Here is a 115,343-nt window from a genome sequence, read left to right as displayed (position 1 = left end):
TTTGCATGGGCATAGAGGTGTAACGCGGGGGCTGACTTTCGGCGGGCCGAACGCGAGATCGGATATATTTTATAAACAAGGAGAAAGGGGTTTTTCGATGGCGGAACGCGACCGCGGATTGGACATATACCGCGGACTCATCATGCTTTACATTGTCGGCGTTATTCATGTGCTGTTTTGGTACAACCCGTTCGAGACGACGCTAAAGTCATTTTTATTGTTCGAGATGGCGATTATCTTTTTTATTACGGGGGCGAGCCAAACCTACAGCAGGCCGAAATCGCTGCTTTCTTTCTATTACACGAGGTACGGACGGATTCTCATTCCTTATTTCGTGTACAGCATCGTATGTTTGCTGCTGATTTTCGTGATGGCGGAAAGGCAGGGTACCTTCTTGGAAGGGTACACGCAGCTTGAGGTCATCCGCCACTGGCTGGACCCGTTTGGAGGGCATCCGTCGAATGTCGCTTATATCGCTTGGCACATTTGGTTTGTTCCGGTTTATTTGATCGTGGTGCTTTTTACGCCATTGGCGTACAGTATTTTTCAGAGGGCGAAAGGGTTTGTGAGAGTGCTGCCGGCGGTTTTTCTTGCAGGAGTCGTCTATTGGAGCGATTTTCACTACACCTTGATCGGAGTTTATGAGTACGTTAAGTTTTTAGCCTTTTACCTGTTTTGGGTTTATATCGGCTTCTACTACCGGATTATCGTGGAAAAAGCGTATGCGAAATGGGTCATTCTCGCTTTGGCGCTCCTTTCCTTCGCAGCTATGTACTTTCTGTTCCAAACGGGGATATACCCGTATGATATGCAGTACAATAAATTTCCGCCGAAGCTGATCTTTTTGTTTTTCTGTTTCGGAATGTTCGGACTTCTGATCTTCGGCACGCCGATTTATAAGGGACTATATCGGATTCCAGGGATCAAGCAGGTGATTGATCAATATTCGAATTATAGCCTTACGGTATATTTATACCATCCGTTCGCGTTTTTTGCAGTCAGCATGCTGTTCCGCAAGGTACCGCTGCTGCAAATGCTAACGGCTAATAAAATCGTGCTGACCGCCGTATATTTTGTTATGACGGTGGTGCTGGTGTACTTGCTGCCTTTTATATTTGGACGGTTTGAGAGAGTGAAGCTGCCTTACGCTTCAAAGCTATAGTCAGAGGGGGCCCATAAGGGTCCCTTTTTTATGTAAATCGAAAAAATGTAAACGCAAAATCAAAAGATCCTCTCATATGAATCCTTCATCGCTTTCATTACAATATGGATATTGGGTGGGAAGCTTGCGATTGAGGCAGAACTTAAAGCTGCATAGCTGCTGCAAAAATAAACGAGAGTAATGGATCGGATAAAGCGGCAGCACGACGGGTTGTCCCCAAACATTGTTACAAGGAGCTGGAGCAAGCATGGCAATTATCCAATTTCCGAAGGATTTTTTATGGGGAGCGGCAACCGCTGCTTACCAAATTGAAGGCGCGCACGACAAGGATGGGCGCGGCACGTCTATTTGGGATACGTTCAGCCGAATTCCCGGCAAAGTAAAAAACGGCGACAACGGGGATATCGCCTGCGATAGCTATAACCGTTACGAGCAGGATATCGCGCTGCTGAAAGGGCTGGGCGTCGGTGCATACCGTTTTTCTGCGGCATGGCCGCGTATTTTTCCGAACGGCACTGGAGAAATCAATCGGGCGGGACTCGATTATTATCACCGGCTCGTTGACGGATTGCTGGCCAAGGGGATCGAGCCTTACTGCACGCTTTATCATTGGGATCTGCCGCAGGCGCTGCAGGATCGCGGCGGCTGGAACAACCGTGAGACAATTGACGCATTTACAGCGTATTGCGAGCCCATGTTTAAGGAGTTCGGAGGCAAGATCAAGCATTGGTTTACGATCAACGAGCCTTGGTGTGTGTCCTTTTTATCGAACTATATTGGCGCCCATGCACCGGGGAACCGCGATTTGCAGCTGGCAACGAATGTAGCGCATCATTTGCTGGTTGCTCACGGCTCCGCAGTGCGCAAATTCCGCGAGCTTGGTATCGAGGGGAAGATCGGCTACGCTCCGAATGTGACTTGGATCGAGCCGTACAGCAGCCGCCAAGAAGACATTGATGCGAGCCGCCGTGCGACAGGCTGGTTCGTGGAATGGTTCCTTGATCCTGTGTTTAAGGGCGAATACCCGGAATTTCTGGTGGAATGGTTTGCCGGCAAGGGAGTGACGGTTCCTATTCTTGAAGGGGATATGGAAATCATTACGCAGCCGCTGGACTTTGTCGGCATTAATTATTACACAGGCAATGTCGGCCGTTATCAAAAGGATGAAGGGCTGCTCGACTGTGAAAATATCGACGAAGGCTATGAAAAGACCGATATAGACTGGTTCATTTATCCGCGAGGCTTTTATAAGGTGCTGACGTATATTCATGAGCGGTACGGAAATGTGCCGATCTATATTACCGAAAACGGCGCCTGCTTTAATGACGAGCCGGTGGACGGCCGCGTTCGCGACGAGCGCCGTATTGATTATTTGAAACGCCACCTGACACAGCTGGAGCGGGCAATCGCTTCGGGTGTTCCGGTTTCGGGTTATTTTACATGGTCACTAATGGATAACTTTGAATGGGCGGAAGGCTACTCGAAACGGTTCGGTCTCGTTCATGTCGATTACAACACGCTAAAGCGAACGCCAAAGGACAGCTATTATTGGTATAAGCATATTGCTCGTACAAATTGGTTCGAGGTGTAACGAAGAAAGAGTATGGATTCTAGGGAGCAAATTCTTGCCGCCTATTTGGCAGGCAGACGTATTGCAGAAAAACGAATCTTGACGTACTCCTCCTTTTGTTGTAAATTAGTTGAAAATTTATACAAAAAAAAGCGATGACCGCAGAATGATGTTTCATGTCCGTACCTCCAGAGAGGAAATCCTTGCGCTGAAAGATTTCCGGCACGGCGAAACGTCTCCCGCTTCGGTAGCTGCTTAGGTGAACTATAATTTAGCCTGAGCCGGGGGATTCCCCGTTATGAAGGAGAGAAGCATACGATACGTATGCTTAAATTTAGGGTGGTACCACGGCGCATTCGTCCCTGACGAATGCGTCTTTTTGCGCTTTTAGCAGAGGTTGATGCGGGGAAATTTCAGTTCATCCAGGAGAGGGGATCGTTCTTATGAAGCAAGATAAGCTTTTTCTTCCGACACTGCGCGAAGCGCCGTCCGATGCCGAAGCGGTAAGCCATCAGCTGCTGCTGCGGGCCGGGTATATACGCCAAACGGCGTCAGGCATTTATTCGTATTTGCCCCTAGGCTGGCGCGTGCTGCGGAAGGTATCGGAGATTGTAAGAGAGGAAATGGATCGAATCGACGCGCAAGAGCTTCTGATGCCGGCGATGCAGCCGACGGAGCTTTGGAAGGAGTCGGGGAGGTACCATGTGTACGGGCAGGAGCTGATTCGTTTTCACGATCGCCATGATCGTGAATTTGCTCTGGGACCGACGCATGAAGAAGTGATTACCACCTTAGTTCGCAGTGAGGTGAGCTCTTATCGACAGCTGCCCTTAACCCTGTATCAAATCCAAACGAAGTTTCGGGATGAAAGACGGCCTCGATTTGGACTGCTTCGCGGCAGGGAGTTTTTAATGAAGGATGCTTATTCCTTTCACCGCAGCTGGGAGGAGCTGGACGGTACATACCGGAGGATGCATCAGGCCTATAGGGCCATTTTCCAAAGATGCGGGCTCGATTTCCGGGCAGTCGAGGCTGATGCCGGGGCAATTGGCGGGGAAGGTGGCACCCACGAATTTATGGCGCTGGCGGATATTGGGGAAGACACGGTCGTTAGCTGCGACAGCTGCGATTATGCGGCGAATTTGGAGAAAGCGACGGCGGCCCGTCACATTCGTGTAGAAGAAGACAGGACGATTGCTGCCGCCCGAGCTTTTGAGAAGCTTCATACACCCGGGGTAAAAACCATTCGTGAGCTTGTTACTTTTACAGGCTTGGAAGCGGATCGTTTGGTCAAAACATTAATTTATGAAGCGGATGGGCAGCCGGTTGCTGTGCTGATCCGGGGGGATCATGAGGTGAATGAAACGAAGCTGAAGCATGTGCTTCAAGCGGAGGAGCTTGCTCTTGCAGACGCTGCTATAACCGAGCGGGTCACAGGTGCGCCAGTCGGCTTTGCAGGACCGGTCGGCTTGCACATTCCGATTGTTATCGATTGTGAAGCGGCCGATTTACCGTCGATGATCGTCGGCGCGAATGAGGATAGCTATCACTTTAGTCAGGTTGTGGCGGGCAGAGATTTTGTCCCTCATACGGTCGCGGATGTGCGCAATGCAGCCGAGGGAGACCGGTGTCTCGCCTGCGGCGGGCGGTTGGAGTTTCATCGGGGAATTGAGGTCGGACATATCTTCAAGCTCGGCACGAAGTACAGCGAGAAGCTTGGAGCGAGCGTCACGGATGAATCCGGTCAAGAGAAACCACTGATCATGGGCTGCTACGGAATCGGGATTTCCCGGATTTTATCCGCTGTCGTCGAGCAAAACCAGGATGAGAACGGGATCATCTGGCCTGCGGCGATCGCGCCTTTTCATGTTCATATCGTTGTTGTGTCTATTAAGGATGAAGTGCAGACGGCGCTTGCCCGGCAGATCTACCAGAGCTTGCGCAGGGCCGGGCTTGACGTTCTGCTGGATGACCGCGAGGAGCGGGTTGGCGTGAAGCTGAAGGATGCCGATCTGGTCGGTATTCCGGTTCGGATTGTGGTTGGCAAGTATGCTGCTGATGGGCGTGTGGAGTGGAAAATGCGCACGGAGAGGGAAGCGATGCTTTTGGGCGTGGAGGAAGCCTGCGCAATGGCGAAGGAAATGCGGCAGAAGTGGGAGAGCATGGGCGGCGGAGAATGAGGGCTGAGGATGCTGATTTGCGGATCGCCGCAGAAGCACGGTTGACAAGAAGAGTGGTGTTTTAGGGGGGACGTACATGGAGTATGGTGCTGGCGCAGGTTCAGGTGTGGAGGCGGACGACCATGGGGGCGCTAAATCCTAGTGGAAATGGCGGCTGCGGCCTACCGCTTTGATGCAACTTTCTTCTTCTTTTTTTAGTCTGGTAGGTAAAGGGGGAAGGGTTATGCAAAAGCTGCTGCTTTATGTATGTGTCTTGCTAATGCTGTGTTCTGCTGGTGGGGCTGTCTTGTTTCCCGCGAGTGCATCCGCACTTTCGTGTGCGAGGATTCCGACGATCGAAGAGGCCTTTGAGAATTACGATGGGGTTGTCGTCGGTACGGTTGAGAAGGTAAACCGGAAGAAAGAGTGGAACGAGCTGACGATTTCGGTGCGAAAAAGCTATAAGGGCGTCGAGAAGCAAAACATCGTAGCTACGGAAGATATGACTTGGGGAGCTTTAAATGGGCCAAGTGTTAAAGGTACGCAATACCTCTTTTTCCTTCGAAAAGTAGACGATCGCTGGCAAAATCCCTTGTGCTCGCCATCGAAAGAGCTTTCGATTCAGCAGGATGTGCCTGAGTTTCTTCATGGCAAGGAAGAGCTTGTCTTGAAGCCGCCAGTCGAGCTGACGGTATCCTCAAATACGCAGGGAGCGTTGATATATGGGATAGCCGGAGGGGTAGGGGGACTTGCGCTGTTTGGCGGGATTTTGTTTTGGGTGCTCAAAAGCCGTAGGGATAAGCGGTCAAGGTAGAGTAGAAGGAGCAATAATGGGGATAAGCAGTTTATGAGTAACATGATTGGATAGAGAGAGGCACGCTTACATGCAGACGTAGAAAATCGCTGGCGGCGGGAACCCTTGGGTTTCCAGCTGCGAGCGATTTTTTTTTCTGTAATTGAGCGGGCAAGCCCGATCATGGCAGGTGGGGCAGAGGGGAGGGAGGAGCAGGGCAGAACTGAGCGGTAGGAGCAGGAGTAGGCCAGGAGAAAGGCAGGGCAGGGTAAGGAAGGGCATGGCATGAGCAGTACAGGAGCAGGCCAAGGTAGGACAGATCTGGACAAGAAAGAACAAATCAGAGCAGAACAGATCAGAACAGAACAGAACAGAAGATCAGTGCAGATTAGGATGACTTAGTGCAAGAAATAGCTTTTCAGTTTGGTCACCTGAAGGTTGGAGGTGCTACCGAGCGTCAAGGAGCGGCAGTCGGCTCAGGTCCTGGAGGGGATAATACAAATAACTGGTACTAATTTCCGGAGTGAGGGATTAACGCGCTCTATAATACAAATCATTTGTATAAATGGAGGCGAGAACGGCTCCATGGAGGCTTATGCGGGGAAATAATACAAATAATTTGTATAGCATGCCCGCCATCCTGTTGCCTAGGAAAAACAATACAAAAAATTTGTATTGTTTGGGGCGATCAGTTCGGTGAACCGACCCTCGGGTTAGGCAACAAGCCGTAAGATTCACCGATTAGATGGAACCACTGGCACCCTTTCCAGCATATGTTGCTTAATAAATTAGTAGATGCTAATATGTTCATATTAGCCGTGCCTAATGTGTTGGAGGTGTTTAGCAGCATGAGTGATGAATTTTTGGACTTAAAGGTAAAGCTCCTGAAGGGCTTATCGGATAAAACGCGATTGCAAATTGTACAGTGTGTTCGAGATCGGGAGAAGACGGTATCCGAAATTGTCGGAGAGCTAAAAGGGAATCAATCGAATATTTCCCAGCACCTCGCGTGCTTAAAAGGCTGTGGTATCGTAGCTGGACGGCAGGTGGGAAAATATACGTATTACAGTATTCGGCATGAACAGATTCGGGTGCTGCTGCAGCAGGTGGACGAGGTCCTGTCCTTCATTCATGCGGAGGTGCGTGACTGCGAGAAAACGGAGTGGTGTCTCAATCTCAAGGAGGAAGGAGAATTGAAGAATGGCAGAGCAGGAGCATAATAAGAAGCTGACATTCAAGAAAAACCTCCCCTTTGAGGTGGTCGGAACGGGACAGCAGCCGGAGTGGGATGAACATTCCGGGCGAGGAAAGACGATAAAACCCGAAGACTTAGACTCCCTAGTGGAAAAGGACTGCTGTGAATCGGACTGCTGCGCTTCTTCAGCGGAAAACACCGAATTAAGCAAGAAGATAGAAGTGGAATCCTGCTGTGAATCGGACTGCTGCTCCGGCTCTGGCTCGGCGAATTCCACCGAATTGAACAGCAGGCAGACGGAGGAGGGGGTGCGCATGGAATACCGGATTTCCGGTATGGACTGCAGCTCCTGCGCGGCAACGCTGGAGAAGGGCGTTGGCAAGCTGGAGGGGGTCGCTTCCGTATCCGTTCAGTTCAGCACAGCCAAAATGCAGGTAACCGTGCAAGACCGCTCCACCCTTGAACGGGTCGAGGCCCAGGTCCGAAAGCTTGGCTATGATGCGGAGCCCGTTGCAGCCGGGGGTACGGGCAAAGGCCAAACCTACCTTATCGAAGGAATGGATTGCGGTTCCTGTGCCGCTACCCTTGAAAAACACATGCGTACTCTGCCGCAGGTGCACCGAGTCAGCGTGAGCTTTGCAACGGGAAAAATGCAAATCGAGCATGATTTGCCGCCGGAAGAGATTGTCCGAGAGGTTTCAAAGGCCGGGTACCGTGCCTCATTGGCGTCAAGAGGCAAGGAGGTAGAGCAAAGCCGCTCGCAGAAAGGGTCCTCGTTAACCGTTTTTTCCGGTATTTTGCTTATACTTGGCTTTGTTGGATCGTTGACTGGTGTACAGGAGACTTTGGTGAACCTGCTTTACGCTGTGTCCATCATTGCGGGAGGTTTCAAGCCTGCTAAAAGCGCTTTTTACGCGGTGAAAAGCGGGTCACTGGACATGAACGTGCTGATGACGGCTGCGGCTCTCGGTGCTGCGGCGATCGGGGAATGGTTTGAAGGGGCTACCGTGGTGTGGTTATTTGCATTAGGCAATGTGCTCCAAACGAGGTCTATCGAACGGACGCGGGAATCGATTCGCAGCTTAATGAAGCTGGCGCCGCCGGAAGCGTGGGTTAAGAAAGGGCAGGAGCTCGTTCGCACGCCGGTGGAACGAATCTCGGTTGGAGATAGGATTGTAGTGAAGCCAGGAGAAAAGATTGCCTTGGATGGAGTGGTCGTCAGCGGAGCTTCCTCCGTCAATCAGGCGCCGATAACCGGCGAATCGCTGCCAGTGGATAAAGAGCAGGGAAGCCCGGTATACGCAGGCACGGTGAACGAAAGCGGCTCGTTGGAAATTAAGGTCACGAAGCTGGTCGAGGATACAACGATCGCTAAAATTATTCACTTAGTTGAAGAAGCGCAGGAGAAGAAGGCTCCTTCCGAGGCTTTTGTCGACCGCTTTGCCAAAATATATACACCGATCGTATTTGTGCTGGCATTGATTTTGATGGTTTTTCCTCCGTTATTCGGAGTGGGCTCATGGGGCGATTGGTTTTATAAGGGGCTTGAGCTGCTTGTCGTTGCTTGTCCGTGCGCATTGGTCATTTCCACTCCGGTTGCGATTGTATCCGCAATCGGGAATGCGGCCAGAAACGGTGTATTGATCAAAGGCGGCACGTTTTTGGAAATTGCCGGTTCTTTACAGGCGGTTGCCTTTGATAAAACAGGTACCTTAACCGAAGGGAAGCCAAAGGTATCTGCAATTTTTACGGAGAGCGGAGTCTCGGAGGAGGAGCTGCTTGCGGTTGCGCGAACCATTGAGGAGCACTCTAAGCACCCGATCGCGGCCGCTGTGCTTGAATACGCGCGGCAGCGCGGGATCGATACCCGACCGGGGCAATCCTTCCGGTCGATTGCCGGTAAAGGCGCAAAGGCTGAGATCGGCGGAATGGACTACTACGTTGGAAATCACAAGCTGTTTAACGAGCTGCTGGTTGACGTAGACAGCAGCATGGAAGCAACAGCCGCAACCCTGCAAAACGAAGGCAGTACCTTGGTCTTTGTTGGAACCGCCGAACGGATTCTGGGTCTGATAGCAGTTGCGGATTCGATAAGAAAGACGAGTGTTCACGCGCTTGCAGGACTTAAGCGGGCCGGCATCGAGCAGATTGTGATGCTGACGGGGGATAATGAAGGAACGGCACGTAAGGTTGCCGGGCTAACCGGAGTAGATCGTTATTTTGCAGACCTGCTGCCTGAAGAAAAGGTGAAGGCAGTTCAGCAGCTTCAGTCCGAAGGGAAGCGGGTCGCGATGGTGGGCGACGGGATTAATGACGCGCCTGCGCTGGCTTCGGCGGATTTAGGCATTGCGATGGGCGGAGCCGGAACGGATACAGCGATGGAAACAGCTGATATTGTGCTGATGGCTGACAACTTAGAGAAGCTGCCGCATACGGTACGGCTAAGCCGCAAAGCGCTGGCAATCATTAAGCAGAACATTTGGTTTTCCATTGCGATCAAGGCAGCTGCGCTTATGCTTATCTTCCCCGGATGGTTAACACTATGGGCCGCTGTAATGAGCGATACAGGGGCAGCGTTAATCGTTATACTGAACAGCATGAGATTGCTTCGTATGAAATAAATAACATTTCATGTGGAAATAAATCTCTATAAGAGGTGGTTCAGAGCAATCTGGCCGCCTTTTTTTAACGTTATTGAATTTATAAGTTTCGCTAAGGTCGGAACGAGTAAATTCTATACCAAGGAAAACTACCGCTTAATGACGTACCCGCTTCTTTGAAAGGACTTCGATAGAAGTTTTTCTTATTTGCGAGGGATTCAAGCTTCACAAGTTTTCAGGCTGCTAAATGAGATTTCCGGAAGCAAGCAGGAGATAGGATAAAATGCACCCGATCCATTCCATTGCTTCAAAACTGGCATCCGTGCAGGGGTACATGCACACCCGTCAATTCGGTAACCGCCATAAGCTGTACGGTGTTGTTTTACAGAAATTGGCGGAGGTGCAATTTTGATTCAGCTGATTAGCCCGATCAACGAGAAGTCGATCCGTCCACACGCAGGTAAGCCGGTATGCGCCGTGATGAAAGACGGTACGCATGTGTTTGGTTACGTAGATGGAGTCCGCGACGGTAAGCTTTATTTTTCGAATTCTGCCTATGGAATAGGGACTTTGTCGACAAGCGCGTATCAGGCGAAAAGACAGCTTGAGCGCAAAATGTCCGGTCCTAAATCATCAGCCTTCGGTTATGGAGGTTATTCAGGGTGCGGTTTTGGAGTAGCGTGGGATATTGTGCTGATCTCCTTATTATTTCTGCTGCCATTTCTATGGTTCTAGAGCTTTGGACTCAGGTGAAAATTGGAATTCGACATTTTTCGATTTATATTTACATCTTTTGATAGGCTGTGCTATTCTTGATCTAGATGTAAAGATTACAATATAGCAAGACGAAACAACTAAATAATTTATCATGGACCACCATTGTCCAGGGCAAACTTATTGAAAGATAAGGACGCAAAGCTACGGGTCTAACGCGAAAGCTAAGATAGCCGGGTTGCCAACGGGGAACAGGGTTTGTTTAACTACCCCCTATTTTTACGTGGGTAGTTTTTATTTTGTCATGTCCCAATGTCGATGCCCGCTAAACTGATATTTTGTTAAGGAAGTGACGACATGAGATTTATCCCTATTACACAATACGATGAACGAACGATGGTGCTCGCCAAACCGGTTTATGACAATAAACGCAGAATGCTGCTTGGCGCTAATACGACGATTCATCCCAAATACCTGGAAAAGCTTATCCAGCTCGGCATCAAGCAGCTGATCATTGAAGATGCCGAATCCAAAGGGATTACGTTGGAAGAGCTGATGGACATGCCTACTTGGATGGACGTTGTGGATAATGTACAACAGGCGTATGAAGCGGTCCGAATGAAAAAGCCGTTTCCGACGAAACCGGTACTCATGGGCGCTGGCCGGCTGATCGTTGAAATTAACAGCCGTCCTGTCGTTATACCGGTGCCAAGCAAAACAGCGGCCGATGAAGTGAAGCCTTATGCGCACCCCGTTAACGTTGCCTTAATGGCACTGCAGGTAGGAAAGGCACTTGGATATAACGAGCTCATGCTTCGCGATTTGGCCGTTGGGGCACTCCTTCATGATATTGGCAAGGCAGCAGCCGCACATGAAAAGGACCATCCGGAAGCGGGCTTCAACGTCATTCGCGGCATCCGCGAATTTAGTCTGCTTGCCGCGCACGTCGCTTTCCAGCATCATGAAATGCTGGACGGATCCGGTTATCCGCGGGCAATTGCAGGGCAGACGCTTCACGATTACGCCCAAATTGTCGGGATTTGCAACCGTTTTGAAAATATGGTCACGGATGAAGATGTGCCTCCGCATGAAGCGATGGAGCGCATTATGGCATTAAGCAGCATGAAATACAGTACCGAAATTGTTCAAGCTTTTGTTCGGGCAATTCCGTCCTACCCGCCAGGTACGAAAATTATGATGCAGAACGGGGAAGAGGCGATTGTAACGAAAATTACGAGCCATATGCAAAGACCCGTGGTCAGGTTCATTTCGAGCGGAAAAGAAATTTCTTTGGCGGATAACCCTACGCTGATGATTGCCGGAAGTAATTAAACGACCACCCAAGCTGGAGCCGTAAGGCTCCTTCTTTTTTGTCCCAAAAAGGCATATACATGCTGGTAGACCATGGATGACAAGGAGGGAGTCCGGTGAGGCGAAGACGTTGGGGGAGCCGCTGGAGAAGCCCGTGGAAAACTCAAACGGGGGCTCAATGGAATAACCATTGGAAAAGCCGCAATCCGGGCAAGAAAGGCAAACGCAGGAATGCTGTCTTTCTTGTTCTTGTAATCATGTTCGTTTTGACAGTGCAAACCTTCTTATTTGTGGAAAAAAATTTACGCGAGCCATTAATGAGCATTGCGCAGATTCGAATCAAGCAGGTTGCGACCGATGCGATTAATAAAGCGATGACGGAAAAAATATCGCAGGGTACCAATTTCGAACGGCTCATCGACTGGAAAATGGATAACAACGGGAAAATAACAGGCTTTATGCTGAATTATTTGGAGCATTCGCGGATTGCTTCCGAGGCTGTCGGTATTGTCGACGCAAAGCTTAAGGAAATTCAAGAAATTCCCGAATCGATCCCGATTGGCCAGGCGTTTGATAGTGCAATCTTATCTTCCTTCGGTCCAGAAGTGCCCATTCGTTTTGTTCCGGAGGGAGCGGTTAAAGTAGATTTAAACACACGCCAACGCGATGCGGGAATTAACATGCTGCTCGTTGAAGTTTATATCCGAATTATTGCTGAGGTGATGATCATTATTCCGTTTGATACGAAGCCGGAGGTTGTCAGCACGGAAGTTCCGATTTCATATCTGCTGGTGAAAGGTGATGTCCCGATGTATTATTTTGACAATAAAGGGAAGCCGCTTGGCGATTTTTCCGAATCGGGCACTCTTCCGCCAACCATTTCACTGCCGGATAATGTGACATCTAAACCCGAGGAACAACAAGTAGAGCCGACCATGGGGCCGGCTTTGACGATTACGAAATAGTTACTTTTTCTTCTTCTTGGAAAGAGAAATGCGTTCTTCACGCTCCCAGCGGCGGAGATAAGGATACGGATCGAAGGACCATTCCGTAAACCCGTTGTCCCGGTACAATCCGTAATGCAGATGCGGAGGGAATTTTCCGGAGGTGCCCGGTTTGCCGTACCCCGAGCTGCCGACCCAACCGATCACCTGCCCGGGGACAACGATGTCGCCCTCTTTTACTTCTTTCTTGTTGAAGCCGGAGAGATGCGCGTAATAATGGTAAACGTTATTCAAGTCACGAATGCCGACCCGCCAGCCGCCATAACGGTTCCAGCCCATAACCTCGATAATTCCGTAGCACACACTTCGGACGGGTACACCGTAGGAGGCAAAAAGGTCGGTGCCTTCATGGATGCGATAGCCTCCGTAGCTGCGCGCTGCCCCCCAAGTGCTGCGATAGGAATAATCCGCCCTTAGCGGCATGACAAAGGTATGCTTATGCAGGTCAAGGGTGTTGAAATGAGAGTATAGTCTGGCAAATTGCTCGATACGCTCGACGCTTCGGGCGTTTTTATAAAACTCCCATAGGGCAATGTTTGTATCATCGGGAGCCGTACCGTATTCCTGCAAATAGCTTGCCATACTGTACAACAAGTCCGTATCATCTTTCGGGTCGGCTTTGCCATCCCCGTTTCCGTCTTTGCCGAAGCCGTCAAAGAAGGCGATGCTTTTCGGCTCCGTATCGATTTCATCGGGATTGAGCTCGCCGGCCCACTTATTGTTCGGAATGTGAATACTGATTAATCCGTCTCGAAGCGGACGTTTTTTCGGATTTGCAATGCTGATCGTCCGTTCGTATTGATCAACGGCAGCCAAAACGTACCACGGGATGCCGGTTAGGGTTGACATGTTGTCATAGAGCGTCCTGCGTTCCGCAAACTGTTCTTGAATGCTCGGAGCAGTACTGCTTTTCTCAGCTTTGGCCATCGCTTGCAAGCCGGAGAACGGAGAGACGGACATGCTGGCAATAAGCAGTAAGCCGATGAGCTTTTTGCATCGTTTCATAAGCAAATCCCCCTGCTGCGTTGTTCGCTACTAACTTGCGCAAGTACACGGCCTTTTATGCTTTGGCCGAATAAGGGCAAGTGGTATAATGAAGGGAATGATTTGGAACAGGGGTGTACGGATTGGGACAAGGGTTTCAGCATAGGGAAGAGCATGTGGATGAAAGCATGCTGATGGTCCAAGCGAATTTGGATGATATGAATCCGGAGCTTTGTTCACATGTTGCGGATTTGTTGTTTGATGCAGGCGCAAACGATGTGTTTTGGACACCGATCGTGATGAAAAAGGGCAGGCCCGGGTTTATGCTTTCTGTGCTTTGTGATCGCAGCCGCCTGAACGACTTGGAGACGATCATATTTAAAGAGACAACGACACTAGGCATCCGTTATATGGAGGCTTCTTGTCACCGGCTGGGACGGGAATTTATCCCTGTGGATACGCCGTGGGGAGCCATTACGGTGAAGGCCGGGTATCACAAAGGGGAGATGGTTCAATTCGCCCCGGAGTTTAGCGAGTGTGAAAAAGCGGCAAAGGCTAACGGTGTACCGCTTAAGCAGGTTTATGATGTGGTTCGGGCCGCATTCTTTCAACAGAATACATAAAAATATCCCCGGCTCCTTTGACAGGAGCTCGGGGATATTTATTATCTATCGAAGAAGCAGCGGTGCTAATGATTGGTCGGGTTCGCTCGATCCAACATGCCCGTATCTTCATCATGCGCTGTATGGTTGGTGGAGGAATGCTTTTCACGTTTCCCGCTAGCTGGCTGATGCCCATGAGAGTGGTCATGCCCATGACTGTGGGAATGTTCATGAGAGTGATCATGCCCATGGCTGTGGGAATGCTCATGAGAGTGCTCATGCCCATGGCTGTGGGAATGACCGTGAGAGTGCTCATGCTCGTGGCTGTGGGAATGCCCATGAGAATGCTCATGCCCATGGCTGTGCGAGTGCTCATGCGAGTGCTCGTGGTTATGCGCCAAATGTACTTGCGTTTGCCACAGTCTCGCTTCATCGTAGACCGTGCCTATCACAACGCGCAGCACATTGGGCTGATCCGGCAGGTCGCGTGTGCCGGCGCCGTAACCGATCGCTTCAATCTTCATCGCCGGAAGGCCGCGGCTGAACTCGTCTACGATGCCGGCTGCAACGGCTGCACCGGTTGGCGTCGTCAGCTCAACGGCATGCTTGCTCGGTGCAATCGGTAAGCCTTTCATCATTTCCAGTGTGGCAGGGGCAGGGACCGGGTACATGCCGTGATCGCATTTTACAAACCCGGAACCCAGCGGTACATAAGCGCTTACGATACGCTCGATTTCGAGCGAATCTATGGCCAGCGCAATCCCCACGATGTCAACGATGGAATCAATCGCACCCACCTCGTGAAAATGCACCTTTTCCACCGGGATGTCGTGAATTTTCGCCTCGGCCTCGCCGATATGCTTGAACATCGATAGGCTTAACGCAGTGACGCGTTCATTAAAACCGGCGCCGTTTATCACCTTTACAATTTCGGAGTAATGGCGGTGGTGGTGAGGCGGATGGTCGGGATGAAGATTGACGTCCAGCTTCAGCGCCGATACCCCTTTCTTCACCACGCGCTTCCATGCAAGCTCATAGGGCTCCAGCTTAATCTTCGTAAGCTCCGATTCAATATACGATTGATCCGCGCCTGCGTCGACCAGTGCAGCAAGCGTCATATCTCCGCTCATGCCGGAAAAACAGTCCAAATAAAGTACGCGCACGTCGCTTTACCTCTTCTCTATTGTTTTCAATATGACAGCGGCGCTGTAGGCCGCTCCAAAACCGTTGTCAATGTTCACCACATTGACGCCAGGTGCGCATGAATTCAGCATGGTGAGCAGGGCGGACAAGCCGTTGAAGCTGGCCCCGTAGCCGATGCTCGTCGGCACGGCAATCAGCGGCCGCGAAATAAGTCCGCCTATTACGCTGGCCAGTGCGCCTTCCATGCCGGCGACGACAATGACGACGCTCGCCTGGCGGATCGGCTCCAGCTTCGCAAACAAACGATGGATGCCGGCGACGCCGACATCGTATATGCGCTCGGCGCGGCAGCCCATCGCTTCCAGCGTAACCGCCGCTTCCTCGGCGACCGGCAAATCCGATGTGCCTGCGCAGACGACAGCGACGTAATGACCGCCGTCCGTAGAGGTCGGCTTGCGGAACCAAGTGATGGCCCGGGCCGTCTCATGGTACACCGAGCCGGGCACGGCCGCCGTGACCAGCGCCGCCTTCTCGGGGCTAACGCGAGTCGCCAGCACCCGGTCTGCGCTCTCCGCAAATCGGCGGAAAATCGCGAGAATGTGCTCGGCGGTTTTTCCTTCGCCGTAAATCACTTCAGGAAAGCCGGTACGCTTTTCCCGGCTTAGATCCAGCGTTGCGAATCCCAGTTCCGCGGATTCGCCCAACAACCCGTATGCCGCAGCCGCAGAATGCTCCAGCTGCTTCTTCGCCTCGGCCGGCGCCAGCTCGCCGCTGCGCACCTTCTCCAGCAGCTCCGTAAGGGAAAGGCCGTTATCACCTATGCTCATATGGTTACCTTCTTTTCACGCGCCGCTTTTACGATATCCAGCGTTTCGTTCATGCTGCCGGTGCGGTATCCTTGCAGGTCGAGCGTGACGTATGTAAAGCCAAGCTCGGCAAATTTGGCATAAATTGCTTCACGGTTATCGACGACTTTCTGAATTTCGTTGGGCATAACCTCAATGCGGGCCATTTTGTCATGGTGGCGGACGCGAACCTGGTAAAAACCGAGATCCATTAAATATGCCTCAGCCAAATCAAGCTGATCGATCTTATGCTTTTCGATGCGCGTTCCGTAAGGAATCCGTGACGAAAGACAGGCGAAGGAGGGCTTATTCCAGGTAGCCAGTCCAAGCTCCTTCGACAGGGCGCGGATGTCGTCCTTAGTGAAGCCTGCCTCCTGAAGCGGACTACGTACGCCTTGTTCTGTTTTGGCCTGCAGGCCCGGACGGTAATCGCCGAGATCGTCGACGTTGGAGCCGTCGACAATATACGGATACCCGTGATCCTTCGCAATCTGCTTCAAGTGCTCGTACAAGCCTGTTTTGCAGTGATAGCAGCGATCCGGGTTGTTTGCCACGAAATTCGCATTCGTAAGCTCGCTGACCTCGGTTTTCATGAGTTTGGCGCCCATGCCCTCGGCAAGAGATACGGCCGCGTCAAACTCGCGCGTAGGGAAGGTTTCCGATGCCGCAGTTACGGCAAGCACGTCGTCTCCCAGCTCCTGCAATGCCCGTTTTAAAACAAATGTGCTATCTACACCTCCGGAAAATGCAACCATAATGCGTCCCATTCCCTTGAGGATTTCGCCAAATTTACGATCTTTCTCTCTCAGTTCAGCACTGATTTCCAAGGGTATCCCCCCTCCTTATGTGTAAAACCCTTTCGACTGTCATTCCCTATGATATCAAAATAGCGTCAAATGTGGAATGTTCTACGGTTCATGTTATAATACGTACATAATCTGTGTTTCTTTTTTTAAAGGAAGAATAGGAAAGCGAGAGGATGTAGGTGAGCACGGAAACGCGGTCTAAATTGAAAAAACAGACTCTCCGCAAACCGGAATGGTTAAAAATCGATTTGATTTCCGGTGAGCGTTTTGAAGATTTTAAAGAAATTAAACAAATGATGCGCTCCAAAACCTTGCACACCGTGTGCGAGGAAGCGAAGTGCCCGAATATTCACGAATGCTGGGCAAACCGCACAGCTACTTTTATGATTCTTGGCGATATTTGTACGAGAGCCTGCCGTTTTTGCGCGGTCAAGACCGGGCAGCCGACGGAGCTTGATTTAGCGGAGCCGGAGCGCGTTGCGGAAGCAGCCGAGCAGATGGGGCTGCGCCATGCTGTAGTAACCTCGGTTGCGCGCGACGATCTAGGGGACGGGGGCGCTTCGATTTTTGCCGAGACGATCCTCGCGATCCGCCGCCGGATGCCGTTCTGCAACGTTGAGGTGCTGATTCCCGATTTTCAAGGCGACGCCGATTCGCTTTATAAGGTGCTTGACGCAAAGCCTGAGGTGCTTAACCATAACATGGAAACCGTTGAGCGCATGTCCGATCGTGTTCGTTCCAAGGCGAAATACGATCGTTCACTGGAGCTGCTCAAGCGTTCGAAGGAATACGCCCCAAATATCCCGACGAAGTCGAGCATCATGATTGGCGTCGGCGAAGAATGGGACGAAATTTTGCAGACAATGGACGATTTACGGGCAGTCGACTGCAATATTATGACCATTGGCCAATATTTGCAGCCGACGAAGCAGCATCTTAGCGTGCAGAAATATTACTCGCCGGAAGAGTTTGCTGCGCTGAAGGAAGAGGGCTTAAAGCGTGGCTTCAGCCATGTGGAATCCGGTCCGCTGGTGCGCAGCTCGTACCACGCCCATGAACAGGCGGATGCCGCGAAAGCCGAGAAAGTGAGCAAAGCATGATGAATATTGGCGGGATGACATACGAAGTAGTGAAGGATTTCCGCAACGGCTGGAACCCGGAAGCGTTCCGCAGCAGGTACAGCGAGGTGCTGGAGCGCTACGATTATATTGTTGGAGATTGGGGCTATAATCAGCTTCGGTTGAAAGGCTTTTTCCTGGAGACGAATCCTCGTTCATCGAAGGAATCCTCGGTTGCGGGGCTTCAGGATTATCTTCAGGAATACTGCAATTTCGGCTGCGCGCATTTTGTGGTTCAGAAGGTCAAGGATCGTCCTCGCACTGCCGAGGAGGAAAAGGCGCTTTCTATAGAAGAAGAGTACGCGCCGCAGCCGGGAGAAGCGGGCGTGAAACAAGACGGCGATGCCCCGGCTGCTGAACGCCGGCCGCAAGAACGCCACTGGAATGAAGGGCGTAGCCATGAACGCCGTCCTCGTTCCCACGGCAAATCCTTTGAACCGAAAGGCCAAGCAGGGGCGGAAGGAAGGTCATCGGAGAACCGCCGTTCTGAGAGCAGAGGGGATGCCCGAGGAGACTCCCGTTCCGATCACCGCAAGCAGGATGCGAGGCATGACGGGAAGGGGGCGCGCTCCAACGAGCAGCGTCCTTCCCGGCCGAATAAAAATCAAAACGCCCATGGACAATCCAGGGGCGGTGGACAAAGCTATAAACAGCAGGGACAGGGCAAACGCAACCCGCCGCCATCTCAGGAACGCGGCCGGCCCAGCTAATCGATCTGCGAGCCGATAAAGGCATCGCGAACCCGATTCCAGAACGGGAACGGGCGGTAGCGTGCGAAAGCGACCTTACGGGTCGATACGCGGCAGCGGATGGACAGCAGGTCATTGCGCTGCAGCGGTATATGATCTTTGGCCACAAGCAGCACTTGATTTTTGCGCGGCTCAATATCGCAGTGATGATGCTTCGGCAGGACAAGTGAAGAGCCGAGCGTACGATATACACGGTTGTTGATCGACGCGATTTCCGCAATTTGAATCGTTTCTAGGGAGGGGTGCACCATGGCCCCTCCCAAACTTTTATTATAAGCCGTGCTTCCAGACGGAGAGGATATGCAGATACCGTCTCCGCGGAACATCTCAAACGGCTCGTCATTAATAGTCAGGCGTGCCACCAAGGTAGCGTTCAACCCCTTGATGGTCAGCTCGTTTAACGCCAAATGCGTTTCTGTGCCGTCGACGGATACGAGCTCGGTTTCAACCAGCGGGTATTTGACGATCCGCTGATGAAGCGCTGTGTCCGGGGACGCCATGGCATCCAGCAGCGTTTCAATTTCGGAGGCTTTCCAATCGGCATAGAAGCCGAGATGGCCGGTATGAATTCCAACGAAGCAGACACTCTCCAGCCGATATTGATACATATGAAAAGCATGCAGCATCGTTCCGTCGCCTCCGATCGAAACTACGACATCGGGGCTTTTTTCGTCTCGCTGCAGATGACGTTCACCAGCCAGGTAATGCAGCTTTTCGGTCAGCTGCTTCGAAAGCTCGTCTCCGCGGTCCAATACGGCATATTTCAAAGGGGGCACCTCCGCTAAGCATAAAAGTCCCCTTCATCATAAAACATTTTCGCTGACTTGTACAAATATACATCCTCCTTTCATCGCGTGCGAGTCTTGGAGGTGATTGCGGAGACGGTGACCGCGAGCAGGCTGAAGCCGAGAAGCAGAGCACCCAGTGTTAATGCTGCAGCCGGGAAAGACCATAGCTTGGTGAAGGCAGCCGCAGACTCGGAGGACTCGACAGGGAGCCAAACGGAAGCCGCTTCTCTAGCTCCTTGAAGCGGGTTCCACAATATGAGTACAAGGATAAAAGCGATGATGGAATGCATCGCACGGGCAAACAAAAACGGCTTGTAGCGAAACCCGCACCGGCTGACTAGGCTGGCGATTTGCGCATGCACCGACAAGCCGGCCCATGAAAGCACGACAGCTCCGATCGCCGCCTTTTGCACCAAGGGAACCCCCGATGCTTCCCCCGCAGAGCGGGCGCCAAGCGTCACCTCAAAAAATCCGTTGACGATACCGTCGGACAAAGGCAGCGGCAGCGCAAGCAGCTTCAGCAGCGCAGCTACAGCCGCATAGATGACGGCTAACACACCGGAAAGCGCCAGCGTCTCCAGGATGACGGCAAAAAACACGACAAGGCCGCCGACTACGATGATGAGCCGGAAAGAAGATTCAACGGCCTGGCGGAGGAGAAGCCCGAAGGAGCGACCATCGTTCATTCGGGCCCGGTGCATCGACTGCAGCGCGCGGTACAGCAGCGGCTTTGGATTATGCAGCTTAACGAGCGGTGCAGCCAGTTCGTCCTGCGGGTCCGAGCTTCCCTTGTAGAAGCGCATCATCAGCCCAATTACGACTGCGGCTCCATAGTGAGCGCTGGCAAGCACAGGAGCCAGCGAAACGTCATGATAAAAGCCGATACAAACCGCACCAATCAAAAATATCGGATCGGATGTCGTTGTGAAGGCAACAAGCCGCTCGCCTTCCGTCCGGGTAATGACCTTCTGATCCCAGAGCTGCGTCGTCAGCTTGGACGCGACCGGATAGCCGGAGGCAAAGCCCATGGCCATCACAAAGCCGCCAAGCCCCGGTATGCGGAACAGAGGCCGCATCAGCGGATCAAGCAGCGTGCCGAAGAAGTGAACGACGCCAAATCCGAGCATAATTTCGGAGATGACAAAGAAAGGGAACAAAGAAGGGAACAGCACATCCCACCAAATCGATAATCCCTTTAATGCCGCATCCAGCACATCTTGGGGAAAAATTACGAAATAAGCGGCAATCGCTGCACAGCTTAAACCGATCGCAAGCGACGCCAAAGCCCGTCCGTTTCTCATACGGAAGCGCCTCCTTCTGCATTTGCCGAAGAGGGGAATCACGAAAGCAAGTTGTCCATCCCCCCATATTCACTTATATGATTGTGTCCCGGATCCATTACTGATTTTTCATAGGTCTTATGGTATAGTTAACATAAGCAACGAGCTTAGGGAGTGGTGATTAATGACGGAAATTATCGCGGCGTTATGTGTGTGCGGATTTGTTTATGTCATTAAAGAATCGCTGATCGGTGCGCCTCTTGACGAATGGGAAGAGCGCGAGGCCGAGTAAACCCGGAGCGGTAAGAGAGAAACCATCTGTACGGTTTAGTCAGCGCAGCCAAGGGAGGCATCTATGGTCAGTCCGTTGTATCAAACCCAAGTCCAATGCAGTTATTGCGAGAATACGTTTGAAACCTCCCGCGTGCGGTCCAGCTTTAAAAAGGCGGTGCAGACGGATTCGGATTTTTGTTTGCATTATAAAGAAATTAACCCGGATTATTACGTGGTGAGGGTTTGCAGCTGGTGCGGATATGCTAGCACCGAAAATTTTTCGGATCGTTTTACCCCTAAGCACAAAGCGCTGTTTAAGGAAAAGGTTGCGGATCATTGGACGATGAAGCAGTTTGGCGGAGAGCGAACGTGGGACATGGCAATGCAGACCTACAAGCTCGGCCTGGTCTGCGCCCAGATCAAGGAAGAAAGCCCGCGGATCATCGCCGGTCTTTTACACCATATCGCTTGGCTGCATCGTTACAAAGGGGAGACCGAGCAGGAAAACCGCTTTCTTCAATTTGCATTAGAAGCGTATGTGCGGACCTACGAGGTCGAAAGCGGAGCAGTGAATAATGCAAGATTAATGTATATGCTCGGGGAATTGAACCGCCGATTGAAAAATTACCATGAAGCGGTGAAGTGGTTTGGGCGTGTTATCAATGATAAAAGCATTATGGATGCCGGGATGATTCGGGCTTCCCGGGAAATGTGGCAGGCGACCAGAGAAGATATGCTCGCGGAGAAGCTGGAGCTTCCAGAGGAAATGAACGAACAAAAATAACCGGCCGGCCGCCAATCAGCAGCGAATCGGCCGGGTGCTCAGCAAATAATCGCTGTCCGCGTCGATCAATGTCAGCTTGCCCCGGCAGCATGGAAACACGAGCAAGTGCTTACGGCCTTCCCGAATTTCGGGGAGGTTTGTTTTTTTAAGCGGCAGCAGGACGTTTTCCCTCGAACAAAAGGGACATTCGGAAATATAAATGTCATTTTTAATTGTTTCGTAGGGCAACGTATTTTCGAAAGGAATCATCGTTACGTTCCCTGCTTGCCCGAGGATGGAGTCGAGCCGTCGGAGCTTTCAGCTTCGGACTTGTCCGCACCCTCCGTTTGTTCCGGTTCATTCGCGAGCTCGGCAAGCTTCTTTAATAAAATATGCTGAGGCATATGCATGAGATGCTCCAAGGGTACATTGAGCTGTTTTGCCAGCTTCACGGCGGTTTCCGGGGATATTTGCAGCGGTCTCATTGAGACTCTCCTTTCTAACTGGGAAGTACGAAAAATAAGCAATGCTTGTTTAAGCTTACACCTCCTATAAGGGCTTTGCAACGGGGACACGGCTCAGCTGCAACGGATTGCCGCCCGGCCATGATGTATGCTTTAATGGATGGAAGAGCACCGAATTAATTAACCAAAGGTGGTTTTTCGAATGAATAAGCCGTTACAGCAAACATGGGACCTACATACCTTTTTTTCCGGCGGAAGCGAATCCCCGGAATATGAAACATTTTTAACGGAAACAGAGCAGCTGATTTCCGAATTCCAGCAGCAGATTTCGCAAGCGGGGGAAGGTACGGAAAGCGTGAAGGCTTCAGAGCTTGAGGCCATCGTAACGAAGCTTCAGTCGATTACGGCTCGCATTCATCATGCCTTATCGTTTGCAGAATGTCTGCTTGCGCAGGATCAATCGGATAAAAAAGCGGGCCGTCATCTTGGACGTTTGCATGCGATGAATGCAGCATACTCCTCCGAATTGACCCGCTTGGATGCGAAGCTTACGAAGATTCCTGACGAGCTGTGGGGCAAAATGCTGGAAGCGGAGCCGTTCCGCGGCATTGCCTTTCCTTTGAGCGAACGCCGTGAGCAGGCGCTTGAGAAGCTGCCGCCGGAGCAGGAGGCGCTGCTGAATGATTTGGCCGTTGACGGCTACCACGGCTGGGGAGAAGCATATGGCACAGCTGTAAGCAAGACGAAGATCCCGTTTGAAGAAAATGGGGAGACCAAGCTGCTCTCCGTCGGCCAAGCGCATAATAAAATGCACAGCCCCGACCGTGAAGTGCGCCAGCGTGTATTCGCGGCTTGGGAGGAAGCTTGGGGCAATCAAGCGGACTATTGCGCAGACGCCTTAAATCGTCTCGGCGGCTTCCGCCTGCAGGTGTATAAGCATCGCAAATGGGACTCCGTGCTTAAGGAACCGCTGCAAATGAACCGCATGACGGAGCAAACGTTCCAGACGATGTGGGATGTTATCGAACAGGGCAAGCCGGTGTTTGTCAGCTATCTGGAACGCAAGGCGAAGCTTCTTGGCCTTGAAAAGCTTGCTTGGTACGATGTTGAGGCGCCAATTGGCGGTCAAGGAGGTCATGGCGTTTCCTTTGACGAGGCGGCGGAGATTATTGTCAATCAGTTCCGCGAGTTTAGCCCGAAGCTGGCCGATTTCGCCGTCCGCACCTTTGAGGAACGCTGGATTGAGGCGGAAGACCGCGCAGGCAAGCGTCCGGGCGGGTTCTGCACAGGCTTTCCACTGTCCGGTCAGACGCGGATCTTTATGACGTACACAGGCACAATGGACAACGTGTCCACGCTGGCTCACGAGCTCGGCCATGCCTTCCATCAGCATGTGATGGACGATATGCCGCAGCTTGCGCAGCAGTATGCGATGAACGTCGCTGAGACGGCGTCAACGTTTGCGGAGCATCTCGTGTTTAACGCGTTAATCAAGGCAGCGCCGACGAAGGAACAAAAGATTGCCTTGCTGGACGATAAAATTAATCGTTCCATCGCATACTTTATGAATATTCATGCGCGCATTATATTTGAGCTGAGCTTCTATGAAGAACGCCGGAACGGCCTCGTATCTGTAGAGCGCTTGAATGAGCTGATGGTTGAAGCGCAGAAGAAGGCATTCCATAATTCGCTGACGGAGTATCATCCGCATTTCTGGGCGTCGAAGCTGCATTTTTACGCAACGGATGTGCCGTTCTACAACTTCCCGTACACCTTCGGTTACCTGTTCAGCACAGGAATTTACGCGCAGGCGCTAAAAGAAGGTCAAGGATTTGACGAGCGTTATATCGCGCTGCTTCGCGATACGGGCAGCATGACGGTGGAGAATTTGGCGCAGAAGCATTTAGGAGTGAATCTGGGCCAGCCGGATTTCTGGAAAAATGGGGTAGACCTGGCGGCGCAGGATGTTGCGGAGTTTCTTGAGCTTACAAAATAATTGACATAGAGAAAATGACAGCAAGTTCAGACACGGAGGGATAAGCGATGTCGCTGGCCAATTGCAAACAATGTGGAAAATTACTGATTAACAGCCGTTTCGACTATTGTCAGCCGTGTTTGGACCAGCTGGCGCATTACCAACGGCAAATTCGCGAGTTTCTGAAAGAGAATCCTAAAAGCACCATCTGGGATGTGCATGTTAGGCTTTCGATTCCTTTGTCGGTTGTGCAGCATTTAATTAAGGAAAATTTTGAAGCATAGTGAAGATCTATAGACTTTTCCAATCCATTTTTCGAAACAATAATCATGGAATGGAATTGTGCAGAACGGGAAAAAAGGTGTGCCGATATGGAATCGGCCACCTTTTGTGTTAAGTACGTTTGTCATTATCTTCTGAATTGGCCAGCAAGCTGGGACTCGGCGATTTCAACAAGGCGGCGAGTAATGTGACCCCCGATTGCACCTGTGTCACGAGTTGCCATGTAGCCGTAGTAACCGTCTTGCGGGATCTGGATGCCTAGCTCTTGAGCAACCTCATATTTCAATTGCTCCAAGGCTTGGTTAGCTTGAGGTACTACCAGGGTGTTGCTTGTACGAGATTGACCTGCACCCATTCTGTTCACCTCCTTTCAGGTGAAGAGACTGTGTTAACTGTCTCTTGCTCACCTCTTGAAAGGTAGTATGAGCCAAAATGAAGATTCTAATCATAAAATGAATTGGAAATTCTCACCAAGCGCTAGAAAAGGAGGGATACGATGCTTACGTTAAGGTATTCCGGATGGGCGCTGCATGAAGAGCTGCAAATCGTGCAGGCGGATGTCTATCTAGAAATCAACGGAGAGATTCTTATCGACGAGCCGATGTGTGTGGATGTTGGAATGCCTGCACTCATTTGGAGCGCAACGAAGAATATAGCACCCGACCGTTTTTCAGCGCCGGATGAATGGGCCAAAATGCCGTTCTTTGTTTGCGGCTGCGGGGACCCCGAATGCCGGGGATACGGGTTTTCGATTGTTCATGAAGGCAGCATCGTGCATTGGATTGAAGTGGAGCAAAATGAAAACGGAGCGCCGCGAGAGCTGGATCGGCACTCCGTAGAGCTTGCAGAGCATCGAGAGACGGTACGCCAAGCAGGGGAGCAATTTTTAATGTTTATAGAGGGCTTGGATTACCGTCCGCTCTTTGCGGATACAGTGCGTGTCGTCAAAGAAGGAATGAAGGCGCTATAGGTTCTCGAGCTCAAGAGTAACGGTAAGCTTCTGTTCATCTCCTGGGGCAATCGCTTGAAAGCCTGTGACGTCAGATGGAAGTCTCTGAAGGTTAGGGGAATCCGTAACCCATGTATACGGCTCTAGACAAATAAACTGATTGGCCTTTCCCTTCGTAAAGATGACCCACTGTTTGAATTGTTCGGAGCAGGAATAGCGAATCCGATAGCTGCCGCGCTGCAGCTCGGCGACCACCGGCTGGGAACCGATTTGAAATGGATCATCCAGGTTGACGTTCTGCAGCTGGAGGCCTTGCTCATGGTTGAATGCTTCCCAGTTGCCCAGCGGGAGAAGGGTTCCCGTCGGAAACTTTTCTTCATCAAGCTCCCACAGGCTTTCACACGGCATTCGCAGGGACCATTCTTCCGGCTTGCCGTCAAGAAGAAACCAAGTATGAAGGCCATATCCGAAAGGCGCAGGAGAAGAACCGCGATTTTCTACCGTCGTATGCTGAACTAGCGAGTTTCCTTTGAGCTCGTAGGTTACGATAAAATGAAGCGGATGGGGATACTGCCGCAGCACATCCGGAAAATCGGAGAAGGAAAGCTCCGAGGTTACGGTTAACGTTCCGTGCTCTTCCTTGGTTCCGGTTACCTGCCAAGGCAGCGTGCGCAGAAATCCGTGGCTGTGATGCTTGCCGTTAGGGGCCGTATCGAATTGATAGGCCTGCCCGTTATAGGTGAAGGCGCCGTAACGAAGCCGATTAGGCGGCATCATTAAGGGGGTTCCAAATTGGCCCGGACCGCTTTGGAGCTCTTCGGCTTTGTCCGGCGTACGCAGCACATCCCGATTATTGTGCTTATCCCATAGCTTGATTAGATTGTTACCGAAAGCAGGAAGCAGATGAGCTGTAAGCTGTTCATTTTCTAAGATCACAACGGGATAGCCGTCGAAGGTTGTGTGAGTAATCGGCATAAGGACCGCCCTTCCTATTTTTTGTCCTATTGTATCAAAAGCATTTGACACTGGATAGACATCCGGTATAATTATGGAAAACGCGATGATAGGAGCAAGTACGTGGCAGACGCGACGCATCAGAAAGCCGGTGGGTGATGTGAACCGGCGCGGCGCTGTTACCGAATGGGTCCTTGAGCTTTGAACCGAACGAACGTATGACGTCTGCGCTTCAGTAGGGGATACGGCTGCTCCACGTTATGGAGCTTGAGGCTTTGTGCAAGGGCACGCATCTGGACGATTCCGGCTGCTGCATCGTTTGCTATAAGCGAATTAGGGTGGCACCGCGGTCTCTCGTCCCTTGTGGAGGAGAGGCCTTTTTTGCGTTCTCTGTTAAACCTTCCTGTCTTCTTATGCCAAGATGACTGTAATTCATCCCATATCGATAAAAGAAATGGAGAGTGTGGTTTTATGAAAAAGGTATTATCCGGCATTCAGCCAAGCGGTACGCTAACGATTGGCAACTATATCGGGGCGATTAAGCAGTTCGTCGAGCTCCAGCATGAGCATGAATGTTATTTTATGGTCGTTGATTTGCATGCCATCACGGTACCGCAGGAACCAGAAAAGCTGCGCGAACAAACGGAAATGGTTGCTGCGCTTTATATTGCGGCCGGGATCGATCCGAACAAGGCCTGTATTTTTGCCCAATCGCAGGTGCCGGAGCATGCGCAGATGGGATGGATGATGTCGACGCTTACCTATATGGGTGAGCTGGAGCGGATGACGCAGTTTAAAGACAAGTCTGCCGGGAAAGCATCCGTTGGCGTGGGATTGTTCGTGTATCCTTCGCTGCAGGCCGCAGATATTCTACTATACAAGGCTGATCTTGTGCCTGTAGGGGAGGACCAGAAGCAGCACCTGGAGCTGACGCGTGACCTGGCACAGCGGTTCAACCAGCGCTTCGGGGAGCTGTTTACGCTTCCGGAGCCTTATATTCACCAGGTAGGGGCACGCATTATGTCTCTTGAAGATGCTACCTCCAAAATGAGCAAGAGCAGCCCGAATCCCGGAAGCTTTATTTCGATGCTGGATGAGCCTGATGTGATCCGCAAAAAGCTCAGCCGCGCAACGACGGATTCCGGACGCGAGGTTCGATTTGCTCCAGCGGAAAAACCGGAAATCTCGAATTTGATGTCTATCTACAGTCACTGCTCCGGGCTTTCCCTTGCTGAAATCGAGGCGAAGTATGAGGGACAGGGCTATGGCGCCTTCAAGAAAGATTTGGCGGAGCAGGTGGTAGCTACACTTGAGCCGATTCAGCAGCGGTATAAGGAAGTTCGTGCTTCTGGCGAAATTCATGAGATTTTGCGCAGAGGCTCTGAGAAAGCCAGAGAAACCGCATCTGTAACACTCCGTCAGACGATGGAAGCAATGGGCTTTCTGATGTAATATGCAGCAAAAAAAGGACGTTCTGCTCACCTTTGCAGAGCGTCCTTTTTCTATAAAATCGTTCCAAGGCTGATCTAGCTTGGATGGTCTATTCTTGCGATTGTGTGTTTTTCCTGCGTGCCCGCGCTTTGAAAATAAAGCCCGCTCCCGTCATAAAGACAGAGAGGACGAGGGCCAGCAGGGCTAGGAGCACCATGCCGTAGCTTAACAGGATTCCTACAGCGGTTAGAAGGGCTACTGTCGTTAAAGCGAAAAGAAAAGCGGCCGTTTTACTCAATGTTTTTCACATCCTTTATCCGTGAGATTCCTTGTCCCATAAAGGTTTTCGTACTTCGAAAATATTTTTCTTTGAAATCGTGCATAAACTTTTACGATCCCACCCATACTATGTTTGCAAGCTTGCAACACCACATCACCGAGTAACATAACTGAAAGGAGTGCATGATCCATGGGTGCAGGACAATCTCGTAGCAGTAATACTTTGGTGGTTCCACAAGCGAACCAAGCTCTTCAACAGTTGAAGTATGAGGTGGCACAAGAAATCGGTGTGCAAATTCCAGAAGATGGTTACTACGGTTACATGGCAACACGTGACACTGGTGCAATCGGTGGTCACATCACTCGTCGCTTGGTGCAAATTGCCGAGCAAACGCTGTCCGGTCAACGCTAATCCGGAAGGCTTGGAATTGAAAGCTCAAGGGATCTTTCCCTTGAGCTTTCTTGTTTTATGTAAGACAAGCGAATAAGGCTCCTCTGAGAGCCCCTTCGCCTAGAATGAACTTAGCTTTAGCTTTTTCTCCAGCTTCTCTTCGTTAAGCCATCCCACATAAGAATCCATCGGTTTATATTGATGATCGAGCAAAAGCACGGCCACAAAAGGGAAGTTTTTACGGTGCTGATACCGCACATCGGCCCAGCGCACCTCATACCCCCACCGATGCTCCTTTACTTCTGAGCAAGCATAACGGCTGAAATATAGAAATGCCGATACATCCGGATGCGTCTTAGAAGCTGCGGCAGCCGGATGACTGGAGCACACCGCCGTTTCTTCCCAGCGAATCGAGCCGCTGCGCAAATCGCCAAGCACGTAGCTTCCGTCCTTCTTTTGCTTCACGATGTTCCAGTTTTGCAGGTTAACCGTCGGTACGAGCATATAGGTATCGCCTGGCTCATATTCCGAATCCTGCACAGGCATCCGCCGTTCCAAGATGGCATGAACGATCGTTCTCCAGCCATAATACACGGCAATGAAAATATACAAAATCGCAAACAGCGGACCTGGAGAAGCGATTCCGGTAAGCCATAGGGCGATTGCTGCGACATGGGAAAGAAAAATAAACGGATCGAAAATATGGATGACATTCCACGAAATCCACTTGTCTGTAAAAGGGCGCATCGCCTGCGTCCCGTACGTATTAAACAAATCGCTGAATACGTGCAGAACAACCGCGATCAGTACCCATTTGGCAGTGAGCGCCGGAGATACACTCGGATAGAGCAGCATAAGCAGCACCGTAATCAATCCCGTCCATAAAAACCATGCCGGAACGGAATGCGACATCCCCCGGTGGTTGCGGATGTAGGAAGCATTGCTGCGCAGCCGCAGCAGTGTATCGATATCGGGCGCCTGCGAGCCGAGAACGGTTCCCAGCATTACCGCGGATGCTGCGGTCGGATTGGCTGCAACGGCAGGATCAAGGTAAGCGAGCCCTGCTAACCCAAGACCTACAACAAGATGTGTGCCTGTGTCCAAAACATCATCTCCAGTCTGTTGGCAAACGAGGTTTGCGTACATTTGTTATTGTATCACGAGAACGTGCAAAAAGAACGAGCAATGTGCTGCTTTGTCCGCGAATGGTTAGAGCAAGATAATCCATGATTTGAAGCATAGATATCCATGGTAACGCTTTAGGAATCCATGTAACCTTACTTTATATTTGATTTGATATGGAGGAACCTGCATGAAATCAGCGTCCATTCTAAGGCGGCACTTTGTCCAGCACAGCGCTGCGTATTGTCTTGGTTTTGCATTATTGTCCATATCATGCTTGCTCCAGCTATGGATTCCGATTTTGCTCGGCCAATTTACGGATGCTCTGGAGTCCATTCGTCTCACGTATGAGGGTGCAGTTTACTTTGCAGTATATGTGACGGCAGCCGGTTTAGGTATTGCTTTTTTTCGATCGACAGGGCGCATATATTTATTTCGTTTGTCCCGCAAGCTGGAGCGGAACATTCGGGATTCCCTGTTTACCCACTGGGAGCGGTTGTCTGCGCAATATTTCAACAACCAGCGCATCGGGGATCTCATGTCACATGCGATCAACGATGTCCAAGTGATGCGTGAAGTTACGATGCAGGGAGTCTTCCAGCTGTTTGAAGCGCTTGTCCTCATAAGTGTTACCATCGTGGCGATGGCCACAACCGTCGATCCTCTGCTGACTTTGCTTACACTGCTGCCTTTGCCGCTGCTCTCGCTGCTGGCCTACCGATTCAACCGGAGAATTCGGGATGAATCGACGGATGTACAAGAAGCGCTGGCGTCTATGACAAGCTGTGTTCAGGAGTTCATCGCAGGAATTCGCATTGTTAAAGGCTTTACGCAGGAAAAGGCCGAGCGCGCTTTATTTGACCAGGCGAACCGGCACTCAGTCAAAATGAACAAACGATTTGCCAGATCCAACTCCTTGTTTACCTCTCTAAGTGCAGCCATCGTCGGATTAAGCTTTTTAGTTTCTGTTATTTTGGGCGGGATTCTCGTTATTCAAAACCGCATTACACTTGGACAATTTGTCGCATTTAATACGTACCTTTCACTGCTTACTGCTCCTATTGAGAATATGGGGAAGGTAATTAACCTGCTGCAGCGCGGTCGAGCGTCGGAGGAACGGCTGCTGGCCATTCTTCAAACCGTGCCGGATGTAGCTGACAGCTCTCAAACCGATCCTTCCATTAAAGAATTGAAGGGAGCGCTGGAATTCCGTGATTTGACCTTTACGTATCCGGGGTCCTCAAAACCGACGCTGAGCAGCATATCCATCGAAGTGCCGGAAGGCAGCAGTCTAGCGATTGTCGGCAGAGTCGGAAGCGGGAAAAGCACCCTGGTCAGTCTCCTTGTCCGGCTTTACAACCCTCCAGCAGGAACGGTCTTTGCGGACGGCAAGGATATTCTTGAGATTCCGCTGCAGACGCTGCGCGGCCAGATCGGTTATGTGCCTCAGGATCAGTTTTTGTTTTCCTCGACGATTCGCGACAATATCGGATTTGATCCCAAGCCTTATAGCGATCAGGAAGTTGAAAGAGCCGCCAAAATTGCGCAGGTTTACGATAACATTATAGCCTTTCCCAAACAATTCGAAACCGAGCTTGGCGAACGGGGGGTTACCTTATCAGGCGGACAAAGACAGCGTGTCAGCATTGCTAGGGCTGTGATCAAAAAGCCGGCTGTGCTCGTCTTCGACGACAGCTTATCGGCAGTGGATACGGAGACGGAAGAGCGAATTCTTCATGGGTTAAAGGAAATGATGAAGGGACGGACAACGATCATCATCGGGCACCGGATTTCCTCTGTGCAGCACGCCGATCAAATCGTAGTTCTGGAAGAAGGACGAATCGTCGAGCGCGGCACACACCACCAGCTGCTTGCTCAGGATGGCCTTTATGCGGATCTTCATCGCAAGCAGAGCCTTGACCAGGCAGCGGAAGAGCATGAATTACAAACGTGGTTTCAAGCAAATCAGCTACCCCTAAGCGGCGGCAAAATGGGAGGGAGCAGGGGATGAGTATGCAAGAGGAAAAGGTTCTGCATTCAGTTAAGGACAGGGACCTGCTGAAGCGGCTACTCCGATACGCAGCACCTCATTGGAAAACGATTACCTTGTGTATTGTTTTCGCGTTTCTCATTGTGATCGCAGATTTAGCGCGGCCCTTTCTCATTAAAGTAGCGATTGATGATCATATTAACGGTATATACAAGCCATTGGTAGAGGTTGCTGAAACTGGTCAGTCTGCGGATCTTAGGCTTGGTGAGCGATCCTTTCAAACGGCTGAAGAAGGGGAACCCTCAACAACGGAAGTTCAGGCTGCGCAACGAAAGCAAATCGTTCAAGTAAACGGTACCCATTATTTAGTGGACGGCTGGCTCCCGCAATCGGCGGGGAGCTTGACGATTCGCAGCGACGGGCGCCTTACGCATGATGAAGGGGGCGTTGTGTACGAAGCACAGCCGATCCCTTCCGAGCAAATTGCGGAGCTGCGTAAAGGCAGCTTTCAATCTATGCTGGAGCTCGGCTTCTGGTTTTTGTTGACGGTCGCAGGCTCTTCTCTGCTGTCCTACCGGCAATCGAACCTGCTGCAGTACACGGGACAGGACATTATTTACCGTATCCGCAAGCAGGTATTTGATCATGTTAGCAAATTATCGATGAGCTTTTTCGACCGGAACCCGGTCGGCCGACTCGTTGTCCGGGTAACTCATGATACCGAATCATTGAACCAGCTGTATTCCCAAGTGGTTGTTAACCTCATAAAGGACATCATTGTGCTGCTCGGTATCGTGTTTGTTATGTTTCAATTGAGTGTGAAGCTGACGCTGCTTTCCTTTACCGTTTTGCCGGTGCTTGTTTTGCTTACCTTTTGGTATAAAGCGGTCATTCGTGAGGCGCAGCGCATCGCCCGGGTACTGTTGTCTAAGCTGAATGCCTTTTTGGCTGAAAATTTATCAGGCATCCGCATTACGCAGCTGTTCATACGTGAAGAAAAGCAGTGGGAACAATTTCGCGATTTGAACGAAAGCTATTACAAGGCGGGGATGCGCGGAACCGTCATTAACTCCATCTTTCAGCCGGCGATCGGCTTTGTAGGAAATGCGGCGGTTGCTTTACTGCTCTGGTACGGCGGGATCAAAGTGATCGACGGAGCGATTACGTTCGGGATTGTGTATGCATTTACGCACTATATCCGGCAGTTTTTCAACCCGCTCATGAGTCTGGCGGAGAAATACAACCAGATTCAGATGGCGATGGTCGGAGCGGAACGGGTGTTCGAGCTGCTGGAAGAAAAGCCGGCAATATCCGATCCGGAAAAGCCGATATCGCCCGCAGGCCGTGTACTCGGTGAAATCGTGTTCGATTCCGTATGGTTCGCCTACGAGGGAGAAAATTGGGTGCTGCGGGATGTCAGCTTTCGCATAGCTCCAGGTCAGACGGCAGCCTTTGTCGGAGCGACCGGGGCGGGGAAAAGCTCGATTATTCAGCTCATTAACCGTTTTTATGACATACAGAAAGGCAAAATCACCCTAGACGGTGTGGATATCCGTGATATCCCCATCGACGAGCTTCGCAGCGTAGTCGGCATGATCCAGCAGGATGTGTTTTTATTCACTGGAGATATCGCTTCCAATATCAGGCTCCGGCGCGGGGATATTAGCGATGAAGAGGTGGAAGCGGCTGCACGAATGGTACACATGCATGATTTTGTCGAGAAGCTTCCGCAGGGTTATCGAACGGAGCTGGGAGAGAGGGGCGTCACTTTATCTCTCGGTCAACGCCAGCTGCTGTCGTTTGCGCGTGCTATTGTGTTTAGACCTTCGATTCTAATCCTTGACGAAGCAACATCGAATATCGACACGGAAACGGAGCAAATTGTGCAGGAGGCCCTGGCAGAGATTTCACGCAACCGCACAACGCTGATTGTAGCCCACCGGCTTTCCACAATACAGCATGCGGATCAGATTATTGTCCTTCATAAGGGAGCAGTTCAGGAATACGGCACTCATCATCAGCTGCTCGCGCAAAAAGGCTACTATCATAGGTTGTTCGAGCTTCAGTACAAGGAAGAGCGAGCAGTGAGCAAAGAAGCGTAATCACAAAGGGAAAAGAAAGATCCCGGCCGCAGTGGGGGCCGGGATCTGACCTGTGTAAGCTATGTTTTAGCGTCCTGCCGTTTGAGCGGCGTACGGATAAGTATATTGAAGCTCTTCGTCGAATGTAACGTAGTCGAGGTTCACCATGAGCAGCAAATATCTCATGCCTGTTTGCGGGTCGCTGATGATGATGTGATCGCGGCCAGCAGCCTCGAGACGTCCTTTGAATACTTTGGCGTTCCATTCTTTGTTGTTCTCAAAAGTCATATAAATTGTTGCGATTTTACCAAGGTTTAAGCGAAGAATGTTCTCGATGTACGATTGCTCTGTCGGCAGCAAGCCCGGAACCTCGACGCCCGGAGAAACTGGTGACATCGGCGGAAGCGCAGCGGCTGGAGCTGTTAACGTACCGGGAGCAGGAATTGGTCCGCCTGACGGAAAAGCCGCCGGTCCAGGGATGCCCGGATAGTTCATCATTGCAGCAGCAGGAGATACTCCTGGCGCCATTGGGGCTCCGTAAGGGTAGGCATTTGCTCCGAGAGCACCTACTGTCGGATTTTTCATGTTTGGGTACTGATGATTCATTACTAACATTCCTCCCTAATATATAAATGGTTTTAAAACCGTGTTAATAAGTCCGATACACACCGGGGCAATTTTCGCCGGTAGGGCTGAAGAAGCAGTGTGCTTTATAGCGGCCGGTGTTGCGCTGGTTATACCAAGTACCCGGGCAGCCTCCGGTCGGACGGAAAAACCATAGGGCATAAGAAGCCGGGTGAATGCGCTCGCCGTTAATTACTCTTCTGGCCAACCGAATTTCTTTGTCGCGTGCCCTCTGGTAGAAATAACCTTTCTGCGTTGCTTCATAACCGCCCGGGCTTTGAAATACCATGTCACGGATGTTGCGGAGCTTTTTGAAATCCAAACAGTCCGAGCGTACCCGGTTAATTCCGACATTGCCGACCATAAGCATTCCCTGTTCGCCTTCGCCCTCCGCCTCCGCACGGAGTAATCTTGCGAGCAGCTTGACATCTTCTTCGTTCGCTTTTACGACTGCCATGTCAGCTTCACTTCCTCTCATCTTAGAAAATAGACGAATTGATGAACGACGACGGTGTTTTGTTGTAAATGACAGGTCGGGTTGTTATGATAGTGAGTGATGCATACAAAGGAGGAACAGGTACGTGGAACAGCCGCTTAGCAGACAACTTTCTTGGAGGGATTTTATCGCACTGACGAAACCGGGTATTATACGGTCGAATTTAATTACCGGTTTTGCAGGCTTTTGGGTCGCTTCCAAGTGGAGCATTGATTGGCCACTGCTCTTATACACGCTGCTTGGGCTGTCATTAATGATGGCATCCGGCTGTGTATTAAATAATTTTTTGGATCGGGAACGGGATATGAAGATGGAGCGAACGCAAAACCGGGCGCTTCCTACGGGCCGAATCCAACCGATGATTGTGCTGTTGTATGGAATCGTGTTAGGAGTCGCAGCTACGATTGAGCTTTATTATTTGGTAAATCCGTTGTCCGCTGTCCTGGGGCTGGTCGGGCACTTTTTTTATGTAGTGGTGTATACTGCGTGGCTAAAGCCGCGCTCCACTTGGAGTACATCCGTAGGTGGCGTATCCGGTGCGATGCCGCCGGTGATTGGATATACGGCCGTAACGAACGAGATTGACGCGGGTGCTTGGGTATTGTTTGCCATCTTGTTTTTATGGCAGCCACCGCATTTTTGGGCGCTAGGCATACGCAGGCTGGAAGAATACCGCGCTGCGGGTTTTCCGCTGCTTCCCGTCGTTAAGGGCGTCCAACGCACGAAAATTCAAATGATTCCGTATTTACTGCTGCTGTATCCTGCCACGATTTTACTATATGCGTACGGATACGCCGGAATGCTTTATTTGATTTTTTCACTCGCGATTTTAACGGTGTGGACGGTAACCAGTATTAGCGGCTTTTGGGCGAAGGATGAACAGAAATGGGCTCGTAATTCGTTTAAGTATTCGCTTTATTTTCTGACATTAAGTTCGTTGGTTATGATTATTAATACGGTATCGTCCTAAAATACATCTAAGGAGGTATGCACATTGGGAGCATATTTGCAAAAGCATTGGTACAAGATTTTGATGATCACGATTTCCGTGATTCTTTTAGCGCTGATTGTATACCGGTTTATTCCAAAGACAGAAAAGCTGCCTGACCTTGGAAAAGCACCGGAATTCACACTAACGAGTATGAATGGGGAAAAGGTATCGCTGGAGGAGTCGAGCGGAAAGGCTCGTGTGGTATATTTTTTCTTTTCCACTTGTCCTGATGTGTGCTCTCCTACAACCTATAAGCTGTCCCGCGTTCAGGATCGCTTGAAGGAAGAAAATAAGTTTGGCAGCGAAGTGGTGTTTCATTCCATTACGTTTGACCCCGTTAAGGATACACCGGAGCAGCTAAAGAAATTTGCCACGACCTTTCATGCGGACCCGGCAGGCTGGAACTTCTTACGAGGCGAGGAAGAAGAGATTAAGGCCATCGCAAGCGGCTACGGCGTTTCGATTCTGAAGGATAAAGACGGTAACTTCGCCCATACCAATTACCTTACGATTGTAGATGGTAAAGGAAACATGAGGAAAACGTTTAACGCAACGACGGCGACGGAAGAGGAAATTTACAACAACATCATGAAAGTGGTCAACTAATGTCGTTTTTCTGGGTTATTTTATTCCAAAACATTATTCCGCTGTCTGTCCTCATTGCCATCGGGATTGTGCTTTACCGAGCTTTTAAGTTAGATATTAAAACATTATCGAAGTTAAATTTTTATTTGTTTTCACCGGCTATTATCTTCTTGATGCTATACAATTCTAAGGTTTCCGTTGCTGTCATCGGCCAGGTGCTGCTGTTTTTGCTCTTGTTTTTGGCAGCCTCTTATGGGTTGACGGAAATTGTAATCCGGCTGCGTCGTTACCCTCGCTCCATGGCGGGGGCGATGCGCAACTCGGTGCTTTTTTATAACAGCGGTAATTATGCCGTACCTTTAAATGGTCTTGTTTTTAAAGGTGATGCGACGACGCTTTCGATCCAAATTATTGTCATGATGGTGCAAAACCTGATTCCGAATACTTATGGGGTTTATAGTGTAAACGCTCACAAAGCGGATGCGAAGGAAATTTGGCGGACCATCCTGACCTTTCCGGCCATTTACATTATTCCGCTGGCCTTCTTGTTAAGAGGGTTTGAAGTCCCGATTCCACAGCCCATTTTGACGCCAATTGAGTATGTGGCGAACAGCTTTATCGCTACTGCGCTCGTTACGTTAGGGGTTCAATTGGGGAGCATGAAGTGGAAAATATACAATATGGATGTACTGTACTCGGTTGCTTTACGACTGCTGGCCGGTCCGGTGTTAGGCGCTGCCATTGTCCTGCTTCTTGGATTCGAAGGGGATCTTGCTAAGGCACTCGTGCTGTCCTGCGCAGTACCGTCCTCTTTGAGCAGCGTGCTGCTCGCTATCGAATTCGATAACGAGCCGGAGTTTGCCTCCCAAGCAGCGTTGCTCTCTACCGTAACGAGTACCTTTACAGTAGCCATCGTTATCTTCTGTCTACAATTTATTCCTTAACAGGAACAGGAAAGCCGGGTTCGGGGTATACAATAAACTCCTCGAGACCGGCTTTTTCTAATTGCCTAATAATATGCTCCTCCGGAGTTCCTTCCACACCGGCATACCCTGACTTCGTGTGCATTTGAACGGCATCGGGAAATAAATCCCGAAGCATCCCCCGGATCTTTTTTCCCGAAGCATCGTTATCTGTAAACAAATACACATCGCGGTCGCCAGCCTGTTTACGCAGAGCTTCCAGCCGTTCTTTGCTTGGAGTGCCAAATGTGCAAAGAATCGGAACATCGGGGTGGAGCAGTCGGCGGACTCTGCTTTTGTCGTTTTTCCCTTCAACAATAATGACAAAATCCATAATAATGCCTCCAAAACAAATCGGTTCTTGCAGTTTATTCTTCCCAATGACCCCGATTTCCTTTCCCTGCTGTCGAATTTCCCGGGAAATTCTCGAACTTAACCTTGGTGAACGGGGGAGGTCATGTTGTTTTTTGTTGGAGGAAGCATGGCAAGGGCAATCATTAATACGACAAAGGCAATATAGTATGGCGATACGTAATCACGCAGGTGACCGGCTAGCAGCGGTCCGATAAAGGCTCCGATCGAAAAAGAGATGGACAAAATGGAGAACACTCTGCCGTAACGGCTAATATCCGTCAGGGTCACGAGCAGAGTGGACATCGCTGGGAAAATAATTCCCTTCGCCATCCCAATAATGAACAAGGAAGCGGTAATTCCGATTGGCCATTCAATCGCCATTCCAAAAAAGGCAAGTGCCAGCACACAGCTTCCGACCATGGTGCGAAGATAGGATGAATAACGGTTAATAAAAAGCATGCTTAGTGTTACCAAGGAACCTAGGGATACGACAGAAAACAAAATGCCTGAAGTCATAATTGATTTTTGGGCGGATTCCATTAATGGCAGCTCGAAAAATAAAATCCCTTGAGAGCAGGAGATTCCTAACGGTACAACATAAAACAGCCAAGGTATGCGGGCGCTGCCCGAGTTTGCAGGTGCAGCGGAGTCATCCGGCAGGGCATGCCCGTCCGCCACGAGAAGACTCTTGTCGATGCTTGAGGCAGGGATGTCGCGAATCCAGAAAATCGCGATAAAAGCGGTGCCGATCAGCACAAGCCCAAGCAGCAGGAAAGCATTCGTAAAGCCTACCTTGGCGACGAGCATCGCACCTGCCGCGGGCGATACGACGGATGCAAGGGTATGAATCAGACCGTTGCCGGCCATCAGCTTTCCTTGATGCACACGGTCACGCGCCATTTTAGCAAGCAGTGACATACAAGCCGGTGACAGAAAGGCAAGAACGAAGCCGCTGACGGAACGCACGGCGAGCAGCTGCCAAGGATTCGTAACCTGGGACTGGATGAGCAGCAGAATCCCGGCGCCAATCAAGCTCCAAACAATAAATTTTTTGCTTCCAAACCGGTCTACACCGATGCCGGCAAGCATATTTCCCGGCAGATGGGTAATCGAATATACGCCCATAATTAACCCGATGAACGAAGGGACCGCGCCGAGCGAAACGGCAAAAGGGGTTAATATTGGGTATTGCGCGTGTAAATCAAAAAAAGCGATGAAAATAAACAGATACAGCCAAACCGCTGTCCGCATGAAAGCACCTCCACCCATCGAATTGTATTCTCCGCCCTCAAGGCTCTCTACACTACTTGTACGTAGTTGTCCTTCTCGATATGCCTCGTGTATAATCGGAGTGAACTTTTCAACATGTGGAGGGATTTCGCGTGGAGCAGTGGCTTGCATTTGTTCAAGAGCGCTGGTTTGTCATTATTGCGGCTTTAGTTGTTTTGATGATTGTAATTAACGTGGTGAAAACCGTCATAAAATGGGTCATTGTACTCGCTGTTTTAGGCGGAATTGTGTTTTATGGGGCAAATTACACGGATCAAATCAAAGAAGTTGGAGGCCAGCTCGTTACCCAATTCAAGGACGAGGCGTTAAAGCAAATGGCCGGAGAAGTTAAAGAAGCGAAATATACGGCAAATCCCGATGGAAGCTTTGTCATCACGACGACCAGCATTAAAATTGAAGGCGCTGCAGGTGCGGCGGAGGTTACGCTGTATTTCAAAGGCCAGAAGGTCGGCACATTCCCGATTGAAGGGGCGCTGCAGGCGTTCATCGAAGCGGCAAAGCAGCAAAAATAAAGGTGCTTACAGAAAGGAATTGCATTCATGCGATATGAAGCAATATTTTTTGATGCAGGCGATACGCTGATGACAATTCTGGAAGCGCAGTCGATTGTACATCAGTTTCTCAAGGACCGCTCCCTGCATCGGGAGCCGGAGCAGATCGGCAGCTTATTTCAGGAAGCATTTCAAACTTTTTATTATAACAAAGGGCAAGGAGAGCCGGTTCCGGTTTCAGCTGAAACCGATCGGGAGTTTTGGTCAGGCATTTACCGTTACATTATGGACCACTTAGGCGTTCATGAAGAGTGGTCGGCAGAGCAGATCCACCGCTGCTGTCATGAATTATACGATATTTTTACCGGGCCGGAGCATTATCGATTATTTGATGATGTCATTCCTGTTCTGGAGCAGCTGAAAGCGAAAGGATACCGACTTGCGGTTATTTCAAATTTTGCCCCGACGCTTTCCGCTATTCTTAAGGAAAAAGGAATCGATGCTTACTTTGAGGATATCTTCGTCTCAACGGTGGTCGGTTTGGAAAAACCGGATCCGGCGATTTTCTCGCTTGCGCTGGAGCGCACGGCGTTAAAGGCTGACCAGGTGCTTTATGTCGGGGACCACGCGGTGAACGATATTTGGGCGCCGAACCAAGTCGGGATCGACGCCGTACGGATATTGCGGTATGACTATCAGGAGGGAGAAGGCATTCGCTCTCTAGAGGAACTGCTTTCGTATTTGGAGGGCACTACACGGAAGTAAAAGTCATCGGGATCACAATCCCGAACGTATTTCCTCCCTCCGGGCAGCTGGTTACCTCAATCCGCCCGTTATAACGCTCGATGCATTCTTTTACGATTGAAAGTCCGAGTCCGGAATGGACGCCGGTTCCTTTTGTTGAATATCCGGGGAAGAAGAGAAGCTCCTTTTCGGCCTCGGATATTAGCTTTCCGGGGTTGCTGACTTCAAGATGCAGCTCGTTTTCCTCGATCCAGCCTCTAATGTCTACCCATCGCAAATCACTTTCCAGTTTTTCTACCTCATCGAAAGCATTATCGATTAAATTGCCTGAAATTTTGACGATATCGAGTGTTTTCACCCCTAAACGAAGCTGATCAAGACCATGAAACGAAAACCGAAAGTCGATTTTTTTGTCGAGTGCGCGGGTTAATTTGGATTGGACCAGTGCGGCAAAGGCAGGGTCGCCGATTCCGATGATATCGTTAATGTCCTTAATTTCTCCGACGAGCTCGCCTAGGTACCGGTCTAAATCCTCGAATTTTTTGCGCTGAAGCATGGCCTGAAGCACCTGTACGTGATTTAGAAAGTCATGTCTCTGGCCCCGGATGGCGGTAAACATTTGGTTAACGTCATCAATATAAAGCTGCTGAGTCATTCCTACGGCTGCATCCTTTTCTTTCGTAACGAGCATGAGGAGCTTATAAATAATGAGGACTCCCACCGCTGCAATTAAGCAAACAATTAAATACACCCAATAATTTAAATTGCTGACCGAAAATACAAGGACAAAGAGAACTAGCAGCAGCTGGACGACGATAAACGTAGATACATGAAGATAGGTGCGCGACTTTTTGTTCAAGGTAAGCCAGTTGGAGATCTTGATGCCCGGGTACCAACGGTGTTTGATCATAAGATAGGTCAATACAGACGCAGTGAGGAGGCCAGGCAGCATGGAAAGCAGCAGCATGGCAGCTGTTCTCGTACCGTACGCATTAGCGCTTACCGCCATCACAAAGGTTCCGCCGATAATTTCGATTAAAATGTTGCTGACAGCGGACAAGGTAAATATACGGATTCTCTCACCGGTCGGGAGCCAGCGGAAGGCAACCCAAAAAAATACGAACAGCGCTGCTAAAAAGTGAATCGGTCGCCAAGGCGGCGGCAGAAGCAAAAACATGAAGTTCGAGTAAAGAGCTACCGTAGTCGCATAGATCAGCGTCGTTTTCCATAAATTTCGAAGGGGATGCCCCCAGAAGCAGAAGCTGAACAGCGTAGAAATATAGACGTTGGGAATCGTGGCTAAAAGCACGATGAGTATGTATTCCTTCAAAAAGTCAATCATACCAAATTCCTTTCTTATATCAGAAGGGTAATGAACGTGTCGCTAATTGTCGAAATTTGCTTTTATTTAACTCTACATCTTTTTAGCATTTATGAAAAGACATTTTGCACATTTACGTGGTTTTCATATTTTCAGTACAGTTCGGAACTAGAGGCTGCTTATGCTATAATGAGTCATTAGTCAATATAGAAGGGAACGTAAGTGCTATGTGCGGAATATGCGGAGTTGTATACTTTGATCATACGGTGCCGGGGGCAGATGAGCTGGAGCGAATGACATCGCAAATCGTTCATCGTGGTCCCGACGACTTTGGCACCTGGACGGATCCAGGGATTGGTTTAGGGTTCCGCCGATTATCGATTATTGATTTGGCCGAAGGCCATCAACCGCTAAGCAATGAGGATGAAAGCGTCTGGATTGCTTTTAACGGTGAAATTTATAATTATAAGCCGCTGCGCGAAATGCTAATCGGCCGCGGGCATCAATTCAAAACACATACGGATACCGAAGTAATTGTTCATTTATATGAAGAGTTCGGCGAAGCCTGCGTGGAAAAGCTGCGCGGCATGTTTGGCTTTGCCATCTGGGATCGGCGCAAGCGGACACTCTTCGGCGCTAGAGATCATTTTGGAATTAAGCCCTTTTATTATTGTCAGGACGGCCAGCGCTTTTTATTCGGCTCGGAAATGAAAAGCCTGCTTGCCGCAGGAATGAAGCGCGCGGTGCAGCGGGAAAGCCTGCTGAATTATGTAACATTCCAATATGTGCCGGAGCCGCTAACGATGTTTGAAGGGATATACAAGCTGCCTCCGGGTCACACCATAAAGGTTTCAGATGACGGTAAAATTACGCTTCGACGGTATTGGGACCCGATGTTTGAGCCTAATGAGAGTAAGCCTCTTTCCGAATCGATTGAACAGATCCGCGAAACGCTCAAGGAATCCGTGGCGGCTCACATGCAAAGCGATGTTCCGCGCGGCTGCTTCTTGTCCAGCGGAATCGACTCCACGGCGATCGCAGCGCATATGCGCGCGATTGAGCCGATCAAAACATTCTCCGTCGGCTTTGAAGGACCAAACAATGAGACAGAGATTGCTTATGAATCGGCGAAGGCGCTCGGTACGGAGCATTACGCGAAAATCATTACTGAAGCGGATTATTTTGATTCGCTGGAGCGCGCTTCCTGGCACCAAGACGAGCCGGTGGCCGATCCTTCCGCGATCGCGCTTTATCATGTGGCGGCTCTAGCACGCGAGCATGTCACGGTGGTGCTGTCCGGCGAAGGCGCCGACGAGCTGTTCGGCGGGTACCGCATTTACCGCGAGCCGCAGGCGCTGCGCGCGGTTGACGCGCTGCCTATGCCGCTGAAGCGGCTGCTTGCGCGGTTGGTGCGGCTGATGCCGTCCGGCCTGCCGGGCCGCAATTATTTGCTGCGCGGTACGACGCCGCTGGAGCAGCGCTTCCTCGGTAATGCGAAAATTTTTACCGAGGATATGAAGGCCGAATTGCTGAAGGTGGAGCCGGAGCTGCTCGCTTCGTATCTGAATCCGTGGCAGACGGCACAAAAGTTTTATAAGAAAACGACGCATCTTGATCCGGTGACACGGATGCAGTATATCGATATGAATTTGTGGATGCCTGGCGATATTTTAATGAAAGCCGATAAAATGACGATGGCGCATTCCTTGGAGCTGCGCGTTCCTTTCTTGGACGTTGAAATGTTTGACGTTGCCCGCCGCATCCCGGCAAGCCAGCGGATAGCCGACGGAACGACGAAGGCGGTGTTCCGCAAGGCAATGCAGGGAATCGTGCCGGATTTCATTATGAACCGCCCGAAGCTCGGGTTTCCAGTCCCGCTGCGGGATTGGGTGAAGGGCGAACGCGGTGTTCAAATGTTCGAGCAAATCCAGTCCAGCGGGATCGAGGATTACTTCCAAATGGGCTACGTCCGCAAAATGCTGGAAAACCATCGCGAGGGCCGCGGAGATTATGCACGCAAGCTCTGGGTCGTTTATATGTTCGCGCTATGGCATCGCGCGTATATTGAACAGCCGGCAGGAACAGTCCAGCCGCGATAACGAAGGGAGCAAATGTTATGCCGAATTACCGCTTGCTGGCTTTGGATATGGACGGAACATTGTTGACGGAAGACAAAACCGTTTCGGCTGAAAATAAGTATTGGATACGCAGGGCGGCGGAAGCCGGAGTTACCGTATGCTTCGCAACCGGCCGCGGGTTTCAAAGCGCTCTGCCTTACGCGGAGGAGCTGGAGCTGCTGGATTCGCCGATGGTGACGGTGAACGGCAGCGAGGTCTGGAAGAGAGCCGGCGAGCTGCATTCGCGAACTTTGATGGATGCAGACGACGTGCTGCGTCTGCGGAATATTGCACTGCGGTTCGAAGAGCCGTGGTATTGGGCTTATTCCGTTGAGCGCGTCTATAATAAGCAAGATTGGGCCGAGGATGCGCTGGCATTGGAATGGTTAAAATTCGGCTATTATACGGAAAATATACCCGTGCTGCAGAAAATGAGACAGGAAGCCGAGGCCATGGGGAAGTTTGAAATTACAAACTCCCATCCCTGTAATTTGGAGCTGAATCCGCTCGGTATCCATAAGGCGGCCGGCCTGCGGCAAGTATGCACCCTCCTCGGGATTGAGATGTCGCAAGCCGTTGCGGCAGGAGACAGCCTCAATGACGTGTCGATGATTCGCGAGGCAGGACTCGGGGTCGCGATGGGGAATGCTCAGGATGCGGTGAAGGAGCTGGCCGACGAGGTAACAGCGACGAACAAAGAGGATGGGGTTGCGCAGATCATTCGCCGCTATATTTTGAAAGACGGGGAGTGATCTCGGATGATGGACATCATAGGATGGGTGCTGGTCATCGCATTGTTTATAGTCGGGATGGCCGGGGCTGTGTTCCCTATTTTGCCGGGGGTACTGGCAGTTTACGGGGCTTTCTTTGTATATGGCTTCTTCTTCGGATTCGAGCAGCTGAACGTCTGGTTCTGGGTCATTCAGACGTTTATTACCGTTGTAATTTTTGTAGCCGATTATGCGGTTGGCGCTTGGGGGGTGAACCGGTACGGCGGCTCGAGGGCGTCAGTCATCGGTTCGACGATCGGCATTATTATCGGGCCGTTCGTGATTCCGGTTGTCGGTCTCGTAGCGGGTCCGTTTCTCGGCGCAGTACTTGGTGAGCTTACCGTCTCAAGAGATACGCAACATTTAATGAAGGTCGGCTGGGGCTCGGTTGTCGGACTGTTATCAGGCATTGTTGTCAAAACGGTGCTGCAGGTGTTCATGATCGTACTGTTCGTGTTTTGGATTTGGTTCTAGAGAATTACTAGCTGCAAGCAAGAGAGCGAACGTCTATTGTTATGTGAGGCTGGATCACAGGAGAACGAGGCAGGCCCGAAGCCGAATCTCAGCTACCAGATTAGGAGGAAGATCAGGATGAACGTGACGATTTGGAATGAACATCGCCATGAGAAAAAAAATCCGAAGGTTTCTGAGCTTTATCCAAAAGGACTGCACGGAGCAATAGCAGATGGAATTGCTTCCGACGATTTGACCATCCGCTTCGCGACATTAGACGAGCCGGAGCATGGCTTATCGCAAGCTGTTCTGGATCAAACCGATGTGCTTGTTTGGTGGGGGCATATCGCACACGAGGAAGTATCGGACGAGATCGTTGCCAGAGTACATAAACGGGTGCTTGAGGGCATGGGTCTTGTCGTGCTGCATTCCGGCCATTTCTCGAAAATTTTTAAAAGGCTGATGGGCACAACCTGTGATCTGAAGTGGCGGGAAGCGAATGAAAAAGAGCGTGTCTGGGTAGTCAATCCTGCCCATCCGATCGCTGCAGGTCTCGGGGAGTATTTTGAGATTGAGCATGAGGAAATGTACGGCGAGCATTTTGATATTCCGGCTCCAGATGAGCTGGTGTTCGTCAGCTGGTTTCAAGGCGGGGAAGTATTCCGCAGCGGCTGTACGTTCTATCGCGGACAGGGGAAAATCTTTTATTTCCGTCCGGGGCATGAAACGTACCCGACTTACTATAACAAAGATGTGTTAAAAGTGATCTTTAATGGCATTCGCTGGGCGGGGGCTCCGCGGGGAGCGGCGCCGAAGTACGGAAATCATCAGCCGCTTGAGCCTCTTCAGTAAACGATAGTAGGTGGGTTAAATTTGTCGAAGGATTCGTTGTTAAAAGGAACGTTAGTTTTAACGCTCGCCGCCTTTGTTGCGCGGTTTTTGGGCGTTGTGCAGCGGGTTCCGCTGCAGCAGCTGCTGCAGGATGCCGGTATGGCATCCTTCGGCGTGGCCTCAAACATTTATTTAACTTTATTAGTAGTGGCGACGGCGGGGATTCCAAGTACGCTTAGTAAAATGGTCTCGGAACGTTATGCGGTCGGCCGCATAGATGAAGCGGAACGCGTATTCCGTGCGGCTGTTTGGTTTTCGCTTGCGGCAGGCGTTGTTGCAAGCGTCGGGTTGTATGCGGCTGCCCCTTTCTATGCGGTACATATCAGCCACACCCCAGACGCGGTTTGGGCGATTCGGGCGCTTGCTCCGGCACTGCTGTTTTTTCCGTTAGTCGCGATTCTTCGCGGGTATTTTCAGGGGCGTCAGCAGATGGTATCGAATGGGATCTCGCAAATCATCGAGCAAATTCTTCGGGTCGGCTCGGCGGTGCTGCTTGCTTACGTGCTGCTCGAATTAGGCACGAGCATGGAGTGGGCCGTCGCGGGCGCCTCCTTCGGCGGGGTCATCGGAGCGATTGCGGCACTAGCCGTGATGGGCATAGCATGGCTTCGCTTGAAGCGCAGGGACCGTCAGGAATCGGGGGCCCCGGCTGATGCGGCGGGGACCGCTGAGGTTGTCCCTACCGGCGGGACGTCGACGGCGGTTTCTGCGGTCGACCAAAGCTTGGCTGCAAGGAAGCAGGGCGAGACGGCGGGGAATACTTCGGGGACGGACCCGCAGCGGCTCAGAGGCATTTATAAGCAAATGCTGGCTTATGGCGTGCCGATTGCGATTATTTCGACCATGGTCAACCTCGTTTATTTAATCGACAGCTCCAGCATTGTCGCATTGTTGAAATCACAGATGGAACAGCTGAAAGCGATCGAGATTTTAGGGATACTGACAGCGCGGGCTCAGTCTATAGCAGGAATCCCTGTTATTTTGGCTATTGCGATCAGCCAGTCAATTGTACCGATCGTATCGGCTGCGCATGCTAGAGGAGATCGGCCTGAAGTTGAGCGGCAGGCTTCTATGGCTCTGCGGCTCGGTGTGTTATCGGGTTTGCCGCTAGTGCTGTTTTTTGCTTTGGCAGCGCATCCGCTGAATGGTCTCATTTTTACGGATACCGAGGGCTCCCTAACGATTTCGGGTTTAACCGTTAGCGCGATGTTTCAAATTGTCATGCTAACTTCATCGGCGATCTTGATGGGCATGGGGATTGTCCGTGCTCAGGTGGTCTTTGTTGCGATTGGCCTTGTTGTGAAGCTTGTTGGCAATTTTGCGCTTGTGCCGCTGTTTGGCGTACAGGGTGCGATTGTTTCGACGGCGCTGGCTTTTATCGTGACCATGACGTTAAACCTTCGCGCGATGCGAAAGCAGGCGCAGGTGCGCTTCTTCGATCGAAAGCGCTGGGCGGGCTTACTGAGCGTTATTGCGATTATATCGGCGGCGGGAATCGGCCTTCAGCAGCTTTTACAGAAGCACGTTATGTTCGGAGCGGAGGGCTGGGCTCTTCGCGGCAGTTACGCGCTGCACTGTGTATTGATCGGTATGCTGACCGTAATCCTGTACGCTGCGCTGCTGGCCTTGTTCCGCGTAGTAACTGCGGATGAGCTGCGGCGGATGCCGGGGCCGCTTCGCAAGCTGGCGAACCGTCTTGACCGTAAGAGCAAGAAGCAGCAGGTCCAGTCGTAGATCGGGATGCTGCTGGTTATATAACAAGCCGCAAGGGCAGATCGCCCAAGCGGCTTGTTTGTTTGTCGGGATATTCTCAAATGGGGAGAAACGTTTGAATCGTTACTTCAACGCTTCGCCGGCGAGCACAGCCAGTTCAATCTTGTTCAGCCCAAACATGGCTTCATCCGACATCTCGTAAGGGAACGGCGGCTCAACGCTTCGCATGTACCGAAACGCTGACGTATTTATAAACCAATCGCTGCGATCCGGCTCGGGATGCCGTTGATCGGGCCACGCTTGGTTGAGCGGAGGGCTGTAAAACGGCTCGGCATCCTCCAGCAGACGTTCTCCGTCAAGCCGCCGCTTGTATACAGCCGCAGCCGGTGATTTTCGCACCGTGGCAAAAAGATGCGGCCAGTAATCGGCCCGAGACCCGGTATGCCGCCTTGCCTGGGCAAACCGGCGGGCGCCTTCGGAAACGGAGGGAATACCGAACAGCATGGCGTACAGCTTTTTGCCAAATTCAATGCGCTCCTCTAGGCTGGAAAACTGCTCTACTATTAATCCGGCCAAGGGCACATCCCGCTGTCCAATCTCCTTCATCGGAAAAAAGACTTGGTTCAGCTGCAGCAGCGATTGTACTTTAAACGTTAAGGTATCCACTACCTGCTGTTTCCAGTATTCGTCCTGCAGGATTCGCTGTTCGATATAATGCTGCTCGTTAATGATCAAGCCGATCGTCAGCATCGCGGAGCTGCGATTTTCCCAGAAGCTTTCCCAAATCGGCCGCATAAAGCGGGATACGGAGAAAGCCGGCAGCAAATAAAAAAGGGAGCGGCCATGTTTTCGGCTTTTTTCATAAAGCAGCAGCTGCGGGTAGGCATCTTGGAAAATCAGCCAGTTCGCTTTTTCCAAAAATTGAAATAAGGTTTCCGCTTTTGCCGAGTCCATGAGGTGCGGCAGCAGATCCCCTTTTAAATCGGTCATGCTCCAGCCGCCGTTGCGGGAAACCATGTGTGCAAGCAGGGCCCAGTGAAGTTCCGGACAGCGCATAAAGGAATGATAGTAGGCCTCGGTACGGGTTACATTGTTTCGGTTCAAGCGTTTTGTATCCTCATCGATTTCTTGGACCAATGCTAGATCGGCTGCCCGCAATCGAAGTCGGAACTGTTCCGCGCTTTCTAAGACGGCCGCTTCCCCGGAAGCCGAATTCAGCATGTCGAGGAGCTGGGTGCGTACGGCGGCCCATACTTTTTTCGATACAGCAATCGATTCGGTCCCCGGCTCCTTTTCGTCCAGCAGCAGCGCACCGAGCTTCGACTGCAGGTAGCGCAGCAAATGTAAGGGTGCGCCGGCTATTTTATCCGCCAATTGCTTCCAACCTGATGAATGTCGAATTGACACGTCGTCCGCCCCTCCAAACTCTTTTTACCTATCATATGTCGATTTGGCTGATAAAAAACTTTTATTTAGCTTGTACGAAACCAAAATGCTGTTTATCCCGTATAATGGTGGTGTAAGTACATAAATGGAAAAGGAGAGTTTACATGCCGAAAAGTTGGAAAGTTTGGCTGAGCGGAGTGTTGGCGCTGCTCCTCGTTGTTTTGACGGGCTGTGAAGCAGTTAATGGATTTGACGTCAACAAAGCACTGACTGCGTCGACGAAGATGCAAAATTATGAAGGGTCTTTTAAAATGTCGTTAAAGCTCGACGTTAATGAAAAGGCATTTGACGGGGCAGACGAGCAAGCTGAGAAGATGTTGAAATTATTCCAATCCGTTACTTTTAACGTAACTTCGATGAAAGCACTGGACCGTCAGAACGCTTCCTTGAAGGGAACGCTTGAATTTGGAAAAGGCAGCATTCCATTTGAAGCAGTAACAAATTCGGAAAAGCTGCTCTTCACAGCGGAAGGCATGAAGAAGCCAATCGAGGTTCCGCTGTTTGGCCTTAGTGGAATTCCTGCTGAACAAGCGGCGGCAATGCCTTTTGATATCAAGGCTCTGCAAGAAGCTGCTTTGAAGCATACCGATGAGTATATTGCAGCTGTGAGCGGGCTGTTTGTTGAAAACTTACCGAACCCGAATGTAATTTCGGTGGAAAAGGTCAGCGAACAGGTTCACGGTGAGACGGTATCCCTGCATAAGCTTCATGCCGAAGTTTATGGCACGGAGTTTGTAAAGCTGGGCAAGGAGTTCATCGTAAGCGTGCTTAAGGACGAAGAAGGGATTAAGGAGCTGCTCAGCGTTCTTTACGACATGATGCTGCCTATGCTCAACGACCTTGCTAAGAACGAGGAGATTGCTCAATCCGAAGCAGGAGCTATGTTGTCGACGGTATTGGCGGACAAAACGCTGGCGATCGATCTAGCTTATACACAAATCAAAATGTTGACGGATCAGCTTCTTGTAGATATAGACGCGAAGCTGGCAGAGGCGGAAGAAAACTTCCCGTTGGACGAAAATACCTATATCAAGAGCAACATGTACTTTGATGAGGATATGAACCCGCGTAAATCGAATTTCGAATTTGTGATGAAGCCGAAAAAAGGCGAAGCCAAGGAATCGGATGATCTTCGCTCCATTACATTGACAATGGAAGATGAGTATTGGAATCTTGGCAAAGTAACGGCAATTGATACGATTGAAGGCGAGCCGTACACAATCGATGAGGAAAATGCAACGCCGGAGCATTTCTTGGAAAATATCGACAAAAAGTCCCTGCTTTATGATTTCTTGAAAAACGATTTGAAAATTACGAAAAGAAGCCTTACCCTCATGCTTGACGAAGAGGATACTGGCTATACATCGCCTTTCACTCCTTACATTAAAGGTCAAGGTACGACTATGGTACCGACCCGCATGATCTCCGAGCGCCTTGGCGCGAAGGTAACATGGGATGGTGTAAAGCAGCAGGTAACGGTTAAAGACTTCAACGGCACAACCATTGAGCTTGTTGTAGGCAGCAAAACAGCAACCGTTAACGGCAATGCGGTTGAGCTTCCGGAAGCACCTGACAACTATGAAGGCACAACATTTGTTCCAGTTGCGTTTATCGCTGATGTGCTTGGCGCAGAAGTAAACTGGACACCGGAAACCCGTACGGTTGAAATTACGAAGGAATAATTGCTTAACGTAAACGCGCCGTTGACTTTCTCGGGTGGGAATGCTATAACCTTGTAAAATGGCTGAAGGTTCCAAAATCGCTTTACAAGGAGTGGGAACGATGAACAAGATTACATCGGAGCAAGCATTTGAAGAAGCTATATCCTCGGCGAAGCCAACGGTCGTCGTTTTTAAAACAACCTGGTGCAAGGATTGTCATTACATTGACCCGTTTATGCCCGAGGTGGAGCAGGCTTACGCCGACCGTCTTCAGCTAATGGAAGCGGATCGCGATGATCTGCCGGATCTTTGTGAACGCCTTGGCATTCTTGGGATTCCGAGCTTTGTTGCTTTCGTTAACGGCAAGGAAACGATTCGTTTCGTAAGCAAGCTTCGTAAGACACGGGAAGAGATCGAGCAGTTTTTAGACCGTGTGGTTGAAGTATCGGCCAGTTTAGCGAAGCCGGACTAAGTAACGATATCCTGCCCGGGTGGTGGGGTAATTCAGTAGGTTAATTCAAAGCCGTGAGAAGCCGCTTGTCCTCAATGGATGGGCGGCTTTTTCCATGGTCAAGGTTTTGTCACCAAACGACATGGAATTCCCTTTTTTGAAACGGTATAATGAAGGTTGTATGATTTTAGCTAAAGCAGGTGTATACTTTTGAAACGCACAATTTCATGGCTATCTAACTTAACATTCATCGGCATGTTCATCGTGGTGCTGATGGGGGCCGTTGTTACAAATACCGAATCGGGAATGGGCTGCGGCGACGATTGGCCGCTCTGCAACGGCCGTTTTGTACCTGCTTATACGATTGAATCCTTAATCGAGTACACTCATCGTCTAACGACCGGAATCATCGGACTGCTGGTGCTTGCTACTACCATTGCTGTTTTTGTCGGGCTGAAACATCGGAAGGATGCCAAGTGGTACATTGGCAGTACGTTCTTTTTCACTTTTCTTCAAGCTATCCTGGGTGCATTAGCGGTTGTAAAGCCTCAATCCTCGGCCGTTATGGCACTGCACTTCGGCTTTTCTTTGACCGCCTTCGCCAGTACCTATTTGCTGGCCATGGCCGTGCGGGAGGAGTTCAACTCAACAAGCAAAACGACGTTTGGCGGAATGCCGACGGTATTTTCGAGCGAATTTCGATATTTGTCTTGGTTTACTGCGGTTTTCAGTTATGTCGTTGTTTACTTGGGTGCATTCGTCAAGCACACCTCTTCGATCGGCGGCTGTACAGGCTGGCCGCTTTGCAACGGAGAGCTGATTCCCGATTTGCAAGGGGCGACCGCCATTGTGTTTGTGCACCGTTTAGCGGCAGCCGTGTTGTTTATTCTTGTCCTGCGTTTGGCGTATTTGGCAAGAGGACAGGGCGGTGTAATCCGGACGGTGGGGGCCTGGGCTGCTTACTTGGTATCCCTGCAAGTGATCAGCGGCGCTCTGCTTGTGTTTTCTGTGGAGAGAGAGTGGTATTTGTTCTCGATTTTACTGCACGTCGTCGTGGTTTCGGCTTTATTCGCTGTGCTTGCGTATATAAGCCTCGCGACGGTCGTTCGACGCCGTTAGAGAGGGGTTCTTGCTGTGGTATTTGATAATTTGCGCTCCTTCTTGGAGTATTTAAAAAGAGAAAATGAACTTGTCATCATCTCCGAGCCGGTTGATCCGTATTTGGAGCTGGCGGAAATTCACCGCAGAGTCATTGACGAGGGCGGACCTGCGCTGCTTTTCACGAATGTAAAAGGCAGCTCGTTTCCGGTCGTAACGAACTTGTTCGGGACAAGCCGCCGGGTTGACCTAGCCTTCGGACCGAAGCCCGAGCAGTTTATGAAGGAAGTCGTAGGTGCAATGCATACGCTGATTCCACCTACGCCGAAAGCATTGTGGGAACACCGCAGCATGATCATGGATCTCATGAAGGTCGGAACGAAGCAGATCGATGGCAAGGAAGCGCCGATTCTCGGCAATGTGAGGCGGGAGAATCCGCTTCAGGGGCTTCCCGTCCTGACAAGCTGGCAGGAGGACGGCGGGCCTTTCGTTACCTTACCGTTGGTGTATACGGAGCATCCGGAAACACGTGCGCATAATCTCGGGATGTACCGGATGCAGGTATACGATGACCAAACGACCGGTATGCATTGGCAGATTCATAAGGGCGGCGGCTTCCATTACCACGAAGCGGAGAAGCGCGGGGAAGCGCTCCCTGTAACTGTATTCCTAGGGGGACCACCGGCTTTGATCGCTTCAGCGATTGCACCGGTGCCCGAGCATTTGCCGGAGCTGATGTTGACCTCGCTGATGCTCAATAAGAAGCTTCGCGTGACGCAGGACCCTTACGGCGGCCATCGGCTAGTCGCGGAAGCGGAATTTGCGATTTGCGGCAAGGTTCCGCCGCACGAGCGCAGAATGGAAGGGCCGTTCGGCGACCATTTTGGCTACTACTCGCTGGCGCATGAGTTCCCGGTGTTCAACGTCGACCGCGTATGGCACCGGAAGGACGCCATTTATCCGGCGACGATCGTGGGCAAGCCGCGCCAAGAGGATTATTTCCTTGGCGAGTTCTTACAGCGTCTGCTGGCGCCAGCTTTCCCGATGGCGATGTCGGGGGTTAAAGAGCTGTGGGCCTACGCGGAAACCGGCGTTCATCCGCTGGCAGCCGCCATTGTGCGGGAAAGCTATTCACGCGAGGCGCTAAGCACAGCGTTCCGCATTCTCGGCGAAGGGCAGCTGCGCCTGACGAAATTTTTAATCGTAACGGACCGTCCGGTTCCGCTCGACCGTTTCGATGTGCTGCTGGAAACGGTATTGGAGCGGTTTGATCCGGGCTCCGATTTGTTTATCTTTGGCAATACGTCGCATGATACGCTGGATTATACCGGCGACCGCTTAAATCACGGCAGCAAGGCGCTGCTGCTTGGCGTAGGTCCGGACAAGAAGCGGGAGCTTCCCGCAGTGTACAATGAAGGACCGATTGCCGAAATCGACGATATCCGTCCGTACTGTAAAGGCTGTTTAGTTGTATCCGGACCTTCCTATACGGCTGCGCCGGATTTTGCACAGCGATTGCTGCCTAGGGTAAAGCATTTGTCCCATTGGCCGCTCATTATTATCGCGGACGATGCAGCGATCGCCGAAAGTCAGCTTTCCTTCCTCTGGACGGTGTTCACACGCTTCAATCCGGCGAGTGATATGGTGATGGATGCTCAGGTACGTAAGCATCATCTTGAATATACGCTGCCGATCGTCATCGATGCGCGTATGAAGCCGGGATACCCGGATGAATTGTTCCCGCGGGAGGATATCGTAAAGCTGGTAGACAGCAGGTGGAAACAATATTTTGCATAATGAGGTGTGATGCTGTTGCTGCGAGAGCTGTTCAATGAACCGAAACGTAAAGACGAAGGCTCGCTGCTGGAAGCGAAGCAGGCCATCGTACAGTTTTGCAGGAAAATTGGAAATCCGGCTTCTTCTCCAGGAAAAAATAACGGCGATCCAAAGCTGATCGAGCAGGAACGCTGGGCTATGGGTTTGATCGACGCCTTGGAGGAGCTGGAACAAAGCATCTATGCAAGCGAAAAGTATCGGCACCGGATTAAATTGTCGGCAGTAGAGCATATGAATGAAGAAGAGCGGGTCAATTACCGGACCTACTTATATTTTTACAAGAATGCGTTTATCCGCGTATTCTCGCTGCTCGATAAGCTTGGATATTTTATGAATGAGTATTTAGGCGTGCATACGGAACGTGTGAAGCCGCGGTTTTCGTATTTTACCGTGCTTCGTGAAATGCGGGAGAAGAAATACGAGCCCGAGCTTTCCGCGGAACTCGACCGCCTGAAGGAAAAGTATGAGATCGCGTTGAAGCGGCTGCGGGAGCAGCGCAATTTTGAAATTCACTCGATTAATTACGAGCTGCTTAACGACTCGATTTCAGGGCGGGGCAAATTTGACCCGCTGCGCCGCGTGGAGGATCTGGAGCGGAATTACTTTGACATTCTGCAGGCGCTTGAGATGGCTACCAGTTCATTAACGACAGTATTCAGTTATTGCGCAAGAAAATCCGTAATGGATCAAAGGCGAAACCGGAGGTCGTAATGGAACCGATACGGGAACGGAAAATAGCATTAGTTACCGGAGGAGCCAAGGGGCTTGGCAAAGCGACGGCATTGGCTCTGGCGGACATGGGCTGCGATGTGGCCATTAGTTACGTCCGCAGCGAACAGGAAGCGCAGAGCCTTGTTTCTGAGCTGCAGAAGCGCCATGTACGAGCCTTCGCTGTTAAGGCGGATATGTCGGACCGGGAAGCGATTTTCAGGATGGTAACGGAAATCCGCAAGGAGCTCGGCGAAATCGATATTGTGGTTAACAATGCCGGGCCGTTTATCCGCGATCGCAAATGCTTTATCGAATATGAGACAGCAGATATCGATTATTTACTGTACGGCAATTTAATCGGGGTGATGGAGCTCGACAGGCTTGTTATCCCTGCTATGCGTCAAAAGCGCTGGGGCCGGATTATTCACTTCGGATTCGGTCATGCGGGGGAAACGAGGGGGTGGCAGCATCGTGCTGTTTATGCCGCCGCTAAGGTAGGCTTGGCCTCCTTTACCAAATCGTTGGCCCTCGAAGAGGCACCTTACGGAATTACTGTAAACATGGTTTGTCCCGGGGATATTCGGGGCATGTTTAAGGAGCTTGGCATTGCTGAGGCGAGGCAGCATTCCGATCAGGAGACGCCGAGAGGCCGACCTGGTAGCGGAGAGGATGTTGCACGGGTGATCCGCTTCTTATGTCAAGATGAATCCGACTTCATTACAGGCAATACGATCGATATTACCGGCGGGCTCGACCCGATTCGCACGATCGTGCCCACTACATAAGAAAGGCTTGGCGCTCAGCGCCAAGCCTTTTATAATGAACTCCATCCGTTCATTAAAATACTTGCATAACTTCGGTTACACCTTCGACTTCTTCAAGAAGTGCGCGCTCGATACCCGCTTTAAGCGTGATCGTAGAGCTCGGGCAGCTGCCGCATGCACCCATCAGCTTAAGCTTAACGATGCCGTCCTCGATGTCTACGAGTTCAACGTCGCCGCCGTCGCGTTGAAGGAACGGGCGTAGCTTTTCTAATACCTCTTGAACCTCATCATAAATCGTTGTGCCTTGAGTTTCGCTCATTTGATACAGCTCCTTTCTTTCATATATTATAAAATAACAAATCAAAACTTAAAAGGGGAAACTGTAATGAGACCGATTATCGAATTTTGTGCCAGCAATATGCACCATGGAACGGATCAAGTGATGAAGGCATTAGAACAAAATCCGGATTACGATGTCATTGAATATGGCTGTCTTGGCAATTGCGGACACTGCTACCTGGCCCCCTACGCGCTCGTAAACGGCGAAATCATCGAAGCCGAAACCGCCGACAAGCTCCATGAAAAAATTGAGGAGGTCATTCGTGACTGGCTGAAGCAGTTCGAATAACCGGCGGCCTTTGTTAGATTACCCGAAATGATTTTTGGACATCCAGAGCACGCCCGACTTCAGTACCCGCGGCACGCGGCCGACGATCGAGGTTTTGCCCATGAGGCCGAAGCCCGCTTTTTTGCCGAGAGAACCAAGCACTCCCTTTAATTTAATCTTCGTTAAACGAGGGGCATGGCCAAACCATTCCGACTTGATTAATTCTGCAACCTGGAGCCCCTGGGCTTCCGCTGCCTGTGCACTCGGCGAAAAAGGGATGCTCGCACAGTCGCCGACGATAAACACGCCCGGATGGGAAGGAAGCTGATGGTCCTGATTAATGATCAATCGGCCGGAGTTATCTTTCGGAAGATCGATGTTTTGGACGACCTCAACCGGTTGAATTCCCGCTGTCCAAACCGTGACATCCGTGTAGATTAGCTCGTCACGATTGTATAAAACGCCTTCTTCCAATCGAGTCAGAGAAACATTCCCCTGCATCTCGACATTATGCTCATAAAACCACGAGCGCACATACTGCTGCAGTTTTTCCGGGAATGCAGACAAGATACTGGCGCCGCGGTCCAAAATCCGGATGTTCAGGTCCGGACGGCTTTCGCGCAGCTCAGACGCCATTTCTACGCCGCTTAACCCGCCTCCTACGATCGTAACCTGGCCATACGGCTTCACATCGCCGACGGCTGCGTACGTTTGGCGGGTTGACGAGAAGGTTTGAATGCTGTTAGAGAATTGCTGCGCACCTTGAATTCCATGATAGCGGTCCGTACATCCAAGCGCGATCACAAGCCAGCGGTAAGGAAGCGGATCTTGTCCTTCCAGGTGAACAAGCTTATTTTCTAAATCTACGGATGTAACCTCTCCATAGCGCTTTTTTAGCCGGGAATCCTCCGAAAATTGTGCACGGATATCGTGGTCGGAAACCGTTCCTGCCGCCAGCGCGTAATATTCGGTCTTTAAGCCTTGAAATGGCATCCGATCCACTAAGATCAGTTCCACATCGGCGGGTAAGTCGCCTTCGAGCAATTCGTGGGCAACGGTGAGGCCGCCATAGCCGCCTCCAAGAATGACAAGGTTGTTCATGCAGATGCAAGTCCTTTCCGCGGTTCGTTTCTGCCGTATTTTACGGCAGTGTAAGTATGAGATGCCGGCGAGACCGACTGCTCTCAGAGTATATGCTTAATATACCTTTATTTCGTTATAAAAAGTGTCGCGCTCCACAGGGATTTTCCCTGCGCCTTTTACAAGCCAGATAAGCTCTTCGCGCGTTAATCCTTCTTCGCTGAGTGCGCCTGCGGAATGGCTGATCCGCTCCTTCACGAGAGTACCGTGTACATCGGATGCGCCGAAAGTAAGAGCCATTTGCGTCAGCTGGGTGCCGATGTTAATAAAATATGCTTTAATATGCGGGAAGTTGTCCAGCATCAAGCGGCTGATCGCAATCATCTTCATGTCCTCAAAAGCGGAAGTCCTGCGGCGAATCCCCGCATTGCGGTTTAGCGGCTGAACAGCCAGCGGAATAAACACCATAAAGCCGTTTGTTTCGTCCTGCAGCTCTCGCAAATAAGCCATATGCTGCATCCGCTCTTCAATCGTTTCGATGGAGCCGTACAGCATCGTCGCATGCGTTTTAAAGCCGAGCTTATGCGCGGTACGGTGAACCTCTAACCACTGGTCAGTCGTTGCTTTGTCGACGGCCATTTTTTTACGGTAGCGTTCCGATAAAATTTCTGCACCGCCGCCGGTTAATGTTCCGAGTCCGGCTTCCTTCAGCTGGGAAAGCACGCCCTCAAAGGACAGACCGCTGATCCGCGAGAAAAACTCGATTTCCGCACCGGTGTAAGCTTTAATCGTAACGTCGGGGTAATGCTTTTTAAGAGCGCGGATCGACTCTACATAGTATTCAAAAGGAACGGTCTGGTTATGACCTCCGGTAATATGGAACTCGCGCACACCCGGATGAATATGCTTATCGACATAATCGATCATTTCCTGCGGGCTGAGAGTAAACGCGCCTTCCTGTCCTGGATCTCTGCGGTAGCCGCAAAACGCGCAATGCGCTTCGCACACATTCGTGAAATAAAGCGTCATGTTTTCGATAAAATATACCTTGTCGCCGTTCTTCTTACGGTTAACGGCATTGGCCAGCTGCCCGATGGAAAGCAGATCGCCGGAATGATACATATACAGAGCATCGTCTATCGATAAACGGACACCGTTGTCCACTTTTTCGGCAATATCCAGCATACGTTTGTCGGTAGTAAGTATTTGGGTGCTCATTGATTCAGCCTCCTATTCTTTGCGTGGGGTACATGATGTTGATGCACTTTAACAAGTCCAATATTTACACAAGCGTCATGCGATACAAATTATAACGATAACCATAAAATAAACATGACCGCTGTTACGCATGCGCATCATGTCTGTAAAATAAAAAATGGGTTGTTAGAAGCTTCCTATATTATAAACCTCTCATCTCATGCGGGCAATAACCCGGCAAATTGTTCAAAATTGTAATCATAACAATGGATCACGCCCCCTTGAGCGGCACGAGAGCAATATGTATACTATACAGTAAGCAAGGGAAAGGGAGGGTTTTACATGATTGATATTTCCGAAGTAGCAGCGGATAAAATAAAAGAAATGCTTGAGGCAGAAGAGGCACCGGGTCTGTTTCTGCGCATTGGGGTAAAATCGGGGGGCTGCAGCGGCTTCTCCTACGGCATGGGCTTTGACGACGAAATGAAGGATACCGATGAAGCCCTTGAATTTCAGGGCTTGAAGGTCGTTGTTGACAGCGATTCGGTAAAATATTTACGCGGCCTGCAAATCGATTACAAGGAATCGGCGATGGGGGGCGGCTTCACCATCAACAATCCGAACGCGTCCGCTACATGCGGCTGCGGGTCGAGCTTCCGTACGGCTAGCGACGCCGGTCAGCCTAGCGAATGCTAAGTAATAAATGAAAAAACGGCAATTCCCGGAGTTAGCGGGGGTTGCCGTTTTTTTTGATTTACCTTTTGGAAAAAGCAGCGCGGCTACGATTAACGGTGGTTTTTCTCCTAAGCCCAAATCTATCTCGTTAACCAAAAGGCAATGATCAGCGTAAGTACAATAATTAGACCCGTGCTAAGAAGGATGCCGATAATATGGCCTAAGCTATTGTTTTCGCCCTTAATTTTCATAAAAATCGCCTCCTACACAGAAAATTCATATCAATTATTGATCAATTAATGGCCTAAATTACCGTGTGTACAAAGTTACCCACACTATCCTTGGCGTAATGAGCGCGTTTCGACAGGATACACACATCCTGTGCACAGATTATCCACACGACACTGTGGATAACCGAACGGTTGTTCTATTTTTATGCACATGGTAGTATTAGGTCATTCCAAGAATCAAGGGTGATAAACATGAGACTTTTGAGCAACGAAAGCTTGCTTGACACGTACTACAAAGCTGTCGAGCTCAAGCTCGAGAAGGATTTTATTAACATGCTGCTGGATGAGATCAGACGTCGTAATTTAAAGCTGTCTAAGCACTCGATAGGCGCATAAATACATAACAGCGCCGAAAATTTACTTATAAACAAGAGACTGCAGAATCCAACCCGGTTCGACAGTCTTTTTCTTTGTCGGGTTAATGGTTAACGTGGTGAAAGAAGCTGCTCCTGTACCGGAAGAGGAAACGTTCGGTCACAGCGCGGGCACAAAATCACATGGATACATTCATGCTCGCTTACATCCGCGTAACCATTAGTAAGCTTGATGTCGTCGATGGGACGATAAGCCGAATAGGGACCGTACATATCGTTCAGCCGGCCTTGATCGACTGCAGGATACTCACAAATGGGACAACTGTATTGAAGCTGCTGGAACCCGTTGCAAACCGGGCACATATACGACAAAGGGCATCCCTCCCGAACGATAGGTTCGAACATAGGATGCCCGGAGCAAACAAATTTACACTACCTTCTTTCGCAGTGAACCTTCGAAAACCTTGTTCAACTAGCTGAAAACGTGAACAATGGGCAAAAAACGCTTGATCTTTCTGCATACTTTTTATATTATTGCTTTTGATTGAAGAAATATTGTCGAAAATGTTACTGGGTGGTCATATTCCATCTGAACGAAGCTCATAATAAGTATAAATAGGTATATATTTTATTTTTGGTTTCGTTTGTGTAATTTTTCACAATGTTTTTCGGACGCTTATTTATATAAAAGGAGCAGAAACCATGAGTCGAATCCCTAGGATCGTAATTTTGGGTGCCGGATACGGCGGTATCGTAACAGCAATCCGACTGCAAAAAGAACTGAACTATAACGAAGCCGACGTTACATTGGTCAATAAGCATGACTACCACTATATTACGACGCACCTTCATATGCCGGCTGCAGGTACGGACGACCCAAACAACGCGCGCGTAAGCATTTTGAAGCTGATCGACGAATTTAAAATTGACTTCGTAAAATCGACTGTCGTGCAAATCCGCCCGAATGAGAAAAAGGTTATTTTAGAGGATGGCACACTTTCTTATGACTATTTGGTTATCGGTCTTGGCGGTGAACCGGAGACGTTCGGCATTCCGGGCTTGAAGGAACACGCGATGAACATCCGTTCCATCAACAGCGTGCGTCTGATCCGCGAGCATATTGAATATCAGTTTGCCAAGTTTAAGCGGGAACCGCATCGTAAGGACTATTTAACGTTTATCGTAGGCGGAGCAGGCTTTACCGGAATCGAATTCGTTGGCGAGCTGGCTGATCGGATTCCGAAGCTGTGCAGAGAATTTGACGTGGATCCATCCCTTGTGAAAATTTACAATATTGAGGCGGCGCCGACAGCACTTCCTGGGTTTGATCCGGAGCTTGTGCAGTACGCGATGGACGTTCTAACGAAGAAGGGCGTTACGTTTAAAATTGCCACAGCGATCAAGGAATGTACGCCGGAAGGTGTTATTCTTGCCGATGGGGAAGAAATTAAATCGTCTACGGTTGTATGGACCGGCGGTATTCGTGGAAATCGTCTTGTGGAAGAAGCAGGCTTTGAAGCGATGCGCGGCCGCGTAAAGGTAGACGAATATTTGCGGGCACCGAACAGCGACCATGTGTTTATTTTGGGTGACTGCTCATTAGTCATGAACCCGGACGACCGTCCTTACCCGCCAACGGCCCAAATTGCAATGCAGCAGGGCGAAAATTGCGCGAAAAATTTGGTCGCATCGATTCGTGGAAGCCAGCTAACGTCGTTCAAGTTTGACAACAAGGGTGTTGTCGCATCTCTTGGCAAAGGTGAAGCGATCGGTATTGTCTTCGGCAAAAAAATGCGCGGAGGCGTAGCGGCCATGATGAAAAAAATCGTCGATATGCGTTATCTGTACATTATCGGCGGCGTTCCGCTTGTCTTGAAAAAAGGCCGGTTGTAAGAGGCCGGCGATGAGACATTGCAGTGTTCAAGTACGGGGCTTATTGACCCGGGAAGAGCTCGACCGCTATAACGCGCTGATCGAAGTCGGCCAGTACCTCGAGTCCCAAAGCAAATACGACTTGGCTTACCATGTGCAAAGAGAAGTCGATTTGCTTATCCAGCCCGCGATCGAAAGATTGAAGGAAAAGGGCCGGGAGCGGGATCGGGCGACGGAGGAATATTTGCGCTCCAAGCAAGAGGGCGGCGTAGACGATGAGGAAGACGAATAGGATAACGGATGAAAAAAAAGCAATGCCCCTTATTCATCGATAAGGGGCATTGCTTTCGTTACATTATACGCGCAGCTGCTCGATGAACTGCTCAGGGGAGGTCAGGTTGCCGACGAAGAACTCACCGAAATCGCCGTAGCGGGCACTCACTTCGTCAAAGCGCATTTCGTATACGATCTTCTTAAACTGCAGCGCATCGTCGGAGAAGAGCGTTACACCCCATTCCCAATCGTCGAAGCCGACGGAGCCGCAGATGACTTGTTTAACGATGCCGGCGTATTTGCGTCCGATCATGCCGTGGGAGCGCATCATTTCGCGGCGCGCATCCATGCTGAGCATGTACCAGTTGTCATTACCCTGGCGGCGCTTGTTCATAGGATAGAAGCAGATGTGCTTCGCCTTCGGCAGAGATGGCTTCAGGCGCGCAATAATTTCCGGGTTGTTCATCGGGTCTTCGCCCGGCTTATGTACATAATTGCTCAGCTCAACAACGGAAACATAGGAATGAGCCGGGATTAAATGCTCAGCCAAAACCGTTTTATTGAATTCGCGTTCAACCTCGTTCAGCTCTTCCAGCGTTTCGCGCAGGTACATGATGACGAAATCAGCCTTTTGCCCAACAATGTTGTAGAAGGCCGTGCTTCCCGTGCGGCTTTCTTCCAAAGCGCCCCATTTCGCAGCGAAACGGTTGAATTCTTCGATCGCCTCACGGCGCTCTTCATCCGGGATCAGCTTCCAGGTTGTCCAATTAATTGTTCTAAAATCGTGGAGGCAGTACCAGCCCTCCAGCGTTTGGGCGACTTCACTCATTTTCAGCACTCCTTTAGGATCGGTTCAGTATGACTCTAAGCCTATTTTATCCAAACGGTCGGCAAAGGGCAAACAAGCCGCGGCTCCGTTGACTTTAAGAGAACCGCTGAGTACACTAAAAACGGAACCTGATTTATTTTTCAAGAAGAGAGGACGTTTGAAATGCTTCAATTAATTATTGTAACGGTATTGTTTTTTGTCATGGCCTTCGGGTTAGGCTTTATTTTAAATATGCTGCTCAAAACAACTTGGTTTCCGGTCTACGGATATGTCGCAGTTATTATTGGACTCATTATTTATTGGCAGATGGGACAAGGCTCTCTTTTGAACGCCTTATCGGGTTACACCTATGTCGATCTTATTACAGGGCTCGGGGGGCTTGGGGGCGCTTATTTGAGCGGCTGGACGATTCAGACTCTTCGGGTAAAAGGATACAAAATGTTTTAACATCGAATGGACGCCCTTCGTTTGGGATACGTTAACCGTTAGAACGAATGAAGGGAAGATGATCGCATGCCGAAATTAGAAGTGAATGGGCTGAAGCTGCATTACCATACACACGGCAAAGGCCTTCCGATCGTGTTTATACACCCGCCTTTGCTATCCAGTTCCATTTTCCGTTATCAAGAGGTTCAGCTTGCCGATACGTTCCGCGTCATTACCTTTGATATCCGTGGTCACGGTCACAGCGACCCGTCTACGGTGCCGGTAACGTATCCGGTTATTGTCGAGGATATGATTCAGCTTCTGAATGAGCTGGATATTCCGAAGGCTGTCGTTTGCGGTTATTCAACCGGAGGCGGAGTCGCGCTGGAGGCGCTGCTGACGCATCCGGACCGCTTCCATGCCGGTATACTGATCGGCGGCATGTCCGAGGTCAGCGACTGGAGACTGATGGCCGAAATTAAAGCGGCTTCTACGCTTACGTATGCAGGGGCCAAGCGTCTGATGGCGTGGGCCATTTCGACCGGCAATGCCGATATGCCGATTACGTTCGGCAATTTGTACCGCAGCTCGATGGAAGGAAATGTGGCCAACTGGCATCAATACTACCACGCGAGTCTGGAGTTTAACTGTACCTCTCAGCTTCCGAAGATCCATCATCCGATGCTTCTCATTAACGGAGAGAAGGACAAGCGTTTGGCGCGATATGCGGCGATTCTCCGCGAGAAGCTGCCGAATGTGGAGCAGGCCCTTGTGCGCGGCCTGAAGCACCAAATTCCGACCAAAGCGGCGGCGCGGATGAACGGGCTCGTGCAGCATTGGATCGGCTTGAAGCTGTCTGACGAGATGGAGGAAGCAAACGAACGCAAAAAACATAAAATTCGCAACATTCCGAAGGAAGATACCGTCCGTGTGGCGAAGACGCATCCGGACGAAACGCCGGAGGAGCGCGGAGCAAGGCTGGACCGCGAGCTGATGGGGTATGACCCGCAGGCCGATAACGCCTCGGCGGATATTGAATCGACCGTACGACATTAGAATAGATGCACACAGAAAAAGCTGGCAATGCTGCCGGCTTTTTTTGCATGTAACGGAAGGGGCGCGTAATGTCGAAAAATGTGGTAGAATAGCTGATAGATTGTGAGGATGGAGTTAGTGCCGAAATGCGAATGACGAACCTGCTTCATTTTACGGAAAACCACCGCTTCTGCGTATATCGCAATTTTAGCCTTAGTCCTTTGGATCACAAGATGTTGACAAATGTGTATCAGCCGATGGTTGGCGCGTTTGCGATCAGCTTGTATTCTCTGCTGTTTCAGCAGCTGGAGGCGGATCGGGTCGGATTTTCCAATTTGGAGCTGCAGCGGAAGCTGTTTGTATTTCTTAATTTAGAGCCCAATGATATTGGCCGCAAGCAGCTGGTCGACCAGTGCTCCAAGCTGGAGGCGATTGGGCTGCTGCGCACCACAAGAAAGCTTGTGCTGCAAAATGAGGAGACCGTATTTGAATACCACCTGCTGCCGCCGCTGAGCCCTGAGGTGTTTTTTGCGACACCGCATTTGGTGCAGTTTCTGCGGGAGAAGTTCGGAAGCAAAACGATGGTCATTTATATGCAGGAAGCCTTCATTTCGCAGGAGACGGAGCTTACTGCGCGTGCCGACGGGGTAGAGGATCTGACGATGGAGTTCAGCGAGCTGTTCCGCTTAAGCACCTCGATCGATCTTGAGCTGGAGCAGGCGCTGGCAGAGCTGGCCCCCGCGAAGGCTGACGCACCGCCCTCCGTGCTGGAAGCGGAGACGAAGTACGATTACGCACAGATTATTTCCCGCATTCCGCGCACGTCGCCGAACCGGCTGTTTGTCGAGCAGCTGAAGTTTTGGCCGGAGCGGCTGCAGGAGCTTAATTATTTGGTCATGAAATATCGGCTTAGCCTGATGAGCTTGGCGCAAATCCTGGACGAGGATGACGTATTCTCGGACGAAGGGGAGCTGCTGCTGGAGCGGGTGGAGCATCATGCGTTCTACACGCTGTATCAGAACAAATCCAACGAAGAAGCGCGTGAAATGATTTTCGGCCGCCGCGAAGCGGGTCCGGCAAAGGAAGAAGACATTTCCCAGGAAGAGTCTGAGCAGGTCCAGCCTGAAATGTCTTATTATCTAGAGGTACCAGCGAAATACGAGGGTGAGTACTCGATTCACCGCTACAATGCGATGCTGCGGAACGAGCCGTATACGCATGTGCTGCCGCGCTTTTTTCCGCGTAAGAGTGTACCGAAAAACATACTTTCGGCTTTTGACAAAGCCCATCGTGTATTTAAGCTGAAAGAGGAAGTTATTAATGTACTTATTCACCATATTCATGTGAACAACCTAACCTGGGGTGCCGCTTATATCGAATCGGTGGCGGGCGACATGCTGGGTAAGCATATTGAAAGCTACGAAAGTGCCGTGCAGTATGTTCGGGATAAGACGAAGCAGCTAAGCGGCAAGCGAAATACAGCCTCCGCCGCTACAGGGGATGGGAAGGGGCGCAAGCAGGGGACTTCGGCAAAACCGAAAATCCCGATGGCCGAGCCGCCGGCTTCCAAAAAATCGCTTACGAATGAAGATATCGAACGGATTCGTAAGCTGGCCCAAACGCTGGATGGGAAATAATGTGATGCAGAAAGGGGGCGCCGGCGATGGAGCCGATGTCTCAAATCATTCAAGGTTTCGCCCGGAGTCCGCGCCTTGCGGATGCAGAACGACGGGTCGAGCAGCTTGCCAATGACCCGCTTGTTCGCAAGTTTCGCCTGAAATATCCGGAAATTGATGATCATACCTTAAAGCTGAATTTGAGCAAGCTGTATCTGCATGTAAAGGAAATGGGTAACTGCGCGAAGTGTCCGGGTCTCGACAAATGCCCGAATGACTTTGAGGGGCATTATACGATGCTTTCCGCCGATCAGGCGGGCGGATTTTGGCAAATATATGACCGCAAGGTTGCCTGCAAGAAGCAGGTCGCGAAGGAGAAGCAGGATGTCATCCGCAAGCGGATCCGCAGCTTTTACGTCGATGAGAGAGCGCTGGCGGAAGGTTATGCGTTCGGCGATATAGTCGACACGGATCTGGAACGGGCGGACGCCATTGAGCAGCTGATGATTTATATTCAGCGCACGAAATCGGACGGACTCCAGCCAGAAGGCTTGTTTTTGACCGGAGACCATGGCCGCGGTAAAACCTTCTTGGTCAGCTACATGCTGTTTGAGCTGGCCAAAAGCGGGTTCAGTGGGGTAATCGTCTACATGCCGGATTTCGTTGAAGACTTGAAGGCGATGATTTCCGAGCCGGTGAAGTTGAAGGAAATGGTGGAGACGCTGAAGGAAGCCGACCTGCTCGTCTTTGACGACGTCGGTGCGGAAAATTTGACGCCTTGGGTGCGGGATCATGTGCTCGGCACAATTTTGAACTACCGGATGAATCGGAAGCCGACCTTCTATACGTCCAACCACAGTTTGGAAGGGTTTGAGAAGCATCTATGCTTCACGAGCAAGGACGGCGAAGAGGAGTATAAAGGGCGCCGGTTAATGGAACGCATAAGGCCGTTCGTTGAAGTGATTCATGTCGGCGGCAGCAACAAGCGAGGGAAATCATAACGTTATATTGCAGCAATACGCACGCATACGCGCTATTCGGTTTATTCCGCGAGGATGGGCCGGAGGCGCTTTTTTTGTGGACTTTTTCCGGTTGGGTAAATTCGGTCAAAGCGCTTAGGCTGATAAAATAGGGATGAAGTCAATTTTTTACTCCTATTTGGTTAATGATGCGAGGATTGATTGTTGATAAAATGAAACCACCTTTGAAAGCGGTTGCATTCTTGTCTGTGCTTTCACAGGAACAAGTTAATGGAGGGTCGATCGATGGGATGGAAGGGTCGCAAAAGTAAAAAAGCGTCCGTGGCGTTTGTTATGGCATTGATGCTAATCATTCAGCTCGCCGCCGGTGCTGCAGCTCCGCTCACCGCTCAAGCTGCGGAAACGGCGGATGTGTTTGAAGATCAGCCGGGCGGGAAAACGTCTTGGGTAATCGCGGGAAGCTTCCAGGACGAGCTTGGAGAATCCGCAGATTGGAAGCCGGACGGTACCGTTACGAAAATGAAGCATCTTGTTGGCGATTTTTATGCGTATTCGGCTGTGTTCCCTGCAGGCAGCCATGAATTTAAATTTACGAAAAACGGCGGCTGGGACAACAGCGTGGGCCATGAAGGGAACAACTTCCAGCTAGCATTGTCTGAGCCGGCAAAGGTTAACTTTTATGTGAATGAAGAAAAAGGCTTGTTCCGCACAAGTGTGGCTGGAATCGCAGGCCTGCCGCAGTACATACCTGCGGTCCCGGCAGAAACCTGGCCGCGCCTTGTAGGCAGCATTCAAACCGTTTTCGGCGAAGCGGAATGGAGCCCGGGCCAAGCGAAGCAGATGTTCGTCGATTATTATTTCGACAACACGGTGTATAAGCTGCAGCGTACGATTCCTGGGGGACAGTACGCGATGAAGGTGATACTCGGAAATGAGTGGTCGACCTATCCGGACTTCGGCAGTGACGGCGGCGATGTCAAGCTGACGGTGCTTGATCCGTCCGAGATTACATTCACCTTCCGAATGGACGAAGCGACGAAGACGTTGGTCCATGACTACGTGGCATCGGACAGCAGCTTCGACGGTGATGTGAAGGGCGACCAGCTGGTGTTTGACAGCCGCTCGGTAACTTATAAGAAGCCGTTTGGCGCTATTGCTGAAGCGACACAGGATGTAACGCTGCGGATTGCCGCTTTGAAGGGCGATGTGGAGCTGGCGAAGGTGGAGCTTACAAACGCGGAAGGCATTGCTTCTTCCTTTGAGATGAAGCGGGCAACTACAGTGGGCGATAAGGATTTCTTTGAAGTGACGATTCCGAAGGAAACGTTCCAAGGCATCGGGATTTGGGGCTACAAGTTTATTCTGGTCGATGGACCGACAAAGCTTGAATACGGCGACAACGCGATGCGCGGCGGATCGGGGGCGGTGTCGGCGGAGGGGGCACTGCCTTACGAGCTGACGGTATACGATGCCGGTTTTACGACACCGGATTGGATGAAAAACTCTATCGTGTATCAAATTTTCCCGGATCGTTTCTTTGATGGCAGCAAGGACAATAATCGCGCAAAGATGGTAGACGGCTACCGCGGCGACCGCGACGAGTCCAATACGCCGGGAACGGAAATTAACGCGATTCCGCTGCAATATTTTGACGGTGGAGTGGCTTCCGACCCCGCTGCAGAGCAGGTATGGGGAAGCTGGGGCGACGCACCGGAAAACCCGGACCGCATTACAGAGGAAAATAAGCCGTATTATCCGGATGCCCGTTCCGACGGTTATTGGACGAACGAGTTTTACGGCGGCGACATCCAAGGGATCGAGCAAAAGCTGGATTACTTGAAGTCGCTCGGGGTAAGCGCGATTTACTTGAATCCGGTCGCATGGGCGGCTTCCAACCATAAGTATGATGCGACTGACTATAAGCATCTGGACCCGATGTTCGGACAGCCGGTGTATCATGTGCCGGGCGATCCGTCCTCGGGGTTAAATTACGACGCGACGCGTAAAGCTTCCGACCAAGTGTTCATTAACTTTGCGAAGGCGGCGAAAGCGAAAGGCATTCGCTTGATTACGGACGGTGTATTCAACCACGTTGGCGACGATTCGATTTATTTTGACCGGTACGAAAAATACCCGGAAATCGGAGCGTACGAGTATTGGGCGAAGGTATGGGATCTGGTGAATGCTTCCGGCGGCACGGTGAGTCAGGCGGATGCAGAGCAGCAGGTGATCGATGAATTTACGGCAAAACTCAACCCGGCGACGGGTATGAATTACAAGTATCCTGAGGATTTTGAATTTACGAATTGGTTTACGGTTGTAAATGAAAAAACAGATGATCGTGACAAGCGCTACAAGATTTACAAATACGACGCATGGTGGGGCTATGACTCGCTGCCGGCCATGGACGCGATGGAGCCGGCCCCTGGCGACAGCGATGCGTTAGAAGGCTTGCATGAATGGAACTCGGTGAGCTACCGCAACCATGTCATCGGTAAATCGCTGACCGGCCTCAGTGAGGCCGAAGCGCAAGCGCAAATGCAGCACACGGCGTCGCAGCGCTGGGAGTGGATGGGCGCGCAGGGCTGGCGCCTTGATGTGGCGCCTGACGTATCCAACGGCACATGGGCGAAGTTCCGCGAAGCGGTGAAGTCCACTGCAGGGCAGACCAACGCGAATGGCGACATCATTGAAGAGCCGATCATTCTCGGCGAAGAGTGGGGCGTCGCGACGAAGTACCTGCTCGGCGATCAGTTTGATTCGGTTATGAACTATCGCTTCCGCAATGCCTTGCAGAGTTTCCTGCTGGGCGGTAAAGCGCAGGATTTCCACCAAGCGCTGGAAGCCATCCGCGAGGATTATCCGGAAGAGGCTTGGCAGGTGATGCTGAATCTTGTCGGGTCGCATGACACGACGCGCTCCATTACGAAGCTGGAGCACCCGGAATGGGAAGAGGAGCATCTGATTATCGCTCCGGAAGCGACTGACCTTGGAATTAAGAAGCAAATGCTGACGGCGATTTTCCAAATGGGTTACCCTGGAGCGCCGACGGTTTATTACGGCGACGAAGTAGGGGTAACGGGAACGAAGGATCCGGACTCCCGCCGCGGCTTCCCATGGGAGCGTGTATCGGAAACGAATGGTCAATATACCGGGGTAGGCAAAACAGCGGAGCTGTTTGCAACGTATCAGAAGGCGGCGGAAATCCGCAATCATAACGAGGTGTTCCGCACCGGCAGCATCAAGGGTGTCTACGCTCAGGACAATGTCATTGTGTATGCACGCAAGAACGATACGAAAGCGGGCATTGTAGCGATTAATAACAGCGACGCGCCAGTAACGGTACAGGCAAACGTCAGCGGTTATTTGCCGGAAGGCATGGTTGTGACGGATCAGCTGAAGAGCAGCGCGCAGTCAACGGTTACAGGCGGCTTGCTCGAGCTTACGATTCCGGCGTACGGCGGACTGATGATGGTGTCCGAAGGGAATATGGTTCATGTTCCGGAAGTAACCGGACTGGCAGCATCAGCAGGCAATGGCTCGGTTAGCTTGAGCTGGGATGCCGTAACGGGAGCCGATTCGTATTATGTTTACCGGGCCGCGATTGAGGGCGGCATGCTGGTCAAGGTTGGTACGGCCGCTGGAACTTCGTATACCGATGCGAACGTGACAAATGGATTGAAATACTACTACACGGTAACAGCCGTACAGGGGACAGGAGAAAGCCAGACCACCGAAATGGTGTCGGCAACGCCGTTTTATCCGATTGCGGCAGTTGGCGAGCCGGTGCTGGAAGGCTCGGATTCCGTTACGATCGGTGTAGGCAATAAAACAGGCAGGATCAGTGTAACGGCTTACGTATACGGTCTGACCGATCAAGGGACTTATACCGGTGCAGCGGCGCCGGGCTTGGACGGCAAGCTGGTTTATTACAATGCGGATGTCTCCGTCACCGACCGTGTATACAGTGAGACGAAGCTGCGTTACAGTACCGATAACGGTACTGGCAAGACGTATTGGGCGCAGTTTGAGCCGACAACGACGGGCACTTACGAATATTACGCAGCATTTTCGACGAATAATGGCGAAAGCTACGTAAAATCAGTGGCAGGCGCGGTTTATGCAAGTGCCGGCTCCGATACGACGCCTCCAGCGGCTCCGCTACTAGCTTCCATTCCGGTTGAATCGAACCGGGTTGAGCTGAACTGGACGAGCGAAGGCAGCGATATCGCCGGATTCGAAATATACCGGAAGAAATCAACGGAAGCTGGATTTAAGAAGGTTGCCGATCTTACGGCAAGCACGACGAAATATGTGGATTTTGCGGTCAGCAATGATACCGGCTACGATTATCAAATTGCGGCTTATGACCAAGGCTATAACCGGGCATGGTCGGCAGTACAGAGTGTAACGCCAAGACTCGTTATGGTCGATGTTACGCTGAGGCTGCATTTGCCGGATTATACACCATCCACAGACGATATTTACATTGCAGGATCGCTAAACGGCTGGACTGCTAACGGCGGTAAGCTGAATGTGCCGAGCGGTGCTACCGATCGCAGTGTGGTGGAATACAGCTTTAAAATGATGGCCGGAAAAGCGATTGAGTACAAGTATACCCGCGGAACATGGGAAACCGAAGCATTTACCAGCCATAAGCGTTTGGCAAACGACACGGAAGACCATGGCAACTGGGCGTACAGCTCGACCAATACGAACATGTCCTTGACGATTGCCAACCAAGGCGGAAACCGGATGGTTGTGAACGATTATGTTCTTCGCTGGGTCGATATGCCGATGATGGTGTCGCTGCCGCGTAAGTCTTATGGCGAGGACATCGTTTATGAAACGGCTGAAGATTCGTTTGATTTGAAAGCGAACGTTCCTTACGGCGTCGCGTTTACGATTAACGATCAACCGCTTCCGCAAGGGGCAATGGATGCGTACGGAAACGTAGAGCTCAGAGGAATTCCGCTTCAAGCGGGTGTAAATTCGTTTAAGCTGCATATTGAGCCGACAGCGGAAACTCTCGCTCTGCCATGGTATGAGGACAAAGGGCGCGCAGGCCAAGCAACCGAAACGATTACAATGACGATTACGAGAACGAGCGGCGGTCAAACCCCGGGTGACGGCGGTGATAACGGCGGCGGTGGATCGCCGGGAGATGGCGATCCCGATCACGGTGGCGGAGACTCCGACGACGACAGTAATTCCGACGATGATGGCGCTAGCCAATCTCCGTCTGCAAGCTCCGGAGGTGTTGGAAGCACGCCGGCGAATGGAAGCTCCTCTGAGCTTAAGGCTTTGACTGTATCGGCCGAACAGCTCGGCGCGATGGTTTCGAACGGAGCTTTGCGTGTTGAGTTAAATGACGCACAAAGGCTCGTGCTTACAGGCAGCTCTTCGAGGTGGGGGGCACAGCCGCTTGAAGCCAATGGCAATGGGGTTACAATCATACTGCCGTCCGAGGTTATGGCAGAAGCTGCGAAGCTGGCTGGAAATTCGGAGGACGTACAGCTTGAGCTGACGATGCGCCGGGCGGATCAGGCGGAAGCCGATCAGCTGATGGCCAGGGCGAAATCCTCTAACAAAGCGAAGATTCGCGCTGCGAGTCGAGTGATTGATTTGGCATTAACGGTGAAGGATGGCGACGGGAATGTGAAGAGCATGACGACATTTACGCCCCCTGTCATGATCACCTTACACGCGGATTCGGAAGTGAATCCAGAGCTAGCAGGCGTTTATTTTATCGGTAAAGATGGAGCCTTGGAATACGTAAGAAGCACGGAAACAGAAGACGGCGTATTCACGGCTAAGGTGAGTCATTTCAGCAGCTATGCGGTGCTGGAATATGATCAGCAGTTTAGCGATGTGCCGAGCACGCATTGGTCGCATCGCGCTGTGAAGGTGATGGCTGCCAAGCATGTGGTGCGCGGTGTTTCGGACACAGCGTTCCAGCCTGAACAGCAGGTCACCCGTGCGCAGTTTGCGGCGATGCTGGTGCGTACGCTTGGTTTGAAAAGCAGCACGCAAACAAAGAAGGTGTTTGCCGATGTAGCGTCCAGCGATTGGTTCGCGGCGGATGTCGCTGCTGCTTATGAAGCGGGATTAATTCGCGGACGAACGGATACAAGCTTCGCACCGAATGAAAACATTACGCGTGAGGAGCTCGCGGTGCTTATCGTTCGTGCAGCGGAATTTGCGGAAGCAAAAGGAACGGACGCTCCAATTCCGGTAGAGCTTTATGCGGACGCGGACGAGATCAGCGCATGGGCCGGCGAAGCCGTTACGAAAGCAGCGGATCAGGGACTCATGAAAGGTAAAAATGAGGGACGCTTCGATCCGAAGGGAAGTGCAACCCGTGCGGAAAGCGCACAGCTTTTGTACAATTGGGTGAGCTTAGCGAAATAAAAATATGAATGTATTGAGGCATCTATTCGTATTTTCGGATAGATGCCTTTTTTCGTGGAAAGTTTTTCGGATCAAAAAGAAAAGCGCAGCCCAAGGGCTGCGCTTTGATGTGCCGGTTTAAGTTTAGTGCATAAGTAGTTGGATGACCGTTGCGGCTACTGCCAGCAAAAGCATAAAGCCGAACATGCCAAGAAAGCCGACTCCAGTGTCGATCAAGTCGTTTCTAGGTTCTTCGTTCACGTGTTCACGCGGATCGTTCATTGCAGGTTGTCCCTCCCTGAAGCTGCGATTCAGACGGATGCTCCCGACTGTTCCGGTTAATCATAACGATAGTATACCCAACTTCTCGGGGAATTGTAAAGCTAGTCGAATCCGGCATTCGTGACAAAATTGAGGCAAAGCGGAGAGTCGAATGTTAGGTATTGGGTTTCTTGCTGGAGTTGTGGTATACTTTTGATGTTTACTTACTTTAGATAAGGGAGGTTTTCGCAAATGGCAATTGTTAGCGTATCCGATCAATCCTTTAAGACAGAGGTTGAAGGCAGCGGAACGGTTTTGGTCGACTTTTGGGCGCCGTGGTGCGGACCTTGCAAAATGATCGCTCCAGTTCTTGAAGAGCTCGATAAAGAAATCGGTGACCAAGTGAAGATCGCGAAGGTTAACGTGGACGATAATCCGGAATCCGCGTCCCGTTTCGGCGTAATGAGCATTCCGACGCTGATCGTGTTCAAGGATGGCCAGCCGGTGGATAAAGTAGTCGGCTTCCAATCCAAAGATGCACTGAAGAGCGTTGTTACTCGCAACATGTAATCATGACTACTAAAAAGAGCTGTTCCAGCAGCCTACGGGCTGTGTGGACGGCTCTTTTTTTACGCACATTTTTGGGGATACGGGTTTTATTTAATGAAGGAAAAGGTTGTCTGTTCACACCGCTTCTAATGGGAACGCAGGTTTGGTAAAATACATTCATCATACAGATAGAGAGGAGCGAAGGCGGATGAGGGAAAACATTGGAGAACATGGAACCGAAGGCAGCCATTCGCCTGATTCCGCGGGAAGCCGGGAGAAGGTGATGGAAGCCATTCGCCAGAAGCTGGCGCTGCTGCCGGATCAGCCGGGCTGTTATTTAATGAAAAACGCCGAGGGGACCATTATCTACGTCGGTAAGGCGAAGGTGCTGAAAAACCGCGTCCGTTCATATTTTACGGGCAGCCATGGCGGCAAAACGCAGCGTCTTGTCATGGATATCGTCGACTTTGAATATATCGTGACCGCCAGCAACGTGGAAGCGCTCATTCTGGAGTGCAACCTGATCAAAAAATATAATCCGCGTTACAATGTCCTGCTTAAGGACGACAAGACGTTTCCATACATTAAAATCACGCATGAAGAGCATCCGCGCCTCGAGGTTACGCGTCGGGTATACAAGGATAAGGGGAAATATTTTGGGCCATACCCGAATGCAACAGCCGCCCAGCAAACAAAAAAATTGCTTGACCGATTATATCCTTTGCGAAAATGCCGTACACTACCTGATAAGGTATGTTTATACTATCACATCGGACAATGCATCGCCCCCTGCGAATACACGGTTCAGCCTTCCGACTACGAAACGATGGTGCAGCAGATCACCAAGTTTTTGAACGGCGGGCACGTCGAAATTAAGCAGGATCTGGAGCGCAAAATGCTAGCCGCTGCGGAGGAGCTTAATTTTGAACGGGCCAAGGAGCTGCGCGATTCCATCACACATATCGACGCCGTTATGGATATGGAAAAGCAGACGATCACGACGACGGACTCGCTGGACCGGGACGTTTTCGGCTACGCCGTGGAAAAGGGCTGGATGTGTGTACAGATTTTATATATCCGTCAAGGCAAAATGATCGAGCGCAGAGCAAGCTCCTTTCCGTACTACGGGGAGGAGTACGAGGATTTCATGACCTTCGTTACGCAGTATTACAGTGAAAATCCAGCGCTGCCGAAGGAAGTGCTGCTGCCCGAGCCGCCGGAAGAGGACGCAGCTTTGCAAGATCAGCCGGCTGGAGAGAGCGCAGCTTCCGAGGAGCAGTCGGCGGGACGCGCCGATTATACGGAAGCGCTGCAGAGCTGGCTGAAGGTTAAACTCAGCGTGCCCAAGCGCGGGGACAAGAAAAAGATGATTGATATGGCATGCGGTAACGCGAAGATTACGCTGGATGAGAAGTTCCGCCTTGCCGCGCGGGATGAGGAGCGGACCATGAAGGCAGCGGAATCGCTCGGCGAGCGTCTTGGCATCGGTTCGGCCGGGCGGATTGAAGCCTTTGATAACTCGAACATTCAAGGCACGAACCCGGTTTCCGCTATGGTTGTTTTTACAGATGGAAAGCCGGACCGCAAGGAATACCGCAAATACAAGATCAAAACGGTCCAGGGCGCGAACGACGTCGGAACGATGAAGGAAGTCATCCGCAGACGGTATGAAAGAGTTTTAAAGGAAGGGCTTCCTTTGCCCGATCTGATCGTGGTCGATGGCGGCAGGGGACAGCTGGCTGCGGCTATCGACGTACTTGAGAACGAGCTTGGCCTATACGTTCCGGTTTGCGGTCTCGTAAAAGACGAAAAGCATAAAACGGCTCAGCTGATGACTGGGGATCCGCCGGAGATCGTGCCGCTGCCGCGCGACAGCCAGGAGTTTTATTTGCTGCAGCGAATTCAAGAAGAGGTTCACCGCTTCGCGATCACATTCCACCGGGAAACGAGGGCCAAGTCGATGACGGTATCGCTGCTCGATTCGATCCCGGGGATCGGCGAGAAGCGCCGGAAGCTGCTTTTGAAGCAATTTGGCTCCGTGAAAAAAATGCGGGAAGCCGCTGTAGAAGATTTTCGGCAGCTGGGCATCGGCGACAAGCTGGCCCGGCAAATTTTATCCGCACTGCGGGAGGAGCCTCCTGCAGGCGAACAAGAAGCAGGGGAAGATCAAGAATAGAACAGCAATAGAATCATCATGCCAACCGGAGGTTTTTCCATGCGTTTATCTGAGCTGCTTCAACCGCTTCTTCTATTCAAAATCGTTTCGTCCGGATCGCCTATCAACGCTGATCCGGTGATTCGCGGCATTACGGCGGATTCGCGCCGTATCCGCGAAGGAGATTTATTTATTTGTTTGCCTGGCGCATTATGCGACGGGCATGATTTTGCGGCGGAGGCGGCTTCGAACGGGGCAGCTGCTGTATTAGGAGAACGCATGGCTCTGGGATTGGATGCTGTATCCATTCCCTTTATTCAGGTGCCGGATTCGCGCAGAGCGATGGCGGTGCTTGCCGACCGTTTTTACGCCAGGCCATCGGCTCATTTGCGGATGATCGGGGTCACGGGTACGAACGGCAAAACGACGGTAACACATATGATTCGGGATATTCTCGAAGCGGACCAGCGGAAAACCGGCCTGATCGGAACACTGAACATGACCGTAGGGCAGTACAGCGAGCCGACGGCCAATACGACGCCCGACGCTTTGGAGCTGCAGCGGATGCTGCATGTGATGCGCCGGGAGGGCGCTTCCCATGCGGTGCTGGAGGTTTCTTCCCACGCACTGGCTATGGGCAGAGTGAGATCGGTCGATATGGACATCGCAGTATTTACAAATTTGACGCATGATCATCTGGATTACCATGAAACGATGGATCAGTACCGGAATGCGAAGGCGCATTTGTTTGCACAGCTGGACAATGCCTGCCGTCCGAACGGAACGAAGTTTGCCATCTTGAATGGAGATGAGCCTGCGTCGTTTTATTATGGCTCGCAAACCGCCGCACAGGTGATTCGTTATGCCATCGACAACAATGAGGCGGAGGTGCGGGCATCCGACGTTGAGCTGCGGCCGGATGGCTCCCGCGCTCGCGTCGATACGATGAAGGGCAGCTTTGAGCTGAGCCTGCAGGTGCCCGGCTTGTTTAACATTTACAATGCTTTGGCTGCCGCTGCCGCTTGTCTTGTCGAAGGCGTGCCGCTTGAAACGATCCGCGGGTCGCTCGAGCGCTTTGGCGGCGTGAAAGGGCGGTTCCAGCGTCTGCAGGCCGGTCAGCCGTTCAGCCTGCTGATCGACTACGCCCATAACCCGGACGGCCTGCGCAATGTGCTGCAGGCGGCCAAAACGTTTACACGCGGCCGGGTCGTTTGCGTCGTCGGCTGTGAAGGCGACCGGGACCGGCCGAAGCGTCCGGTCATGGCCGAGATCGCTGCTTTACATGCCGACTTGGCGGTCTTTACGTCGGATAATACACGCTCCGAGCAGCCGGAGGCCATTTTGCACGAAATGAACGCCGGTCTGGCGGACAAGCCGGAGCTCGCGTGCAAAACGGTCTCGATCGCCGACCGCCGCGAAGCGATATATTACGCGCTGAGGCAGGCGGAATACGCCGACGACTGTGTGATCATTGCAGGCAAGGGACATGAAGCGTACCAAATCGTCGGGGATAAAAAAATCCCTTTCGACGATGCGCTCGTCGCAAGGGATGCGGTACAACTTATTCTAGAGGAACGGGGGCTGCGCTAGGCGGCCTCTTTTTCTTATAATAGGCGGCAAGAAGCCAGCCGACGATTGCAGGGAACACAAGATAGAAGAGACCTGAAAGAGCGGATACGGTGTCGCCAAGCGACATGACGGAAAGCCCCATCAAAATGCTGTCCATGGCCGCATGCGCAAATACAACCGTAATGAAGCCGAATTTTAAGAACAAGTAGCCGAACAATATTCCTAAAACCGTAACCTCAATCAACCGCGTGTAGGATGGATAGATCGGATACTGCACATGACCAAGCGCCCAAATGACACTGGACAGCAGTACGGCAAGCGGCCGGAAACGCAGCAGCTTTGTAAATAAAGCAATTCCGAAAAGACGGTAAACCGCTTCCTCTTCGATGGCGGCAACCCAAGCCATCAGCGGGAACAGTATCGGATAATTCATGTTATAAGGCGAAGACATCGCATCGACGGTAGCCCATACGGAGAATCCCCGTTCCGCTATGAAGAACAGCATCGCTTGGACGCCCAGCAGCATAAAGCAAATCCAGTAGCCCTGCTGCACGCCTTCGGAAATTCTTGAGGATAACCCAGTCTCGCGTGTTCCCGGCCACAGCTTCCAGCCGTCGAGCCTCCACATTTTTTCCCCGCTAACAAACGAGAAATATAATGCCGTACCAAGAAGAATGACAATTACATTCGTAAACATCATGTAGAACAGGGCCATCGCGTCGGAATACTCGCCCTGCTCGAATACGGACATTTTAAAGCCCGGGTACATATTCGCATTCATTGTAAAATAAATCAGGATAAACAATACTGTCATCACAAGCCCGCGCCGCCATTGGTTTTCCTTCCGTTTCAAGAACAGAAACACGATTGCGGCAATGCCCATAAAGGCCGTAGCCCACAGATGGATGCTGCCCATAAAGGCACCGAGCTCGTCATGCTCCGTTTTATACGCCAGAAACTCAGGCGGTACCGTATAGTCCACATCCCACGATAGAATCGTCTGACCTTGCAGCTTAGCAGTAAACCGCACACCGGCTTCGGCAAAAAACGGCTTTACGGTTTCAACGACAATCTGTTCCGCACTATCGGCCAAGAATCGAACGTCCTGCTCGCTAAGGTTATATGTGGCCAGCTGATCCAGCACCGTTTGCTTTGCCCTAGCACCGCTCGTACTCTCTGCCTTTACGATTGCATCGGGAACAACCTTCCATTCCACTGCCCTCCCTGAGCGCATATCGATATCGATAAAGTAAGCGCGCTCGGAGGCTGGCTCCTGAAGCTCAACTAAGAACGAATCAAGCGGGAATCGCTGCTCGATTTCATTTCCGTATTGTACCGTTCCATTCTCTTTCTCCACATAGCCGATCATTGCTGCGTCAGCGCGGTACGAAATGAACGATTTCCATCCTTGCGTATCCCTTTTGAAGTACTCGGCTATAAACTGCCGGGCCTTCTGCTCCGCCTCCTGCTTCGTAAGCAGCTGAACCTGATTCAGCTGTTGAGCTTCGGGCGATGTAAATGCAGGGATAAGGCTGAAGCAAAAATACAAGATAAGTCCAATAATCCCCAATGTGCCGAGCTTCCCCGGCTTCCAAGAATTACTCACGAAAACGCTCCTTTCCCGCGGCCTTCCTGTACTGTAAATCGAGCATAAGAAAGCAACATTTGTCCTATGATAAGGAAATCTACGGTTTTTGGCTGAAAATATGCCTCTTTTCCGCTAATACGCCTTTGTGAAGCTTAGGTTTCTCCGATATAATCTTACTATTGCGCTTTGGGATTAACAATCTTTCCCTAAATAGAGGTGTTTGTGTTGAATGTACCAAATTGGATTTCCCGGATGTCGCCGCCGCAAATATTGGTGATCGGGTTTGCGCTTATTATTATGGTAGGAACCGGTCTTCTCATGCTGCCGATTTCAAGCGCGAGCGGCCACTCTCTGAACTTTATCGATGCCCTTTTTACAGCTACCTCGGCGACCTGCGTGACGGGACTCGTTGTCGTTGACACAGGAACGTATTTTTCTGCGTTCGGGCAAGTGGTCATTATGGGCTTGATCCAAATCGGTGGACTCGGCTTCATGACGATGGCGACTCTGTTCGCGTTTGCTTTCAAAAAGAAGATTTCTCTCCGCGAGCGCTTGATTTTGCAGGAGGCGATGAATCAGACGAGCATGGAAGGGATTGTCCGGCTGATCCGGAAGGTCGTTCAGTATTCGGTTACGATTGAACTCATTGGAGCCTTGTTATTTTCCATTCGTTTTGCTTTTGACATGCCTGTTGGCCGTGCTATTTATTTTGGAGTGTTCCATGCGGTGTCGCTGTTTAACAATGCCGGCTTTGACTTAATGGGCGAATTCCGCAGCTTGATGCCTTACGCAGAGGATACACTCGTCAATGTGGTTGCTTGTGGGCTCATTATTTTGGGGGGCATCGGGTTTATTGTTATGGCGGACGTACTGGAATTCCGCAGGACCCGAAGACTGTCCTTACATTCAAAAGTAGTTTTGAGCGCAAGTGCAATCTTAATCGCGTTTGCCACCATTGTCATTTTTATTTTTGAGTTTTCCAATGCGAAGACGCTTGGCGCGCTAAGTGCTCCGGGCAAGCTGCTGGCATCGTTTTTCCAAGCAGTCACGCCGCGTACGGCAGGTGCCAATACGATTGACATCGCAGGCATGAGGCAGGCTACGCAGTTCTTTTTCATCGTTCTCATGTTTATCGGGGCTTCGCCGGGATCGACAGGCGGTGGAATCAAGACGACGACGTTTACTACTCTGGTAGGCGCCGTGCTGGCGATGATCCGAGGCAAGGAGGACATTGTATTGTTCCGGCAGCGCCTTGGCAAAGATCGAATTTTAAAGGCGACGACGATAACGCTGCTTGCCCTCGGACTCGTCGTGTTTGTTTCCATGCTGCTGTCTACGACGGAGGATCACCAATTTTTAATGATCTTGTTTGAGGTTACTTCCGCCTTTGGGACGGTGGGGTTGTCGATGGGATTGACGCCGCAGCTGACGTTATTCGGAAAAGTAATGATTGTGCTGACGATGTTTGCAGGTAGACTTGGACCGCTTACACTGGCGTACGCTCTTAATCCGAAATCGGAAAAAGAATTGTATCGGTATGCCGAAGGTAAAATAACAATAGGCTAGCAAGAGACACATAATTTAGAGAGATAGGGGATACAACAATGCCTTCACAAACTCAATATGCGGTGATCGGCTTGGGGCGGTTTGGCTCCAGCGTCGCCAAGCAGTTGATGAAGCACGGGTATCAAGTGCTGGGAATTGATGAAAGCGAGGAGATCGTCGATGATTTAAGCGAAGCGCTGACGCATACGGTTGCGGCGGACGCGACGGACGAGGACGTGCTGAGGGCACTCGGCATCCGCAATTTCGACGTCGTCGTGGTGGCGATCGGCAGCGATATCCAAGCAAGCATCCTGATCGCGATTTTGTGTAAGGATCTTGGGGTGAAAAAGGTTGTGGCCAAAGCGGTAACGGAGCTTCACGGACGCGTACTGGAAAAGGTAGGCGTGGACCGGATTATTTATCCGGAGCGGGATATGGGCATCCGCGTGGCTAATCAGCTGGCAACGCCGAACCTGCTTGACTACATCGAGCTGTCTGACAAGTATACGATCGCCGAGCTTTCGGTACCAAGCAAGCTGGACGGCGTGACGCTGAAGGACTTAGATCCGCGGGCCAGATATGGCTGCAGTATTGTCGCCATTAATAAAACGGACGGCGTCATCATCGCGCCGACCGCCGCCGATACGCTGCAGGAACGCGATGTGATGGTGGTTATCGGCACCAACGAGCAAATCGAGCGCTTCGAGCATGCGGTTGAAGACTAATATTTGATATATTCCTGCAGCGTTAAATCGATCAGCTCGCGGACAGAAGGACTGAGCGCTTCGCGATCCCCGAAAATGAGGGAAGTAACCCGTTTCAGCTGCTCTAGCTCGGGAATGTGAATAACGATTAACCCATTGTTCTGCAGCTGATTTGCATTTACATACGATCTTGGCAGCAAGGTGGCGTAGCCGCAGGTTGCTGAAAGCCGGATCATGGCTTCGAAGGAATCGATTTCCATTTTTACGTCGGGGACGATTCCGTGCTGCTCGAATAAATCGTCGACAAGCTTGCGGTACCAGGTTCCTTTTGAAAACAAGATCATCGGCAGTCCGTGCAGGTCCTTCAAAGACCATCCGGCCGGGCTCCCGGCAAAGCTGTGGTGATCCGGTGCGATGAGCATGAGCTTGTCTTCAAGCAGCGGAATCGATGATAAATCGGGTTCATTTACTTCCTGTGCGACGACTCCGATATCAACGCGTTTTTGCAGGACAAGCTCGACAATTTCGTGTGTTTTTCCGGTAACGACCTTGACATCGAGATCCGTTTTCCGCGAGTTGAGGAAGGACAGCAGATCGGGAAGGGTGGACTGGAGTGTCGTAAGGCTGGCTCCGATCATCACTCTTGGGTTTTGCGGCGTTTTGAATTCGGAAAGCATTCGCATATAGCGTTCCTGAAGATTGCGCATTTCGACCGCATACTCGTAGGTCAAATGTCCGATCCGGGTCAGCTCAAGCCGCTTGCCCTTGCGGTAGAACAGCTTGACGCCGAGCTCTTCCTCGAGGCCGGCGATCTTCCGGGATAAGGCCGGCTGGGACAGGTTCAGCTTTTCCGATGCTTTATTCATGCTTTGATTTTCGACAATGGCAGCAAAAATATCGAAGTGTTCAATCATTCTGTTTCTCCTTATGATGATTTTGCATAAAAAGTTATCCGAACTTTGCACTACCATTATAAGCGAAATGGAGTTACTATTATAGCAATAAATTGTTCACAGTTTGTTCAAAAGACGTTGAGGGTCGTCTTTTTTGCTTTCAGGCACCATTTTGTTGACGCTTTCCTACCGGGGAAGTAGAATGAAAGATGGTGTTTTTGAGCGTGGTGGACAATTTTCAACACCATTCGCCAAACGAGATGAGGGGGATTTACGGAACATGAAAGGGAATTCGTATTTTTACCGCAAGCTTCACTCGCTGCTCGGCGTCATCCCGCTGGGATTCTTTATCGTCGAGCATCTAATTACGAACTATGCGGCGCATCAACGTGGGGCAGAGGGCTTCTACGAAGCGGTTGAAAAGCTTCATCATCTTCCGCTGATCTTGGTATTGGAGATCGTCGGCATTTGGCTGCCGCTTCTATACCATGGCGTTTACGGTCTCTATGTAGCATACACGTCCAATGCGAATGTAAACCGGTATTCTTATTTCCGGAATATGATGTTTACACTGCAGCGCGTGACCGGTGTCATTACGCTCGTATTCGTTGCGTGGCACTTCTGGCAAACGCGTATGCAAATTGCGCTCGGACAAGTTGCACAAGAAGAAGTGGGCAGTGTAATTCACTCCGTAGCGACAAGCCCGCTGATGTTTACGATTTATGTCATCGGTATTGTTGCCGCCGTATTCCACTTCTGTAACGGCATGTGGTCGTTCCTGGTGGCATGGGGCGTTACGGTTGGTCCGCGTGCACAGCGCGTATCCTCTTATATTTGGATGACATTATTCGTCGTCATGTCCGTCATGTTCATTCTTTCTCTCCGTGCATTTGCGGATGAAGAGTTTGCGCATACGGCTTTCAATACGGTACAAACAGCAGTTGCTTATCTACAGTAAAGGAGAGTGAACGGTCATGGCGAAATCGAAAGTTATTATCGTCGGCGGAGGTTTGGCCGGCTTAATGGCAGCCGTAAAGGTTGCGGAAGCTGGAGTGCACGTCGATTTGTTTTCGCTCGTTCCTGTGAAGCGTTCGCACTCGGTGTGCGCGCAGGGCGGCATTAATGGAGCAGTAAATACAAAAGGTGAAGGCGATTCCCCTTGGGAACACTTTGACGATACAGTATACGGCGGGGACTTCCTTGCGAACCAGCCGCCGGTTAAAGCGATGTGTGACGCTGCGCCTGGCATCATTCACTTGATGGACCGGATGGGCGTTATGTTTAACCGTACGCCGGAGGGCTTGCTTGACTTCCGTCGTTTCGGCGGAACGAAGCACCACCGTACAGCATTCGCAGGGGCAACGACAGGCCAGCAGCTGCTGTACGCGCTTGACGAGCAGGTTCGCCGTTGGGAAACGGCGGGGCTCGTGCAGAAGTACGAGCACTGGGAGTTCACGTCTGCAGTTGTGGACGATGACGGCATTTGCCGCGGGATTACGGCGCAGGATCTGCGCAGCATGGAAATCCGCGAGTTTAAAGCAGACGCGGTAATCTTGGCGACAGGCGGCCCTGGTATTATTTTCGGCAAATCGACGAACTCGGTTATTAATACGGGTACAGCTGCTTCTGCTGTGTACCAGCAGGGCGTATACTATGCGAACGGCGAATTTATCCAGATTCACCCGACGGCAATTCCGGGCGACGACAAGCTTCGTTTGATGTCCGAATCGGCGCGCGGTGAAGGCGGACGCGTATGGACGTACAAGGACGGCAAGCCATGGTACTTCCTTGAGGAAAAATACCCGGCTTACGGAAACCTCGTTCCGCGTGATATCGCAACTCGCGAAATTTTCCACGTTTGTGTCGACTTGAAGCTCGGCATCAACGGCGAAAACATGGTTTACCTTGATCTTTCGCATAAGGATCCGAAGGAGCTTGACGTTAAGCTCGGCGGTATCATTGAAATTTACGAGAAGTTCATGGGTGATGATCCGCGTAAGATTCCGATGAAGATCTTCCCGGCGGTTCACTACTCGATGGGCGGACTGTGGGTCGACTACAACCAAATGACGAACATCCCGGGCTTGTTTGCTGCAGGGGAGTGCGATTATCAATATCACGGTGCCAACCGTCTCGGCGCGAACTCGCTGCTTTCTTCGATTTTCGGCGGCATGGTTGCAGGACCGAAGGCGCTGGAGTACATCAAGGGCTTGAAGAAGTCCGCTGAGGACGTTTCTAGCACGGTATTTGACCGCGAGAAGCAGAAGCAGACGGCTGCATACGAAGCGCTCCTTAAGATGGACGGCAACGAAAATGCATACGTGCTTCATAAAGAGCTTGGCGAAGTGATGATCGACAACATGACGGTTGTACGTTACAACAAGAAGCTTGAAGAAACCATCGCTAAGATCAAAGAGCTGAAAGAGCGTTACCAAAAGATCAACATTACTGATACTGCACGCTGGAGCAACCAAGGCGTACCGTTTACCCGCCAGCTTTGGAACATGTTAGAGCTTGCGGAAGCGATGACGCTGGGCGCTTTGATGCGTAATGAGAGCCGCGGCGCTCACTATAAGCCGGAATTCCCGGATCGTAATGACGAGGAATTCATGAAAACAACGAAAGCGAAGTGGACGGCCGAAGGTCCGGAAATTTCGTATGAAGAAATCGACGTATCGCTCATTAAACCGCGTAAGCGCGATTACACCACGGATAAAAAATCCAACTAAGAATGAAGGGGGAGAAATGAGCCATGGCTGATACAAATGTAAAAAACCGGACGATTAAAATGTCGGTAACGCGTCAGGAAAGCAGCGATTCCCGTCCGTATACGGAAGAATTCGAGATTCCTTACCGCCCGAATATGAACGTGATCAGCGCGCTGATGGAAATTCAGCGCAACCCGAAGAACGCAACCGGTAAAGAAACAACGCCGGTATGCTGGGAGTCCAACTGTCTTGAAGAAGTTTGCGGCGCCTGCTCGATGGTGATCAACGGCAAGCCACGCCAAGCATGTACGGCGCTTGTCGACAAGCTGGAGCAGCCGATTCGCATTCAGCCGATGAGCACGTTCCCGGTCATCCGCGACCTTGTCATTAACCGTGAGCGCATGTTTAACGCGCTGAAGAAGGTTAAGGCGTGGATTCCGATCGACGGAACCTATGACCTGGGTCCAGGTCCGCGGATGGCGGAAACAAAGCGCCAGTGGGCGTATGAGCTTTCCAAGTGCATGACGTGCGGCGTATGCCTCGAAGCATGCCCGAACGTAAACGAGCGCAACAGCTTTATCGGGCCTCACGCGGTTTCACAGGTGCGTTTGTTCAATGCCCACCCAACAGGTGAAATGAACAAAGAGGAGCGCCTTGAGGCATTGATGACGGACGACGGCATCGAAGGCTGCGGTAACTCGCAGAACTGCGTGATGTCTTGTCCGAAGGGCATTCCGTTGACGACATCGATTGCAGCGATGAACCGTGAAACGACCAAACACTTGTTTATGAAGTGGTTGGGCAACTAGACAAAGCATAAGGCGCGAAAGCGTAAATAAAAATAGGTCGGGCTCTTGCGGTGTTTACGCAAGGCTCGACCTTAATTTTTGAGCTGATAGAGGTGTTTTATTTGGATAATAATACATATTTGTACAACTATTCCGTTCGAATGCTGAGATATAATATTCCTTCCATTGCTATAGTAATTTTACTCAATATACTCTTATACTTTGTTATCCCTAATAAAGTCGTCGCCGTTCTTGTTGGAGGAATTCTAGGGCATTTCTTTTTAACTTTTAATTGTCTATATATTGAGCATAAAATAATGGAAGGTCCTCTTACAGGGGAAAAGGTTAGGAACCTGATTAAAGAAATAAATCAATCTTTACCAAGATCACAGCGTGTTGTCTTAAGTAGAATCTCATTGTTGCTTAGGTTTTCTCCGGTAGTTATTTTCCCATTTATTGTAGATAGTGTGTGGTGGGGGATCCTACATGGATTTATTTATGGGTATTTATTGGCCTTCTCGTTTTATTTAATAAAAGGTTCAATGATGTTGATACTTAACAAAAATAAAAATGACGCTTCCTCCAATGTTACTCCTATGTAATCTTTTTTCGTTCCACAATCTATTTTGCAATGAAGAACGGCTTACCGTACCAGTACAAGCCCGAGCACGAGCAGGGACAGCGCGGCTGTTTGTTTTAGGGTAAGCCGTTCCCGGTAAAGGAGAATCGCCCCAAATACCAGGACAAGACTATTCGTTGCAAAGATCGGAGCGACAATATTGGCTTGCCCATCTACAAGCGCTACCGAATACAGCTGCATACCGGCATAGGAGCAAACTCCCGCTGCTAAACCCCAGAGAAACCCAATTTTACCCGCGTCTCGCCGAAGGTTTGAGTCAGAAGAAGCTGATTCTGCGCTAGAGTTTGAACCGTAACTGCGAGTCATGATTTTACCCGCGAACCAAACAAGTGAAAAGAAATAAGCAATGAAGAGAATCGTCGTATTCGGCATGTTGAGCTCCTGTGTTACCTTTAAACCGCCGTTTCGGAACGTAAACAACAGAATAGCGAGTAAAATAAAGACGAACCATCGTTTTTCACGTATCGTCAAAGCCTCACCAGGCCGTAAAGAAATAAGCACGACCGCAGTCAGCAGGCAGGCAATTCCGAGCCACTCGGAGCCGCTTAATGTCTCCCCGTACCACAGCATGGACATCGCAATAATCAGTACGATATTCGTGTTGGTTAAAGGCGACGTAAGACTTGCCGGACCGTAATCCAACGCCTTCATAAAGACGGCATTCCCCCAAGCCGAGCCGATCCCTACGATCAAGCCGGCAGCCCATATCCGCCAATCGTCAAAAACGATATTTCCCTCCGCTAGCGCGTTAATCAAAAAGCCAACCGTGCCCGTTGTATAAAGGCCAAGCAGAAGCTCATCATGGCGTCCGCCCTTTGCTTGGCTGATTTTCATAAATAGGCCGGCAAAGCCAAAAACAATGGCGCTAAGTAGCGCAATGACATACCACATACATCAACGATTCGACCGACGCCGCAGCCTTCGGTCCTCTCCTGTTAAAATTGTGACTTTGACTCCCGTATGAAATTATATCATGCCATTAACTATTGTGAAAAAAGGATCAGCTGATGCAAGCCTCGATGTATTCATATGAATCCATTAGTAGAAGAGGGGGATGGAAGGACAATACAAAACGAGATTTTGTTGTGATCGAGGTATGCAGTAAAGGAAGGGGAGCCGCTGCAATCGTTACCGCACAGCTTTGGCACTGGCGGTAACGGAATAAAGACTTGGCGGCACTAGATTATAGGGGGACGGCAATACGCTTGCGCTGGCGGAAATAAACCCATTGGCTAAACCCGATTTCTTTCAGCCGCTTGGCTACCTGGTCCCATTCATCGCCTACACGATCCGGTACATGGGCGTCGGAGCCGAAGGTAACCTGGACATTATAATGCAGCGCGCGTTCTAATATCGAATCGGACGGGTACCAGCCGCCGCAGTCTTTGGTTTTGCCCGACGTGTTAATTTCAATGGCAATATCGGCCTCGCCAATGACCTTTAACGTTTTGTCCACAGCATCGGTCTGAATATCGGAAAAGGCGGGATAAAATCCCTTCATCGCGTCGATATGGCCAAGAATATCAAACATACCGCTCTTTGCGGATTCGGTAATTAAGCGGTAGTATTCTTCCTTATGGGCGATCTTTTCCTTCTCCGTCAATCCGTTCCAACGTCGCTTATTAAAGATGCTAACGCCGCCCGATTGGTGTACAGAGCCAATAATATAGTCGAATGGGTACCGCTCATACACCTCTTTATATACCTGTGCGTGCTCTGGAAAAAAGTCCGATTCCACCCCAAGCAGCACTTCAATGCGTCCGGCATATTCCTGCTTCAGCCGGAGCACCTCGTCGATGTAATTCGGAAAATCGCTTTTGGCCATCGTAATTTTCGGCCAGGGGTGATCTTTCTTTTCCCCGAAATAAGGGGAGTGATCGGAAATGCCGATAACACCGAGGCCATGGCGAATCGCCGCTTCAATATAATCGCGGATGCCGCCTTCCGCATGTCCGCAGCGGTCATGATGCGTATGTAAATCAAACTTCATGCTGGTGCTCCTTCCTTCAACTGGATCCTGAGTGTATTGTGCTCACTCCGTGCCTAAAAATTGCGTCTCCGGCATACCTTTTAAATCGCGTAAAAACTGCTGCATCGCCGAATTGAGGTAACGGCTCGATTTATAGATGACGCCGACAGGGTGTGTAATTTCCAATTCATTTACATGAATCAGCTTCAGTGTTCCCTGCTTCAGTTCTTTCAATATGGAAAGATTGGAAATAATTCCGGCCCCGAGGTTTAATTCAACCATCCGCTTAACTTCCTCGCTGCTCGACAGCTCCATCACGATTTGCGGCGTAATGTTATATCTCGCAAAAATATTGTCGACGAACCTCCGTCCTGCCGTTTCCGGTGCAAGCATGACAAACGGCACGTCCCGAAGAGCTTCGATTGTCGTATGCCGGTGCTTCGAAAGCGGATGCTCGGGGGAAACGACAAGCTCGAACGTATCATAGTAGAGAACGGATGATTCGAGATTCGGATGCTTTTCAAACAGGTAAGCGATGCCAATATCGATGATACCGTTTTCTACGCTTGTCATAATTTGGGAAGAAGGCATCGAATGTATTGTTGTTTTAATCAGGGGAAAAGAATCTTGAAAATAAGACAACACGCGCGGCAATATTTGCATCGCAATCGAGGTCGTCGTTCCCAGCTGGATATGTCCCTGAGGGGTTTGGTTAATATCGTCCAGCTTTTGCTTGAGATCGCTTACGATTTGCAGTACCTGTTCGGCATGCTCCAAAAAAAGCTTCCCGCTGTCGGTCAATCCGACCGGCTGGTTGCGGTCCACAAGAATGGCTCCGAATTCTTCTTCCAAGCTGCGGATTTGCGCCGATACCGCCGGTTGCGTTAAATTCAGCAGCTCCGCCGCTTTACGGAAGCTCATCGTTTTCGAAACGGTGACAAAGGTCTCAAGCTGATTTAAATTCATGCAAACACCTCCCGATTCAAGCCTATACTATTCATGTTACCAAAATTTGAAGAGTTGCAAAACCAAAAGTATAATAGGGCTATTGCAAAGGAGTGGAGATGAAACGATGGATCGGTCAAAAACGAATATGAAAGCGGCGGTGCTCGGTCTAGCGCTAGCTTTATTTATGGCGGCTCTGGATCAGACAATCGTCGCAACGGCCATGCCTACGATCGTGGCGGAGCTGGGCGGTCTGGAATATTTTACTTGGGTGTTCTCCGCTTATATGATTGCAACGGTTGTAGCAACGCCGATATTCGGAAAGCTCTCGGATATGTACGGAAGGAAGCTGTTTTTTCTAGCTGGCCTCATTGTGTTTATGATCGGGTCCGCGCTTTGCGGTTTGGCTACAACGATGACGGAGCTGATTATTTACCGCGCGGTTCAAGGGATTGGCGGCGGGGCGTTGATGCCGATCGTATTTACGATCATTTTTGATATTTTTCCGCCCGAGAAGGGAGGAAAAATGCAGGGGCTGTTCGGCGCCGTATTCGGCTTGTCCAGCGTACTTGGGCCAAGCCTCGGGGCATTTTTTACCGATCATGTCCATTGGACCTGGAACTTTTACATAAATCTTCCGCTCGGCGTCATCTCGATTGGATTAATAATATGGGGTTATCATGAATCCCGGGAAAAAAGAAAGCAGCGCATCGATTGGCTGGGGGCGGTAATGCTTACGGCAGCCATACTAAGCTTAATGTTCGCTCTGGAGCTTGGCGGAACGAAGGTGAACGGCGTCCTCTATGAATGGGGATCGTGGCAAATTATCGGTTTGTTTGCTGTTTTTGCGGTGCTGCTGGTCGTGTTTTTACTATGGGAGGCGAAGGTGAGCGAGCCGATTATTCAGCTTGCCCTATTCCGTAACCCATTGTTTACCTCAAGTAATTTTGTCAGCTTCTTTTATGGCGCGGTGCTTATTTCGGCGGCCACCTATATCCCGCTATTTGTGCAGGGGGTACTGGGCGGTTCGGCGACCACCTCGGGCACCATCTTAACACCGATGCAGCTGAGCGTCGTAGTGAGCAGTGTCTTTGGCGGGCGGCTGATCGGGAAAACCTCCTACCGCAACATCATGCTCGGCTCGGTGACACTGCTGCTGATCAGTATGGTGCTGCTCGCGGGGCTTGGCGTTGGAACGCAAAGATGGACCGTCACGGCATATATGATCTTGCTCGGGCTTGGGATTGGCGTATCGTTCAGCGTGCTGAACTTGTCCGCACTCCATAAGGTAGAGGACCGTTATAAAGGCTCGGTAACCTCCATGATCGTATTTTTCCGTACGATTGGCTCCGCGCTGGGTGTTACCGTTCTAGGTGCGATTCAAAAGCATTCGCTTAGCATAAATCTCGAACAGTCGCTTGGGGCGGCGGCGTCCAGCCAGATCGGCGATCCGCGGCTGCTGCTGCAGCCGGAATTCCGCGCAGGGGTTTCCCCGGAGGCTTTGGGAAAAATGACGGAAGCTTTAGCCGGATCCATTGCCAATGTGTATCTACTCTGCATCGTGTTCCCGGTCCTGTCCTTCGTGTTTATTATGATGATGGGCAGCGCGAAGCTGGAGTTTCCCTCCAGAGGAGGTCAGAAAAGCCCTGGCGGCAGCGGGGAAACCGGGCCTGCCACGACGCACTGACGCTTGGTTCTATAGTATCTATGTGATAAAGAAGCCTGTTGAGCATCGTCTCAGCGGGCTTTTTATGCTTGTCTTCATAAGAACTTAATATTATAAAGTAGTGTCAGGATTAAGGCTCTCGTTTACAATTAAGGGATAATAAAGGTAAAAAACGGGAGGAGTAACCTTGAACAAGAAACAAACCCGGGCATGGATTATGTACGATTGGGCGAACTCTGCATTTGCCACAACGATGATTGCCGCCGTGCTTCCTATCTTTTATAGCGATGTAGCCGCTAAAACCCTTGAGCCTCATTTGCGGACCGCATATTGGGGATATACTCAGTTTGCGGCGATGCTCATTCTTGCATTTTTGTCGCCGATTCTAGGAGCGGCTGCGGATCTGTCGGGCCGGAGAGTGCGCAGTGTGAGGCTGTTTTGTTATATCGGGGTATGTGCTTCGGCTCTGTTCTATTTCGTCGGGGAAGGCGATTGGCTGCTAACCTCACTTTTGTTTGTTGCAGGGACGATCGGATTTTCCGGCGCTAATACGTTTTATGACGCGCTGCTTGGCGATGTGGCGGAACCCGGGAAGCGGGACATGGTTTCGGCAAGGGGCTATGCCTCCGGTTATCTTGGCGGGGGGATTTTGCTCGCGATTAATTTAGCCATGATTATGAAGCCTGCGTGGTTCGGGCTTCCGGATACGGTTATGGCGATACGAATATCGTTTGTATCGGTGGCCGTTTGGTGGTTTGTGTTTTCACTGCCGTTGTTCCGGCATCTGAAGGACCGTCCGACAGGACCGAAGGTTTCACCTGCCAAGTATGTACAGATGGGCACGGCGCAGACGTTGAAGACCTTGAAGCAGATTCTCGGCTACCGGGAGCTGCTTAAATATATGGTTGCCTTCTGGTTTTTTAATGACGGCATCAGCACCATTATTACGATGGCGACGATTTATGGCAAAGAAATTGGCATCGGCACCTCGCATTTAATTACAGCGCTGCTGATTACACAATTCGTTGGGATTCCGTTTACGTTATTGTTCGGCAAAATTGCGGAACGGCTTGGATCGAAAACCTCGCTGCAGCTGTCGCTAGGCGTTTATGTCCTCATAGTGCTGCTTGGATATTTTATGCAGGAGGCATGGCAGTTTTATTTGCTGGCAGCGATGGTCGGCCTGGTGCAGGGAGGCAGCCAGTCGATTGCCCGCTCAATATACAGCCGCTTGATCCCGCCTGCGCAGTCGGCTGAATATTTCGGCTTTCTCAGCGTCTCAAGCAAGTTTACGTCGATGCTCGGTCCGCTTGTGTTCGGGCTGGTCAGCCAAGTATCGGGAACGGGGAGATGGGGCATTTTCGCGCTGCTGGTCTTCTTTGTAATCGGGATGCTGATTCTGCGTTCGGTGGACTTGAGAAAAGGAGAGCAGGAAGCGTTAGCGGACCGTGTTCCACGTCAACCAAGGTTTACGGATAGTTCGCCGCCGCGCTCTGCAATGAAGTGAATATTTATGACTAAGGTCCTGCCCGAAGGGCGGGGCCTTTTGTATCGCTGAGGAAATGGATAGCCACTCCTTTTTACCTATTATTTGTCGGATAATCCCTCGTTTTTTAGAAGAAGAATCTCAGAAAAGCTTGTTATTATTTGGAAAGTTCGAAAAATCCAATGACGGAGAGCCATAATTACAGTATAATAAAACTACTTTTACAAAAAATCGCGAATTATGTCGATCTAAAGGAGACACTCGAATGAAGGCTGAGCATATCAATCCGTTCCTCGAGTCAGCGAGACTTGTTATTGAACAAGTGGCGAACGTCAAGCCAACAACAGGACAACTCGGAGTTAAAGACGTGAAGCTTGTTGAAAACCACGTATGGATTCAAATCGGGGTTAAGGGACAAATGTCAGGGGACATCGTATTCGGGTTTCATGAGAGCGTAGCAATCCGAATGGCATCTGCCATGATGGGCGGTTTTGAGTTAGCGGAATTAGACGAGATCGGACAAAGTGCAATTTCTGAGCTTGGGAATATGATCAGCGGCAACGCGTCGACGATGCTGTTTAATCAAGGCGTAGAGGTGGATATTACACCGCCGAAGCTGTTGAAGGACGCGCAGGAAGCTGGTTTTACTTCGGTGAAGAAGGCGCTCTGCATTCCCCTTTCCATGGAAGGCATCGGAGATTTGGAAATTACCGTGCTAATGACTTAATATGAAGTGGAGGCTATTCTAGCTTCCACTTTTTTTTTCGGGGTGACGGAATGGATATTCGCGGGAAAATTGTTGTAGTTACCGGAGCCGCCGGGGGGATCGGAGCTGCTGCCGTTAAGCGATTCGCATCCGAGGGAGCAGTGGTTATCGCCACAGGCAGAACAGAAGCGAAGCTTGCGCCGCTTGTCGGGACAGCTGCAGAAGCCGTAGTACTGGATGTAACCTCCGATGAAGAGGTACAGAATGTTATTTCACGCATTGAACATACATATGGTCGGATCGATGTGCTGGTGAACAATGCAGGCTATGGTATATTTGAAAGTGTTTTGGAAGGGACAATTGAGAACTTCGAGTCGATGATGAACGTGAATTATTTAGGAACGGTACGGTGCACGAAGGCGGTAATGGAGGGAATGATGAGCAGAGGGAGCGGGCATATTGTGAACGTTGCCTCACTGGCAGGAAAGGTAGCCACATCGAAGTCTTCCGGTTACTCGGCTACCAAGCATGCCGTGCTCGGATTCACCAATGCGCTGCGTCAGGAATCCGTGCCATTCGGCATAAGGGTAACGGCCATCAACCCGGGACCGGTCGATACCGGATTTTTCGGTATCGCCGATCCGAGCGGGCAGTATGCGAAACGGATGCGCCGAATGATGATTACCCCGGAGCTGGTTGCTTCACGGATTGTTCGAGCCGTTCGTACCGGATCCCGGGAAGAGAACATCCCCGGCTTTCTTGGTGCAGGCGCGGTGCTCTACAACATGTTTCCGGCTATGATCGACAGGCTGGGCGGTAAGCTTTTTAATCAGAAGTAGAAGCGGGTCCCTGATTGGAGCGGGACTGGTGAAGACGTTTAATTTCTTCAAATAAATGACGAACCGCTGCTTTTCCTTCGGGATGCTCTTGTGTCCAATGCTGAGTAAGAGCAGGCATTGTTTTATGGATGTGGTTGTAGAGCGCCCAATAGGTTACGTTTTCGACGAGCTCAGGGGTAGCTTCTCCAACAAGAAGTTCAGTAAATTTTTCCACTAGACCTTGGAATTGATCTTTGGAAATGGGATCGAGCATGAGGTGTACACCGCCTTAGATTCCTAATATTTTCGTGTTTTTATCTTCCAAAGTCTACCGTATTTCCAAGGCGGGTGTCAAAGAATCTAGATAGAGAGAGGTAGAACATGAACCAATTTGCACAGTTAGGAATTTCAACGCCGCTTTGCGAGCGTCTGACAGAAGCGGGAATAACCGAGCCGGTAGCGGTACAGAAAGAGGCGCTTCCGCTGCTGCTCTCCGGCCGCGATACCATTATCGAATCGAAAACCGGGAGCGGCAAAACGCTCGCCTATTTACTTCCGCTATGCGAAAAGCTTACGCCGGACGTGAAGGAGCCGCAGGCGCTCGTGCTAGTACCGACCCGGGAGCTCGGCATGCAGGTGACGAAGGTTGCCCAAGACCTGCTGGAAGGTTCAGCGCACAGCGTGCTTTCTTTAATCGGCGGGGCTGCAGTAACGCGTCAGGTAGAGCGGCTGCGTGAGCATCCGCAGCTCATCGTCGGGACTCCAGGCCGTGTGCTTGAGCTGATTAAAATGCGCAAGCTGAAGATGCACGCCATTCGCACGATTGTGGTCGATGAAGTGGATCAGGTGTTCGAGCTCGGCTCGTCCACCGAGGTAGACGACATCATTTACAGCGCGCTCCGCGACCGTCAGCTCGTCTTTGTATCGGCGACGATAACGAACGCGATTGTATCGATGGCGGGCAAATGGATGCGCGATCCGGAAACGATCCGCACCGAGGGGCTGGGCCGCGAAGAAAAGAAGGTGGAGCATCTGTTTGTCGTCTGCCAGGAGCGCGACAAAGTCGATGTCGCACGGAGGCTTATCCGCAATGAGGAAACGGGCTCTGTCCTGTTATTTGTAAATGAAACGGATGCCATCGGAGAAGTGGCGGCGAAGCTCGATTATCACGGCATTTCGGTTTCGGCGCTTTATGCTGATTCCAACAAGCAGGAGCGTGCAGCTGTATTGAACCGTTTCCGCGAAGGGAAAACGCAGGTGCTTGTGGCTACCGATATTGCCGCAAGAGGCTTGGACATCGAAGGGGTTACGCATGTCATTCACTTTGATCCGGCGATCGACGCGGAGCATTATGTGCACCGGTCCGGCCGGACGGGACGTATGGGCCGGGGCGGAAGCGTAATTTCGATTATTACGGAGCGGCAGCGCTTCATTATCCGTAAATTTGCCGCTTCACTTGGGCTCGACATCGAGGAGCAAGCTTTGCTCCACGGCAAGCTCGCGGACCCGGAAGAAGCACGGCGCAGGACCAGGGGCGCGGCAAGGCCGGGAGCAAGAGCACCGGGAGCGAGAATCGCAGCGCGTCCAGGCAGCAAGGGCGCGTCGGACCGTCAGCCTCATGGAGCGGCGGGCGCGTCCAAGAAAAGCGAACCAGTCCCGGCGGCGCGCAAGCCCAAAACGGATCGCAAGCGCGACCAGAAGGATAAAGGCGCTCCAAAGTGGCTGAAGGAAAAGCGTGAAGGGGAAGGGAAGAAATAGCGCCTACTGGTGCCGCTTCCCTTCACACGCCTGTGAGTCATGCAACCATGGCATATTAGAGGTAAGATGGGGACGCATGCAGGCTTGCAGTGCAGTAAGGCTACATAAGTAGTTCCTTCGGGAGGAGAAGCTAGTGAGGAAGCTGATCGTAGGATTTCTTGTGTTTGTAATCCTTGGCGGTGCGGCGGCAGTCAGTCTGCTTACCTATGTGAAGCCAACGGAACAGCTGGATTTATCCTATACGCAGCCCAATGTGAAAGAAAAAGCGCTTGAAATGCTGAAGCGGCGGCATTTTTCACTTCTTCTGTACGAGGAGGAGCTTAATCATCTGTTGAAGAAAGCTTTACTTGCGCATGCCTCGATTCCAGCGCATACGACACTGGAAGGAGCGCGTTTCCGGTTAGACGGGGAGCTGCTGTATGCGGATCTGAATCTTACCTATCGTCATTTTCCTGTAGGGATGACGGCGCAATATAGGCTTCGTTGGCAGCCGCCGGAAGTTCAGGGCGTTTATGAAGCGGCTATGATAAAAAATATCCGGCTTCCGGCCGGTCTCGTAATACTGCCGAATGTTTCTCTTCCTGTGGAGAACCTGCTTCCTTCGTTAGTCGGTGTGCGGGAAGTCGTTTTTCTAGAGGATGCGGTGGAAATTCAATTCAATCTGGGACGGAAGTAAGGTCAGAGCGCGGGTTGTGTGCCGTGGTGTGTCCGGAGACGTGAAGTACAGCCGTAAGTTTGAATTTATCGGATCGGATAGATTGTGATATAAAAAGCTTCCCATTCCTCTGCATCTAAAGCAGGGGGAGGGAAGCTTTTTTGTCTTGAAGGTGCGATGCAGCTTGTTATTGTCCAGACGCCTTTCTTGTCTTGCTATAGGAAGGGAATATAATTTTTCCGACGTTCAATCGGCTGATTTCATCTTCCGTCCATCCGGCGATCTTATTGGCGCCCTTCACTCCGCTTAGGACGATGCCGTACTTGGCGGCCAGCAGCTCGTGCAGCTTCTTCATATCGGCTTCGGTGACCTCAGCCAGCGTCTGCCCGGGGGCAAGCTGCTTGAGCAGGATGCCGATCGTTTCGGCGGCGAGCGCCGTGTTTGGCTGAATTCGCGCACTTCCGTAGGCAATGGCGGAGGCGCCGACATTTTTTCCAGCCATAATGACATTGTCATACTGCTTCAGCAGGAAGCTGCGCAGCGGCATGCCGTATTTGTCCGGCCGGCCCATTTCGATGCCCCACTTGGCTGTTTTCGTGCCCTGCAAATCCAGCGGATAACCGGCGATGCTGACGTTGTCCCAGAACATGCGCCCGCCCAGCGCATCCGATACCTGCAGCACATAATCCGTCTCGTAGTGGTCGTACTCCCGGATGTAGAGGTGGTTCGGGTAACCGTTGATTTCCGCCTTTTCCCAGCCAACGATATGCTTGCGGAAATGATCGCGGATCAGCGGGAGTTCCTTTTTGCCGCGCTCCATTGCAGCTGCTACGGACTCCGGCTTGGAAGGGTCCACGTCATACACAAGCAGCGCGTTGATCAGCACCTCGCCGTCACGCTGGTTGACCGCGTTCAATCCGCGCAGGAAGACCAGATCGTCCGTTGCCGTATATTTTTTTACCATATCCGTTAATGCGATGGCGAACGATTCATTAATATACGCCGTGCCGTACAGCTTGCGGCGCTCCTCTTGGGATAATCCGTTAAAATGCTTCTGGAACCGGTCCCAGTCAATATTTTTGAATTTCATCATGTAGCCTGCCGTCATATATTCGATTTGCGGCAGCCCGTACACGCTCTCCAAGCCTGGAAGGCGCGTTTTCTTCAAATGGGCGGTCAAAGAGCCATTGTCGGTATTCTCCACCACATTAGCGGCGGCGATCGTTTTTTGCGTGCCGTCCTTGGCTGTGTAGGTGATGCTGTCCACGTGCTCCTTACCGGATACCCCTTGAGCGAATTGAACGCTGGTGATCGTGATCCCCGACTCGATCGGAATGTCATTCGTCAGCCTGCTGAATAGCGTTTCATATTCGGACAGCTTGCGCAGCTTCCCCTGCTTAAATTGATCAAACAGCTCCTTCACTCTGCCCTGAACTAGAGATTTGCCGCTGTCATCCTTCGTTTCATCGAGGAACAGCATTTCTGCCTGCAGCAGCTGTCCGCCGATCCCGTCGTACGGATCAATTACACGAACGGTCAGTCCTTCGTCGGCTGCCGCTCGCGCCAGGTACATGCCCTCCATCTCCGTACCGACGATCACAACATCGGCCTTCTCCGCAGGGATCGACGGCGTTTTGGCGGCAGATGGGGACGGTGGCTGGTCTTGACCTTTCTCGCTGCCTGGTGAAGTGCCCTGCTGCGCCGTGTCAGATCCGGGGCTTGTTCCTCCTTGCCTCGCCGTTTCTCCTGCAGGATCGGCTCCGCCAGATCGGGTTAATATCCACCCTCCACCAACGGCTGCTAGAATGAGGAGCACGAGCCCGGCGGTCCAAAGCTTCATTTTCATATTAAAAGTACCTCCAAACGTTATTCTGGAATTGTATTCCATATTGTTCTATAAGTCTAGCTGAGGTAACTGCGAATAAATTTTTGCTATGCACCCCCAAAATGCTGCCGGCAGCCCCGAACACTTTAACCATCAAGGCAAGGACACTTCGCGAAGAGTTCCTTACATATCATCCAAAATCGAATGAATCAACGAACTAATTTAGGAGAGTGAAGATGAGTATGTGGAACAATGGTAAAGCATGGGCAAAAAAGGTGACGATTTCTTCTGTAGCATTGGCAATGATTCTCGGCGGCGCAACCTCTGCATTGGCGGACGGCAAAGGCCGCGGTAAAGATAAAGATGACGATAAGTATGAAGGACGCGGCAAAGGCAAAATTGAATTGAAAATCGAATTCAAGGATGTTGAAGAGCAGTACGCTTGGGCGCTCCAGCACATTGCAAGCTTGTCCGCTCGCGGCGTATTTAAAGGCTACGAAGACGGCTCCTTCCAGCCGGAGAAGTCGATCAGCCGGATAGAAGCTTTAACGGCAGCCGTTCGTTTGATGGGACTGGAAAGCCAGGCGCAGGCGAAAATGAACACAGAACTCAACTTTTCCGATGCGAACAACATCCCGTCCTGGGCAACCGGATATGTAGCTACTGCATTGGAAAACGACCTTTTCCTCGAAACGGATTCCGCAGTACAGCCGAACAAAGCGGCGAATCGTCTTTGGGCAACCACACTGCTTGTTAAGGCGTTAAAGCTGGAAGACGAGGCAAAGGCGAAAATGAACACGAAGCTCAGCTTCAAGGATGCGAAGGAAATTCCGGCCGCTTCCGTCGGTTATGTAGCGGTGGCGATCGAGAAGGGCCTCGTGAACGGTTACGAAAACAATACGTTCCGTCCGAACCAGCCGGTTACTCGCGCCGAGCTCGCGGTACTGCTCAACCGTACGGGCAACCAAATGCCGACGCAGGACGCGCAGACGGTCCGCGGTGAAGTTACGGCTGTAGCTGCGAATTCGATTACGGTGAAAAAAGACAGCGTGGCGTCGACCTATGCTGTAAACAGCGACGTGTTCGTATACCGCAATGGGGCTAAAACGACGCTGTCCGCCGTTCAGCAGGGTGATACTGTACTGCTCCGCACTTACGACAACGCTGTCGTATTCATTGAAGTGACGCAGCTGGCCAGCACGAATGTTCCGTTTGCACTTAACGCGTACTATCAGGGTGCAACGCTGAACAATAGCGGTAAAATGACTTCCATTACCGTATCTCAACAAGTATACAACGGTACACAGCTGATGATCTACAACGTCTCTGAAAATTTGGCGATCGAAGGAAATGCAGCGCTCCTGCTGCCGAATTCCAACCAGCTTGTGGAAATTAGCGGCAAAAACCAAATCGTAGAGAAAATCGTAATTAAGTAATACGGATTCAGCGGTCTGCAACAAGCTCCTCTTCTCATATGGTAGTGGGAGGGGAGTGAGACACGATGAAGCAGCTTCCGAAAAATGTGTGGAAACAACTTCAGTCTCAGGCCAAGGAAACGCTGGGAGGCAAGTTTTGGGAGGATTTATCCGGTCTTGTGCCCAAGGATTATCCGAGGATGGACTTGTTTGAAACGAAGCAGGAGTATGTCGCTGTGCTGGAAATGCCAGGACTGCACCGGGCGGAGCAAATTCGTGCTTCCACGAACGGCAGGCAGCTGACGGTAGAAGGGGAGGTAACGTACGATTACCCTGTGGAGTCGGATGCGGTGATCCACTCCGAACGGTATTTCGGCTCCTTCAGACGGATGATTCCGTTACCCAAACTTGTCTATGCTGGACGCGTGAGGGCGATTTATAAAAACGGCCTGCTGGTCATTCATTTATATAAAATGCCCGAGGAAACTGAGCAGTCCATACCAATTGAATACCAGCCATGACGAAAGCGTCTGGGTAAGGGAACTGTTAAGAACCCTTCATCCGGACGTTTTTTCATGTATACGGCCTTGTACAAACTTCGCAGCAGGGAGGCGGAGAAGCCGATCGATTTTGGAGAACCGGTCCAGAAAAGGTATAATCATAGAAAGAAGAAAATCATGGGAAAAAGGAGTTGAAGCGGTGTCGGTACTCATTTTGGACAAAGTAACGGGCGGCTACAGCGTCAAGCGTCCCGTGCTTCAAGACGTTTCTTTTCAAGTGGAAAAAGGGCAGATGGTCGCGCTGATCGGTTTAAACGGAGCCGGTAAAAGCACGACGATGAAGCATATTTTAGGAATTTTACAGGCTCATCAAGGAACGGTTCGGGTCGGCGGCGTAACCCTGGAGGAGGATGCCGGAAAATACCGCAGCACCTTCGCCTATGTGCCGGAGACGCCGATTTTATATGATGAAATGACGGTAGAAGAGCATCTTCGTTTTACAGCGATGGCCTATGGCTTGGATAAGGGGGAAGCGGAGCCGCGGATGCGCGAGCTGCTTGACGTCTTTCAGATGACGCCGCAAAAGGATAAGCTGCCGGTACAGCTGTCCAAAGGCATGAAGCAGAAGGTCATGATCATGAATGCTTTTCTGGTTAGGCCGAAGCTTTATTTAATCGATGAGCCGTTTCTCGGGCTTGACCCGCTCGGTATCCGTTCTCTCGTGCAAATGCTTGTGCAGGTGAAGGAGGAGGGCTCGTCGGTGCTCGTTTCTTCTCATATTTTACCGGCGATTGAGCCGCATTGCGAGCAGTTCGTCGTTCTTCAACAAGGAAAGGTGCTTGTTTCCGGCGATTTGAAGGATGTGCAGCAAAAGGCGGGAATGCCGGACGCGGGGCTGGAGGATGCTTTCCTGTCGCTCGTCACGGAGGGCAGGGCAATATGAGGGATCTACTACGAGATCCTGGGGTGATCCGCAAGCAGCGCAGTGAGGCGTATTGGAAGGGGATAGCGCCATTGTTCCGGTACGTGCTGCAAAGCGGCTTTGGTTTGTTCGTGGGTGCGGTCGTCATCGGGATTGCCTTTTGGTATTCCGATTGGCTGAAAACGGTCCCGGCCGACTATCCCGCGCATTGGGCGGGAACCGTGCTGCTTGCGCCGCTGCTGTGGTGGAGTCCGATTCGCACGTACCTGCGCGAGCCGGACATGCTGTTTTTGCTGCCGATGGAGTCCTCGCTGGGCGGGTACTTTCAGAGGAGCCGGCTGAACGCTTGGCTCGGGCAGACTGTACTGCTGCTCATTGCTCTTGGCGTGTTTTGGCTGCTTTATTCGCGGACTTCGCTTGGCGCGGAGGGGCACGCCTTTTGGCTGTATGCGATTGTGATTGCTGCCGGCAAATGGGCCAGCGTACTGGGAGCGTGGTATGAAAACCGGCTGCGGGAGACGGTGCATCGACGGCTATTCGCCTTTCTTCGGCTGCTCGTATGCGCGGGGGTCATGTATGTGCTGCTGCGCTTTGAGCTTGAGCGGTCGGGGCTGTTTTCCCTGCTGGTATGGGGGACGCTGCTCTTAGGCTATCGTCTCGTGCCAGCTTACGCCATGGCAAACTGGACGCGGCTGTTTGATCTGGAGCGGCAGCATGCCCGGCGAATGCAGCTGTTCCTCAGCCAGTTTGTCGAGCTTTCCGAGCCGCTGCAGACGGCGAGGCCTAGATTAGGTGCGGCACGGCTGGCGGACCGGATTCCGTTTTCGAAGCAGTACACGTTTTTGTATTTATACGCCAAAACGGTGCTGCGTTCCGATGTAACGGGCATTGTGCTGCGGCTTGCAGCGATTGAATGGCTGGTAGTACTGCTTTATGATCAGTGGCTTGTGAAGGCGGCGGCTTTTGTTATTTTTGCAGCGGCAGCAGGGGTACAGCTTCGCACCTTAGAAAAATACCACAGGGAAACGTTCTGGACATTCATTTACCCGCTCGAGCCGCAGGGGAGGGTCAAGGCAGCGCGTGCCGTTGCTTCGACCGTATGGGCGACCGTGGTGCTGGTCATGGCGGTGCCGCTATTGTCGTTGTGGTTGTAGCCGCACTATAAGATTACAACATTAGAGAGGATGTTTATTGCATGGCAGATCCGAGAATTGAGCAGCTTGCGGACATTTTGGTGGGCCACTCCCTCAAAGTAAGTAAAGGGGAAAAAATATTGATCTCCGCTTCTGTGGAGGCGGCTCCACTCGTGAAAGAGGTGTACCGAAAGGTTCTTCGGGCAGGCGGTCATCCGCTTACGCAGCTGGAGCTGCCGGGGCTGGCTCGTATTTTCTATGACGAAGCGGGAGAAGAGCAGCTGGCTTACAATGAGCACACACTGATGACGTACGAGCATGTGGACGGGATGATCCGGATTCTTGCGGAAAGCAATACGAAAGAGCTGACAGGCGTAACTGCGGAAAAGCTGCGGCTGCGGCAAAAGGCGACGCGTCCGGCGACGGAGATCCTGCTGGAGGACCGCACCCGTTGGGTGCTTACCCGTTTTCCAACCAATGCGCTTGCTCAAGATGCGGATATGTCTTTAGAGGACTACGAGCAGTTTGTTTACGGGGCGACGAATGTGGATTATACGGAGATCCGTAATAGGATGCTGGCGGCCGCAGAACGATTTGATCGGGGAAGCAAGGTTCGTATCGTTGGAAAAGAAACGGACATTACGATCGATATTGAAGGGCGGAAAGGCGTGCTGTGCGCCGGTGAGCAAAATGTGCCGGACGGTGAATTTTTCTACACGCCGAATCATCGATTGACGGAAGGAACGATCTATTACGATTGGGCGACGTCCTATAAAAGCCAAGAGGTTAAGGGGATTCGTTTGACGTTCAAAGAGGGCAAGGTCGTTGAATTTTCTGCGGAAAAAGGAGAAGCCGTGCTGCGCCAAGCGCTGGACACCGACGAAGGAGCACGCTATTTGGGCGAGCTCGGCATCGGCGCCAATTTTGGCATTACACGGCCCAGCAAGGATATTTTGTTCGATGAAAAGATCGGCGGTTCCATTCATCTCGCCTTAGGCGCGTCGTATGCACAAGCCGGCAAAGGCAACCATTCCGCCATACACTGGGATATGGTGAAGGGGCTGATGGATGGCGGCGAGATTTATATCGACGGCGAGCTGGTTCAGAAAAATGGCCAATGGACGTTTTAGGAACTGCTGTTAAACGTCACAGCTATGACTTCTGAATTCCGGCCTCTGTAATCGGAATATGAACCTCGTCAAACCTAGCAAAAGGAAACAGTCCGATTTTGTTCCATTTGGTCGAGTCGGCGAGCAGAATAACCTGCTCCGCCCGCTCGATCATTGTTTTTTTCAAGGTGACTTCGGCATGGGTGATTAAAGACAATCCGTATTGGCGGTGAACGCAGGTCGCGCCGATGAAAGCTTTACGAACCAGAAATTGCTTCAGCTTTTGCTCGGCATCCTCGCCGACAAGGGAAGACGTACCGGCAGCACGGCTGCCTCCCAGCACGTACAAGTGCACATGCTGCCTTAAGGCGATCTCCTGCATAATATGCAGGTCATTCGTGATGACGGTAAGCGGAATGTCTGGAATAAGGCGCGCCAGCTCCAACAAGGTAGATCCGCCGTCGAGAATGATGGTATCGTTCTCCTCAATGTGCTTTACGGCGTGCTCGGCGATCGTGCGTTTCCGGTCTAGATGCGATTGCTTGCGCAAGCCGATGGGAAGAAGCGCCTGCTCCGATTCCAGAAGCCTTGCGCCGCCGTGAATACGTACAAGAAGACCTCGCTCTTCCAGAAGAGCGAGATCCTCTCGAATCGTCTTTTCAGTTACCGAAAGCTCGGCGGCCAGATCTTTGACACGGACCGTCCGGTCTGCCTCGAGTTTTTGAATGATAAATTCATGTCGTTCTGTCGCGAGCAATTCGTACACCTACTTTATTAGCGAAGGTCTTTCATGTCGACGAAATCCATATCGGTAAACGTGTAGTTTTCGCCCGCCATACCCCAGATGAAGGTGTAGTTGCTTGTGCCTACGCCGGAGTGGATCGACCAGTTCGGCGAGATGATCGCCTGCTCGTTCTTTACCACAAGGTGGCGCGTTTCGCTCGGCTCGCCCATGAAGTGGAACACGCGAGTGTCTTCTTCCATATCGAAGTAGAAGTAAGCTTCCATGCGGCGGTCATGCACGTGTGCAGGCATTGTGTTCCACATGTTGTTCGGCTTCAGCAGCGTCATGCCGAGCATCAGCTGGCAGCTGTTGATTCCGTCGCCGTGGATGTATTTGTAGATGGTACGCTCGTTCGAGGAGCTCAAGGCGCCGAGATGTGTCGGCTGCGCTTCCGAGATCGCAACTTTACGAGTCGGGTATGTTTTATGTGCAGTGGAGGACATCAGGAAGAAGCGAGCTGGGTTTTGCGGATCCGCGCTGCGGAACGTTACTTCCTTTGTACCCATACCGATGTAGAGGCAGTCGCGCTTTTCCAGCGTGTATTCTACGCCGTCCGCTACAACGATACCGATCGGCTCACCTACGCTGATAATGCCGATTTCACGGCGCTCCAGGAAGTATTCGGTTTTCAGCTTGTCGCCAACGTCAAGCTTCAACGGCTCAGTAGTCGGTACCGCACCGCCGACAATAACGCGGTCCTGGTGAGTGTACACCGTACGGAGCTCGCCCGGGGTCATCATATTCTCAATTAAGTATTCCTGGCGCAAACGGTCGGTCGTATAATGCTTCGCGTCGTTAGGGTTCGTTGCATGACGGATTTCCATAATTACAAATCACTCCTCGGTGGGATTTAATCTTCTTTAGCTTACCATATGGGGTGTGTTTTTGTACACTTTTGTATGTTTATGTTCGAAAAGGGGGTGATGGCTGTGGATTCATTGAAGTAACCACCTCGTGCCATCCGCAAGCCATGCATGGGGTGAACCAACCATTCGCCAGTGGTACGCAAACCTCCGTCGCGTGAAGTAATCAACCCAATGCCACCCCTCGAGCCATGCAAACGGGTGAACCATTCGCCAGTGGTGCGCAAACCTCCGTCGCGTGAAGTAATCAACCCAATGCCACCCCTCGAGCCATGCAAACGGGTGAACCATTCGCCAGTGGTGNATGCCACCCCTCGAGCCATGCAAACGGGTGAACCATTCGCCAGTGGTGCGCAAACCTCCGTCGCGTGAAGTAATCAACCCAATGCCGCCCACGAGCCATGCAAACGGGTGAACCTTCGCCAACGGTTCGCCAAACTCTGTCACTTGAAGTAACTAACCTAGTGCCATCCACGAGCCATGCATACGGGTGAACCTTTGCTAACGGTTCCAACCTCCGTCATTGAAGTAACTAACCCAACCACCCACGAGCCAAGCACACGGATGAACCTTCTGCCAACGTTCCGCAAACTCAAACACGTATAGTAACTAACCCAAGGGCGCCTATGAGAGGAGGTCAAATGAAATAACAAAAAATTGTCCTACCGTAGTTACCTTATCTATCCGATGTCCATATCGATATGATATTACTTTGTAAAAAACGAATGGGACATGGTAGTATCATTCGTAGAAAAAGGAAAAAGTAGTCGGACATGTGAGATTTATCTATAAGCTATATGTGGTTTCTGAATTTTTTGATGAGCGATCAAACATTAATACAAATTACTTGTATTAAGTGTGCAGGGGGCGCCGATAGGAGCTCCAATAATACAAATATTTTGTATTGTTGGAAGCCAAATGGCCCTTCAACACGTTGAGGGTAAGAATTTATACAAATTATTTGTATTGATTCCTCGGATATAGAGGTAGGAGGGGAGATTGTACAAATATTTTGTATTATTGTCGGAGAAGTCCCCCTTCTCCCATAGAGATGCGGACGGGAGGCATGGTGGCCCAAGGTAGGGAAAACTCGCTCTCGTCGGGTGGATGCATGAGGTTTTGCGCCCTATGCATGCCCGTCGAGTGGATGCATGAGGGGTCGCGCCCTATGCACAGCCCGTCGGCTCTCGTCGGGTGGATGCATGCCGCGTTGCGCCCTATGCACTGCCCGCTGGCTCACGTCGGCTTGGATGCATACCGCGTTGCGCCCAATACTCAGCCCGCGCAGGCCCTTGGCGGCATGCTGCGTGAGGGCTAGCGCCAAGCGCCACCTGCTGGTGCAGCAGCCCCCCAGCAAACCCACGAAAAAATAGACTATCCAGCCGCAGAGCCTGGATAGTCTATTTTACCTCCACCGCGAACAAATAGCGGTGGAGGTAGAGCATGCTGACCGGGCGTCTACACTTCCTCCCGGCCAGCCACTGCAAACAACCAAGTACCGCTTACGCCCAACGGCTGCAGCCATGAAGACCGGCGCTATGCGCAAGCGTCCTCGCCCTAAACCTGCAAAAAAACTTATTTTGCAGGAACGCCGTTGAGGTCCTGCACGCCTTGATAAATCAGCTCGAACAGCTCTTCGATGTGCTGCTCCTCGATACAAGAGAAAGCTACACGTAAGTCTGTGTCGCCAAGAGCGATCGTGCCGATACCATATTGATCAAGCAAGTGGGAGCGCAGCGTCTCCGCTTTGACCGTTTTCAGCTTCAAGCACATAAAGTAACCCGAGTTGAAAGGGTAATACTCCCAAGCTTCGTTGTATTTGCTGTTATTCAAGACCGCTTTTACGCGGTTAGCGCGGCCCTTCATAATTTCGTATTTTTCCTGCTTCTGCTTCTCAAAATCCGGGGATTGTAGAGCATGAAGCACGAACGTCTGCGACGGGTGAGAGCAGCTGGATACGGTAGCGCGGATAATACCGAGCGTCTTTTGCTCCAGTGCGGAGATCAGCTCATCGCTAACACCGGCGTACGTGATAAAGCCTACGCGGAAGCCCCATACATATTCTTCCTTCGTCGCACCGTCAACTTTAATCGCAAGCACACGCGGATGGAGATCAGCCAATTTCCCAAATAGGGATTCCGGCAGCGTATCTTCGAAGAACAATCCAAAATATGCGTCATCGGTAACAACGACAGTATGAATCCCCGCCTCAGCGCCCGCCTTGATCGCTGCCACAATTTCATCGCCTTCCGAAGCCGTTGGCGTATAACCGGTCGGGTTGTTCGGGAAGTTCAGCACAATGATGGCTTTCCCTTGCGGCTGGCAGGACAAAATCGCTTCCTTCAAGCCTTGGGCATTAAAGCGATGCTGTTCATTGTACAGCGGGTAGTACGCAAACTGAGCGCCTCTGCGGATCCCGAAGGTGAGCTCGTAGTTCTCCCAGTTTTTATCCGGAATAACGACCGTGTCGCCCGGTTCAACAAATAAGTCGGCGGCAATGCTGAGTCCATGAGTAAGAGCGTTCGTGGCAATCGGCATGCCAAAGCGTTTCCCGGACAGCGAAGGGTTTTCTTTGAGCATTTTCTCACGCCACGCTTTGCGCAGCTCCGGCTTTCCTTCGGGTGGAGCATACGGATAAAGATCCTTCGGTTCATAAGCGGAAAGTGTATTTTGGATAACGTCGAGATGCATCGGTCCTTTGCCTTCTGTCGCGATTCCGATGGTTGCGTTAAATTTGTTTGCCTTCGCTTTCGCTTCAGCAGATTGACTCAAAATACCAACCTTAGGAAAATAAATTTCTTTACCAAGTGTGGAGAGCATCGCATACACATGTTGATTTTGTTGTTCGATCGTTTCATTCAGCTGCTTTGCCAGTGGGTTCACGTTCGTCCATCCTTCCAGAGAAACGCTTATTTTTGGGTCTCATTATATCATGTTCGCTTACACGCGTCACTTCTGTAAAGGAGTGACAAAATGAAGCGATCTGGTGAATACTGGAGCTTACGCTGGCTCACAGCAATTGATAACAAATATCAACTGAATATGCTGGGAGAGCCGTTTAGACAGCCGCTCGAGGTGATAATAATCAGCCTAATCAGCCTGCTATGCCGTTTCTTCTTCATTCCATTGCTTAAGCCTGCGGTCGGACGGTACAAAAAAGACGACCAGCCCGATGATCGGCAAAAATGCGGCCCATTGAATGATAGACTGCAGACCTGCTATATCCGCTAACTTGCCAAGCGCAGCCGAGCCGATCGCGCCAAGCCCGAAGGCAAGGCCAATGACTAACCCGGATACCGTGCCGACATTGCCCGGCATCAGCTCCTGCGCATAGACGACAGTGACGGAAAAGCTGGACAGCGCAATAAAGCCGATCAAACCAAGCAGAATCGCCACACCGACTAAATTCATATATGGCAGCAGCAGAGCCAGAGGAGCGGAGGCAAGCATCGAGAAAATCATCACGTTTCGTTTTCCGAAGCGATCGGCCAGCGGACCTCCAAAGAATGTGCCCAAAGCACCTGCAGCTAAAAACGCAAATATAAAATACTGTGCCGTTTCAATGGTGATTCCATAGAATTCCCGCAGGAAGAAGGGATAATACTGCGCGATGGCCGCATTGTACCAAGACCGGGCAAACACAAAGACTAAAAGCACCAGCATGGCCGCGCGAACAGCCGATCTGCGCTTCGGATTCACCGTCTTGGAAGCTCCGCTCTTACGTCCGCGCAGCCCCGTAGCGGCCAGCTCCACCCGGTACCAACGGGCGACATACATCAACACAAGGATAGCTGTCCCTGCGACAAGGGTAAACCAAATCGATCCGAACTGCCCGAGAGGGATAAAAATAAGTGCCGTCATGATCGGAGCGAGCGATTGTCCGGCGTTACCGCCGACTTGATAGATCGATTGGGCTAACCCTCTGCGCGGTCCTGCCGCCATATAGGCGACCCGCGAGCCCTCCGGATGAAACACGGCCGAGCCGATGCCGACGAGCGCTACGGCAAGCAGCACCGAGATGTAATTCGGGGCAAAGGCAAGCGCCAGCATCCCAAGAAACGTCGAGAACATGCCGAAAGGGAGTAAAAACGGCGAAGGACGCTTGTCAGTATATAAGCCAACGACAGGCTGCATGACGGAAGCGACAGCGTTAATGACAAAGCCGATTAGTCCAACCTGTGTGTAGCTTAAATGCATAGACTCCTTAAGGACAGGAAAAATCGCCGGAATCACCGACTGAATGGAGTCATTCAGCAGATGAACCAGCGAAATCGCGAACAAAATACGGAACGTCGTTTGCTGAACGGGGGCCGCCGCAGATACCGTCGTTTGTTGAGCGGTCGTTGAACTGGACATGGCTACACGTCCTTTTCTTCGGATTCTTCGGAAGCCGGGCTAAACGTGCCTAACCGCTGACCCATCCGCACCTTGCTGCCGAGCGTCAGTGATGGGTCCGGTGTAAAGGTGCCGCTCTCTGTCAGCAGCACGACGGTGGAGCCAAACTCGAAATAGGCAAGCTCATCGCCGCGGGTTAAGCGATCCGGGAGCTTTTCGGCTGCATACTTAATGCTGCTGACGTTGAGCGCGCCGACCTTTACGACCGCAACCTCGCCATGCTCGTGCCGGATAAAAGTAATGAGCCGTTCGTTGCGGCTCAGCACACGCGTCATGTGACGGAGGCCGAATTCGTTAACGGGATAAACCTTCCCCGGAACATGCTCGGTTTCGAGCACTTTACCGGAGACCGGCGAATGAATGCGGTGATAATCGGTCGGGCTTAAATACAATACGAAGCAAAAGCCGTTTTTATAATTGACTTCACGCGGGGAGCGGTTCAGAAGCTCCTCTACCGTATAATCCTGTCCTTTTACATTAAATACGGTTCCTTCGCTGATCGAGCCGATGCCCGTGATCACGGCATCGACCGAGCTTACAAGAGCATGCTCGGTATTGTCGACCATCCGGGAGCCTGTTTTCAGCCGGCGAGTAAAAAATTCATTTAGCGTGCTGTACTCGTGCAAAGCCTTCTCCGCTTCGGCCACATTGATGCCGTACATACGCGCAAAGGTCGGGATCATGGCTTTGCTGAGCTTCGATTTGGCAAAAGCACCTGTAATTTGCGAGATCCATTTGCGGGAAGAAAGCTCCGTTAATAATCTCATGAAAGATTTTGTCATGATCGCACCTTTTCTGCTCATAATTTTATCGATATCTTGACATAGAAAGCCGCTCAAAGCAATTCATTTTCATTCTTCCAGTGTTTGACTGCGTTTATCCAAATGATATGATAATCCCGTAAAGAAAAAGGGTCAAGATGGAGGGACGACTTATGGAAAAGGTTTCGCAGCGATTGTATCGAAAAGCAAAGCCGATTTGGGATCAATGCCTCGAGCATCCGTTCCTGAAAGAGCTTGCAGCGGGCAAGCTGGAGGAGGATCGTTTTGCATACTATTTTGCACAGGACTATGTATATCTAATAGAGTATGCCAGATTATTCGCTTTAGGCTGCGCCAAAGCACGAGATTTGGAGACGATGAACCGTTTTGCCGGTTTGCTGCATTCCACGCTTTATGGTGAGATGGAGCTGCATCGCAGCTTTGCCCGCAAATTCGGCATTTCTCCGGAGCAGCTTGAGGCGACAAAGCCGGGTCCAATCACGATCGCCTACACCGGGTATATGAAAAATGCAGCGCAAACCGGTACGCTCGCGGAGCTGCTTGCCGCACTGCTGCCTTGTACGTGGAGCTATTGGGAGCTGGGAGTGACGTTAAGCAAAGTGCCTGGAGCGCTCGATCATCCGCTGTACCGCGATTGGATTCTCACATACGCTTCCGACGAGGTCGGAACGCTTGCCAAATGGATGATGGACAAGCTGGATGAACTGGCCGAGGGCTTACCGGAAAGCGAGCTTGCGCATTTGGAGGAGCTGTTCGTGACGACCTCAAAATTTGAATATATGTTCTGGGATATGGCGTATAACAAGGAACACTGGCCGGTGTAAGGCTTGTCCTGCACGTTAGCCGATAGAAGAACACCCCAAGATCCGAAGGCTCCGTAATAGGAAGCCGGACGGATTTTCTTGGGGTGTTTTTTCATTTATTACTTGCCGGTAACAACAAGGCCTGGCTTAGCGGCTTCTCGATAGAGCGGGCTGAACCCGCCGATTTGTACCGTTCCGTCCTGCAGCAGCAAGGCATGATAGAACGATTGCGGCCCTTCAATGTAAAAATAATACTGCGACGCGATGGATTTCAGCTCATCCGGGGAGGTAAGCTTGCCTTCCAGCTTCAGCTTGAGATAGTTCTCCCGTTCAGTGAGAGCGCCATCGGCGTTTACAATCAGCCCTCGGTTAATTGCAGCCGCTTGGGCAATATTTTTCTTAATTTTAAAGGAGACCGTCCGATCTTCCTTTTTATTGCCTTCCTGCTTAACAATGATCCGCACTTCATGGACAGCACCGGCTTGATCCAGCACATGCGTCAAAAAGCTGTATTCTTGGTCGTAGGTGTTATAAAGAATCGCCATTTCCTTCACCGCCGGGATGTCGGGAATCGGCTTCATGAGCAGCTCCGTTTCAGTCTCCCTCTCGCGGTAGAACACACGTCCGTCATCCATCACAACCATGGCAACCGGCTGATCAAACAGCTGTACGGGCTTTCCGACCTTGTCTGCTTCAAACTTCAGCTGGCGAATGCGATCAATCCCTTGCTTAGAAAGACTGATTTCATAAACATCGCCCTGCTCAAGCTGGACGAGAAGCTGACCTGCTGTGCCACCTTCCAGGTTCGTTATCACTCCGCCTTGGGAGGTGATTTTGCCCAGCATACTGCCTTCCGCATCGGGGAGGGTGTAGATTGCTCCATCCTTCGATAAGAAAACGGGGAATTCCGTTTGCTGAGCGACCTTCTTTATATTCATCCCAAGCAGCAGCGGCTTTTGCTGCTCATTGGCCGGATTAAAGCTCCACACATTGCCGTTTGCAATTGCAGCCAATCCACCCTGGACAGGGAATAAGGCGTCCGCACCTTGAAGTTTTCCGACCGTCACAAATTGCTTTGAATAATAGGGGAAGCGTCCGAGCTGGCCAAACATATTGCTGCCCCAGGTCATCACTGTTCCGTCTTTACGCAGGGCGAGGATATGGTCGGAGCCATTGGTAAAGTCTATGATTTCCGATACGCCTTCCATAGGCTCGAGCTTTCGATTTGTCTGCTCACCGCCGGGCCGTTGGCTGCTGGAGGTAATAGGTCCAGACCCCCATAACGAGCCGTCCTTATGGAGTGCAAATACGGAATCGTTGCTTCCCGATACCTTCGTGAAAGAGCCCCATTCAGGCATGGGAACGAGTTCTTTATTGCGATCGTAGCGGATTTCATACCAGTTCCCTTTGGTCGTAAGCAAATAAGCGGATTGGTTATTCATCGTAAAATCCGCACGCGCCAGTTCACCGCCGTCAGGCAGCGTGAGTTTCGATGGGGCTTCTTGAACAGGGTGTCCAAAGTCCTCTCCCGCTGCTAGCACGGTTCCGTCGGTTTGGACGGCGATGATGCGAAACATACCGACATACAGACGTTCAATTCCAGCTAATGAAGAAATTTGCTGGAGCTTAGGCGTCTGCTTCTCCCCTTCGAGCATCCAATGCCACACTGTTCCGTCCGGCTTTAACGCATAGATCGAGTCATTGGCCGCCTGATGAATGGAAACGGCGCCTTTAAGCTCTGGAATCGCTCTAGGGGCATTTCCGAAGTTGATATACCAGATGTCACCGGCGTCCGTTACCGCGAACTCGCCTTCCACTTGCTTCACCTTCGGCAAACCATGAATCGCAATGGGGTATGACTGCGACTCAGAATAAAAATTCCAGCCTTTCATTCCCCATGCATATACGGTTCCTTCCTTGCTGAGGGCAAAGGAAGTACCGAATTTACTTCCATAACCGGCCTCGTCGAAAATTTTGCGGGTCGAAACCGCTTGGATGCCCTCCAGAGGCGTCGATTGAGCAGACACGCTTGGCTTAAAGGCAAGCGGGGTCCCGATCTTCACCTCGGGCCTTGCTACCGTTTCGTATACAAAAATAGCACCTGTATTTTCCTTATTATTTTGTGTTGGCTCGTTGACCGTGACCGGCGGTTCGGCGGCCGGCGGTGCAGAAGTGCTTGGTTGTTCCGGTGTCCGAAGCCAAATCGCTGCAGACAAAGCAACGGCCGTCGCCGCAACTGCTCCTGTGATGAGCCATTTCCGCGGGGGAAGTTTTTTCATTCGCAGAACCTCCATGGGTGTCTTTCGATTTAAGTGAAATCTTAAAACGCTCACTCTCTCTTACAAGACGATGGAGGTGATTGCAAAGTTGCAGGTTATATATGGATAAGAGTGCAGTAAATTGCTTTGACTTCGATAAATTCAACGAAATGAACCCGGCAGCAGGCTCCTATCTATTACATTTCGCACAGCTGGAACCGCTGTTAAAAAGTGTTCACATTCCCTGGAAGACGAAGTGACTTTGATCACAGGATACATTCCCCCATGCAGGTACAATGAAAACAAATCAATGAGCTGGTTCAAATGATAATGGGGGTAAACAAACATGAACGATTTGGAGAAAAAGGTGAAAGAAAATACTTCAATTCCACAAGTTCCTGCACATGAAGATGAGCCGCCGCTTCGCGGTGCATTCGCTTCCGTGTTAATTCTTGGAGCGTTTATAGCAGTCTCCTGGTTAGGCGTATGGCTGCTATACACATCAAAACTGTAATACGAAAAGGGAGGCAAGAATAGGATGCACATTCACCGCTTAGAAAAAATATGGCTGCAGATCGGCATCGGCATGCTGATTTTATTTTTGGCAATTACGGGAGTTAATGCGTTTGCAATGGGGCAGCAGCCCCCAACCGGACATCATATGATCGATCCGGCGAAGGTTAAGGAGACAGCACCGTTTGATAAGCCGGGCCTTCACAAAATAAGTGAAAACGAATATGAGCTCGTCATCATCGGTTACGCCTTTGGTTATACACCGGGAGAAGTTGAGGTTCCTGCCGGAGCAAAAATTAGATTTACGGTAACGAGCTCAGACGTTGTTCATGGCTTCCAGATTCCGAATACAGCCGTGAACCTGATGGTCGTGCCGGGTGAAGTGAACCATATGACATACACCTTCAAGGAACCGGGCGATTATTTAGTGCTTTGCAATGAATATTGCGGCGCGGCGCATGAAGGCATGAAAATGATTATTAAGGTGCGCTAGGGAGGATGAGTTCAATGCTGGGAAAACATAAATTTGACCGCCGGGACGGGGCGCTCGTCCTGGCCCATGTATGGGTAGCCTTTATCGCGCTGTTTCTTGGCGGGGTGGCGGGTCTTCTGCAAAGCTTAGTACGCGGGGGACGAATTGTACTGCCTGCGGAAATCGGCTACTATCAGCTGTTAACGGCCCACGGCGTATTAATGGCACTCGTCTTCACAACCTTTTTCATTATCGGATTTCTTTATGCCGGTATCGCAAAAACGATGGGAGATAACCCGGGCGAGCTGAGTGAGCCAGCCCGCAGACTGGGATGGATCGGCTTCGGTATGATGTCCGCCGGAACGGCGATCGCTACCGTCATGATCCTGCTGAACAAGGCAACGGTATTGTACACGTTCTACGCTCCAATGAAGGCGGATCCGCTGTTCTATATTTCACTCGCACTTGTCGTGATCGGCAGCTGGATTTCCGGCTTCGGCATTTTTATCCAATATGCTCGCTGGAGAAAAGCGCATCCGGGGCAAAAATCGCCGCTTTTCGGATTTATGGCGGTAACGAATATGATCATGTGGCTCGTTGCTACGTTGGGTGTAGCGGTAGAAGTAGTGTTCCAGCTCATCCCATGGTCGCTTGGCTGGACGGAAACCATTAATGTTATGCTGTCTCGCACATTGTTCTGGTATTTTGGTCATCCGCTCGTTTATTTCTGGCTGCTTCCGGCTTATATGTGCTGGTATGTATCCATTCCGAAAATTATCGGAGGCAAAATTTTCAGCGACGCGCTGGCCAGATTGTCCTTTATCATGTTTCTGCTGTTCTCGATTCCGGTAGGCTTTCACCATCAGCTGATGGAGCCGGGGATCTCCAGCATGTGGAAATACATTCAGGTTGTATTAACCTTTATGGTTATCATTCCTTCTTTGATGACCGCCTTCTCGTTGTTTGCAACGTTTGAGCTGTACGGCCGTTCCAAGGGCGCGAAAGGCTTGTTCGGATTTTTCAAGAAGCTGCCTTG

At 51.0% G+C, this 115,343-nt stretch carries 108 protein-coding genes and 1 riboswitch (1 of these 109 only partly in view); of the genes, 71 read left to right on the top strand and 37 right to left on the bottom strand.

Translation table 11 applies throughout. The features are described 5' to 3' along the window. Positions 1-97 precede the first annotated feature (97 nt). The 10 genes from GQS10_RS07575 to yunB all read left to right on the top strand — a co-directional run bounded on the left by GQS10_RS07575 (position 98) and on the right by yunB (position 12,469). Positions 98-1,162 carry an acyltransferase family protein gene (locus tag GQS10_RS07575; RefSeq protein WP_166240667.1) on the top strand — a complete coding sequence of 355 codons (1,065 nt, stop codon included), beginning with the start codon at positions 98-100 and terminating at the stop codon, positions 1,160-1,162. A 247-nt stretch (positions 1,163-1,409) separates the two neighbouring features. After that, positions 1,410-2,753, top strand: coding sequence for a GH1 family beta-glucosidase (locus tag GQS10_RS07570; RefSeq protein ID WP_166240665.1), 1,344 nt, complete (start codon positions 1,410-1,412; stop codon positions 2,751-2,753). Positions 2,754-3,175: 422 nt separating this feature from the next. Continuing rightward, positions 3,176-4,912, top strand: coding sequence for a proline--tRNA ligase (locus GQS10_RS07565; RefSeq protein WP_166240663.1), 1,737 nt, complete (start codon positions 3,176-3,178; stop codon positions 4,910-4,912). Between the two features lie 223 nt (positions 4,913-5,135). Next, a complete protein-coding gene (locus GQS10_RS07560; protein WP_166240661.1) occupies positions 5,136-5,705 on the top strand; it encodes a hypothetical protein in 570 nt (189 codons plus the stop codon). An 827-nt stretch (positions 5,706-6,532) separates the two neighbouring features. Then, positions 6,533-6,904 (top strand): ArsR/SmtB family transcription factor, encoded by a 372-nt coding sequence (locus GQS10_RS07555; RefSeq protein WP_166240659.1) that lies wholly within the window; start codon positions 6,533-6,535, stop codon positions 6,902-6,904. Beyond that, complete coding sequence (locus tag GQS10_RS07550) at positions 6,885-9,500, top strand: heavy metal translocating P-type ATPase (RefSeq protein WP_166240657.1); 2,616 nt, start codon at positions 6,885-6,887, stop codon at positions 9,498-9,500. The genes GQS10_RS07555 and GQS10_RS07550 overlap by 20 nt, the downstream gene beginning before the upstream one ends. A 262-nt stretch (positions 9,501-9,762) precedes the next feature. After that, positions 9,763-9,891 (top strand): hypothetical protein, encoded by a 129-nt coding sequence (locus GQS10_RS23450; RefSeq protein WP_279537938.1) that lies wholly within the window; start codon positions 9,763-9,765, stop codon positions 9,889-9,891. Then, complete coding sequence (locus GQS10_RS07545; protein WP_166240655.1) at positions 9,888-10,214, top strand: hypothetical protein; 327 nt, start codon at positions 9,888-9,890, stop codon at positions 10,212-10,214. The genes GQS10_RS23450 and GQS10_RS07545 overlap by 4 nt, the downstream gene beginning before the upstream one ends. A gap of 142 nt (positions 10,215-10,356) precedes the next feature. After that, a riboswitch (cyclic di-GMP riboswitch) is annotated at positions 10,357-10,439 on the top strand. 111 nt (positions 10,440-10,550) lie between these two features. Further along, positions 10,551-11,525, top strand: coding sequence for an HD-GYP domain-containing protein (locus tag GQS10_RS07540; protein ID WP_166240653.1), 975 nt, complete (start codon positions 10,551-10,553; stop codon positions 11,523-11,525). A gap of 95 nt (positions 11,526-11,620) precedes the next feature. Continuing rightward, positions 11,621-12,469 carry a sporulation protein YunB gene (yunB, locus tag GQS10_RS07535; RefSeq protein WP_341805023.1) on the top strand — a complete coding sequence of 283 codons (849 nt, stop codon included), beginning with the start codon at positions 11,621-11,623 and terminating at the stop codon, positions 12,467-12,469. Here the strand turns inward: yunB and GQS10_RS07530 are convergent, their stop codons facing one another. Further along, entirely contained in the window at positions 12,470-13,513 is a 1,044-nt protein-coding gene (locus GQS10_RS07530; RefSeq protein WP_166240651.1) for a M23 family metallopeptidase, read from the bottom strand. A gap of 122 nt (positions 13,514-13,635) precedes the next feature. On the opposite strand from GQS10_RS07530, the gene larC2 reads away from it, so the two are divergent. Then, positions 13,636-14,115, top strand: coding sequence for a nickel pincer cofactor biosynthesis protein LarC2 (gene larC2 / locus GQS10_RS07525; RefSeq protein WP_279537937.1), 480 nt, complete (start codon positions 13,636-13,638; stop codon positions 14,113-14,115). A 65-nt stretch (positions 14,116-14,180) separates the two neighbouring features. Here the strand turns inward: larC2 and larC are convergent, their stop codons facing one another. The 3 genes from larC to larE are packed head-to-tail and all read right to left on the bottom strand — an operon-like array spanning position 14,181 to position 16,903. Continuing rightward, positions 14,181-15,257: a nickel pincer cofactor biosynthesis protein LarC gene (gene larC / locus GQS10_RS07520; RefSeq protein WP_166240649.1), complete on the bottom strand. Its 1,077-nt coding sequence runs from the start codon at positions 15,255-15,257 to the stop codon at positions 14,181-14,183. A gap of 6 nt (positions 15,258-15,263) precedes the next feature. Continuing rightward, positions 15,264-16,064: a nickel pincer cofactor biosynthesis protein LarB gene (larB, locus tag GQS10_RS07515; RefSeq protein WP_166240647.1), complete on the bottom strand. Its 801-nt coding sequence runs from the start codon at positions 16,062-16,064 to the stop codon at positions 15,264-15,266. Then, positions 16,061-16,903, bottom strand: coding sequence for an ATP-dependent sacrificial sulfur transferase LarE (larE, locus tag GQS10_RS07510; protein ID WP_424991773.1), 843 nt, complete (start codon positions 16,901-16,903; stop codon positions 16,061-16,063). Before larE ends, larB begins: the two co-directional genes overlap by 4 nt. Positions 16,904-17,067: 164 nt before the next feature. On the opposite strand from larE, the gene lipA reads away from it, so the two are divergent. Then, positions 17,068-17,988: a lipoyl synthase gene (lipA, locus tag GQS10_RS07505; protein WP_341805022.1), complete on the top strand. Its 921-nt coding sequence runs from the start codon at positions 17,068-17,070 to the stop codon at positions 17,986-17,988. Then, on the top strand, positions 17,985-18,716 hold the full coding sequence (locus GQS10_RS07500) for a YutD family protein (protein WP_166240643.1): 732 nt from the start codon (positions 17,985-17,987) through the stop codon (positions 18,714-18,716). Before lipA ends, GQS10_RS07500 begins: the two co-directional genes overlap by 4 nt. On the opposite strand, the gene GQS10_RS07495 is transcribed toward GQS10_RS07500, so the two are convergent. Then, the gene (locus tag GQS10_RS07495) at positions 18,713-19,522 is read right to left on the bottom strand and encodes an NAD kinase (RefSeq protein ID WP_166240641.1); all 810 of its coding nucleotides are present in this window, start codon (positions 19,520-19,522) and stop codon (positions 18,713-18,715) included. The genes GQS10_RS07500 and GQS10_RS07495 overlap by 4 nt on opposite strands. Positions 19,523-19,602: 80 nt before the next feature. Beyond that, positions 19,603-20,844, bottom strand: coding sequence for a sporulation integral membrane protein YlbJ (gene ylbJ, locus GQS10_RS07490; protein WP_166240639.1), 1,242 nt, complete (start codon positions 20,842-20,844; stop codon positions 19,603-19,605). Positions 20,845-21,178: 334 nt separating this feature from the next. Here ylbJ and GQS10_RS07485 point away from each other — a divergent pair, with 334 nt between their 5' ends. After that, complete coding sequence (locus GQS10_RS07485; protein WP_166240637.1) at positions 21,179-21,880, top strand: DUF2225 domain-containing protein; 702 nt, start codon at positions 21,179-21,181, stop codon at positions 21,878-21,880. 15 nt (positions 21,881-21,895) lie between these two features. Here the strand turns inward: GQS10_RS07485 and GQS10_RS07480 are convergent, their stop codons facing one another. Both GQS10_RS07480 and GQS10_RS07475 read right to left on the bottom strand, forming a co-directional pair. Then, entirely contained in the window at positions 21,896-22,129 is a 234-nt protein-coding gene (locus GQS10_RS07480) for a hypothetical protein (protein WP_166240635.1), read from the bottom strand. 2 nt (positions 22,130-22,131) lie between these two features. Continuing rightward, entirely contained in the window at positions 22,132-22,344 is a 213-nt protein-coding gene (locus GQS10_RS07475; protein WP_166240633.1) for a YycC family protein, read from the bottom strand. Between the two features lie 181 nt (positions 22,345-22,525). On the opposite strand from GQS10_RS07475, the gene GQS10_RS07470 reads away from it, so the two are divergent. Both GQS10_RS07470 and GQS10_RS07465 read left to right on the top strand, forming a co-directional pair. Continuing rightward, positions 22,526-24,319 (top strand): M3 family oligoendopeptidase, encoded by a 1,794-nt coding sequence (locus GQS10_RS07470; RefSeq protein WP_166240631.1) that lies wholly within the window; start codon positions 22,526-22,528, stop codon positions 24,317-24,319. 47 nt (positions 24,320-24,366) lie between these two features. Further along, complete coding sequence (locus GQS10_RS07465) at positions 24,367-24,582, top strand: hypothetical protein (protein ID WP_166240629.1); 216 nt, start codon at positions 24,367-24,369, stop codon at positions 24,580-24,582. 125 nt (positions 24,583-24,707) lie between these two features. On the opposite strand, the gene GQS10_RS07460 is transcribed toward GQS10_RS07465, so the two are convergent. Beyond that, entirely contained in the window at positions 24,708-24,935 is a 228-nt protein-coding gene (locus tag GQS10_RS07460) for an alpha/beta-type small acid-soluble spore protein (protein WP_166240628.1), read from the bottom strand. Positions 24,936-25,076: 141 nt separating this feature from the next. On the opposite strand from GQS10_RS07460, the gene GQS10_RS07455 reads away from it, so the two are divergent. Next, entirely contained in the window at positions 25,077-25,550 is a 474-nt protein-coding gene (locus GQS10_RS07455; protein ID WP_166240626.1) for a hypothetical protein, read from the top strand. Here GQS10_RS07455 and GQS10_RS07450 read toward each other — a convergent pair. Further along, on the bottom strand, positions 25,545-26,504 hold the full coding sequence (locus tag GQS10_RS07450) for an aldose 1-epimerase (RefSeq protein ID WP_166240624.1): 960 nt from the start codon (positions 26,502-26,504) through the stop codon (positions 25,545-25,547). The two genes, GQS10_RS07455 and GQS10_RS07450, sit on opposite strands and share 6 nt — an antisense overlap. A 450-nt stretch (positions 26,505-26,954) precedes the next feature. On the opposite strand from GQS10_RS07450, the gene trpS reads away from it, so the two are divergent. Then, on the top strand, positions 26,955-27,935 hold the full coding sequence (gene trpS, locus GQS10_RS07445) for a tryptophan--tRNA ligase (RefSeq protein WP_166240622.1): 981 nt from the start codon (positions 26,955-26,957) through the stop codon (positions 27,933-27,935). An 88-nt stretch (positions 27,936-28,023) separates the two neighbouring features. On the opposite strand, the gene GQS10_RS07440 is transcribed toward trpS, so the two are convergent. After that, positions 28,024-28,212 carry a DUF5325 family protein gene (locus tag GQS10_RS07440; protein WP_166240620.1) on the bottom strand — a complete coding sequence of 63 codons (189 nt, stop codon included), beginning with the start codon at positions 28,210-28,212 and terminating at the stop codon, positions 28,024-28,026. 171 nt (positions 28,213-28,383) lie between these two features. Here GQS10_RS07440 and GQS10_RS07435 point away from each other — a divergent pair, with 171 nt between their 5' ends. Then, positions 28,384-28,605: an alpha/beta-type small acid-soluble spore protein gene (locus GQS10_RS07435; protein WP_166240618.1), complete on the top strand. Its 222-nt coding sequence runs from the start codon at positions 28,384-28,386 to the stop codon at positions 28,603-28,605. 99 nt (positions 28,606-28,704) lie between these two features. Here the strand turns inward: GQS10_RS07435 and GQS10_RS07430 are convergent, their stop codons facing one another. Continuing rightward, complete coding sequence (locus tag GQS10_RS07430; RefSeq protein ID WP_166240616.1) at positions 28,705-29,688, bottom strand: metal-dependent hydrolase; 984 nt, start codon at positions 29,686-29,688, stop codon at positions 28,705-28,707. Between the two features lie 208 nt (positions 29,689-29,896). Here GQS10_RS07430 and GQS10_RS07425 point away from each other — a divergent pair, with 208 nt between their 5' ends. Together GQS10_RS07425 and GQS10_RS07420 are read left to right on the top strand one after the other, a co-directional pair. Continuing rightward, complete coding sequence (locus GQS10_RS07425; RefSeq protein WP_166240614.1) at positions 29,897-31,717, top strand: ABC transporter ATP-binding protein; 1,821 nt, start codon at positions 29,897-29,899, stop codon at positions 31,715-31,717. Then, positions 31,714-33,798: an ABC transporter ATP-binding protein gene (locus tag GQS10_RS07420; protein ID WP_166240612.1), complete on the top strand. Its 2,085-nt coding sequence runs from the start codon at positions 31,714-31,716 to the stop codon at positions 33,796-33,798. Before GQS10_RS07425 ends, GQS10_RS07420 begins: the two co-directional genes overlap by 4 nt. 66 nt (positions 33,799-33,864) lie before the next feature. On the opposite strand, the gene gerQ is transcribed toward GQS10_RS07420, so the two are convergent. Both gerQ and GQS10_RS07410 read right to left on the bottom strand, forming a co-directional pair. Next, a complete protein-coding gene (gerQ, locus tag GQS10_RS07415) occupies positions 33,865-34,383 on the bottom strand; it encodes a spore coat protein GerQ (protein ID WP_243735020.1) in 519 nt (172 codons plus the stop codon). Positions 34,384-34,426: 43 nt separating this feature from the next. Continuing rightward, on the bottom strand, positions 34,427-34,858 hold the full coding sequence (locus tag GQS10_RS07410) for a cell wall hydrolase (RefSeq protein ID WP_166240610.1): 432 nt from the start codon (positions 34,856-34,858) through the stop codon (positions 34,427-34,429). Positions 34,859-34,982: 124 nt separating this feature from the next. Between GQS10_RS07410 and cyoE the strand changes: the two genes are divergently transcribed. Genes cyoE through GQS10_RS07395 form a run of 3 tightly spaced genes read left to right on the top strand, consistent with a single transcriptional unit; the run spans position 34,983 to position 37,417 of the window. After that, positions 34,983-35,867, top strand: coding sequence for a heme o synthase (gene cyoE / locus GQS10_RS07405; RefSeq protein ID WP_341805021.1), 885 nt, complete (start codon positions 34,983-34,985; stop codon positions 35,865-35,867). 24 nt (positions 35,868-35,891) lie between these two features. After that, on the top strand, positions 35,892-36,494 hold the full coding sequence (locus GQS10_RS07400) for an SCO family protein (protein WP_166240608.1): 603 nt from the start codon (positions 35,892-35,894) through the stop codon (positions 36,492-36,494). Next, on the top strand, positions 36,494-37,417 hold the full coding sequence (locus GQS10_RS07395) for an AEC family transporter (RefSeq protein ID WP_166240606.1): 924 nt from the start codon (positions 36,494-36,496) through the stop codon (positions 37,415-37,417). Before GQS10_RS07400 ends, GQS10_RS07395 begins: the two co-directional genes overlap by 1 nt. On the opposite strand, the gene GQS10_RS07390 is transcribed toward GQS10_RS07395, so the two are convergent. Both GQS10_RS07390 and GQS10_RS07385 read right to left on the bottom strand, forming a co-directional pair. Further along, on the bottom strand, positions 37,407-37,769 hold the full coding sequence (locus GQS10_RS07390) for a ribonuclease M5 (RefSeq protein WP_166240604.1): 363 nt from the start codon (positions 37,767-37,769) through the stop codon (positions 37,407-37,409). The two genes, GQS10_RS07395 and GQS10_RS07390, sit on opposite strands and share 11 nt — an antisense overlap. A gap of 98 nt (positions 37,770-37,867) precedes the next feature. Further along, positions 37,868-39,040 carry an MFS transporter gene (locus tag GQS10_RS07385; RefSeq protein WP_166240602.1) on the bottom strand — a complete coding sequence of 391 codons (1,173 nt, stop codon included), beginning with the start codon at positions 39,038-39,040 and terminating at the stop codon, positions 37,868-37,870. Positions 39,041-39,171: 131 nt separating this feature from the next. On the opposite strand from GQS10_RS07385, the gene GQS10_RS07380 reads away from it, so the two are divergent. Further along, positions 39,172-39,591, top strand: coding sequence for a hypothetical protein (locus tag GQS10_RS07380; protein WP_166240600.1), 420 nt, complete (start codon positions 39,172-39,174; stop codon positions 39,589-39,591). Between the two features lie 27 nt (positions 39,592-39,618). After that, positions 39,619-40,335, top strand: coding sequence for an HAD-IA family hydrolase (locus GQS10_RS07375; protein WP_166240598.1), 717 nt, complete (start codon positions 39,619-39,621; stop codon positions 40,333-40,335). On the opposite strand, the gene GQS10_RS07370 is transcribed toward GQS10_RS07375, so the two are convergent. Continuing rightward, positions 40,322-41,656, bottom strand: a complete 1,335-nt coding sequence (locus GQS10_RS07370; RefSeq protein WP_166240596.1) for a sensor histidine kinase — start codon at positions 41,654-41,656, stop codon at positions 40,322-40,324. The two genes, GQS10_RS07375 and GQS10_RS07370, sit on opposite strands and share 14 nt — an antisense overlap. Before the next feature lie 206 nt (positions 41,657-41,862). Here GQS10_RS07370 and asnB point away from each other — a divergent pair, with 206 nt between their 5' ends. From asnB to GQS10_RS07345, 5 genes are all read left to right on the top strand, one after another. Further along, positions 41,863-43,734 carry an asparagine synthase (glutamine-hydrolyzing) gene (gene asnB / locus GQS10_RS07365; RefSeq protein ID WP_166240594.1) on the top strand — a complete coding sequence of 624 codons (1,872 nt, stop codon included), beginning with the start codon at positions 41,863-41,865 and terminating at the stop codon, positions 43,732-43,734. Positions 43,735-43,751: 17 nt separating this feature from the next. Next, the gene (locus tag GQS10_RS07360; RefSeq protein ID WP_166240592.1) at positions 43,752-44,504 is read left to right on the top strand and encodes a Cof-type HAD-IIB family hydrolase; all 753 of its coding nucleotides are present in this window, start codon (positions 43,752-43,754) and stop codon (positions 44,502-44,504) included. A gap of 9 nt (positions 44,505-44,513) precedes the next feature. Then, entirely contained in the window at positions 44,514-44,996 is a 483-nt protein-coding gene (locus GQS10_RS07355; protein ID WP_166240761.1) for a DUF456 domain-containing protein, read from the top strand. A 117-nt stretch (positions 44,997-45,113) separates the two neighbouring features. After that, complete coding sequence (locus tag GQS10_RS07350) at positions 45,114-45,827, top strand: ThuA domain-containing protein (protein ID WP_166240590.1); 714 nt, start codon at positions 45,114-45,116, stop codon at positions 45,825-45,827. A 21-nt stretch (positions 45,828-45,848) separates the two neighbouring features. Further along, a complete protein-coding gene (locus tag GQS10_RS07345; protein ID WP_166240588.1) occupies positions 45,849-47,600 on the top strand; it encodes a putative polysaccharide biosynthesis protein in 1,752 nt (583 codons plus the stop codon). Positions 47,601-47,702: 102 nt separating this feature from the next. Here the strand turns inward: GQS10_RS07345 and GQS10_RS07340 are convergent, their stop codons facing one another. Further along, positions 47,703-48,986: a DUF2515 family protein gene (locus GQS10_RS07340; RefSeq protein WP_166240586.1), complete on the bottom strand. Its 1,284-nt coding sequence runs from the start codon at positions 48,984-48,986 to the stop codon at positions 47,703-47,705. Between the two features lie 143 nt (positions 48,987-49,129). Between GQS10_RS07340 and GQS10_RS07335 the strand changes: the two genes are divergently transcribed. The 6 genes from GQS10_RS07335 to GQS10_RS07310 all read left to right on the top strand — a co-directional run bounded on the left by GQS10_RS07335 (position 49,130) and on the right by GQS10_RS07310 (position 55,567). Further along, positions 49,130-50,707 (top strand): copper amine oxidase N-terminal domain-containing protein, encoded by a 1,578-nt coding sequence (locus tag GQS10_RS07335; RefSeq protein ID WP_166240584.1) that lies wholly within the window; start codon positions 49,130-49,132, stop codon positions 50,705-50,707. Positions 50,708-50,807: 100 nt separating this feature from the next. Then, on the top strand, positions 50,808-51,158 hold the full coding sequence (locus GQS10_RS07330) for a thioredoxin family protein (RefSeq protein ID WP_166240583.1): 351 nt from the start codon (positions 50,808-50,810) through the stop codon (positions 51,156-51,158). 189 nt (positions 51,159-51,347) lie between these two features. Further along, the gene (locus GQS10_RS07325; protein ID WP_243735019.1) at positions 51,348-52,256 is read left to right on the top strand and encodes a COX15/CtaA family protein; all 909 of its coding nucleotides are present in this window, start codon (positions 51,348-51,350) and stop codon (positions 52,254-52,256) included. A gap of 15 nt (positions 52,257-52,271) precedes the next feature. Next, complete coding sequence (locus GQS10_RS07320) at positions 52,272-54,032, top strand: UbiD family decarboxylase (RefSeq protein WP_166240581.1); 1,761 nt, start codon at positions 52,272-52,274, stop codon at positions 54,030-54,032. Between the two features lie 9 nt (positions 54,033-54,041). Further along, entirely contained in the window at positions 54,042-54,782 is a 741-nt protein-coding gene (locus GQS10_RS07315) for a Cthe_2314 family HEPN domain-containing protein (RefSeq protein ID WP_243735018.1), read from the top strand. Continuing rightward, on the top strand, positions 54,782-55,567 hold the full coding sequence (locus tag GQS10_RS07310; protein WP_166240579.1) for an SDR family oxidoreductase: 786 nt from the start codon (positions 54,782-54,784) through the stop codon (positions 55,565-55,567). The genes GQS10_RS07315 and GQS10_RS07310 overlap by 1 nt, the downstream gene beginning before the upstream one ends. Positions 55,568-55,619: 52 nt before the next feature. Here the strand turns inward: GQS10_RS07310 and GQS10_RS07305 are convergent, their stop codons facing one another. Beyond that, positions 55,620-55,865: a NifU family protein gene (locus GQS10_RS07305; RefSeq protein WP_166240577.1), complete on the bottom strand. Its 246-nt coding sequence runs from the start codon at positions 55,863-55,865 to the stop codon at positions 55,620-55,622. Between the two features lie 66 nt (positions 55,866-55,931). Here GQS10_RS07305 and GQS10_RS07300 point away from each other — a divergent pair, with 66 nt between their 5' ends. Beyond that, positions 55,932-56,174, top strand: a complete 243-nt coding sequence (locus tag GQS10_RS07300; protein ID WP_166240575.1) for a YuzB family protein — start codon at positions 55,932-55,934, stop codon at positions 56,172-56,174. Between the two features lie 18 nt (positions 56,175-56,192). Here the strand turns inward: GQS10_RS07300 and GQS10_RS07295 are convergent, their stop codons facing one another. Both GQS10_RS07295 and mqnE read right to left on the bottom strand, forming a co-directional pair. After that, positions 56,193-57,254 (bottom strand): NAD(P)/FAD-dependent oxidoreductase, encoded by a 1,062-nt coding sequence (locus GQS10_RS07295; RefSeq protein ID WP_166240573.1) that lies wholly within the window; start codon positions 57,252-57,254, stop codon positions 56,193-56,195. 96 nt (positions 57,255-57,350) lie between these two features. Beyond that, positions 57,351-58,451 carry an aminofutalosine synthase MqnE gene (gene mqnE / locus GQS10_RS07290; RefSeq protein WP_166240571.1) on the bottom strand — a complete coding sequence of 367 codons (1,101 nt, stop codon included), beginning with the start codon at positions 58,449-58,451 and terminating at the stop codon, positions 57,351-57,353. Between the two features lie 321 nt (positions 58,452-58,772). Here mqnE and erpA point away from each other — a divergent pair, with 321 nt between their 5' ends. Continuing rightward, entirely contained in the window at positions 58,773-59,126 is a 354-nt protein-coding gene (gene erpA / locus GQS10_RS07285) for an iron-sulfur cluster insertion protein ErpA (protein ID WP_166240569.1), read from the top strand. A 461-nt stretch (positions 59,127-59,587) separates the two neighbouring features. Continuing rightward, positions 59,588-59,731: a sporulation histidine kinase inhibitor Sda gene (gene sda / locus GQS10_RS07280; protein ID WP_166240567.1), complete on the top strand. Its 144-nt coding sequence runs from the start codon at positions 59,588-59,590 to the stop codon at positions 59,729-59,731. Between the two features lie 89 nt (positions 59,732-59,820). Here sda and GQS10_RS07275 read toward each other — a convergent pair whose 3' ends face one another. Further along, entirely contained in the window at positions 59,821-60,081 is a 261-nt protein-coding gene (locus tag GQS10_RS07275; RefSeq protein ID WP_166240565.1) for a hypothetical protein, read from the bottom strand. 330 nt (positions 60,082-60,411) lie between these two features. On the opposite strand from GQS10_RS07275, the gene GQS10_RS07270 reads away from it, so the two are divergent. Further along, positions 60,412-61,602 carry an NAD(P)/FAD-dependent oxidoreductase gene (locus GQS10_RS07270; RefSeq protein ID WP_166240564.1) on the top strand — a complete coding sequence of 397 codons (1,191 nt, stop codon included), beginning with the start codon at positions 60,412-60,414 and terminating at the stop codon, positions 61,600-61,602. Positions 61,603-61,612: 10 nt separating this feature from the next. Next, on the top strand, positions 61,613-61,873 hold the full coding sequence (locus GQS10_RS07265) for a hypothetical protein (protein ID WP_166240562.1): 261 nt from the start codon (positions 61,613-61,615) through the stop codon (positions 61,871-61,873). 63 nt (positions 61,874-61,936) lie between these two features. Here GQS10_RS07265 and hemQ read toward each other — a convergent pair whose 3' ends face one another. After that, positions 61,937-62,683 (bottom strand): hydrogen peroxide-dependent heme synthase, encoded by a 747-nt coding sequence (gene hemQ, locus GQS10_RS07260; protein ID WP_166240560.1) that lies wholly within the window; start codon positions 62,681-62,683, stop codon positions 61,937-61,939. 162 nt (positions 62,684-62,845) lie between these two features. Here hemQ and GQS10_RS07255 point away from each other — a divergent pair, with 162 nt between their 5' ends. From GQS10_RS07255 to GQS10_RS07235, 5 genes are all read left to right on the top strand, one after another. After that, positions 62,846-63,130, top strand: a complete 285-nt coding sequence (locus GQS10_RS07255) for a YuiB family protein (protein ID WP_166240558.1) — start codon at positions 62,846-62,848, stop codon at positions 63,128-63,130. A gap of 66 nt (positions 63,131-63,196) precedes the next feature. Next, a complete protein-coding gene (locus tag GQS10_RS07250; RefSeq protein WP_166240556.1) occupies positions 63,197-64,165 on the top strand; it encodes an alpha/beta fold hydrolase in 969 nt (322 codons plus the stop codon). A gap of 125 nt (positions 64,166-64,290) precedes the next feature. Then, positions 64,291-65,781, top strand: a complete 1,491-nt coding sequence (locus GQS10_RS07245) for a replication initiation and membrane attachment family protein (RefSeq protein ID WP_166240554.1) — start codon at positions 64,291-64,293, stop codon at positions 65,779-65,781. Between the two features lie 26 nt (positions 65,782-65,807). Further along, positions 65,808-66,761 (top strand): ATP-binding protein, encoded by a 954-nt coding sequence (locus GQS10_RS07240; protein ID WP_166240552.1) that lies wholly within the window; start codon positions 65,808-65,810, stop codon positions 66,759-66,761. 264 nt (positions 66,762-67,025) lie between these two features. Then, the gene (locus tag GQS10_RS07235) at positions 67,026-73,151 is read left to right on the top strand and encodes an alpha-amylase family glycosyl hydrolase (RefSeq protein ID WP_166240550.1); all 6,126 of its coding nucleotides are present in this window, start codon (positions 67,026-67,028) and stop codon (positions 73,149-73,151) included. Positions 73,152-73,274: 123 nt separating this feature from the next. Here GQS10_RS07235 and GQS10_RS07230 read toward each other — a convergent pair whose 3' ends face one another. Continuing rightward, the gene (locus GQS10_RS07230; protein ID WP_166240548.1) at positions 73,275-73,412 is read right to left on the bottom strand and encodes a YqzM family protein; all 138 of its coding nucleotides are present in this window, start codon (positions 73,410-73,412) and stop codon (positions 73,275-73,277) included. Positions 73,413-73,643: 231 nt separating this feature from the next. Here GQS10_RS07230 and trxA point away from each other — a divergent pair, with 231 nt between their 5' ends. The 3 genes from trxA (at position 73,644) to GQS10_RS07215 (ending at position 77,685) form a co-directional block, all read left to right on the top strand. Further along, complete coding sequence (gene trxA, locus GQS10_RS07225; protein WP_166240546.1) at positions 73,644-73,961, top strand: thioredoxin; 318 nt, start codon at positions 73,644-73,646, stop codon at positions 73,959-73,961. 187 nt (positions 73,962-74,148) lie between these two features. Continuing rightward, entirely contained in the window at positions 74,149-76,116 is a 1,968-nt protein-coding gene (uvrC, locus tag GQS10_RS07220; protein ID WP_166240544.1) for an excinuclease ABC subunit UvrC, read from the top strand. A 39-nt stretch (positions 76,117-76,155) separates the two neighbouring features. Next, positions 76,156-77,685 carry a UDP-N-acetylmuramoyl-L-alanyl-D-glutamate--2,6-diaminopimelate ligase gene (locus tag GQS10_RS07215; protein WP_166240542.1) on the top strand — a complete coding sequence of 510 codons (1,530 nt, stop codon included), beginning with the start codon at positions 76,156-76,158 and terminating at the stop codon, positions 77,683-77,685. Here the strand turns inward: GQS10_RS07215 and GQS10_RS23635 are convergent. Beyond that, positions 77,657-79,270: a CPBP family glutamic-type intramembrane protease gene (locus GQS10_RS23635; protein ID WP_166240540.1), complete on the bottom strand. Its 1,614-nt coding sequence runs from the start codon at positions 79,268-79,270 to the stop codon at positions 77,657-77,659. The two genes, GQS10_RS07215 and GQS10_RS23635, sit on opposite strands and share 29 nt — an antisense overlap. Before the next feature lie 234 nt (positions 79,271-79,504). Between GQS10_RS23635 and GQS10_RS07205 the strand changes: the two genes are divergently transcribed. Next, positions 79,505-80,818, top strand: coding sequence for a TrkH family potassium uptake protein (locus GQS10_RS07205; RefSeq protein ID WP_166240755.1), 1,314 nt, complete (start codon positions 79,505-79,507; stop codon positions 80,816-80,818). Between the two features lie 38 nt (positions 80,819-80,856). Continuing rightward, positions 80,857-81,522, top strand: coding sequence for a potassium channel family protein (locus GQS10_RS07200; protein WP_166240538.1), 666 nt, complete (start codon positions 80,857-80,859; stop codon positions 81,520-81,522). On the opposite strand, the gene GQS10_RS07195 is transcribed toward GQS10_RS07200, so the two are convergent. Beyond that, positions 81,519-82,415: a LysR family transcriptional regulator gene (locus tag GQS10_RS07195; protein WP_207952177.1), complete on the bottom strand. Its 897-nt coding sequence runs from the start codon at positions 82,413-82,415 to the stop codon at positions 81,519-81,521. The two genes, GQS10_RS07200 and GQS10_RS07195, sit on opposite strands and share 4 nt — an antisense overlap. A 259-nt stretch (positions 82,416-82,674) precedes the next feature. Here GQS10_RS07195 and GQS10_RS07190 point away from each other — a divergent pair, with 259 nt between their 5' ends. The 4 genes from GQS10_RS07190 (at position 82,675) to GQS10_RS07175 (ending at position 86,492) form a co-directional block, all read left to right on the top strand. Further along, positions 82,675-83,352, top strand: a complete 678-nt coding sequence (locus tag GQS10_RS07190; protein ID WP_166240536.1) for a succinate dehydrogenase cytochrome b558 subunit — start codon at positions 82,675-82,677, stop codon at positions 83,350-83,352. Between the two features lie 16 nt (positions 83,353-83,368). Then, the gene (sdhA, locus tag GQS10_RS07185) at positions 83,369-85,123 is read left to right on the top strand and encodes a succinate dehydrogenase flavoprotein subunit (RefSeq protein ID WP_166240534.1); all 1,755 of its coding nucleotides are present in this window, start codon (positions 83,369-83,371) and stop codon (positions 85,121-85,123) included. 23 nt (positions 85,124-85,146) lie between these two features. Beyond that, complete coding sequence (gene sdhB / locus GQS10_RS07180; RefSeq protein ID WP_166240532.1) at positions 85,147-85,911, top strand: succinate dehydrogenase iron-sulfur subunit; 765 nt, start codon at positions 85,147-85,149, stop codon at positions 85,909-85,911. 140 nt (positions 85,912-86,051) lie between these two features. Continuing rightward, a complete protein-coding gene (locus tag GQS10_RS07175; RefSeq protein WP_166240530.1) occupies positions 86,052-86,492 on the top strand; it encodes a hypothetical protein in 441 nt (146 codons plus the stop codon). Between the two features lie 41 nt (positions 86,493-86,533). Here the strand turns inward: GQS10_RS07175 and GQS10_RS07170 are convergent, their stop codons facing one another. The 3 genes from GQS10_RS07170 to GQS10_RS07160 all read right to left on the bottom strand — a co-directional run bounded on the left by GQS10_RS07170 (position 86,534) and on the right by GQS10_RS07160 (position 89,465). Further along, on the bottom strand, positions 86,534-87,421 hold the full coding sequence (locus GQS10_RS07170; protein ID WP_166240528.1) for an EamA family transporter: 888 nt from the start codon (positions 87,419-87,421) through the stop codon (positions 86,534-86,536). Positions 87,422-87,713: 292 nt separating this feature from the next. Next, positions 87,714-88,520 (bottom strand): histidinol-phosphatase, encoded by an 807-nt coding sequence (locus GQS10_RS07165; protein WP_166240526.1) that lies wholly within the window; start codon positions 88,518-88,520, stop codon positions 87,714-87,716. A 42-nt stretch (positions 88,521-88,562) separates the two neighbouring features. Continuing rightward, the gene (locus GQS10_RS07160) at positions 88,563-89,465 is read right to left on the bottom strand and encodes a LysR family transcriptional regulator (RefSeq protein ID WP_166240524.1); all 903 of its coding nucleotides are present in this window, start codon (positions 89,463-89,465) and stop codon (positions 88,563-88,565) included. A gap of 106 nt (positions 89,466-89,571) precedes the next feature. Here GQS10_RS07160 and GQS10_RS07155 point away from each other — a divergent pair, with 106 nt between their 5' ends. The 4 genes from GQS10_RS07155 (at position 89,572) to GQS10_RS07140 (ending at position 94,141) form a co-directional block, all read left to right on the top strand. Further along, positions 89,572-91,131 (top strand): MDR family MFS transporter, encoded by a 1,560-nt coding sequence (locus GQS10_RS07155; protein WP_166240522.1) that lies wholly within the window; start codon positions 89,572-89,574, stop codon positions 91,129-91,131. Positions 91,132-91,297: 166 nt separating this feature from the next. After that, complete coding sequence (locus tag GQS10_RS07150) at positions 91,298-92,617, top strand: MFS transporter (RefSeq protein ID WP_166240520.1); 1,320 nt, start codon at positions 91,298-91,300, stop codon at positions 92,615-92,617. Positions 92,618-92,861: 244 nt separating this feature from the next. Continuing rightward, positions 92,862-93,323, top strand: a complete 462-nt coding sequence (locus GQS10_RS07145) for a chemotaxis protein CheX (protein ID WP_166240518.1) — start codon at positions 92,862-92,864, stop codon at positions 93,321-93,323. Positions 93,324-93,373: 50 nt separating this feature from the next. Then, positions 93,374-94,141: an SDR family NAD(P)-dependent oxidoreductase gene (locus GQS10_RS07140; RefSeq protein WP_166240516.1), complete on the top strand. Its 768-nt coding sequence runs from the start codon at positions 93,374-93,376 to the stop codon at positions 94,139-94,141. On the opposite strand, the gene GQS10_RS07135 is transcribed toward GQS10_RS07140, so the two are convergent. After that, a complete protein-coding gene (locus tag GQS10_RS07135; RefSeq protein WP_166240514.1) occupies positions 94,128-94,394 on the bottom strand; it encodes a DUF2573 family protein in 267 nt (88 codons plus the stop codon). The two genes, GQS10_RS07140 and GQS10_RS07135, sit on opposite strands and share 14 nt — an antisense overlap. Positions 94,395-94,501: 107 nt before the next feature. On the opposite strand from GQS10_RS07135, the gene GQS10_RS07130 reads away from it, so the two are divergent. Further along, the gene (locus GQS10_RS07130) at positions 94,502-95,878 is read left to right on the top strand and encodes a DEAD/DEAH box helicase (protein WP_166240512.1); all 1,377 of its coding nucleotides are present in this window, start codon (positions 94,502-94,504) and stop codon (positions 95,876-95,878) included. 133 nt (positions 95,879-96,011) lie between these two features. Continuing rightward, positions 96,012-96,554 carry a hypothetical protein gene (locus GQS10_RS07125; protein ID WP_166240510.1) on the top strand — a complete coding sequence of 181 codons (543 nt, stop codon included), beginning with the start codon at positions 96,012-96,014 and terminating at the stop codon, positions 96,552-96,554. Between the two features lie 166 nt (positions 96,555-96,720). Here the strand turns inward: GQS10_RS07125 and GQS10_RS07120 are convergent, their stop codons facing one another. Beyond that, entirely contained in the window at positions 96,721-98,379 is a 1,659-nt protein-coding gene (locus tag GQS10_RS07120; RefSeq protein WP_166240508.1) for an FAD-dependent oxidoreductase, read from the bottom strand. Between the two features lie 215 nt (positions 98,380-98,594). Here GQS10_RS07120 and GQS10_RS07115 point away from each other — a divergent pair, with 215 nt between their 5' ends. The 5 genes from GQS10_RS07115 to GQS10_RS07095 all read left to right on the top strand — a co-directional run bounded on the left by GQS10_RS07115 (position 98,595) and on the right by GQS10_RS07095 (position 103,458). Continuing rightward, positions 98,595-99,794 (top strand): S-layer homology domain-containing protein, encoded by a 1,200-nt coding sequence (locus tag GQS10_RS07115; RefSeq protein ID WP_243735016.1) that lies wholly within the window; start codon positions 98,595-98,597, stop codon positions 99,792-99,794. Between the two features lie 65 nt (positions 99,795-99,859). Beyond that, a complete protein-coding gene (locus tag GQS10_RS07110; protein ID WP_166240506.1) occupies positions 99,860-100,294 on the top strand; it encodes an Hsp20/alpha crystallin family protein in 435 nt (144 codons plus the stop codon). A gap of 178 nt (positions 100,295-100,472) precedes the next feature. Further along, complete coding sequence (locus GQS10_RS07105; protein WP_166240504.1) at positions 100,473-101,216, top strand: ATP-binding cassette domain-containing protein; 744 nt, start codon at positions 100,473-100,475, stop codon at positions 101,214-101,216. After that, positions 101,213-102,349 carry an ABC transporter permease gene (locus tag GQS10_RS07100; protein WP_166240502.1) on the top strand — a complete coding sequence of 379 codons (1,137 nt, stop codon included), beginning with the start codon at positions 101,213-101,215 and terminating at the stop codon, positions 102,347-102,349. Before GQS10_RS07105 ends, GQS10_RS07100 begins: the two co-directional genes overlap by 4 nt. A 41-nt stretch (positions 102,350-102,390) precedes the next feature. Continuing rightward, on the top strand, positions 102,391-103,458 hold the full coding sequence (locus GQS10_RS07095) for an aminopeptidase (protein WP_166240500.1): 1,068 nt from the start codon (positions 102,391-102,393) through the stop codon (positions 103,456-103,458). A gap of 22 nt (positions 103,459-103,480) precedes the next feature. Here GQS10_RS07095 and GQS10_RS07090 read toward each other — a convergent pair whose 3' ends face one another. From GQS10_RS07090 to asd, 5 genes are all read right to left on the bottom strand, one after another. Then, positions 103,481-104,203 (bottom strand): DeoR family transcriptional regulator, encoded by a 723-nt coding sequence (locus GQS10_RS07090; RefSeq protein ID WP_166240499.1) that lies wholly within the window; start codon positions 104,201-104,203, stop codon positions 103,481-103,483. 8 nt (positions 104,204-104,211) lie between these two features. Then, a complete protein-coding gene (kduI, locus tag GQS10_RS07085; RefSeq protein ID WP_166240497.1) occupies positions 104,212-105,045 on the bottom strand; it encodes a 5-dehydro-4-deoxy-D-glucuronate isomerase in 834 nt (277 codons plus the stop codon). 1,614 nt (positions 105,046-106,659) lie between these two features. Continuing rightward, positions 106,660-107,967 carry an aminotransferase class I/II-fold pyridoxal phosphate-dependent enzyme gene (locus tag GQS10_RS07080; RefSeq protein WP_166240495.1) on the bottom strand — a complete coding sequence of 436 codons (1,308 nt, stop codon included), beginning with the start codon at positions 107,965-107,967 and terminating at the stop codon, positions 106,660-106,662. A 219-nt stretch (positions 107,968-108,186) separates the two neighbouring features. Next, positions 108,187-109,440: an MFS transporter gene (locus GQS10_RS07075; protein ID WP_166240493.1), complete on the bottom strand. Its 1,254-nt coding sequence runs from the start codon at positions 109,438-109,440 to the stop codon at positions 108,187-108,189. Between the two features lie 2 nt (positions 109,441-109,442). After that, positions 109,443-110,261 carry an archaetidylserine decarboxylase gene (gene asd / locus GQS10_RS07070; RefSeq protein WP_166240749.1) on the bottom strand — a complete coding sequence of 273 codons (819 nt, stop codon included), beginning with the start codon at positions 110,259-110,261 and terminating at the stop codon, positions 109,443-109,445. Positions 110,262-110,413: 152 nt separating this feature from the next. Here asd and tenA point away from each other — a divergent pair, with 152 nt between their 5' ends. Further along, positions 110,414-111,085 (top strand): thiaminase II, encoded by a 672-nt coding sequence (gene tenA, locus GQS10_RS07065; RefSeq protein WP_166240491.1) that lies wholly within the window; start codon positions 110,414-110,416, stop codon positions 111,083-111,085. A 98-nt stretch (positions 111,086-111,183) separates the two neighbouring features. Here the strand turns inward: tenA and GQS10_RS07060 are convergent, their stop codons facing one another. Further along, positions 111,184-113,343, bottom strand: coding sequence for an RCC1 domain-containing protein (locus GQS10_RS07060; RefSeq protein WP_166240489.1), 2,160 nt, complete (start codon positions 113,341-113,343; stop codon positions 111,184-111,186). Positions 113,344-113,668: 325 nt separating this feature from the next. Here GQS10_RS07060 and GQS10_RS07055 point away from each other — a divergent pair, with 325 nt between their 5' ends. The 3 genes in view from GQS10_RS07055 to GQS10_RS07045 are tightly spaced (at most 24 nt apart) and all read left to right on the top strand, a layout consistent with a single transcriptional unit that may run on beyond the window. Then, complete coding sequence (locus GQS10_RS07055; protein WP_166240487.1) at positions 113,669-113,836, top strand: cytochrome c oxidase subunit 2A; 168 nt, start codon at positions 113,669-113,671, stop codon at positions 113,834-113,836. A 24-nt stretch (positions 113,837-113,860) separates the two neighbouring features. Continuing rightward, positions 113,861-114,328: a cytochrome c oxidase subunit II gene (locus GQS10_RS07050; RefSeq protein WP_166240485.1), complete on the top strand. Its 468-nt coding sequence runs from the start codon at positions 113,861-113,863 to the stop codon at positions 114,326-114,328. 14 nt (positions 114,329-114,342) lie between these two features. Next, positions 114,343-115,343 carry the 5' portion of a b(o/a)3-type cytochrome-c oxidase subunit 1 gene (locus GQS10_RS07045; protein WP_424991771.1) on the top strand. 655 nt of this gene lie beyond the right edge of the window, so the window shows 1,001 of its 1,656 coding nt (coding positions 1-1,001); the start codon lies at positions 114,343-114,345; its stop codon lies beyond the right edge, outside the window.

It is taken from the genome of Paenibacillus turpanensis (assembly GCF_011421635.1).
In the GTDB taxonomy this organism is placed as follows: Bacteria; Bacillota; Bacilli; order Paenibacillales; family YIM-B00363; genus Paenibacillus_AK; species Paenibacillus_AK turpanensis.
This window is presented reverse-complemented; position numbering and strand designations above follow the sequence as displayed.

Excerpts from the sequence above, each read along its gene's own strand:
- GQS10_RS07575 (WP_166240667.1), top strand. The coding sequence starts at position 98 with ATGGCGGAACGCGACCGCGGATTGGACATATACCGCGGACTCATCATG.
- GQS10_RS07570 (WP_166240665.1), top strand. The coding sequence starts at position 1,410 with ATGGCAATTATCCAATTTCCGAAGGATTTTTTATGGGGAGCGGCAACC.
- GQS10_RS07565 (WP_166240663.1), top strand. The coding sequence starts at position 3,176 with ATGAAGCAAGATAAGCTTTTTCTTCCGACACTGCGCGAAGCGCCGTCC.
- GQS10_RS07560 (WP_166240661.1), top strand. The coding sequence starts at position 5,136 with ATGCAAAAGCTGCTGCTTTATGTATGTGTCTTGCTAATGCTGTGTTCT.
- GQS10_RS07555 (WP_166240659.1), top strand. The coding sequence starts at position 6,533 with ATGAGTGATGAATTTTTGGACTTAAAGGTAAAGCTCCTGAAGGGCTTA.
- GQS10_RS07550 (WP_166240657.1), top strand. The coding sequence starts at position 6,885 with ATGGCAGAGCAGGAGCATAATAAGAAGCTGACATTCAAGAAAAACCTC.
- GQS10_RS23450 (WP_279537938.1), top strand. The coding sequence starts at position 9,763 with ATGCACCCGATCCATTCCATTGCTTCAAAACTGGCATCCGTGCAGGGG.
- GQS10_RS07540 (WP_166240653.1), top strand. The coding sequence starts at position 10,551 with ATGAGATTTATCCCTATTACACAATACGATGAACGAACGATGGTGCTC.
- GQS10_RS07530 (WP_166240651.1), bottom strand. The coding sequence starts at position 13,513 with ATGAAACGATGCAAAAAGCTCATCGGCTTACTGCTTATTGCCAGCATG.
- larB (WP_166240647.1), bottom strand. The coding sequence starts at position 16,064 with ATGAGCATAGGTGATAACGGCCTTTCCCTTACGGAGCTGCTGGAGAAG.
- GQS10_RS07500 (WP_166240643.1), top strand. The coding sequence starts at position 17,985 with ATGATGAATATTGGCGGGATGACATACGAAGTAGTGAAGGATTTCCGC.
- ylbJ (WP_166240639.1), bottom strand. The coding sequence starts at position 20,844 with ATGAGAAACGGACGGGCTTTGGCGTCGCTTGCGATCGGTTTAAGCTGT.
- GQS10_RS07485 (WP_166240637.1), top strand. The coding sequence starts at position 21,179 with ATGGTCAGTCCGTTGTATCAAACCCAAGTCCAATGCAGTTATTGCGAG.
- GQS10_RS07480 (WP_166240635.1), bottom strand. The coding sequence starts at position 22,129 with ATGATTCCTTTCGAAAATACGTTGCCCTACGAAACAATTAAAAATGAC.
- GQS10_RS07475 (WP_166240633.1), bottom strand. The coding sequence starts at position 22,344 with ATGAGACCGCTGCAAATATCCCCGGAAACCGCCGTGAAGCTGGCAAAA.
- GQS10_RS07470 (WP_166240631.1), top strand. The coding sequence starts at position 22,526 with ATGAATAAGCCGTTACAGCAAACATGGGACCTACATACCTTTTTTTCC.
- GQS10_RS07465 (WP_166240629.1), top strand. The coding sequence starts at position 24,367 with ATGTCGCTGGCCAATTGCAAACAATGTGGAAAATTACTGATTAACAGC.
- GQS10_RS07460 (WP_166240628.1), bottom strand. The coding sequence starts at position 24,935 with ATGGGTGCAGGTCAATCTCGTACAAGCAACACCCTGGTAGTACCTCAA.
- GQS10_RS07455 (WP_166240626.1), top strand. The coding sequence starts at position 25,077 with ATGCTTACGTTAAGGTATTCCGGATGGGCGCTGCATGAAGAGCTGCAA.
- GQS10_RS07450 (WP_166240624.1), bottom strand. The coding sequence starts at position 26,504 with ATGCCGATTACTCACACAACCTTCGACGGCTATCCCGTTGTGATCTTA.
- trpS (WP_166240622.1), top strand. The coding sequence starts at position 26,955 with ATGAAAAAGGTATTATCCGGCATTCAGCCAAGCGGTACGCTAACGATT.
- GQS10_RS07435 (WP_166240618.1), top strand. The coding sequence starts at position 28,384 with ATGGGTGCAGGACAATCTCGTAGCAGTAATACTTTGGTGGTTCCACAA.
- GQS10_RS07425 (WP_166240614.1), top strand. The coding sequence starts at position 29,897 with ATGAAATCAGCGTCCATTCTAAGGCGGCACTTTGTCCAGCACAGCGCT.
- GQS10_RS07420 (WP_166240612.1), top strand. The coding sequence starts at position 31,714 with ATGAGTATGCAAGAGGAAAAGGTTCTGCATTCAGTTAAGGACAGGGAC.
- gerQ (WP_243735020.1), bottom strand. The coding sequence starts at position 34,383 with ATGAATCATCAGTACCCAAACATGAAAAATCCGACAGTAGGTGCTCTC.
- GQS10_RS07410 (WP_166240610.1), bottom strand. The coding sequence starts at position 34,858 with ATGGCAGTCGTAAAAGCGAACGAAGAAGATGTCAAGCTGCTCGCAAGA.
- GQS10_RS07395 (WP_166240606.1), top strand. The coding sequence starts at position 36,494 with ATGTCGTTTTTCTGGGTTATTTTATTCCAAAACATTATTCCGCTGTCT.
- GQS10_RS07390 (WP_166240604.1), bottom strand. The coding sequence starts at position 37,769 with ATGGATTTTGTCATTATTGTTGAAGGGAAAAACGACAAAAGCAGAGTC.
- GQS10_RS07385 (WP_166240602.1), bottom strand. The coding sequence starts at position 39,040 with ATGCGGACAGCGGTTTGGCTGTATCTGTTTATTTTCATCGCTTTTTTT.
- GQS10_RS07375 (WP_166240598.1), top strand. The coding sequence starts at position 39,619 with ATGCGATATGAAGCAATATTTTTTGATGCAGGCGATACGCTGATGACA.
- GQS10_RS07370 (WP_166240596.1), bottom strand. The coding sequence starts at position 41,656 with ATGATTGACTTTTTGAAGGAATACATACTCATCGTGCTTTTAGCCACG.
- asnB (WP_166240594.1), top strand. The coding sequence starts at position 41,863 with ATGTGCGGAATATGCGGAGTTGTATACTTTGATCATACGGTGCCGGGG.
- GQS10_RS07360 (WP_166240592.1), top strand. The coding sequence starts at position 43,752 with ATGCCGAATTACCGCTTGCTGGCTTTGGATATGGACGGAACATTGTTG.
- GQS10_RS07355 (WP_166240761.1), top strand. The coding sequence starts at position 44,514 with ATGGACATCATAGGATGGGTGCTGGTCATCGCATTGTTTATAGTCGGG.
- GQS10_RS07350 (WP_166240590.1), top strand. The coding sequence starts at position 45,114 with ATGAACGTGACGATTTGGAATGAACATCGCCATGAGAAAAAAAATCCG.
- GQS10_RS07335 (WP_166240584.1), top strand. The coding sequence starts at position 49,130 with ATGCCGAAAAGTTGGAAAGTTTGGCTGAGCGGAGTGTTGGCGCTGCTC.
- GQS10_RS07330 (WP_166240583.1), top strand. The coding sequence starts at position 50,808 with ATGAACAAGATTACATCGGAGCAAGCATTTGAAGAAGCTATATCCTCG.
- GQS10_RS07315 (WP_243735018.1), top strand. The coding sequence starts at position 54,042 with ATGCTGTTGCTGCGAGAGCTGTTCAATGAACCGAAACGTAAAGACGAA.
- GQS10_RS07310 (WP_166240579.1), top strand. The coding sequence starts at position 54,782 with ATGGAACCGATACGGGAACGGAAAATAGCATTAGTTACCGGAGGAGCC.
- GQS10_RS07305 (WP_166240577.1), bottom strand. The coding sequence starts at position 55,865 with ATGAGCGAAACTCAAGGCACAACGATTTATGATGAGGTTCAAGAGGTA.
- GQS10_RS07300 (WP_166240575.1), top strand. The coding sequence starts at position 55,932 with ATGAGACCGATTATCGAATTTTGTGCCAGCAATATGCACCATGGAACG.
- GQS10_RS07295 (WP_166240573.1), bottom strand. The coding sequence starts at position 57,254 with ATGAACAACCTTGTCATTCTTGGAGGCGGCTATGGCGGCCTCACCGTT.
- mqnE (WP_166240571.1), bottom strand. The coding sequence starts at position 58,451 with ATGAGCACCCAAATACTTACTACCGACAAACGTATGCTGGATATTGCC.
- erpA (WP_166240569.1), top strand. The coding sequence starts at position 58,773 with ATGATTGATATTTCCGAAGTAGCAGCGGATAAAATAAAAGAAATGCTT.
- sda (WP_166240567.1), top strand. The coding sequence starts at position 59,588 with ATGAGACTTTTGAGCAACGAAAGCTTGCTTGACACGTACTACAAAGCT.
- GQS10_RS07270 (WP_166240564.1), top strand. The coding sequence starts at position 60,412 with ATGAGTCGAATCCCTAGGATCGTAATTTTGGGTGCCGGATACGGCGGT.
- GQS10_RS07265 (WP_166240562.1), top strand. The coding sequence starts at position 61,613 with ATGAGACATTGCAGTGTTCAAGTACGGGGCTTATTGACCCGGGAAGAG.
- hemQ (WP_166240560.1), bottom strand. The coding sequence starts at position 62,683 with ATGAGTGAAGTCGCCCAAACGCTGGAGGGCTGGTACTGCCTCCACGAT.
- GQS10_RS07255 (WP_166240558.1), top strand. The coding sequence starts at position 62,846 with ATGCTTCAATTAATTATTGTAACGGTATTGTTTTTTGTCATGGCCTTC.
- GQS10_RS07250 (WP_166240556.1), top strand. The coding sequence starts at position 63,197 with ATGCCGAAATTAGAAGTGAATGGGCTGAAGCTGCATTACCATACACAC.
- GQS10_RS07245 (WP_166240554.1), top strand. The coding sequence starts at position 64,291 with ATGCGAATGACGAACCTGCTTCATTTTACGGAAAACCACCGCTTCTGC.
- GQS10_RS07240 (WP_166240552.1), top strand. The coding sequence starts at position 65,808 with ATGGAGCCGATGTCTCAAATCATTCAAGGTTTCGCCCGGAGTCCGCGC.
- GQS10_RS07235 (WP_166240550.1), top strand. The coding sequence starts at position 67,026 with ATGGGATGGAAGGGTCGCAAAAGTAAAAAAGCGTCCGTGGCGTTTGTT.
- GQS10_RS07230 (WP_166240548.1), bottom strand. The coding sequence starts at position 73,412 with ATGAACGATCCGCGTGAACACGTGAACGAAGAACCTAGAAACGACTTG.
- trxA (WP_166240546.1), top strand. The coding sequence starts at position 73,644 with ATGGCAATTGTTAGCGTATCCGATCAATCCTTTAAGACAGAGGTTGAA.
- uvrC (WP_166240544.1), top strand. The coding sequence starts at position 74,149 with ATGAGGGAAAACATTGGAGAACATGGAACCGAAGGCAGCCATTCGCCT.
- GQS10_RS07215 (WP_166240542.1), top strand. The coding sequence starts at position 76,156 with ATGCGTTTATCTGAGCTGCTTCAACCGCTTCTTCTATTCAAAATCGTT.
- GQS10_RS07205 (WP_166240755.1), top strand. The coding sequence starts at position 79,505 with ATGTCGCCGCCGCAAATATTGGTGATCGGGTTTGCGCTTATTATTATG.
- GQS10_RS07200 (WP_166240538.1), top strand. The coding sequence starts at position 80,857 with ATGCCTTCACAAACTCAATATGCGGTGATCGGCTTGGGGCGGTTTGGC.
- GQS10_RS07195 (WP_207952177.1), bottom strand. The coding sequence starts at position 82,415 with ATGATTGAACACTTCGATATTTTTGCTGCCATTGTCGAAAATCAAAGC.
- GQS10_RS07190 (WP_166240536.1), top strand. The coding sequence starts at position 82,675 with ATGAAAGGGAATTCGTATTTTTACCGCAAGCTTCACTCGCTGCTCGGC.
- sdhA (WP_166240534.1), top strand. The coding sequence starts at position 83,369 with ATGGCGAAATCGAAAGTTATTATCGTCGGCGGAGGTTTGGCCGGCTTA.
- sdhB (WP_166240532.1), top strand. The coding sequence starts at position 85,147 with ATGGCTGATACAAATGTAAAAAACCGGACGATTAAAATGTCGGTAACG.
- GQS10_RS07175 (WP_166240530.1), top strand. The coding sequence starts at position 86,052 with ATGCTGAGATATAATATTCCTTCCATTGCTATAGTAATTTTACTCAAT.
- GQS10_RS07170 (WP_166240528.1), bottom strand. The coding sequence starts at position 87,421 with ATGTGGTATGTCATTGCGCTACTTAGCGCCATTGTTTTTGGCTTTGCC.
- GQS10_RS07165 (WP_166240526.1), bottom strand. The coding sequence starts at position 88,520 with ATGAAGTTTGATTTACATACGCATCATGACCGCTGCGGACATGCGGAA.
- GQS10_RS07160 (WP_166240524.1), bottom strand. The coding sequence starts at position 89,465 with ATGAATTTAAATCAGCTTGAGACCTTTGTCACCGTTTCGAAAACGATG.
- GQS10_RS07155 (WP_166240522.1), top strand. The coding sequence starts at position 89,572 with ATGGATCGGTCAAAAACGAATATGAAAGCGGCGGTGCTCGGTCTAGCG.
- GQS10_RS07145 (WP_166240518.1), top strand. The coding sequence starts at position 92,862 with ATGAAGGCTGAGCATATCAATCCGTTCCTCGAGTCAGCGAGACTTGTT.
- GQS10_RS07140 (WP_166240516.1), top strand. The coding sequence starts at position 93,374 with ATGGATATTCGCGGGAAAATTGTTGTAGTTACCGGAGCCGCCGGGGGG.
- GQS10_RS07135 (WP_166240514.1), bottom strand. The coding sequence starts at position 94,394 with ATGCTCGATCCCATTTCCAAAGATCAATTCCAAGGTCTAGTGGAAAAA.
- GQS10_RS07130 (WP_166240512.1), top strand. The coding sequence starts at position 94,502 with ATGAACCAATTTGCACAGTTAGGAATTTCAACGCCGCTTTGCGAGCGT.
- GQS10_RS07120 (WP_166240508.1), bottom strand. The coding sequence starts at position 98,379 with ATGAAAATGAAGCTTTGGACCGCCGGGCTCGTGCTCCTCATTCTAGCA.
- GQS10_RS07115 (WP_243735016.1), top strand. The coding sequence starts at position 98,595 with ATGAGTATGTGGAACAATGGTAAAGCATGGGCAAAAAAGGTGACGATT.
- GQS10_RS07110 (WP_166240506.1), top strand. The coding sequence starts at position 99,860 with ATGAAGCAGCTTCCGAAAAATGTGTGGAAACAACTTCAGTCTCAGGCC.
- GQS10_RS07100 (WP_166240502.1), top strand. The coding sequence starts at position 101,213 with ATGAGGGATCTACTACGAGATCCTGGGGTGATCCGCAAGCAGCGCAGT.
- GQS10_RS07095 (WP_166240500.1), top strand. The coding sequence starts at position 102,391 with ATGGCAGATCCGAGAATTGAGCAGCTTGCGGACATTTTGGTGGGCCAC.
- kduI (WP_166240497.1), bottom strand. The coding sequence starts at position 105,045 with ATGGAAATCCGTCATGCAACGAACCCTAACGACGCGAAGCATTATACG.
- GQS10_RS07075 (WP_166240493.1), bottom strand. The coding sequence starts at position 109,440 with ATGTCCAGTTCAACGACCGCTCAACAAACGACGGTATCTGCGGCGGCC.
- asd (WP_166240749.1), bottom strand. The coding sequence starts at position 110,261 with ATGACAAAATCTTTCATGAGATTATTAACGGAGCTTTCTTCCCGCAAA.
- tenA (WP_166240491.1), top strand. The coding sequence starts at position 110,414 with ATGGAAAAGGTTTCGCAGCGATTGTATCGAAAAGCAAAGCCGATTTGG.
- GQS10_RS07060 (WP_166240489.1), bottom strand. The coding sequence starts at position 113,343 with ATGAAAAAACTTCCCCCGCGGAAATGGCTCATCACAGGAGCAGTTGCG.
- GQS10_RS07055 (WP_166240487.1), top strand. The coding sequence starts at position 113,669 with ATGAACGATTTGGAGAAAAAGGTGAAAGAAAATACTTCAATTCCACAA.
- GQS10_RS07050 (WP_166240485.1), top strand. The coding sequence starts at position 113,861 with ATGCACATTCACCGCTTAGAAAAAATATGGCTGCAGATCGGCATCGGC.